85 protein-coding genes and 1 tRNA gene (1 of these 86 running past the window's edge) are annotated in these 115,343 nt (G+C 49.2%); 39 read left to right on the top strand and 47 right to left on the bottom strand.

Annotation, left to right across the window (positions count from 1 at the left end):
- Positions 1-1,615: the 3' portion of a flippase gene (locus LCH85_23975; GenBank protein ID MCA0355066.1), read on the top strand. It extends 14 nt beyond the left edge of the window; 1,615 of the gene's 1,629 nt are visible here — the last part of the coding sequence; its start codon lies beyond the left edge, outside the window; its stop codon occupies positions 1,613-1,615.
- On the opposite strand, the gene LCH85_23970 is transcribed toward LCH85_23975, so the two are convergent.
- The 4 genes from LCH85_23970 to LCH85_23955 all read right to left on the bottom strand — a co-directional run bounded on the left by LCH85_23970 (position 1,607) and on the right by LCH85_23955 (position 4,227).
- Positions 1,607-1,966 carry a cupin domain-containing protein gene (locus LCH85_23970; protein MCA0355065.1) on the bottom strand — a complete coding sequence of 120 codons (360 nt, stop codon included), beginning with the start codon at positions 1,964-1,966 and terminating at the stop codon, positions 1,607-1,609. The two genes, LCH85_23975 and LCH85_23970, sit on opposite strands and share 9 nt — an antisense overlap.
- A 5-nt stretch (positions 1,967-1,971) precedes the next feature.
- Positions 1,972-3,342, bottom strand: a complete 1,371-nt coding sequence (locus LCH85_23965) for a hypothetical protein (protein ID MCA0355064.1) — start codon at positions 3,340-3,342, stop codon at positions 1,972-1,974.
- A 15-nt stretch (positions 3,343-3,357) separates the two neighbouring features.
- Positions 3,358-3,858: a transposase gene (locus LCH85_23960; GenBank protein ID MCA0355063.1), complete on the bottom strand. Its 501-nt coding sequence runs from the start codon at positions 3,856-3,858 to the stop codon at positions 3,358-3,360.
- A gap of 120 nt (positions 3,859-3,978) precedes the next feature.
- On the bottom strand, positions 3,979-4,227 hold the full coding sequence (locus tag LCH85_23955) for a hypothetical protein (GenBank protein MCA0355062.1): 249 nt from the start codon (positions 4,225-4,227) through the stop codon (positions 3,979-3,981).
- A 184-nt stretch (positions 4,228-4,411) separates the two neighbouring features.
- Here LCH85_23955 and LCH85_23950 point away from each other — a divergent pair, with 184 nt between their 5' ends.
- From LCH85_23950 to LCH85_23940, 3 genes are all read left to right on the top strand, one after another.
- Complete coding sequence (locus LCH85_23950) at positions 4,412-8,821, top strand: hypothetical protein (GenBank protein ID MCA0355061.1); 4,410 nt, start codon at positions 4,412-4,414, stop codon at positions 8,819-8,821.
- A 67-nt stretch (positions 8,822-8,888) separates the two neighbouring features.
- Positions 8,889-9,305, top strand: a complete 417-nt coding sequence (locus LCH85_23945) for a hypothetical protein (GenBank protein MCA0355060.1) — start codon at positions 8,889-8,891, stop codon at positions 9,303-9,305.
- A 233-nt stretch (positions 9,306-9,538) separates the two neighbouring features.
- Positions 9,539-11,020 carry a PAS domain-containing protein gene (locus LCH85_23940; protein ID MCA0355059.1) on the top strand — a complete coding sequence of 494 codons (1,482 nt, stop codon included), beginning with the start codon at positions 9,539-9,541 and terminating at the stop codon, positions 11,018-11,020.
- A 43-nt stretch (positions 11,021-11,063) separates the two neighbouring features.
- Here LCH85_23940 and LCH85_23935 read toward each other — a convergent pair whose 3' ends face one another.
- The 3 genes from LCH85_23935 to leuS form a co-directional block, all read right to left on the bottom strand.
- Positions 11,064-11,879, bottom strand: coding sequence for an STAS domain-containing protein (locus tag LCH85_23935; GenBank protein ID MCA0355058.1), 816 nt, complete (start codon positions 11,877-11,879; stop codon positions 11,064-11,066).
- Positions 11,880-11,988: 109 nt separating this feature from the next.
- Entirely contained in the window at positions 11,989-12,804 is an 816-nt protein-coding gene (locus LCH85_23930) for an STAS domain-containing protein (GenBank protein ID MCA0355057.1), read from the bottom strand.
- A 110-nt stretch (positions 12,805-12,914) separates the two neighbouring features.
- Entirely contained in the window at positions 12,915-15,359 is a 2,445-nt protein-coding gene (gene leuS, locus LCH85_23925; GenBank protein ID MCA0355056.1) for a leucine--tRNA ligase, read from the bottom strand.
- 789 nt (positions 15,360-16,148) lie between these two features.
- Here leuS and LCH85_23920 point away from each other — a divergent pair.
- Both LCH85_23920 and LCH85_23915 read left to right on the top strand, forming a co-directional pair.
- Positions 16,149-22,664 carry a carboxypeptidase regulatory-like domain-containing protein gene (locus tag LCH85_23920; protein ID MCA0355055.1) on the top strand — a complete coding sequence of 2,172 codons (6,516 nt, stop codon included), beginning with the start codon at positions 16,149-16,151 and terminating at the stop codon, positions 22,662-22,664.
- 398 nt (positions 22,665-23,062) lie between these two features.
- Positions 23,063-29,611 (top strand): carboxypeptidase regulatory-like domain-containing protein, encoded by a 6,549-nt coding sequence (locus tag LCH85_23915; protein MCA0355054.1) that lies wholly within the window; start codon positions 23,063-23,065, stop codon positions 29,609-29,611.
- 105 nt (positions 29,612-29,716) lie between these two features.
- Here LCH85_23915 and LCH85_23910 read toward each other — a convergent pair whose 3' ends face one another.
- The 8 genes from LCH85_23910 to LCH85_23875 all read right to left on the bottom strand — a co-directional run bounded on the left by LCH85_23910 (position 29,717) and on the right by LCH85_23875 (position 39,258).
- Positions 29,717-31,426: a ribonuclease J gene (locus LCH85_23910; protein ID MCA0355053.1), complete on the bottom strand. Its 1,710-nt coding sequence runs from the start codon at positions 31,424-31,426 to the stop codon at positions 29,717-29,719.
- 176 nt (positions 31,427-31,602) lie between these two features.
- Positions 31,603-32,112 (bottom strand): hypothetical protein, encoded by a 510-nt coding sequence (locus LCH85_23905; GenBank protein MCA0355052.1) that lies wholly within the window; start codon positions 32,110-32,112, stop codon positions 31,603-31,605.
- A 59-nt stretch (positions 32,113-32,171) separates the two neighbouring features.
- Positions 32,172-32,834 carry a uracil-DNA glycosylase gene (locus LCH85_23900; protein ID MCA0355051.1) on the bottom strand — a complete coding sequence of 221 codons (663 nt, stop codon included), beginning with the start codon at positions 32,832-32,834 and terminating at the stop codon, positions 32,172-32,174.
- A gap of 92 nt (positions 32,835-32,926) precedes the next feature.
- Positions 32,927-33,541 carry a glycerol-3-phosphate 1-O-acyltransferase PlsY gene (gene plsY / locus LCH85_23895; protein MCA0355050.1) on the bottom strand — a complete coding sequence of 205 codons (615 nt, stop codon included), beginning with the start codon at positions 33,539-33,541 and terminating at the stop codon, positions 32,927-32,929.
- 9 nt (positions 33,542-33,550) lie between these two features.
- Entirely contained in the window at positions 33,551-34,261 is a 711-nt protein-coding gene (pgsA, locus tag LCH85_23890) for a CDP-diacylglycerol--glycerol-3-phosphate 3-phosphatidyltransferase (GenBank protein MCA0355049.1), read from the bottom strand.
- 3 nt (positions 34,262-34,264) lie between these two features.
- Complete coding sequence (fsa, locus tag LCH85_23885) at positions 34,265-34,930, bottom strand: fructose-6-phosphate aldolase (GenBank protein MCA0355048.1); 666 nt, start codon at positions 34,928-34,930, stop codon at positions 34,265-34,267.
- Positions 34,931-35,149: 219 nt separating this feature from the next.
- Complete coding sequence (locus LCH85_23880) at positions 35,150-37,141, bottom strand: hypothetical protein (GenBank protein ID MCA0355047.1); 1,992 nt, start codon at positions 37,139-37,141, stop codon at positions 35,150-35,152.
- 170 nt (positions 37,142-37,311) lie between these two features.
- Positions 37,312-39,258, bottom strand: coding sequence for a hypothetical protein (locus LCH85_23875; protein ID MCA0355046.1), 1,947 nt, complete (start codon positions 39,256-39,258; stop codon positions 37,312-37,314).
- 218 nt (positions 39,259-39,476) lie between these two features.
- On the opposite strand from LCH85_23875, the gene LCH85_23870 reads away from it, so the two are divergent.
- The 4 genes from LCH85_23870 (at position 39,477) to LCH85_23855 (ending at position 42,181) form a co-directional block, all read left to right on the top strand.
- Complete coding sequence (locus LCH85_23870; protein ID MCA0355045.1) at positions 39,477-40,094, top strand: methyltransferase domain-containing protein; 618 nt, start codon at positions 39,477-39,479, stop codon at positions 40,092-40,094.
- Positions 40,095-40,372: 278 nt separating this feature from the next.
- Positions 40,373-40,711, top strand: coding sequence for a hypothetical protein (locus LCH85_23865; GenBank protein MCA0355044.1), 339 nt, complete (start codon positions 40,373-40,375; stop codon positions 40,709-40,711).
- Positions 40,712-40,734: 23 nt separating this feature from the next.
- Entirely contained in the window at positions 40,735-41,295 is a 561-nt protein-coding gene (locus tag LCH85_23860; GenBank protein MCA0355043.1) for a hypothetical protein, read from the top strand.
- 226 nt (positions 41,296-41,521) lie between these two features.
- Entirely contained in the window at positions 41,522-42,181 is a 660-nt protein-coding gene (locus LCH85_23855; GenBank protein ID MCA0355042.1) for a redox-sensing transcriptional repressor Rex, read from the top strand.
- Positions 42,182-42,189: 8 nt separating this feature from the next.
- On the opposite strand, the gene LCH85_23850 is transcribed toward LCH85_23855, so the two are convergent.
- The 4 genes from LCH85_23850 to LCH85_23835 all read right to left on the bottom strand — a co-directional run bounded on the left by LCH85_23850 (position 42,190) and on the right by LCH85_23835 (position 46,941).
- Positions 42,190-42,993 (bottom strand): hypothetical protein, encoded by an 804-nt coding sequence (locus LCH85_23850; protein ID MCA0355041.1) that lies wholly within the window; start codon positions 42,991-42,993, stop codon positions 42,190-42,192.
- Between the two features lie 19 nt (positions 42,994-43,012).
- On the bottom strand, positions 43,013-44,599 hold the full coding sequence (locus LCH85_23845; protein ID MCA0355040.1) for a HAMP domain-containing histidine kinase: 1,587 nt from the start codon (positions 44,597-44,599) through the stop codon (positions 43,013-43,015).
- Positions 44,600-44,782: 183 nt separating this feature from the next.
- Positions 44,783-45,103, bottom strand: coding sequence for a hypothetical protein (locus LCH85_23840; protein MCA0355039.1), 321 nt, complete (start codon positions 45,101-45,103; stop codon positions 44,783-44,785).
- A gap of 74 nt (positions 45,104-45,177) precedes the next feature.
- A complete protein-coding gene (locus LCH85_23835; protein ID MCA0355038.1) occupies positions 45,178-46,941 on the bottom strand; it encodes a DUF839 domain-containing protein in 1,764 nt (587 codons plus the stop codon).
- Between the two features lie 157 nt (positions 46,942-47,098).
- Here LCH85_23835 and def point away from each other — a divergent pair, with 157 nt between their 5' ends.
- From def to LCH85_23800, 7 genes are all read left to right on the top strand, one after another.
- Positions 47,099-47,734: a peptide deformylase gene (gene def / locus LCH85_23830; protein MCA0355037.1), complete on the top strand. Its 636-nt coding sequence runs from the start codon at positions 47,099-47,101 to the stop codon at positions 47,732-47,734.
- A gap of 109 nt (positions 47,735-47,843) precedes the next feature.
- Positions 47,844-48,800: an SDR family oxidoreductase gene (locus LCH85_23825; protein MCA0355036.1), complete on the top strand. Its 957-nt coding sequence runs from the start codon at positions 47,844-47,846 to the stop codon at positions 48,798-48,800.
- A gap of 105 nt (positions 48,801-48,905) precedes the next feature.
- Positions 48,906-50,330, top strand: a complete 1,425-nt coding sequence (locus LCH85_23820) for an O-antigen ligase family protein (protein MCA0355035.1) — start codon at positions 48,906-48,908, stop codon at positions 50,328-50,330.
- The gene (locus LCH85_23815) at positions 50,327-51,280 is read left to right on the top strand and encodes a GDP-mannose 4,6-dehydratase (GenBank protein ID MCA0355034.1); all 954 of its coding nucleotides are present in this window, start codon (positions 50,327-50,329) and stop codon (positions 51,278-51,280) included. The genes LCH85_23820 and LCH85_23815 overlap by 4 nt, the downstream gene beginning before the upstream one ends.
- 33 nt (positions 51,281-51,313) lie before the next feature.
- Positions 51,314-52,474, top strand: a complete 1,161-nt coding sequence (locus LCH85_23810) for a flippase-like domain-containing protein (GenBank protein MCA0355033.1) — start codon at positions 51,314-51,316, stop codon at positions 52,472-52,474.
- Between the two features lie 7 nt (positions 52,475-52,481).
- Positions 52,482-52,976 carry a DinB family protein gene (locus LCH85_23805; GenBank protein MCA0355032.1) on the top strand — a complete coding sequence of 165 codons (495 nt, stop codon included), beginning with the start codon at positions 52,482-52,484 and terminating at the stop codon, positions 52,974-52,976.
- A 178-nt stretch (positions 52,977-53,154) separates the two neighbouring features.
- On the top strand, positions 53,155-54,309 hold the full coding sequence (locus LCH85_23800; GenBank protein ID MCA0355031.1) for a glycosyltransferase family 4 protein: 1,155 nt from the start codon (positions 53,155-53,157) through the stop codon (positions 54,307-54,309).
- Between the two features lie 48 nt (positions 54,310-54,357).
- Here the strand turns inward: LCH85_23800 and leuB are convergent, their stop codons facing one another.
- The 19 genes from leuB to LCH85_23705 all read right to left on the bottom strand — a co-directional run bounded on the left by leuB (position 54,358) and on the right by LCH85_23705 (position 81,553).
- Positions 54,358-55,431 (bottom strand): 3-isopropylmalate dehydrogenase, encoded by a 1,074-nt coding sequence (gene leuB, locus LCH85_23795; protein MCA0355030.1) that lies wholly within the window; start codon positions 55,429-55,431, stop codon positions 54,358-54,360.
- A gap of 184 nt (positions 55,432-55,615) precedes the next feature.
- Positions 55,616-56,206: a 3-isopropylmalate dehydratase small subunit gene (gene leuD, locus LCH85_23790; GenBank protein ID MCA0355029.1), complete on the bottom strand. Its 591-nt coding sequence runs from the start codon at positions 56,204-56,206 to the stop codon at positions 55,616-55,618.
- Positions 56,207-56,368: 162 nt separating this feature from the next.
- Entirely contained in the window at positions 56,369-57,784 is a 1,416-nt protein-coding gene (leuC, locus tag LCH85_23785; protein MCA0355028.1) for a 3-isopropylmalate dehydratase large subunit, read from the bottom strand.
- A 206-nt stretch (positions 57,785-57,990) separates the two neighbouring features.
- Complete coding sequence (locus LCH85_23780) at positions 57,991-58,395, bottom strand: GNAT family N-acetyltransferase (protein ID MCA0355027.1); 405 nt, start codon at positions 58,393-58,395, stop codon at positions 57,991-57,993.
- The gene (locus tag LCH85_23775; protein ID MCA0355026.1) at positions 58,392-59,315 is read right to left on the bottom strand and encodes a branched-chain amino acid transaminase; all 924 of its coding nucleotides are present in this window, start codon (positions 59,313-59,315) and stop codon (positions 58,392-58,394) included. The genes LCH85_23780 and LCH85_23775 overlap by 4 nt, the downstream gene beginning before the upstream one ends.
- A gap of 37 nt (positions 59,316-59,352) precedes the next feature.
- Positions 59,353-60,948, bottom strand: coding sequence for a citramalate synthase (gene cimA / locus LCH85_23770; protein ID MCA0355025.1), 1,596 nt, complete (start codon positions 60,946-60,948; stop codon positions 59,353-59,355).
- A 44-nt stretch (positions 60,949-60,992) separates the two neighbouring features.
- The gene (locus tag LCH85_23765; GenBank protein MCA0355024.1) at positions 60,993-61,442 is read right to left on the bottom strand and encodes a four helix bundle protein; all 450 of its coding nucleotides are present in this window, start codon (positions 61,440-61,442) and stop codon (positions 60,993-60,995) included.
- A 30-nt stretch (positions 61,443-61,472) separates the two neighbouring features.
- Positions 61,473-62,297, bottom strand: a complete 825-nt coding sequence (gene pheA, locus LCH85_23760; GenBank protein MCA0355023.1) for a prephenate dehydratase — start codon at positions 62,295-62,297, stop codon at positions 61,473-61,475.
- A 45-nt stretch (positions 62,298-62,342) separates the two neighbouring features.
- On the bottom strand, positions 62,343-64,010 hold the full coding sequence (locus tag LCH85_23755) for a 2-isopropylmalate synthase (protein MCA0355022.1): 1,668 nt from the start codon (positions 64,008-64,010) through the stop codon (positions 62,343-62,345).
- Positions 64,011-64,096: 86 nt separating this feature from the next.
- Positions 64,097-65,110, bottom strand: coding sequence for a ketol-acid reductoisomerase (ilvC, locus tag LCH85_23750; GenBank protein MCA0355021.1), 1,014 nt, complete (start codon positions 65,108-65,110; stop codon positions 64,097-64,099).
- Between the two features lie 222 nt (positions 65,111-65,332).
- Positions 65,333-65,863, bottom strand: coding sequence for an acetolactate synthase small subunit (ilvN, locus tag LCH85_23745; protein ID MCA0355020.1), 531 nt, complete (start codon positions 65,861-65,863; stop codon positions 65,333-65,335).
- A gap of 11 nt (positions 65,864-65,874) precedes the next feature.
- Positions 65,875-67,587, bottom strand: a complete 1,713-nt coding sequence (gene ilvB / locus LCH85_23740; protein MCA0355019.1) for a biosynthetic-type acetolactate synthase large subunit — start codon at positions 67,585-67,587, stop codon at positions 65,875-65,877.
- A gap of 47 nt (positions 67,588-67,634) precedes the next feature.
- Positions 67,635-69,320: a dihydroxy-acid dehydratase gene (gene ilvD / locus LCH85_23735; GenBank protein ID MCA0355018.1), complete on the bottom strand. Its 1,686-nt coding sequence runs from the start codon at positions 69,318-69,320 to the stop codon at positions 67,635-67,637.
- A gap of 683 nt (positions 69,321-70,003) precedes the next feature.
- A complete protein-coding gene (locus LCH85_23730) occupies positions 70,004-70,555 on the bottom strand; it encodes a hypothetical protein (protein ID MCA0355017.1) in 552 nt (183 codons plus the stop codon).
- Positions 70,556-70,574: 19 nt separating this feature from the next.
- Positions 70,575-70,823 carry a hypothetical protein gene (locus tag LCH85_23725; protein ID MCA0355016.1) on the bottom strand — a complete coding sequence of 83 codons (249 nt, stop codon included), beginning with the start codon at positions 70,821-70,823 and terminating at the stop codon, positions 70,575-70,577.
- Positions 70,824-70,997: 174 nt separating this feature from the next.
- Positions 70,998-71,480: a hypothetical protein gene (locus tag LCH85_23720; GenBank protein MCA0355015.1), complete on the bottom strand. Its 483-nt coding sequence runs from the start codon at positions 71,478-71,480 to the stop codon at positions 70,998-71,000.
- Between the two features lie 6 nt (positions 71,481-71,486).
- Positions 71,487-71,924 (bottom strand): hypothetical protein, encoded by a 438-nt coding sequence (locus tag LCH85_23715; GenBank protein MCA0355014.1) that lies wholly within the window; start codon positions 71,922-71,924, stop codon positions 71,487-71,489.
- A gap of 1,037 nt (positions 71,925-72,961) precedes the next feature.
- The gene (locus tag LCH85_23710; GenBank protein MCA0355013.1) at positions 72,962-79,069 is read right to left on the bottom strand and encodes a hypothetical protein; all 6,108 of its coding nucleotides are present in this window, start codon (positions 79,067-79,069) and stop codon (positions 72,962-72,964) included.
- A 369-nt stretch (positions 79,070-79,438) separates the two neighbouring features.
- A complete protein-coding gene (locus LCH85_23705; GenBank protein ID MCA0355012.1) occupies positions 79,439-81,553 on the bottom strand; it encodes a DUF2029 domain-containing protein in 2,115 nt (704 codons plus the stop codon).
- Between the two features lie 122 nt (positions 81,554-81,675).
- Here LCH85_23705 and LCH85_23700 point away from each other — a divergent pair, with 122 nt between their 5' ends.
- The 3 genes from LCH85_23700 (at position 81,676) to LCH85_23690 (ending at position 85,353) form a co-directional block, all read left to right on the top strand.
- Positions 81,676-82,383 (top strand): metallophosphoesterase, encoded by a 708-nt coding sequence (locus LCH85_23700; protein ID MCA0355011.1) that lies wholly within the window; start codon positions 81,676-81,678, stop codon positions 82,381-82,383.
- A 155-nt stretch (positions 82,384-82,538) separates the two neighbouring features.
- On the top strand, positions 82,539-84,437 hold the full coding sequence (locus LCH85_23695) for an endo-1,4-beta-xylanase (protein ID MCA0355010.1): 1,899 nt from the start codon (positions 82,539-82,541) through the stop codon (positions 84,435-84,437).
- 103 nt (positions 84,438-84,540) lie between these two features.
- Positions 84,541-85,353 (top strand): ankyrin repeat domain-containing protein, encoded by an 813-nt coding sequence (locus LCH85_23690; protein ID MCA0355009.1) that lies wholly within the window; start codon positions 84,541-84,543, stop codon positions 85,351-85,353.
- Between the two features lie 70 nt (positions 85,354-85,423).
- Here the strand turns inward: LCH85_23690 and LCH85_23685 are convergent, their stop codons facing one another.
- The 3 genes from LCH85_23685 to ptsP all read right to left on the bottom strand — a co-directional run bounded on the left by LCH85_23685 (position 85,424) and on the right by ptsP (position 90,758).
- Positions 85,424-86,875, bottom strand: a complete 1,452-nt coding sequence (locus LCH85_23685) for a fructose-specific PTS transporter subunit EIIC (GenBank protein MCA0355008.1) — start codon at positions 86,873-86,875, stop codon at positions 85,424-85,426.
- A 416-nt stretch (positions 86,876-87,291) separates the two neighbouring features.
- Positions 87,292-88,284 (bottom strand): 1-phosphofructokinase, encoded by a 993-nt coding sequence (gene pfkB, locus LCH85_23680; protein ID MCA0355007.1) that lies wholly within the window; start codon positions 88,282-88,284, stop codon positions 87,292-87,294.
- Positions 88,281-90,758: a phosphoenolpyruvate--protein phosphotransferase gene (gene ptsP / locus LCH85_23675; protein MCA0355006.1), complete on the bottom strand. Its 2,478-nt coding sequence runs from the start codon at positions 90,756-90,758 to the stop codon at positions 88,281-88,283. Before ptsP ends, pfkB begins: the two co-directional genes overlap by 4 nt.
- A gap of 313 nt (positions 90,759-91,071) precedes the next feature.
- On the opposite strand from ptsP, the gene LCH85_23670 reads away from it, so the two are divergent.
- From LCH85_23670 to LCH85_23595, 16 genes are all read left to right on the top strand, one after another.
- Complete coding sequence (locus tag LCH85_23670) at positions 91,072-92,076, top strand: LacI family transcriptional regulator (GenBank protein MCA0355005.1); 1,005 nt, start codon at positions 91,072-91,074, stop codon at positions 92,074-92,076.
- 281 nt (positions 92,077-92,357) lie between these two features.
- Positions 92,358-94,088 (top strand): arginine--tRNA ligase, encoded by a 1,731-nt coding sequence (argS, locus tag LCH85_23665; protein MCA0355004.1) that lies wholly within the window; start codon positions 92,358-92,360, stop codon positions 94,086-94,088.
- A gap of 149 nt (positions 94,089-94,237) precedes the next feature.
- On the top strand, positions 94,238-94,525 hold the full coding sequence (locus LCH85_23660; GenBank protein MCA0355003.1) for a hypothetical protein: 288 nt from the start codon (positions 94,238-94,240) through the stop codon (positions 94,523-94,525).
- 44 nt (positions 94,526-94,569) lie between these two features.
- Positions 94,570-94,839, top strand: coding sequence for a hypothetical protein (locus tag LCH85_23655; GenBank protein ID MCA0355002.1), 270 nt, complete (start codon positions 94,570-94,572; stop codon positions 94,837-94,839).
- A gap of 27 nt (positions 94,840-94,866) precedes the next feature.
- Positions 94,867-95,265, top strand: a complete 399-nt coding sequence (locus tag LCH85_23650) for a hypothetical protein (protein MCA0355001.1) — start codon at positions 94,867-94,869, stop codon at positions 95,263-95,265.
- 18 nt (positions 95,266-95,283) lie between these two features.
- On the top strand, positions 95,284-95,721 hold the full coding sequence (locus LCH85_23645; GenBank protein ID MCA0355000.1) for a hypothetical protein: 438 nt from the start codon (positions 95,284-95,286) through the stop codon (positions 95,719-95,721).
- A 411-nt stretch (positions 95,722-96,132) separates the two neighbouring features.
- Positions 96,133-96,615 carry a hypothetical protein gene (locus tag LCH85_23640; protein MCA0354999.1) on the top strand — a complete coding sequence of 161 codons (483 nt, stop codon included), beginning with the start codon at positions 96,133-96,135 and terminating at the stop codon, positions 96,613-96,615.
- Positions 96,616-96,754: 139 nt separating this feature from the next.
- Entirely contained in the window at positions 96,755-97,327 is a 573-nt protein-coding gene (locus tag LCH85_23635; GenBank protein MCA0354998.1) for a hypothetical protein, read from the top strand.
- 162 nt (positions 97,328-97,489) lie between these two features.
- A tRNA-Leu gene (locus LCH85_23630) sits at positions 97,490-97,576 on the top strand.
- Positions 97,577-97,684: 108 nt separating this feature from the next.
- Entirely contained in the window at positions 97,685-98,356 is a 672-nt protein-coding gene (locus LCH85_23625; GenBank protein ID MCA0354997.1) for a nucleoside monophosphate kinase, read from the top strand.
- Positions 98,357-98,456: 100 nt separating this feature from the next.
- Positions 98,457-98,798: a thioredoxin gene (gene trxA, locus LCH85_23620; GenBank protein ID MCA0354996.1), complete on the top strand. Its 342-nt coding sequence runs from the start codon at positions 98,457-98,459 to the stop codon at positions 98,796-98,798.
- A 121-nt stretch (positions 98,799-98,919) separates the two neighbouring features.
- Positions 98,920-99,429 carry a hypothetical protein gene (locus LCH85_23615; GenBank protein ID MCA0354995.1) on the top strand — a complete coding sequence of 170 codons (510 nt, stop codon included), beginning with the start codon at positions 98,920-98,922 and terminating at the stop codon, positions 99,427-99,429.
- 18 nt (positions 99,430-99,447) lie between these two features.
- Positions 99,448-99,756: a hypothetical protein gene (locus LCH85_23610; protein ID MCA0354994.1), complete on the top strand. Its 309-nt coding sequence runs from the start codon at positions 99,448-99,450 to the stop codon at positions 99,754-99,756.
- A gap of 83 nt (positions 99,757-99,839) precedes the next feature.
- Complete coding sequence (locus tag LCH85_23605; GenBank protein MCA0354993.1) at positions 99,840-101,333, top strand: two-component sensor histidine kinase; 1,494 nt, start codon at positions 99,840-99,842, stop codon at positions 101,331-101,333.
- On the top strand, positions 101,330-101,746 hold the full coding sequence (locus LCH85_23600; GenBank protein ID MCA0354992.1) for a response regulator: 417 nt from the start codon (positions 101,330-101,332) through the stop codon (positions 101,744-101,746). Before LCH85_23605 ends, LCH85_23600 begins: the two co-directional genes overlap by 4 nt.
- Positions 101,747-101,774: 28 nt before the next feature.
- On the top strand, positions 101,775-102,518 hold the full coding sequence (locus LCH85_23595; GenBank protein MCA0354991.1) for a hypothetical protein: 744 nt from the start codon (positions 101,775-101,777) through the stop codon (positions 102,516-102,518).
- Here the strand turns inward: LCH85_23595 and LCH85_23590 are convergent, their stop codons facing one another.
- A complete protein-coding gene (locus LCH85_23590; GenBank protein ID MCA0354990.1) occupies positions 102,519-103,346 on the bottom strand; it encodes an alpha/beta hydrolase in 828 nt (275 codons plus the stop codon). It abuts the gene before it with no gap.
- A gap of 142 nt (positions 103,347-103,488) precedes the next feature.
- Here LCH85_23590 and LCH85_23585 point away from each other — a divergent pair, with 142 nt between their 5' ends.
- Entirely contained in the window at positions 103,489-104,460 is a 972-nt protein-coding gene (locus LCH85_23585; GenBank protein MCA0354989.1) for an A/G-specific adenine glycosylase, read from the top strand.
- Positions 104,461-104,528: 68 nt separating this feature from the next.
- Here LCH85_23585 and LCH85_23580 read toward each other — a convergent pair whose 3' ends face one another.
- The 5 genes from LCH85_23580 to LCH85_23560 form a co-directional block, all read right to left on the bottom strand.
- Positions 104,529-104,822, bottom strand: coding sequence for a hypothetical protein (locus LCH85_23580; protein ID MCA0354988.1), 294 nt, complete (start codon positions 104,820-104,822; stop codon positions 104,529-104,531).
- Positions 104,823-105,131: 309 nt separating this feature from the next.
- Positions 105,132-106,337 carry a DUF2220 domain-containing protein gene (locus tag LCH85_23575; protein ID MCA0354987.1) on the bottom strand — a complete coding sequence of 402 codons (1,206 nt, stop codon included), beginning with the start codon at positions 106,335-106,337 and terminating at the stop codon, positions 105,132-105,134.
- Positions 106,315-109,596 carry a hypothetical protein gene (locus LCH85_23570; protein MCA0354986.1) on the bottom strand — a complete coding sequence of 1,094 codons (3,282 nt, stop codon included), beginning with the start codon at positions 109,594-109,596 and terminating at the stop codon, positions 106,315-106,317. The genes LCH85_23575 and LCH85_23570 overlap by 23 nt, the downstream gene beginning before the upstream one ends.
- Positions 109,593-110,225 (bottom strand): DUF4194 domain-containing protein, encoded by a 633-nt coding sequence (locus LCH85_23565; GenBank protein ID MCA0354985.1) that lies wholly within the window; start codon positions 110,223-110,225, stop codon positions 109,593-109,595. Before LCH85_23565 ends, LCH85_23570 begins: the two co-directional genes overlap by 4 nt.
- Positions 110,222-111,622 carry a DUF5716 family protein gene (locus LCH85_23560; GenBank protein ID MCA0354984.1) on the bottom strand — a complete coding sequence of 467 codons (1,401 nt, stop codon included), beginning with the start codon at positions 111,620-111,622 and terminating at the stop codon, positions 110,222-110,224. Before LCH85_23560 ends, LCH85_23565 begins: the two co-directional genes overlap by 4 nt.
- 375 nt (positions 111,623-111,997) lie before the next feature.
- Here LCH85_23560 and LCH85_23555 point away from each other — a divergent pair, with 375 nt between their 5' ends.
- Positions 111,998-112,417 (top strand): MarR family transcriptional regulator, encoded by a 420-nt coding sequence (locus LCH85_23555; GenBank protein MCA0354983.1) that lies wholly within the window; start codon positions 111,998-112,000, stop codon positions 112,415-112,417.
- Positions 112,418-112,522: 105 nt separating this feature from the next.
- Positions 112,523-115,343, top strand: a 2,821-nt coding sequence (locus LCH85_23550; protein MCA0354982.1) for an AAA family ATPase, incomplete at its 3' end; no start/stop codon positions are given.

Below are 115,343 nucleotides of genomic sequence, written 5' to 3'. Positions count from 1 at the left end.
ACTAAGCCTACCAACAGTTTCATTGCGAAGCTGGGTTTTGGTAGGCTTATTTAGTTTGGGGCTGATTGGCTTGTTGGGCTTGACCTTGGCAGGCATTCGGCGGTGGAGCAAGCCACGCCAAGCAACTGACGACCATTTGAGCACGATTGGCCGCAACACCAGCATTCCCTTTGCCCTGCAAATGACCAGTCGCATGCTCGATTTGGTCTTTGCGATGATTCTCTATCGCTTTTTGGCTGCCGAAACCGTCGGAGCCTACGACTTTGCGGCGGTGATTGTCGTCAACTATTTTGGCACAATCGCCGATTGGGGCTTAACGGTTTTGGCAACGCATGAAATTGTGCGCCAGCCAAGCCAAGCGCCCCAAACATTTCGCACAACGCTCTGGCTACGCTTGCGTTTTGCAATTCTAGCCTTGCCAATTGCCATGATTTTTGTGTTGATTTACAACGGCTTGGCACAGGCTGAGATTACGGCGGTTGGCCTGACCAGTCAGCAAATTACGGTGATCGCGATTTTGATGCTGACCTTGTTTCCAGCAGCACTTTCGGCCAGCGTCACCGCTTGGTTGCAAGGCCAAGAACGCTTGGTCGCGGCTGCGGTCGTCAATCTTTTGACCAATATCGGGAGTGCAGCATTTCGCTTAACCGCCTTGATTTTGGGCTTTGGCATTATCGGGATTGCCAGTGGAGCCTTGGCAGGAGCGTTGCTCAGTGCACTCTTATTTTGGCTGGCGATGCGGCGTTTCTTCCCCGAAGTAGCGTGGTTTGGCCCAACCTTACCCGCCAAACCCTTGCTCAAAGAGGGCTACCCGCTCTTGCTCAATAGTTTGTTGATGACGATCTTTTTTCGTTTCGATACAATTTTGTTGAGCGCCTTCCATGGCTTTGTGGTCTCGGCAACCTATGGCGTAGCCTATAAACTGATTAATTTCACTCAAATTGTGCCACCAATTGTAGTTAATGCGATTTTCCCGACGCTAATTCGCCGTTCCGGTGATGATCGAGCTGGAATGAGTCGGGCGTATGCTGGCACATTGCGTATGTTGCTGAATTTAGCGTTTGGCATCGCCGTCGTGGCGACAATTATCGCTGTGCCACTGACCACATGGCTGGCCGATCGACCCGAATATTTGCCAGGCAGCGTCTATGCCTTGATGATTACGATTTGGTATTTACCAGGCAGCTATCTGAATGGCCTGACTCAATATGTGATTATTGCGCTGGGCAAGAAGCAGGCAATTACCAAGGCTTTTGGTTTGACCGCAATGGTCAATTTAGGCTTGAATATTTGGTTGATTCCACGCTATAGCTATGTTGCCGCCGCTGCAATCACGATTGTTTCTGAGCTTGTGTTATTTTTGCCGCTCTGGCTGGTGTTGCGGCGTGAACAGATTAATATCAACTTGGCTAGCCTATTTTGGCGGCCTGCGCTGGCAGCATTGCTGGCTGGTGGTATCGGCTGGTTGCTACTTGGGATAAATGTGTATTTGGCGGGAGTCGTGACCGGATTAATCTATGGCGCTGGTTTATGGTTCAGCGGCAGTATCGGCCAAACTGAACGCGAATTGGCGGCGCGGATGCTCAAAAAGTTACGACCCCAAGCCTCAAGCTGATTCAAGCGGTGCTAAGACTCGATCGCCATGGCTATTGGGCTGCGAAATCAGCAAAAAATGCAGCTCATCTGGGCCTTGATTGCTCAATTGATGGGCTGCTCCAACCGGAATCGCCAGCGAATCGCCTGCTCGAAGCTGGTGAATTATGCCATCAACTTCAAGCGTCGCAACGCCTTGCAACACATAAAACACTTGGTCGGCATATTCGTGGTAATGGCGAACCTCGGCCTTACCAACTGGCACGCGCTCTTGAATCAGGGTGAATGCCGCTGATTTATGTAAAAACCAGCCGTCGCAACCATCACCCCAAACGTAATGTTCAGCATTGTTGAGATTAACCATCATCAGCATGCTCCCTACAGCGGCAACATCCGCTTGCGCATAGCTCGTCGCCGATCAATATTCCACGCCAAACCCAGCCCCACCACCACAATCAAGCCAATCCCCACAATTTTTAGCCGCAGATTAAGCGATTCAAGCAACTGAGCGGCTTGGCTGCGCCCATTGTTATCGCCAAGTTGGCTAAATAAATTGGCAGCTTGCTCAATATTATTACGCGCAGCAACTATACGAATTCCATTCAAATCACGGCGGGCGGTTTCGAGTAACTGCTGGGCTTTGAGGCCTTGGTCGGCACGTTGTAGGTAATCATTCAGCAGCTTTTGGCGATCAATTCGCGCCAAATCAGCAAATAATGGCAACGCTTGTTCGATGGCAGTTTTGGCCTCAGCATAACGGCCTTCCAAGAGCGCCACGCGGGCGGCGGCAGCAGCATCTTCGGCTTGCACGCCTCTGCGAGCTTGTTCGCGCAAAGCCGCAATCGCCGGATCATCCTTGATGGTCAGGGCGGTTTCAGCGGCAGTCAAGGCCTCGCTATAACGTCCAGCAGCCAGAGCAGTTTCGATGCTCGCTTGATCGAAGGCGACACTTGGCGCTTGCTTCCAACCACCATCGATCCAGGTTGGCAACTGAGCCAGCCATTCGCTTTCAAGGCTTTCGGCGCTAAGACTATAGGCTTGGCTGAGGGCTGAACGATAGCCGCTGGCGGTGCGTAATGCCTCTAAAAACGCCAAAAACCGAGCCATACCATAGCGTTGAATTAAGAATGAAACCATCGACCAGCTTTGCGGATAGCCCAGTGCTGGATTATCGTAGACTGCGCCAGCACTATCCAATAATCGCCAGGTCGCAAGATCGTTATTCTCTAGGGATTGTTTGAGCAAGGCAATTTTGTAACCGCTTTGGCTGGTTGGCACTTCAACATATTGGGCAATGCCTTCCTGCCACATCGTACTTAATCGGCCATCGGAAAGCTCGGCAGCGATGATATGCATTAATTCATGGCGCACATTATTGCGTAATTCTTCATCGCTCATGCCGACAGTTTGCTGCACAGCAATGCTAATTTCGCGTCGCCCAGTGTGAGCATGGGCTACGATACCTTCCAGCCAACGGGCCGCAGGGTTTACTTGCTGATACAGTTCTTTGGTGGGGTAGATGCGCAGCGTCAAGGGTGGGGCAGGTCGATAACCAACAACTGCCGTAACTTCCTCGTAAATCGCGTCGCTATAGCCAGCATAGCGCTCGGCTTCGGCTTCGCTGCCTTGGGGATACAAAATAGAAATATAGGTGGTTTTGCGTTCAAGCCATTGAGGAAGGCTGGTTTGAGCAGCCACAGGATGCGGCCAAAGCAGCAGAATGATCAGCAAACACAACAATCGGCGCATCGGTAAATCCCTTTCCTATGCGCCAATTGTACCATGGCTACCACGCGCCATTCGAATGGCCACCACCTGAGCTTGATGAACTATTATTCGGAGCCAGCGATCAACGATGTGGGTTGCCGTGGGGAGTGCGGTGGTGATGGCCGTCGCAAAGCCACCGCCCCGATCGCGGCTGACAATCTGGATCAATGGATGATGGCGGAGCCATGCGACAATCCTGTGCTGGGCTTGGTCAGGGAGGAGATCAAGCATGCGATGGGTCGGTAAATCGACCACAATACCGCCGTAGGACGTGCCTTTGCGCCATGCCCAGTCATCAATGCCAATCACCGTTGGGGCAGGTGTGGGCGGCGGAGATGTTACATGCGGCATCGCGAGATGATGGCAAAGGCGGGCCGCAGGAGCACTGCCAAGGGCGAGTACGATGGTTTGCTGCCAGATTCGTAGTCGCTGGGGTTGGCTGGCCGATCGGGAAACGAGTGTCGGAAGGCATTCGGTAAAAATCCGTTGGGGACACATGCCAACGCGACACCGAAACCGCCGCACCTGACGCAGGATGCGCACGGATTGGGCCGTGAGGGTGCAGTCCGCGAGACGACGGGTCTAGGTACGATGCCGCGAACATGCATGATGGCCACACTACTGTGGGCATGCACTGGTAGCCGCCGTCCTGAGGGCGGTGAGCGTGCTCAGGTGCGGATCATCGGAATAGGCGGTGATCGTAATGGGGTGGTTCAGAAAGAGCACCTGGGCGAGGGTGGAGCATACATCATCATGCATCGCGTCATCGTACCATACCTTGGCTGCACCAAAACGCAGAAGAGCCAGCATGCTGTGGCACAGTGTCTCGCCTATAGCGATGATCATTAGTAGAATTAAAATTGCCAAAACTCCCCAAAGTACCTTTTATACCGTGCCATGTGGTTGCCTCGTCCTAGCCTAATTGACCTAATTTTAGCCAATTTAGCCAAATGGTTTAGCTAGCATGCCAAAAATAGTGGGTTTGTGTATCTAGGGTGTGGTGTAGCGCTACGATTGTCAGCTTCTAACAAAAAAAACAAGGAAGGCCGAGATGATTCCAATACGCCGTGTTATGAGTATGTTGATTGTAAGTAGTATGATGATTGGTATCGTCCCTTCAAAACCAGTGCAATCAACCGCGCCCAAGCTTCAATCCACCGCCGATCAAGCAACATTAAACGATATTTTGCTTGATGCTGATGATTATCAAGTGTTAATCAGCGGTCAACCCTCTAATCTTGCCACAATCTCACCAAAAACTGATCAAGACATCTTTTATATTGATGCAGAGGCGCAGCAAGAAATTACCGTTGAAATGCAGCGCTCTGCCGACGAAGAGTTGTTAAATGGAGAGCTATCACTGTTTGATCCCGAAGATAACTTGATTGCCAACGACGATAATAGTGGTTTTGATGGCAATCCATTGATTGGCTCGGCAATTGCTGAAACCACAGGCCGTTATGCCGTTTGGGTACGTGATCATGCTGGTACTCGTACTGGTAGCTATCGAATTACTGCCACAGTCAGCGAACCATTAGTGTCGGCTGCTGAACATTCTAGTCTTGATTTAGAAACTGATCCATGCCCTGAGCCTGCCGCCAGCCTTGATTTACCAGCTTTGGAGCCAATGCCAAATCAACCCCAAAATGCTAGGGTTACCCATACCAATCAAGCCTTGCCACGCCCAAACTACCCATTAAATTGTGAATTTGCGCGAGATCGCGAAATTCTAGCCACGCTTAGCCCTGAAACCTTCAGCCTTGAACATGCTAGCCAATCGTTTACAACGGAATCAGTAGCTGTACCTGAATCTACCCAAATGTTGATATTTGAATATTTGGTGGGGCGCAAAACTGCCGATAGTATCACGCCACTACATGTCGAAGTTTTGAGCGGCGTTGATTTTAACATCGTTACTAATATCAGTCATAACCGCATCAAGAGCCAATATCGGCTGGGCTGGCAAACTGGTTTATTAAATATTCAAGCCTTTCGTGGTCAAACAATTAAACTGCGCTTTATTAACGACTGGTGGTGGGTTGATCAACCGTCGGCACAGGTGCGAAATCTGCATTTGACCCAAGAGATTCCTGATTGGGAGCTATCGAATATTGGCGAATTCGCGATTCACCATGACGATCTCATCGGTGCTCATGCAGTGATCACGGGAGCCAATGCCAGCCTGACCTCAGCCCCGATCGATATTACCAACCAAACCCAGAGCCTCGTATTTCGTTATCGGACAGGTCGCTGGTTGAACGATGGTCATGCGCCAGTATTTGTTGAGGTGTTGAGTGGGGCAAACTTTGCCACAGCAACCCGGATTGATCAATGGACTGTTGGTGGAAGATTGACTGATGGTTGGCGCGAAGCAATGCTCGATCTTCAAGCCTTTCGTGGACAAACTATCAAAATCAAAATCATCAACGATTGGTGGCCCCACGAGCCACAAGTTACCTCACTTGATAGCTTCACTCTAAACTGGGCTGTACCAGGCTGGGATGTTTCCAATGCCAGTTTTGTGCGTACCAATAGTGCCCATGTTCCATCGACTAACGACATTACCCTATTAAATGCTGATTTTGAGCAAGATTTAGTTGCCTTTGATGTCCTTGAAAATGCTGATTTTGAGCAATCCAATCTGTTGCTGGCTGAACTAGAACAAGCACCGATTGGCTTGGCGGGACTCAATGCAACCGCAACGAGTGCTGAATTTGCCGTGCCAACCGCTGCCACCAGTATTCACTTTGAATATCTAGTTGGCGATTTAGATAATCCTAATCTTAACCAATTGCTGGCAATTGCGATTCTCAGTGGTGAAAATTTCGAAATTCGCGAGTTTCCTCGCGGCCATGAATTTTTTAGTTCTAGCCAAGCGGGTTGGCTGCAAGGCCGAATTGATCTTGTTGGTTATCGTGGCAAGACGATTAAATTGCAATTTATCAATCCAACATGGGGCAACCCGACCAGTCAAATTAAGCACTTAAAGCTGATCCAAGATGTACCAAATTGGGAAACATCGAATCACCAATTAATTAAGGTCGATACTAATCCAGCCCAAGGTAACCATTTGTATCTACATGGGCATACCACCCAATTAACCTCGCTTGAGTTTACTGTACCGCTAACTGCTCAACAAGTTCGTTTTGCTTATCAATCAGGCTTTATAACTGATGATGCAGCCCGTCAACGAGTTGCGATTAGTATCCTAAGTGGTGAATCTTTTCATATTTCTACAGCTTTGCCCTACCATTATTTGTTTAGCGCAACCAACCAGGGCTGGCAAAGTCTAGCCATCGATCTACAACGATTCCAAGGCCAAGTTATCAAACTACGCTTTCAATTAGAAACGCATCCAATGGCTTATTTGCGACTTGATAGTTTTCAAATCGCTCAAGTAGTCGAGGGCTGGTCAAGCAGTGAACATGCACCCATTAGCCTAGTAGCAGGTAGCTCTAATGGGCAGAGCATTCAATTTGCTGGGAATAATGCGACATTTACGAGTGATGCTTGGACTGTCTTATCAGATACCCAAGCACTGCAATTTAGTTATAAAACTCAACATCCCGAGGCATGGTGGCAGTCAGTAATCGAAGTAAATGTGTTAAGTGGCAATAACTTCGAAATTATTACGCCAATTGGCTGGGTTCATGGCAGTGGCAATGATCCTGATAATGGCTGGCATGAGGCTAATCTCAATCTAGCTCAATTCCAAAATCAGCTAATTAAGCTTCAATTTAAGCATCAAGGTCATGGTTATTCCACCTCGTGGATTGACAATCTTGAGTTGATTGTCGGCCCAACTTCTAGTAATCAGGGAAGTCAAGCAGCTCCTGATAATGCTTTTATTGAGCTTTCGCGGAGTGGTCAGCATGTTACCAGTTCGAGCTTTGATCTTGCTAGCGATAGCCAATTCTTACGCTTTGAGTATCAAATTGGCAGTAAAGATCATGGGAATGCACAGCATCATTTAGCGGTTGAAGTGCTCTCTGGAGCCAATTTTACAACGATAACCAGGATTGATCAGCATCAATTGCGCTATTCACTTAATGATGGCTGGAAGATCGCGCAATTGCCGGTTCAGCAATTCCAAAATCAAACGATTAAAATTCGCTTTATTGCGCCTGATTGGGTCTCTGACCCCATTGTTCGGATTGATAAGGTCGCTTTGCTCAGCCCTCGCGCCACTCTTACGAATCCGATCGCTGCTAATGGTACAGCCTATTTGAATGTACCACTTACCGAATTAGGTGGTCCTACTACAACTGCGATGATGACGATTACCTCGCTCGTTGTCTATGATGAATATTTAGATATGTCTGGTTTTATTAGCTACGAAAATATCAATTTTCCATTCGAATTTTCAGGGGATATATACTACTCAGTTATTGGTGATATAAAGGATAAAGTGTTAGTTTTACAAGATAAACTCCATAACTTCAAAGTTATAAATGTGGCAGCACGTTCAAAGTCTGTTCCCGCAGTTATGACAGATCGATTTACAAATAATCCTAATATGGTTATTACCCTACAAGAACATTATAAGTATCAATATACTACCTTTACAATTAATAATAATATTATAAGCGATATTCTAGAGGTGAAAGCAAAATATGGCCCAGCTTATACTGATGACTACTGGCATACAAAGATATTTAATCCTATTAGTCAATCATTTGAAGAAGAGGATGCTAGTACACATTATAATTCTCCCAACCAAGAAAAATTTCATTGGTATTCTTGGGTAGATGAAAATGAAACATGCACTATTATTCAACAGATTGATTTTAAGACATATATTCGAGGATCTAATAATATTGGTGGCGGGCAAGGTATATTTTTTGCCACAATCAAAATTACTCATCAACGAACAAATGGTGAAGTTCGACCCCATATGCGTGATACTTGGCCAGCTACTGCTTGTGATGGTGCTGATTCTGAAATTAGTGGTTTAGGGTTAGGTTCTGATGATGTTTCCTTAGGAAATGACTATATCCTTGGTAGCGATACATCTGATCAAGGAGATGTATTCCAAGAAGTAGAATATGCTGCAATGGAGGCACGGGTCTTACCATTCTACGATCAGGAAGAGATTAGTATTGGATTAAGACTAGGCTCATCATTTGGCTGGAAGCCTTTGGCAATTGCTGCCGCACTACCTCTTGGCGATTTTGGGTCACGTACATCAAGCAGTAAAATTGGAGCATTTCCAATAACGGAAATACCACCCCCGTATACGCTAAGAACAAATTTATCTATTTCCACATTATACTTGGCAGATATTGATACAACTGCTCATACAGAAGCAACTGTGGCCTGTTTTACAAAAAAAGTAAATAATAAGAGTTATATAAAGATTAATTTTATTATACCTATTTCTCATAGCAGAAGTTATCATCGTTTTCCTGAACGAGTAATTTATCCCTTCTACTATATAGACTACCTCTCTGGACCATGTTAAATATCATTAAATACATTAAGTAATAATTTAGTGTGATGTATAAAACATTATTATGAAGGAGTAATCAATGTATCATGTACCAAAAACCAGTCGGTGGCAGTATCGTCGTTTACAACAATCCCTCTATTTTGTGAATATTGGGTTATATTCGCTAATGATCTTTCTAACTATTTTTAGTGCTTCAAGAATTGCCCGTTGGTGGCTCGATGATCCAGGGTATCGATTAGATTATGCAACATTTATTTGGCTTCCGATTGGTTTGTTACTGCTGAATCCATTTATTTGGCAAAGAATGTATGCGCTGGGAACTTTAGCAATTACCGGAAGTAGCTTGCTATTGCTAAATATATTTCTCATGGGCTTTATGCGGGTCGATTTTAGTGATGCTGATCAAATTGGTTGGGGTGTGGTAACACTTTTTTCGGTGACAATAACCTTGGTTGTTTGGCATCGGGCTAAGCCATGGCGTAAGTTCAATCGGTAAATTTATCAACGCATAAGCATGCTAGATTATTGAACATCTTTGAAGTAGTTCGCTTTACACAACCAAGATCTAGCATGCACTGGTTATTCTCCAGTTGGCGGAACATGGGCTGGATGAGCAAAGCATTACAATTAGCCTAATTTGACCTAACTGACCCCTACAGAGGATGGGCAAGCTCTAGACGATCCGCTATCATACAGTTGTTACACCAATCAACCTAGGATCAAAAATAGATGCTTGCTTATTGGATTAATTTGGTATTTGTGGTGCTTGAAACGGCTTTGGGCACGTTTATTTTGGCACGATCTAGCCATTACCGCCCAGCCCGAATCTTTTTTGGCTTAACCCTGTGCCTGGTAGTCATTAATAGCACTGCGCTTGCCCGTAATTTAACAACTGATTATGCTACTTCGTATGGATTGGTTGGGGTTGCGCTGGTGAGCCTTGGTTTGCTGTGTTGGTTGATGTTGCTCTTGTTTGCAGCGTTGTTTATGCCGCAATGGTGGGAAGGCTCACGCCCAATTCGCCCAATTTCATTGGTTTATGGCCTATCGATTGGCTTATTAGCACTTGATCTGATTGGGCAATTTGGCTGGTTCACTGCTGGGATCGAATTAGCCAATGGCAGCTATCGGCCAATCGCTGGGCCAGCGGCGGGTTTGATGTTGGCTTTATTTAGCCTTGGGTGGTTGATACAGCTTGGATTGTTGGGCATGGTATTTTGGCGACAACCAGCAACCCGCCGCTCGATTAGTTGGTTGGCTTTTGCAATTCTCTTTTCAGCATTGACCAACTCGGTATTGGGGATTGTTAAGTTTGAGCCAAGTGGTCAGTTGGCAAGCGTGCTACAAACGTTGCCCTTGGTTTTAAGTTTGACCTACATTGTTTTGCGAGGAAGTTTGTTTCAGACCAAACAAGTGGCGGTGCAGCAGGCTTTGCAAACCATGAGCGAAGCGATGGTGGTCGTTGATCGCGAAGGAATGATCGTTTATCTCAATAATGCTGCTGCGCATCAACTTGGCTTGAAATCTCAACAACCACTTCAGCAGGCGTTTCGAACTATTGGAGTTGCAGCTGATGATGTTGAGGCCTTAGCTAAAGCATTAGCGCAGCCACAAGTACAAGCTTTTACTCAAACCCTAGCCTTGGGAAACCCTTTGCGCTTGTTAGAAAATGCAGTATCACCAATTTTGGATAGTGCTGGACAGAGCCAAGGTACGATGTTGTTCATTCGGGATATTACCGAGTTGGAGCGGCGCACGGCTTTGTTGGAGCAGGAACGGCGGCGCTTGAGCGTGACAGTAGAACAACTTGAGCAGGAACAAATCCAACGCAATCAATTGGCTCAAGCAGTTCAGGCGCTCTCATTTCCAACGATTCCGGTTTTGCCAGGCGTGCTGGTGCTACCCCTGATCGGAGTGCTTGATCAGCAGCGAATTGCTGAATGTCAGCGAGTTTTGATGGAATCGTTGAATCAGCAGCCAGTTCAACGTTTGTTGATAGATTTGACCGGAGTGCAGTTGATCGATGCTGAAGGTGCAATTGGCATGCAGCGAATGTTGCGGGCAGCTTATTTGCTTGGTGCACAAACAACATTAATCGGGGTGCGGCCTGAGGTAGCCCAAGCCTTGGTTGGTATGGGGACTAATTTGCAGCATGTCGCGACCGCCGCAACTCTCCAGGCTGCGATTGGCCAAATTATTGCCAAACGCTAAGCCACGCCAAACCAAAAAATGACGTGGCTCGGGCAATTAATGTTTAGCGTGGGCGAATAGCTAGGCCTTGCAATTCGAGCGCATATTCAACTCCAGCTTGCAAGTTGGCGCGGGTAACAATCCCAGTCAAATCGATGCCCAATTGAACAATCGTTTGGGCAATTTCAGCGCCAATCCCCACCAGCACCACGGTCGAGCCGAGCAAACGCGCAGCACGGGCAGCTTGCAGGAGATAATTAGCAACGCCAGTGTCGATCACCGGAACACCCGTAATATCCAAAATCACGACATCGGCGCTATAGGTGTTGATCGCTTCGAGTAAGGCTTCCATGATTTGGCCAGCCCGCCGCGAATCAACCGAGCCAATTAGTGGTAACACCAGAATTCCACCATAAACCGGCACGATTGGTGATGAAACTTCGGCTAAGGCAGATTCTTGGTTGGAGATAATTTCGATCTGAGCATCTTCGTAGCCATTGAACATGCCCATCATGCCTTCTTCGGTTAGCTCATGTAAGCGTTCAACCATTTCGAGCAAAAGGATGGGATCTTCAGCATAATATTTGCGAAATGTATTGGCGGTCGCTTGGTTAATACTACGTAAGACTTGTTGAACGCTATTTAATGGAATATTTTGACGGAAGCGCTCATAGCTGATCGCTCGCATATGCTGTTGATACGCATGAACATCTGGCTCACGTAAATCGCGGATTAATGCATCGATGGCGGCAACAGCACGTTTTTTAAGTTCGTCACGCGCCATTTTGCTATATTCAACGACATTGGCTTGAATTAATTCGATCGTAGAGTCGATAATTTCATCAAAGTGTTTGGTGTAAAAAGCTGCTAAATCGGACATAGTTGCGAGTCCTCCTAAACCTTAGGTTTTTTGATTGCGATAAAAATGCCAACCTACTGCGATCTGCCGAGTCGCTAAAACTATGCTGATTTAACAGCGTTGAGCCTAATTAACGGGGGCGAATCGCCAAGCCTTGTAAATCTAGGGCGTATTCGATGCCCGATTGTAAATTGGCGCGGGTGACGATGCCCGTAAGATCGATGCCCAATTGAACAATCGTTTGGGCAATTTCAGCGCCAATCCCTACCAATACCACGGTTGAACCGAGCAAACGTGCGGCGCGAGCCGATTGCAACAAATAATTGGCAACGCCAGTGTCGATCACTGGAACACCCGTAATATCCAAAATCACCACATCAGCGCTGTAGGTATTGATTGATTCAAGCAGCGATTCCATAATTTGGCCTGCTCGCATCGAATCGATTGAGCCAATTAAGGGCAAGACCAAAACGCCTTCATAGACTGGCACGATTGGTGATGAAACTTCGGCCAGTGCATAGGTTTGCGATGAGATAATTTCATCTTTGTGTTGTTGAAAGCCTTCGTAGACAGCAGCAATCGCGGCGGTCGTAATTTGATGGCCTTTTTCAATCACATTAATTTGATCAGCGGTGCTATCGGGGTAGGCTTGGCGCAAACCCTGAATCATAATATCGGTGGAAAGGAGCAAAACCTGCAAGAAATCGCCAATCGGAATACCTTGTTGCGCCCGTAAGTAGCTCGTTTCGCGCCAATAATCAGGAAAAGCCTTGGGATGCTCTGTATCTAAGTCGCGGGCATATGGATCAAGCCCAGCAATGACCCGTTTGCGAACATCATCGCGTGATATTTTGCCGTAGGTAGGAATTTGGGTTTGCAAGGTAGTAATGATGGTTTCGACGATCGATTCTTCGTGCTGCTTGAACATTTCGTAATAGTTGGTCATGCAGGCTCCTTGAATTGTTGGCAACGTTTCCGAATTGCCAAGCTATCTCGCTTCTTGGGTTGGCCAACGGAAGGGTTTCTCTACGACCCTTCCATTGTCTGGCCAAAAACTTATTTGATTACGATATTGACCAAGCGATTTGGTACTACAATTTGCTTGACGATGGTTTTGCCCTCAACCAAGGGGGCAATCTTTTCATCGGCCAAAGCGGTTGCAATGATGCTTGGTTCATCGGCGGTGGCGGCTACCTGTATTTTACCGCGAACTTTACCATTTATTTGCACTGGCAATTCAATCGATTCGTCGATCAATAAGGCTTCATCGTAGCTAGGCCAGGCTTGCAAATGCACGCTTTGGCTGTTGCCCAAAAATTCCCACAATTCTTCAGCAATATGAGGAGCAATTGGTGCTAACAACAAGGTCAAGGTTTCGGTTGCCTTGCGCCAAGTTGCAGTGCCATACACATCGGTTTCGCGGGCTTTCATCAATTCGTTGACGAACTCCATCAAGCCAGCAATGGCGGTGTTAAAGGCAAAACGCTGCAAATCGTCGCCAACTTTTTTGATGATCCGATGGGTTTGGCGCTCCAAGGTGCTAGCATCGCCCGCAGCATCATGGCGTTGTGGCGTATCAGTCACGACTCGCCAAGCCCGATCCAAGAAGCGCACACAGCCTTCGATCCCGCGATTGTTCCATGGGCCGCCTTGCTCCCACGGGCCGATGAACATCAAGAAAGTGCGCACGGTGTCAGCACCATATTGGGCTACCAGCATATCTGGATCAATCACATTGCCGCGTGATTTCGACATTTTATTACTATCTTCGCCTAAAATCACCCCTTGGTTGATTAAGCGGGTCATTGGCTCGTTAGCGCTGACCAAGCCCATATCGCGCATGGCTTTCCACCAAAAACGGGTGTACAGCAAGTGCATCACGGCATGTTCGCGACCACCAGTGTATTGATCAACTGGCAACCATTTGTCGGTGATAGCTTTGGTAAAGGGCGCATTTGCTTCGTGCGGGCTTAAGTAGCGCACTTGATACCACGACGAATCGACAAATGTATCCATGGTGTCGGTGTCGCGCTCAGCCTCGCCGCCACAAGTTGGGCATGTGGTAAAGCGCCAGGTTGGGTGCAATTTCAAGGGCGATTCGCCTGTTGGCTTGAAATCAACACTATCAGGCAGCAACAATGGTAATTGATCTTCTGGCACGGGTACAGTACCACATGTTGGGCAATAAATCATCGGGATTGGTGTGCCCCAATAGCGTTGGCGGCTGACCAGCCAATCGCGCAAACGATAATTAATCGCTCGTTTGCCCAATTGCTCGGCTTCCAGCCAGTTAATTACAGCTTCTTTGGCCTCGGCTGAGCTTAAGCCATCGATTTGGCCCGAATTAACGACCGTACCATAGGCTGGCTCGGCTGCTTCCAACGGAGTTTCGGCAGTTTGCTCAGCTTGGACAACGACGCGCTTGATTTCCAAGCCAAAGGTTTTGGCAAAGGCAAAATCGCGTTCATCGTGGCCAGGCACCGCCATGATCGCGCCAGTGCCATAGGTCATCAACACATAATCGGCAATCCAAATTGGCACGCGCTCTTGGCTCACTGGATTGATCGCATACGCACCGATCCACACGCCAGTTTTGGGCTTTTCGTCGTCGGTCGATTGGCGCTCAACTTCGGTTTTGCGAACTGCCTCGGCTACATAGGCATCAACGCTGGCTTTTTGCTCGGCGCTGGTCAATTTGGCAACCAAAGGATGTTCAGGAGCCAATACCATAAAGGTCGCACCCCACAAGGTGTCGGGGCGAGTTGAAAAGACCGTAATAGGGTCGCCAGCCTCAGATTTGAAGGTGATTTCGGCTCCTTCTGAGCGGCCAATCCAATTGCGCTGCATGGTTGTGATGCGCTCAGGCCAATCTAACTCTGAGAAATTCAGCAATTCATCAGCATATGAAGTAATTTTGAAATACCATTGATCCAAATCGCGCTTGGTGACTAAGCTGTCGCAACGTTCGCAGCGCCGTTCATCGCCCACAACCTGTTCGCGGGCCAAGGTCGTATTACACTTGGGACACCAATCGACGGCTGAGAATTTTTTGTAGGCCAAGCCACGCTTGAAAAACTGAATAAAAAACCACTGATTCCAGCGATAATATTCAGGGTCGGCGCTAACAATCTGTTGATTCCAATCGACCATCATGCCCATCGATTGCAATTGACCACGCATATATTCGATGTTGGAATAAGTCCATTTGCGCGGATCTAAGTTGTTTTTGATCGCGGCGTTTTCGGCGGGCAAGCCGAAGGCATCGAAGCCCATTGGGAAAAAGACATTGTAGCCACGCATACGCATGTAGCGGGCATGCACGTCGCTAGGCGACATGGCATACCAGTGGCCAATGTGCAGATTGCCCGATGGATAGGGCAACATTGTCACTGCATAATGTTTGGGTTTATCGCTGTCTGGCTCAAAGCGATAAATGCCGTCGCGTTCCCAACGTTCGCGCCATTTTGGCTCGGTAATGCTACTGTCATAGCGAGTGGCCATCATCAACTCCTTGGCTAAAAATATCTGCAATTGGCAAAAATCTAAAACAAAAAACTCCGAACCCATGTCAGGGACGGAGCAAAACCCCGTGGTACCACCCTGCTTATGAGCCGAAGCACATCACTCGTAGGCGCAATAACGGGCGCACCCGCCACCAACTACTAAGCCGAAGCTGTTCCCCGATGGGGCATAAACGGGCGAGTTGGGCGCTGGTTGTAGCTTTGCACCAGCCAGCTACTCTCTGCAAAAACGCGCTTAATACTCCCGCGAACCAGATTCTGATTTAGGGCGATTATACCACGGCTTGATTTGCAAACATCAATCCAAAGATTGAGCTAGTTGCAAAAAATAAAATTTTTAGTAAAATGAGACCGATCCCAATAATCAATCACGATTATTGCTCAGCCCCACGATGAAGTGCCTCATACTTCGCGTCATCTAGGCCCGCTGTTGCTCCTACACCACGCACCGTCCGAGGAAGGCTGCTCGCTTAATTCGTCCATTGGCGGACATAGTACCAAGCATTCTTAAACGCAACACCTTTGGATCGCAGTCTCTGGAACCGGTCTCTTTAGCGAACACGTTCGAGTACGAATGCTGGTTTGGCTACGTTCCCTGCAATGCTGCAACAACTGAATAATCGAAGCTTGAATGCAACTACAACCTTCCTAGGTTGGCTTTGCTGTGCTCAAGTCAAGGGGGCAGTCGGTTCAATCACGCTGGTCTGGTCGATTGAATTGGCTGTGGTTGGCACTTGTTGCCGTGATCTCGCTGTGTGGAGGAAATAGCATGGCTCGATTTTCTTTGGTGCGCCAACTGGTTTTGGCGTTGATGCTGGTGGGTTTGGCTGTGCCAGTTGTGCAACCAAGCGCCGCCCAAACTTCGGCAAACCCGCAAACATTCAGCAAACTGTTGATCGATACGGGTAGCTCAGCGAGCCGTTTCGCCCAAACTCATGGCAAATTGCTGGTCGATTATGGGGCATTTGGCTTGTGGCAGATTGCCGATAATCAATTGAACCAGGTTAAGCAATTGGCTGGTGCGACGGCCAGCGATCTGGATACGCTTAATTTTCGTGGGATTCGTTTCAATCCATTGAAAGTTCAACCAAGTCTCAGATTAACCCAAAGCCCAACCGCTGAGCATCAATTGTGGTTGGTTCAATTTATCGGCCCCATTAAAGATGCTTGGCTGGAGCAACTCACCAAGGCTGGAGCCGAATTGGTGATTTATGTGCCGAGCAATAGTTATTTGGTTTGGGCTGATGGCGCGAGCCTCAATAAGCTCAATCAATTACAACAAACCAGCCATGCTATTCAATGGATGGGTGTCTATCAGCCTGAATATCGTTTGGCTCCAGAACTACGCACTAAGGCAAGTAGTCCCAAACGAACTGAATTGGTTGATGTCAGCGTGCAAATCTACAATGCTGGCGATGTGCAAGCCTCGGTTGATGCAGTCATTGCGGCGAGTAGCAAGCTGCATGCACGGCCATGGCAGGTGCTCAATTTCACGACACTTTCGGTCCAACTGCCTGAAACTGAATTGGCAGCGTTGGCGCAACGAGCGAATATCTACAATATTGAGCCTTGGAGCGAGCCAGAGCTGTTTGATGAACGTCAAGGCCAGATTATCGCAGGCAATGTGACGACGCTGAATGGCAAAACTGTGCCAAGTGGGCCTGGCTATTTAAGCTGGTTGCAAAGCCAAGGCTTGCCCAACAACCCTGCCGAGTATCCAATTGTTGATGTGGTTGATGATGGCTTCGATGATGGCACGATCAATCCATTGCATCCTGATTTTTATCTAAATGGCGTGCGACCTGGAACTTCGCGCATCACCGCCACATCCAACTGTACTCTTGACCCGCGCGGCAATAGTTTGGCGGGTCACGGCCAAATCAACGCCGGAATTATCGGCGGCTACAACAATCTCACAGGGTTTCCCTATATCGATGAAGCTAGCTCTGGGATTGCTGGTGGCTATAATATTGGGCTTGGGATTGCGCCCTATACCCGTATGGCCAGCACCAAAATCTTTCGCAATAGTGGCGCATTCAGCATTAGCAATTGTGATGGTGGCGATAGCTACGCCGATATTGTGACTGCTGGTTATGAGCATCAAGCGGCAATTACCTCGAATAGCTGGGGCCAACCAGCCTCAATGGGTGCGTATAACATTTATTCGCAGCTTTACGACCAACTCACCCGCGACGCGAGCGGCGACGATGCGGGTAACCAAGCGATGTTGCATATTTTTGCCGCAGGCAATGTGGGTGAATTTGGGGCAAATACGGTTAGCGCGCCGAGCACCGCCAAAAACGTGATTTCAGTCGGCGCAACCGAAAATGTGCGCGATGAAGGCGTTTTGGATGGCAATGGCTGTGAGATTTCACAGGCCGATAATGCTGATGATTTGGCGATTTTTTCGAGCAAAGGCCCAACCGATGATAGCCGAATCAAGCCCGATATTATGGCTCCTGGCACCCACGTAATTGGCCCAGCCCCCCAAGAAGCGGGCTTTTGGGGCGATGGCGTTTGTGGTGGTCTAACTAATCCATATTATCCCGATAATCAAACCCTTTACACATGGTCAAGCGGTACTAGCCACTCAACTCCGGCGGTGGCAGGCGCAGCTTCGTTGCTGTATACCAAATATCGTACAAGCTTTGGCAATGGGGCAACTCCAAGCCCGGCCATGCTCAAGGCCTATTTGTTGGCTTCGAGCCGTTATTTAGATGGTGTGAATACTGGCGGCAACTTGCCAACCAATCAGCAAGGTTGGGGCGATGTCTACCTGAAAACCGCGCTCGATAGCACTCCCAGAATTGTGGTTGATCAAAGCCATGTGTTTGGGGCTAGCGGCGAGAGTTTCAGCCAAGTAGGCCAAATTGCCGATAGCAACAAAGCTTTGCGGGTCGCCCTCACATGGACTGATGCGGCGGGCGGTACTACGGGCGATGCCTTCGTCAATGACCTTGATCTCGAAGTGACGGTTGGCGGCCAAGTTTATAAAGGCAATGTGTTTAATGGAGCGCTCTCAACAACTGGCGGCGTGGCCGATGCCAAAAACAATGTTGAATCGGTTTACCTGCCAGCTGGGGCAAGTGGCTCGATTCAGGTGCGGGTAATTGCCCGCAATATTGCTGGCGATGCTATTCCAGGTAATGCTGATAGCACCGACCAAGATTTTGCCCTGTATGTCTACAATGCTAGCGAGGGCGCGATTGGCACAGTTACGGGGCGGGTGAGCAACGCCAGCAATGCACCTGTTGCCAACGTGCGAATTGCCACCAACACTAATTTGAGTACCGTGAGCGATGCCGATGGCAACTATCGTTTGGTATTGCCGGTTGGCACCTATGCCCTGACGGCTAGCATAAATGGGGTATTTCAAAGTGTGCCAACCATTACTGTTGGCCAAAATGCCCAAATTAGCCAAAACTTTACCTTGGTATATGGCAGCATTAGCGGGGTGGTGCGCGATAGCTTTACCCCAAGTTTGCCAATTGTTGGAGCCTTGGTTTCGACCGCTGGCTTCAGCACCTTTACCGATAGCACTGGTGCCTATCAAATTCCGGTGGCCGCGCCGGGCACGGTGGCGCTGAATGTTCAGGCCGATCGTTACACGCCGCAGCAGCAAAATCTGAGTGTAGTTGCCAATACCACCACCATAGGCAATTTCAATTTGGCGGCGGGTGCGGTTGAAGGGATAATTAGCGATGCCAGCAGCGGCCTAGGAGTCAAGGATGCTGTGGTCACGCTTGGCAGTTACACGGTCAAAACCAATGCGGCGGGTTACTACAGCTTGCGCTTGCCCTTGGGCAGCTATAGCGTTGGAGCCAGCAAAGTTGGACTAATCGCCGAAACGCAGAATTTGAGCCTCAGTAATGGTCTGACCAGCACATTAAACCTGAGTTTGATTCCATTGCTCAGCTATACACCGAGCGGCCTGAGCCGAAGCTTTGAGTTTGGGGCGGCTCCGATTAGCGATAGCCTGAACTTGGAATTAACCAACAATACGACTCAGCCAATTAGTTATAGCCTGCGCGAATTGAGCGATGCTGGCTTTACGCCTGCCCGCAACCAACAACGGATTTTGGTGGTGCTGCGCACTGGTAGCGATGATGCCAATGCAGCCACCATTCCGCTGAGCCAGCTGGGCTATGCATACGATCAGATTGAATTTGGCGAATTTGCCACAATGAGTTTGGCCGATATTCAGGCCTACGACGCGCTAATTTATCTTGGAATGACTGATAATGCCGCCAATAATCCGATCGAAGCCAAATTGGCCGAATATCTCGATGCTGGCGGGCGGCTGTTGATTGCTGATAACGATTTGGGCTACTTCACCAACAGCGGCAGTTTTTATCAGCAATATCTTGATGCGAGTTTTGGCGGCGATGACCCTGAAACTGCCAATTACAACTTGATTGGGCTGGATTTCATGGCCGGAATCAATCCTATGGTGGTTGATTTCTTCCCTGATTATTTCACGCCTGGCAGCTCATCACGCGCAATCTTCCGCTACAGTGATGGCTCGGTTGGTGGCTCGTACATTGAGCGCAACGGCTACAAAGCAATTTATTTAGCGGTTGATTTTCACAATTTCGGCACAAACGCCTTTGGTGAGCGCATCGAACGCGATATTGTTGAAGTCAGTCTTGCCCAATTGCTAGGAACCACCGATCAAATTAATTGGGTGGAGCTTGCGCCATTGCGCGGCGAGGTGGCGGCAGGACAAAACAGTTCGGTGGCAGTTAGCTGGTTCCCTGATCGATTAACTCAACCTGGAACCTACACTGGCACGGTGGTTTTGGCCCAAACTGCGGTCTACACCCAAACTGCCGAAATTCCAGTCAGCATTACGATCACGCCCAACACCAGCCAAGCCCGACTAAGCGGCGTTGTGACTGGCTCGGGCGTTTGTAGCAATACCCCAGCGCCATTAGCCAATGCCTTGGTGACGATCAATGATCAACAAGGCTTGGTTACCAGCGTGCGCACCAATAGCGCAGGCGAGTATGTGGTGTTTGTTCCAGCAGGCGGCGAGTATAGCCTTGAATTTAGCGCAACCGACCACGTTGCCAGCAGCCAAAGTATTACTGTTGGCGATGGCGAGCCAAGTGTCAATAATATGCAATTGCGGCTGGATAAAGGGTGTCTGATTGTTGGGCCAAATGCGATCAATACTAGCATCGTGTTTGGCGAAAGCAAAACCGAGCAGCTGTTTGTGATCAGCACCGGAGCACAAGCGCTCGATGTGGCAATTAGCGAAACTCGTGCCAAAACCGTCAACAGCGGCGATCTAACACTGACCGAAGTTGATTACAACTGGATCGAAGCCAGCGACGGCACAAATTTGAATATGGGTGCTTACGATTTGGTCAATATCGTCACGCCATTTCCGATTAATTTGTATGGCGTGAGCACCACCGATTTGCGCATCTCGAATAACGGCGTAATGATCCTCAACAATTTGACTGGCTTGATCGAAATCTTCAACCCCAGCCTAGAGAATGCCATCCATAACTATGTGATTGCACCTTACTGGGACGATTTGGATGATGAAACAGGCGGCGTGTATTGGAAAGTCGTCGGCGAAGCGCCCAATCGCGCGGTGGTAGTGCAGTGGGAACATCGCCCACACTACAACAACTGGGATAACACCACTTTCCAAGCGGTGCTCTCAGAACAAGGCGATATTTTGTTCCAATACAAGGATGTGGATTTCAACGAACCATTCTTAGATTTTGGGGCCAGTGCTACGATTGGGGTGCGTGGCACACGCAACGAGATTGCCCAATATAGCGTTGATCGGCCAGTCCTACGTGATCGCATGGCCTTGTGTATCTCACAAACTTGCGATAGTTTGAATTGGCTGAGCGTTAGCCCGAATAAACTTAGCAATTTGACTGGTACACCATCAAGTTTCCGAATGGTTGATCTCGCGATTGATACCAGCAACTTTGATACAGTTGGCGTTTACACCACCAATTTGGTGCTGAACCACACCACGCCACAGCCGCCAGTAGTTGTTCCTGTAACCGTCAATGTAACCTTGCCCGAAGGTTATGGCGTGCTGAATGGTTTGGTTGAAACAACTTTGGTTTGCGATGTCAACCCAATGCCTTTGGCCAACGTCAAAATTACGATTGACACTGAGCCGCCAACAGTTTTATATACCAATGGCATTGGCAACTACAGCCGCCCAATTCCGGCAGGCAGCTACAACGTCTTGGTTGAAGGCTACCCGGGGGCATTTACCAGTGTCAGCTATCCATTAACGGTTGAGGCAGGCCAGACCTATCAGCAAGATTCGCTGCTACGCTTGAAAGCGCCATGTTTGGATACCAGCAGCACGCCAGCGATTACCGCCACCACCGAACTGAACACGCCGATCACCGCCAGCTTTAGCTTGAGCAATCTCGGCGCAGGTGTGCTCGATTGGCAAATTGAAGAACGCTTGCCACAACAAAAAGCCTTGGCAGCCAATGCCCAACGAGTAACGACCAGCCAAACAGAAGCTCAACCGCAACTGGTTCCAGCTAGCGAACGTTTGCTTGATGGCGGCTTCGAGGCCACTACGATTAGCGATAATGTGGCGACCAACCCCTATTGGAGCCAAGATTCGCGCAACTTTGCCAGCTTGCTCTGCACTGTGGAGTGTGATGATGTTATGCCGCATACTGGTGATTGGTTTATTTGGATGGGAGGGATTGGGTCAAACTTTGGCACTGAAACCAGCTATTTCAGCCAAGACTTCAGCCAAACCAGCTTTAGCGCAGGTACCTTGAGTTTCTGGTTATCGGTTACTGCGCCGATGGATCGACCTGATGATTACATGCGAGTCCTGATCAACAACAATGAAGTATTTCGAGTGACCAATGCCGATCGGGCCAATTACAGCAGCTATACCCTAGTAACTGTGCCGATTAATGAGCAAGTGCTTGGTGGGCGCGAGCTGCATAGCATTCGCTTTGAAGCCCAAATTGTGCAAGGCGGCAACACCAACTTCTTTATTGATGATCTGAGCCTTGATTTAGTCCAAAGCTGTGCTGGTGATGCAGTGGATTGGCTGCACGTTGTGCCGAACAGTGGCAATATTGCTGCTGATAGCCAGCAAACAATTGATGTTGCGCTTGATCCAACGGGCTTGGCAGTTGGCACGCATACTGCCAGTTTATGCTTGATCACCAACAACCCCAATCGCCAAAATGTGCGGATTCCAGTTAGTTTGACGGTTGAGCCAGCGGCGATCCCGAACTATCCGCTGTATCTACCTATCATTATGCGCAACTAAGTACATAGCCTGATTTTAAAACTCATCAAGCAAAACCCCCTGTGAATTGCAGATCACAGGGGGTTTTTATTAAGCGAATATTAGATTTTGCTGATTAGAATGGGCAATTAAGTTAAATTTGCATAAAAAAATGCTTGCTAGTACAATAGTCCTATCCCCAACGGGATAATGGATATAAGAGATTGTTGCCCCGTAGCGCCTCAAACTGAAGCGTTAGAATACGCCCATAGCCAGTGAACGGGCTTTTTTAAGCTATTACTCTCACCAACCCGCGACAATCCCCTTTTATTGAAAGGAGGGATACAGTTTAATATTATTTTTTTGATATTTTAGCCACATGCTCACGATTGTACCTCTTGGAATTAACTGGTATTACACACTTGTGTGTGGAGGATGGCATGGCCAAATTCCCCTTCATTCGGCAAGCAGCCCTCATTGCAATGACGCTCTCATTGGGACTTCAAGGTGCGGCGCAACCAGCCCGTGCCGAAGTAATGCGTGCTCCGACTGCGACGACCAAGTTCCTCGTTGAACCAAACAGCCCAGCCAACAAATTTGTTCGCACGAATGGTACGTTGATTGCCGATTATGGCTCTTTTTCAGTCTGGCAAGTTGCCACGAGCAACGCCAATAGCCTCAACCAATTAGCTGGCGCACAAGCCGCCGATCTGGATACGATTGGCTTACGCGGAATCAGCTTCAATCCTTTAAAGAACGTTCCCACAGTACAACCAAGCCTGAGCCAAAGCCCAACTGCCGACCAACAATTGTGGTTGGTGCAATTTGCGGGGCCACTCAAGGATGCTTGGTTGGATGAACTGACCAAAGCTGGCGCGGAACGTGTGATTTACATGCCCAACAATGCTTACCTCGTTTGGGCAAATGGCCAAACCGTGGCCAAACTTGATGCACTCAGCAAGAGCAATGGGGCGATTCAATGGGCTGGTGCCTATCACCCCGAATATCGCCTAGCTCCTGAGTTCCGCCAAAAAGCCAGCAACCCCGATGCGAAGGGGCTGGTCGATATTACGATTCAGTTCTATAACAGTGCGACGGTTGAGCGTGATGTGCGCGAAGTGCTTGATGCCAGCGCCCAAGTTTACGCAACCCCATGGCAAGTGCTCAACTTCACCACGATTTCGGTGCAAGTCAGCGAAGCCGCCTTGGCTCCAATTGCTCGCCGCGCCAATGTCTACAACATTGAAGCGTGGGAAGCTCCTCAAAAAATGGATGAGCGCCAAGGCCAAATTATTGCTGGTAACGTAACCACTGCTGGTGGCAAAGTGGTGCCGAACGGCCCAGGCTACTTAAGCTGGTTGCAAAGCCAAGGCGTGCCAACCGACCCCAACCAATATCCAATTGTCGATGTTATCGATGATGGTTTGGATAACGGCACGACCTCGCCCATTCACCCCGACTTCTATGTCAATGGGGTTCGGCCTGGTACTTCGCGGATTGCCGCGGTTGGTAACTGTACAGCTGATGCTTCTGGGTCAAACCAAGATGGTCACGGTCACCTCAATGTAGGGATTGTTGGTAGCTACAATAACCTGACTGGCTCGCCCCACGTTGACGGCGCTAGCTCAGGGATTGCTGGCGGCTATCGCGTTGGCCTAGGTATTTCGCCATTCGGGCGGATGGCTAGCACCAAGATTTTCAACAATGGTGGTACTTTTGATTTGACCAATTGTGGTGGCGGTAGCAACTACATTGGGATCATTGCTATGGCTTATACCCATGGCGCTGCTATCTCATCCAACAGTTGGGGTTCAAACAGTGGTGGCGCGTATACCGCTTCATCACAAGCCTACGACCAAGGAACTCGTGATGCAAGCAGCACCACTGCTGGCAACCAAGAAATGGCGCACATCGTTGCCGCTGGTAACGCTGGTTCAGGTACGAACACGGTTGGCTCACCTGGTACTGCCAAGAACGTTATCACCGTAGGCGCAACCGAAAACGTGCGCGACGAAGGCGTATCGGATGGTTGTAATGAGCCAAATGCCGATAACGCTGATGACATTGCTACGTTCTCAAGCCGTGGTCCAACCGATGATGCACGGGTAAAACCCGACATTATGGCTCCTGGAACGCACGTGATGGGTCCAGCTTCACAACAAGCCGACTTCAGTGGCGACAGTGTTTGTGCAATCGCTGGTAGTGCCTACTATCCAACGGGCCAAACACTCTACACGTGGTCGAGCGGTACAAGCCACTCAACCCCAGCGGTGGCAGGGGCAGCCTCATTGCTCTACACCAAATATCGCACCAGCTTTGGTGGCGGGGTTGCTCCAAGCCCAGCAATGTTGAAAGCCTATATGTTGGCTTCAACCCGCTACATGAACGGCAGCGGTACGGGTGGCACCTTGCCATCAAACAATCAAGGTTGGGGCGATATGAACTTGGCTCCGGCCTTGGATAGCACCCCACGGATTGTGGTAGACCAAAGCCGCACCTTCGGCGCAACCGGTGAAGAATTTACCCAAGTGGGCCAAGTTGCCGATTCAGCCAAACCAATGCGAATTACCTTGGCATGGACTGACGCAGTTGGTAGCACTACTGGTAACAGCTATGTCAACGACCTTGATCTCGAAGTGACAGTTGGTGGCCAAACCTACAAAGGTAACGTCTTCAACGGCGCACTTTCAACCACTGGCGGCACTGCTGATAACAAGAACAACATCGAAGGTGTTTACTTGCCAGCAGGCGCAAGCGGTGCAATCCAAGTCAAAGTCATTGCCCGCAACATTGCTGGCGATGCCATTCCAGGCAATGCTGACACCACCGACCAAGACTTTGCCTTGTATGTTTACAACGGCTCAGTTGGCCCAACCGGTACCTTGACTGGCCAAGTAACCCAAAGCAACAGCAACCCAGTTGTTGGCGCAATGGTTCGCACCAGCGGCGGCTCAAGTGCTTTGACCAACGCCAGTGGTAACTACAGCATGATCGTACCAGTTGGTACCTATGCTGTAACCGCTAGCTTGCAAGGTGCATTCCAAGTCGTCCCAAGCGTATCAATTACTGAAAATGTCACCACGACCCAAAACTTTGTCTTGAGCTACGGCTCAATTACAGGGACGGTGCGTGATGCCTTTAGCCCAAGCAACCCAGTTGTTGGGGCAAATGTGTCGGTCACTGGCTATAGCACCACAACCAATGCCGCTGGCCAATACACCATTCCGGTGGCCAATGTTGGTTCAACCACGGTAACGGTCAGTGCGCCAAAATATGTCACGCAATCACAATCAGTAACGGTGGTTGATGCTGGCACGGCGACCCAAGACTTCACCTTGGCTGCTGGCGCGGTCGCAGGGATTGTGACCAACAGCGCGAACGGCGCACCAGTTGGCGATGCAACGGTCGCCATCAGCAACCAATACGTCAAGACCAAAGCTGACGGTAGCTTTGCCATTCGCTTGGAGCCAGGCAGCCATACCCTGACCGCTTCGAAGATTGGTTTTGCTGCTGATAGCGCGAGCTTGACGATTAGCAATGGGGTTACAACAACCCAAGATCTGGAAATTACTCCAGTCTTTGGTTATACCCCAGCCAGCTTGACCCGTACCTTTACCTTTGGTGATGCTCCATTCACCGATACTGTTGGTTTAGAATTAACCAACAACGGTACTCAGCCATTCACCTACACCATTCGCGAAAATGGTGCGACTGGCTTTACTCCAGCGGTCAACCGCGCTGGTGGCAACGTGTTGGTGGTTCAACGCAACTCGGCAACCTCGGCCACTGCTGCAACGACGGCTTTGACCGCGCTTGGCTATACCTTTGAATCAATCGATAACGTTGCATTCGAAGCCCGTAGCTTGGCCAACTTGCAAACTTTTGATGCAGTAATCTTCCTTGGCACAACTAACGCAACCGCCAATAATGCCAGCGAAACCAAACTTACCGCATACCTCAACGCAGGTGGTAAGCTGTTTATTGCTGATAACGACCTTGGTTTCTTCACCAACTCAGGTACGTTCTACCGAACCATGCTTGACTCAACCTATGGTGGTGATGATCCAGGTGCTGCGAATCGGGCCTTGACTGGCTTCGATTTCATGGCTGGTGTGAATGCTGCTTCAGCAGACTCATTCCCTGACTTCTATACCCCAGGTAGTTCATCGACGGTGATCTTCCGCTATGTCAATAATGCAGTTGGCGGTAGCTTCATCCAACGTAATGGTTACAAAGCAGTCTACCTTGCAACCGACTTCATTAGCCTAGGCACCAGTGCCAGTGGTGAAGCGATCGAACGCACTGTGCTTGAGCGTGTGCTGCAAGCAATTATTGGTAGCGGCGATAGTATTCCATGGTTGCAGGAAGCCCCTGCGACTGGAGTGATTGCTGGCGGTGCAAGCACCGACGTGGCAATCGGCTGGAATCCTGGTGTGATTACCCAACCTGGTACCTACACTGGCAGCCTGAACCTTGGTTACTCAGCAGTGATTAGCCAAACATTCAACATTCCAGTGACAATGATCATCAACCCCGCTGCTACCCAAGCACGGATTGGTGGTACGGTTGTTTCATCAGGTGTTTGTGATACGATTCCTGCTCCAGCTGCTGGCGCTAAGATCTTGATCACCTATACCAGCGGGATGACTGCAACAGTTACTACCAATGCCAATGGTGAATATGCCTTCTTCGTGCCTCAAGGTGGTACCTATACCGTTGCTGCTAGTGCTGTTGATCATCTTGGTCAATCACAAAGCGTCACGGTTGCTGATGGTGCTGAAGTTACCCAAAACTTCACCTTGCGCTTGAACAAAGCTTGTTTGACCGCTGGTCCAACTTCATTGAGTGCATCACTCCAATTGGGTGCTGCCCCTGTAACTCAAACGTTGGTTGTAACCAGCAAGGGTGCTGCTCCGCTCAATGCAACAATCAGCGAGCAAAGCCGCAGCGCCATCAGCCAAGCTGGCTATACCATCTCGGAAATTCCATATAACTGGATCGAAGCCAACGATGGTACGAACCTGAACTTGACTGACGATGCAGAAGCCAACATTACCAGCCCATTTACCGTAACCATCTTCAACACCAGCAGCCGTAACTTGCGGGTTGCTAACAATGGGGTTGTCCTGGTCGGTGCAACCACTGGTGATGTCGCTGCAACCAACGAATCGTTGCTGACTGGCGCAACCAACAATGTTATCTCACCATTCTGGGATGATGTTGATGATGAATCAGGGGCAACCTACTGGAAAGTTGTCGGTACTGCGCCAAATCGCTCATTGATCGTTCAATGGGAAAATCGCCCACACTACGACAATATTGGTAATGCAACCTTCCAAGTTGTGATCAACGAACAAGGTGGCATGATTTACCAATACAAAGATCTCGATTATGGCAATCCATCATTCAACAATGGTTTGAGTGCAACCGTTGGTGTTCGTGGTGCAAGCACGGCTCAAGCTGCTCAATTCAGCTTCAACCAAGCTCGCCTGCGCAGCGAAATGGCCTTGTGTGTTTCTGCTAGCTGTGATGCTATTTCATGGTTGACTGAAACGCCAAATACGATTACTGGCTTACCCGGTACGCCAGTGACTAATCAAGTGGTCAATGTGGTCTTCTCGACCAATGGCCTGACCCAAGCTGGGGTCTACACTGGTAACTTGGTCTTGACCCACAATGCACCACTACCAGGCGTAACTATCCCTGTAACCTTGACGGTTACTGCTCCACCGAACTTCGGTTCAATTAGTGGGACAATTCAAGGCTTAGCTGCATGTGATGTCTCACCTGCTCCATTAAGTGGCGCAACTGTGACGATCAACACTACTCCAGCAACGGTCTTGACCACCAGCGGCTCTGGATCATACAGCTATAGCTTAGCTGCTGGTAGCTATACGATTACGGTTGCCAAGGCTGGCTATGTTACCCAAACCTACAACGTGACGGTTACGGCAGCTGGTGCGGTTACCCAAAATGGCCAACTGCGCTTGAATGCACCATGTTTGGATGTTGATACCACGCCAATCAGCGAGACTGTTGGAATCAACACCATCACAACTCAAACCCTGACCTTGGATAACAATGGTGCAGCACCCTTGACTTGGACAATTGCTGAACTGGCTGCCAGTGGCCGCCAAGCCCCAAGTGGCGAAGTAGCTACCCGCAAACCAGTCCCAGCCCACTTACGCTCTGCGGGTAGCAAGCAAACAGCACCTGCCGCTGAAGTGGTCCAAGATGGTAGTTTTGAGGCAACTGTTGCCGCAGGCAATAGCAACTCAAACCCATTCTGGAGCCAAAGCTCAACCAATTTTGGGGTTGTGTTCTGTACAACTGCCTGTGATCCAAACTCAACCTCGGATGTTCCACATACCGGAACCTGGTTTGCATGGTTCGGTGGGATCGACAACACGATGCCAACCGAAACTGCTACAATGCAGCAAAGCTTTGTTGCCCCAACCGGTAGCAGCGGAACACTCTCGTTCTGGATGTTTATTACAGCAGTTGCCGATCGTCCAAACGACTTTATGCGCGTTTTGATCGATGGCAATGAAGTCTATCGAGTAACCAACCCAGAACGGACTGGCTTCCCAACCTACACCTTGGTCGAAGTACCGATCAACGCATCGGCGCTAGCCGCTGGAACAAACCATACCCTGACGGTTGAATCAGTTGTTCAGGCTGGCGGTAATAGCAACTTCTTCCTTGATGATATTTCACTTGACCTCAGTGGTGGCGCTTCATGTGTTGCTGATGCTGCTCCATGGGTTCGCTCAGTGCCAAATAGTGGCACGATTGCAGCCGATGGCTCAGCCAATGTGGCACTTGAATTCAACACCAATGGCTTGGCCGCTGGTCTCCACACAGTCAACCTGTGTATCCAAACCAACGACACAGCCCAACCAAATGTTCAAATTCCAGTGACGATCAACGTGACTGAGAATGTTGATCCAACCCGTAAGATCTACTTACCAATGGTCAGCAAGAACTAAAACAAGCTGGCAGTTACTGAAAAATCTCAATAACTGCCAGTTAATTCGGTTAAAGCAAAGGCCGCCTTGGAGTATTTCCAAGGCGGCCTTTGCGTGTGATATTTTTTAAACTTCCATCACCACCGGGATAACCATCGGGCGACGGCGGGTGCGTTCGTAGAGAAAGCGCCCAACCACTTCTTTGATTTTGCGAGCTGCGGGCGAGGAAACTGCTGGCGAATTGCCTTCGGCGGTTTCTTCACCATCGCTAAATGCCCGTGCTGGCACCACATAGCTTTCGCTGAACGAGGCTCGCACTGCTTCTTTGGCTCCCTCGATCAAATCGGTTGAATCGCGGGTCGAAACAAAGCCGCGGCTCACAATATCTGGCCCAGCCACCAAGTTGCCAGTTTGGAGATCGACCGAAACGACAACCATCAGGATGCCATCTTTGGAAAGCATTTGGCGGTCGCGCACCACAGCCCCACCAATATCGCCGACCGAAACGCCATCAACAAAGACATGACCAACGGGTGCGCGGCTCACCAGTTTGCCATAATTTTGACTGAATTCCATAATCGAGCCGCCCTCGGCAATCAGTACGTTATCGCCATTAAAGCCCATGCCCTCGGCCAATTGCTTATAGCGAGCCAAGTGGCGATAATCGCCGTGGAATGGGATAACATACTGTGGTTGCACCAAGTTGAGCAGCATTTTCAGCTCTTCTTGGGCGGCGTGACCAGAAACGTGCACTGGCAAATCTGAACCATAGATCACATTTGCTCCAAGTTTGTACAAATTATCGATCACTTTATAGACCGATACTTCGTTGCCTGGAATTGGTGAGGCTGAGATTACTACGGTATCGCCGCGCTGAATTGAAATTTGGCGATGGTCGCGATTGGCCATCCGTGAGAGCGCCGCCATTGGCTCGCCTTGGCTGCCCGTACACACAATCGCAATTTGATCATCGGGCAAGTTTTTCATATCGCTTGGCCGAATCAACGTACCATCGGGCACTTCAAGGTAGCCCAATTCACGGGCGATCGTGGTGTTGTTTTCCATCGAGCGACCAACTGGCACAACCTTGCGGCCATAATCAATCGCCGCGTTAATTGCCATTTGTACCCGTGAGATATTTGAGGCAAAAGTGGCCATAATGACCCGACCAGGAGCCGTGGCAAAAATTTGATCAAAGGCATCGCCCACCACTCGCTCCGATGGGGTGTAGCCTTTCGATTCAACCCGCACGCAGTCGGTAACCAACACGATTGGGTTGCGACGGCCAAAATCAACCAACCGATCAATTTCGGTTGGCCAATTATCGACAGGGGTATGGTCAAGCTTCCAGTCGGTGATGTACAAGGCCAAACCAGCCGGCGAGGTCAAGCCAAAGCCGACTGAATCGGGGATGGAGTGGGCAATGTGAAATGGCTCAATCGTGAAGCAACCAAGCTGGAATTTATCGCCTGGCGCGATGACTTTGGTTTCAACTTTATCAGTTAACCGATGTTCTTTGAGCTTATTCGAGAGCAAACCAAGGGTTAAGGTTGTGCCATACACCGTTGGAAAGCCTAGATCGCCAATCAACCAAGGCACGGCTCCGATGTGGTCTTCGTGGCCGTGGGTCAGCAAAATACCGCGAATATTGGCAACTTTATCGCGCAAATAGGTGATATCAGGCAACACCAGATCAACGCCCATCATCTCGCTTTCGGGAAACATCACACCCATATCGCAGATGACAATATCTTCTTCATACTCAAAAACCCACATGTTGCGGCCAACTTCCGATGCGCCCCCAAGTGGGATAACCCGTAATTTGTTTTTAGTCATACGAATACAAACCACAGTGCAAGTAGGCCTGCACTGTCGTCATGGCTCCTTTCTGAATAATCCCAGCCCGATTTGGCTGAGATAGTTGTTAAATAGAATTTTCTTGTACCACTCCACATAACGATGAGTAGCAGTTCTTCAGATCAAGCCTTTGCGCAATTGCCCAAAAGCCCATGTTAGCCACAATGCTGTTTAATTTGGCTTAGCAAGCTTACGAGTTGCCCCGATGTGGCATATAACGGCACTTTGTTGTAGTAATGGCGATAGAACCAGCGCCGATACCAACGAGTTTGGCTAAATTCTGGCGCGATCAGTACATCAATTCGCTGCACATAATCGTCATAGCTATAATTTGGCCGCAATTGGGCCAACGCTTGCCATGGGTAATACTGTAGCAAGCCAAGCGTGCGAATTGTCAGTCCATCAGCCTCGACTTGATAGCTGGTATTCCACTCCAAGAGTAATTGCCAGAGCATGCGTGGCAGGGTTAAACCCAAACTTAGCAAGAAAAACGCCGTAACTTTTTGACCATCAGTCCAGCTTGGGGCTTGTTGCCGCCATGAGCTAGGCAATGCCGTTAGTTCTAAACCCAAAAGCCGCAATAAAAGCCACCATGTTGTGATTAATAAGCCGATGTTCAGCAAGCTCAGCACAATTAACGATCTACGTTGCCGAAAAAAGCTCATTCAGCATCCTTCTAGGTCTAGCAATCAATCGGATGTTCTGGGGTTTCGGCGGTGAGACCTTAAAACATTGACATTTGTTGTGGTGGCGTTGTTGGCTCGTCGGTTTCGGGCAAATTTGGCTCAGTTGTTTCGTTGGTTTCTTCTTGCAAACGCTGGTTGAGCCGCGCAATCAGCCGTGGTATCAACTTGATATCGGCGATGGCATCGGGCATGGCGTTCATGTTACGCAGCACATAGGCTGGGTGAAATAAGGGCAGAAATACCGTTTGGCCTTGGCGTTTAACCCCACGAATGCCATGAATTTTGGTAATTTTGCCACCAGGAAAAAACTTGTTCATCGAATGTCGCCCAAGCGTCGCTATCAACTTGGGAGCCAAAGCCGCAATCTGGCGATCTAAAAAATGGGCACAAGCGGCGATTTCGCTTGGCTCAGGGTCGCGGTTGCCAGGTGGCCGACATTTCACCACATTGGCGATAAAGACTTGTTCACGGTTTAGGCCAATTTCGGCCAACCATTGTTCCAACAAATCGCCCGAAGGCCCGACAAAAGGCCGACCAAGTGCATCTTCACGTTGGCCTGGCCCTTCCCCAATTAACAAAATCTCGGCATTGGCTGGGCCTTCGCCTGGCACTGCGTTGGTTCGGGTACGACAAAGTGGGCAGGCAGTGCATTGGGCGACTTCTTCAGCAATGGCCGCAAGTGTTGCTGCTGCATGCGTCATAAGCGCAAATCAAACTCAGAGTTCAACAACCTAAGAAATCATGTGTTGGTATTGTACACGAATTTAGGTTTGTCTGATTCTCGATAGGCTGACTATTCGACGCTGACCCGCTGGCCAAACTTGCTTTCGGTGCCGTTGCGCAGTCGGCTAATGTTATCACGATGCGAAACCACTACCGCTAAGGCGATCAAGGCGCAGTAGGTCACAATCGCAATATGGCTTTGATCAAGCATAAAAAACACGCCAGCGGTAATCGCGGCGGCAATGCTGGCCAAAATTGAGGCCAACGAAACGTAGCGAGTCAACAATACGACCGCCCACCAAACCAAGGCCGCTGCCAAAAAGCCCCATGGAAAGAGGCCTAAAACGCCGCCCAAGCCAGTTGCCACCCCACGGCCACCATGAAAACCAGCAAAAATTGGGTAAATATGGCCAACCACCGCAATTGTGGCAGCCATAACCATAGCCCAAGCATTATCGGGCATAAGCCAACGCGCCGCCCAAATGGCGGCAATGCCTTTAAGCGCATCGAGCACAAAGACCAAGCCGCCATAGCGTGGCCCAAGCGTGCGCAACACATTGGTTGCCCCAGTGCGCTTCGAACCATACGAGCGCACATCAATCCCACCAACCATCCGCCCAATCAACAATCCAAAAGGAATCGACCCAAGCAAATAACTGATCACTGCAATCAGCAAATAGTTCACAGAGCCTCCTTAGTCTTGTTTTTGGCGTGGTGGTTGGCGGAAAATCGCCCGAGCGCCCCAGATGTATTCAACTCCCGACATAATCGTGAGCAATACCGCGAGCCACAGCACAATCGACGATAAATGGCTCAGCCAGGTCAAACCGCCAGCAAAATCGATGAACTTAAACCAGCCGTCACGGTCGAGGTTGGCCCGAACCATGATCCAGCCGATCGCAATGATTGTGATGATCATTTTGAGCTTACCCCAACGCCCCGATGGAATAACCACCCCCTCGGAAGCGGCGAGCGAGCGCAAGCCAGTCACCACAAATTCGCGTACCAAAATAATAATCGCCGCCCATGGGTCAAGCAGATTGGTGGCAACCAAACAGATCAAGATTCCGGCGGTATAAATTTTATCGGCAGTCAGATCGAGGAAGATGCCTAAATTGCTGACCCAGCCATATTTTCGGGCCAGTTGGCCATCGAGCATATCGGTGAGCGCAACCACCACATAAAACCAAAATGCCCAGAAATAACTGGTGGCAGTGTCGTTAAGCAACAACATCAACAACGGAATCGTTGCGATGATGCGGATCGAACTTAAAATGTTGGCCAAATTCCATGGGTTCACCCAAGGCTTACGCCCCGCCCGCTCCTTCCGACGAAGCAGCGGGGGGCGTTTACTGCGTTGAAAACGCGGTGCTGGTGATTGCCCTGATGAAGGTGCATTACTCATTGATTACTCAGCAAACACGGTTGCGGCATCGGGCACTTGTTGCCAATCGACTAAGAAGGTTTCGATGCCTTTGTCAGTTAACGGGTGCTTGACCAGTTGTTGTAGCACTTTGAATGGCATGGTAGCAACATGCGATCCAGCCAATGCCGATTGCAAAACGTGCACTGGGTGACGAATTGAGGCCGCCAAAACTTCAGTTTGGATATTGTAGTTTTTGAAAATCTGGACAATATCGCGAATCAAAATCATGCCATCTTGGCCAATATCGTCGAGCCGCCCAAGGAATGGGCTAACAAAGGTGGCCCCAGCTTTGGCAGCCAATAAGGCTTGGGAAGCTGAGAAAATCAAGGTTACATTGGTTTTGATGCCTTCGCTGGTCAACTGCTTAACAGCCTTCAAGCCTTCAGCCATCAACGGCACTTTGACCACAATGTTTGGTGCCCATTTGGCCAAAATTCGGCCTTCGCGGACTATTTCATCGGCTTGCAATGCCACGGTTTCGGCACTGACTGGGCCGGGACAAATTTCAACAATCTCTAAAACCACATCACGGAAGTTGCGGCCTGCTTTTGCTGCTAATGAAGGGTTGGTGGTCACACCATCAACCACACCCATCGCCACGCCTTGGCGAATCTCTTCGACATCAGCAGTATCCAAAAAGATTTTCATCCAGTTGCTCCTTTGATTGCCCTGGTTAGAACCTATGCCTCTCAGACTTCCAGCATGCATTATAGCAGCATAATGCGCTGCATCATAACAATGCTGATCATTGCGACTGGCTAGAGATCAGGGTTTAGGGATTTAGCTGAAACGCAGCGTTGAGGGCTAAAAAGAGCAACTGCGCCATGGGTTTGTCGCCATAGCGCAGTTTGCGAGCATTGGGGCAATTTAGCGATGGGTAACGCTTGAATCGATTTTAATCAAGATGATAGTTTTATCAAAGGGAATCATCGTGCTAGATGCGCTTTCCCAGCGCAAGTTAATTGTATGCAGCACTGCACCGCCTTGTTCCTGCTTGGTATACTGGTCGTGGCGGTCTGCTAGGGTCGATTTGTTCCAGCCTTGGTTTAACCAGATTGAGTCGTAAAATTCAATGATTTGGTTGATTTCATTGTCGCTTTTGAGTTCCAATAACGAAGCTGTGGCTCCATCAAGATAAGTCACCTCACTACAATCGTTGCTATAGGTTTCATATTGCAGATCACCTAACCAATTCCGCACTTGCCGATCGAGTCCTACATCATTTTTGAAGGTATAAGCCGTAGCGTTTGGCATGAGTGGTAGGGTATTGCTCAATGGCGTGACAAAATCGAAAAGTTGATTATCGTAATGATCCTCGCCACGAAACATAATCCGCCGCTCCGAGGTGCTTTCCTGAATAATCGCCAAAGTTCCGCTTTGCTGTGGGTTATAACTACTTCGATCGAGCATAACCAGTGAAAATCCATGCCTGCCTTTGCCAGTATCGGTATAGTAGCTGCGGATGGTATCACTACTCGGTTGGTATAACGGCAAGCCCTGCTCGGTTAGTTTTTGGTCATAAAAATCGGCTAGTTGGCGTGGACTGGCTTGGCTAATAAAGAAACTCGTGTAATTGGTGTTGGGCATGCTATTGCAGATCGTTCGAGCTCGGCTGGTGTTCTGATAATTCGCTTGCATCTGAGCTTTTGCTTGTAATTCAGCTTGCCAACTTTGAATGAACGTATCGAGAATTGGATCATTACCTGCTTGATACTCCACTTGTTCGGGCGGGGTTGAAACAGTGAATCGTTCAAGTGGAGCAAAAGCTTGCTGATCGATGCTAAAGTTTGAAGGCTTGGCTGGCTTGAGCGTGAGCAAGGTCATGGCTAAAAGCCATTTGTCATCAGTTGGTTGATTGAGGGTGTGAATCATCTGATAAAGGGTAAGCACTTGAATATCGTTATCGACAAAGCGCAGCAATATCCGACCAGTGCCAAGAATGCCATGGTCATTTTGGCCAAGAATTCGTAAGTTATTTTGCCAGCCTGCATGCACCAACAAGGTTTCGTAAAAATCAAAAGTTTCTGCTTGGCTGCTGCTTAGCTCTAAAATTTGATAGCCCTCGAATTTTACCGAACCTGTCCAAAAGCTTTCAAGGCTATAGTGTGGCTCGTAAATATCCGATTTTGCTAATGGGTCATTGCCAAGGCTGGTATTGAGTGTTGCACTTGGCGGGATGGGAATCGCGTTGGCTGCGAAAATATCGTGGTTGGCTGGCAAGGGTAGGTTTAGCGCAGGCGCATCGGCAGGCTTTTGGGTCAGCAGCAGCATGACATAGAGCTCTGTACGCTTTGAGGGCGTAAACATCAGCACTGAAACAACATGTTGGCCCTGCTCAAAAAATAAAGCCGCAGAATCAGGCGATTGCTGTTGAACTGGCTGAGCTTGCCAGCCTTTGGCTGCAAAACCAGTTTGATAAAATGCAATCGTCGCTTCAACTGAACTTTGAGTTAGGTATGTATCAATGGGCAACATCGACATCGCATACGGGTCAGCTGGATCGGGATCACTCGCCTGTACTAGGACATCTGGCATATACGTCATCATCATGGCCATGCTTGAATAGCCCATATCGCCATCGATATCTTGGTTTTCCTTAGCAACATAATCACGGCTGAGCGGTGGGCGTTCGAGCTCACCTATAGCGATAAAGCCATTAACTTGGTCTGCTGAAAGCCCTGGAATGATTGGAGTAGCAGTGCCAGCGACGGTTGGTTGGGTCGTAGCTTGAGCGCGACTTTGAGCCTTTTCAGGTGTGATTATTGTGGTTATCGTGGTTGGTTGGGCAGTTTGGGGCTGACCACATGCGGCTAAAACGAAGCTGGTGAGCAAAATATTGAGCGTAAATCGCCAGCGCATAATAATCCTTCCTCGTAGTTGGCTGATTGAAACTGAAGCTAGGATTACTATAGTTCTGGGGCTGATTGCGCCAATGTATCGCTAGATACATCGCTAGGTTGATCGTTGCCGTGAGGTATCAAATCAATCGCCCTGCTATGGCTTTTGCATGAGCAGGGCGAGCATTGAATTTAGCGATGAGTAACGCTCGAATCGATCATCACGACTTGGATTATGTCGCCTGTGACACGGCTGCCAAGTTGCCAGCGAATATTGATTGTATTGATAATCTTGCCGTCTTGCTCTGTTTTGATGTAGCGGTGATGCTGATCACTCATCACAATTTTCTGCCAGCCTTGGCTGAGTAAAATTGGGTCGTAGAAATTGGGTGCAAGCGTTAAGTCACTTGAATCGACGACCAAGGCTTGTACGCCATCAATATAGGTGATTTCCTTGCAATCGTTACTGGAGCGTTGGTAACGTAAATTATTAAGCCAACCATAAACATAGGGATTAAAACGTTCATGAGGAACAGAGTTGAACTTAACAGCATCCGGTAGTAATGGCAAACTATGGGTAATTGGCTCAAAAACTTCAAATACAGGGCTATTAAGATCGAATTGATTCCCACGAAAATTAATCGTTGCTACGCCATTTGCGCTTGATTCGCTGATAATCCCAATGCTACCGCTTAACTGAGGGTTGTAACGACTACGTTCAATCAGATTAAGCGTGCCACCATGATAGCCTTGCTCAGTTCTGACTCCATAAAAGGCAAACGTTGTCTCGTCTCCTAGATTATTCCAGTCGTTTGGTTCAGTTAATGTTTGTTTATATATTGCTGATATTTGGCTTGGGTTGCTGTCGCTGCTGAAAACACTATAGCGAATGTTGCCGGTTGGGTTGGCTGTGCTTGGGCTACATGTGGATTCTGGTGGATAGTTGGTGTTGATGTAGGCCTGAAGCTTGGTTTTGGTGATCTGATTATGTTGCCAACCATAGAGCAAGCTATCAACTAATCGATCAGTACCAAGCTGATAATCCTGCTGATCTGGTTGGGTTGGGATTTCTAATGCTTCAATTGAGCTGAAAAAGCTGGGGTCTAACGTGAAATTTGGCTGCTCGGAGGGTCGCAGAGTTAACAAATGCATCCCCAACAGCCAATCGTTTGGGCTTGATTGGGCCAGATATTCATGCTCGCTGAGTTGATTCATTAGCAGTACTTGAATTGTATTATCAACAAAACGTAACAATGGAGGGCCGATATAACTATCAGTTCCCAATAATGTATTGCTTGCTTGCCAGCCACCAAGTTCAGATATAGCTTTAGCTAAATCGTAGGTAAGCTGCTGAGAACCGAAAGTCTCAGCTACGAGGCTCGCTTCGAGCGTGATCTCGCCCGGCCAAAAACTTTGCAGCTGCCGAATTGGCATCAACAGATCGCGTTTAAGCAATTCGCCCCTGGCTGGGTCATTCAACAAACCGTTATTGATTGTGGTGTTTGATGGGAAGCGCACATCGTGAGCTGTAAAGATATCTGAAGTATTCACCAACGGGAGTTCGAGGTTTGGCCGTGAATGATTCGTTTGCAGCAATTTAATCGAAACAAACAATTGATCGGTATTCATCGGCGTAAAGATAAAAATGTAAAGCTGGGTTTGCTCATGCTCAAATATCAAGGTTGTATCTTGGGGATTTATGTGCTGAATCGGCTGGGCAAGCCAATTTGTGGCGGCAAGGCTGGTTTGATAATGATCAATCAGCTGATCGATTGGCGTATCGGTGAGATAATCGTCAATTGCTTTAATTGGTAAATCGTTGGGATTACTGCTTGAATCGAGATCAAGCGTCATAATCTGATTGAGCATAACCTTCGGCATAAGTAACAACAACCGATCATTAATGCTAGCACTCATTGGGTTTGGCGCAAACTCGTAGGGTTGGCTTTGGGCTGGCCGTTGCAATTGTTCGATTATGGCAAGATCGCTGCTCTGACCACCGTTGATCGGCGTGCTGGTTGGGTTGGCTTGGTCGGCTATTGTTACTGTTGGGTTTGTTGAAAGCAAGCTATCTGGTTGACCACAAGCAGCTAAAACGAAGCTTATGAGCAAAAACCAATAGTTCGATCGACGTTGCATACATCATTCTCCAGTTCAAAATCCACCAACTTGAATCGCTGATCTCACTGCTTACTCTAGCTGGATAATTGGGCCAAACAATTGGTTTTTACTGCCATTTAGTGATTTAATCCAGTACTTGGCAGTAAATTTCTGTGCTCAATTCGGTATCAAGGCTGAGTTTCGATATCGACTGCTTTGTTATAGTTCCTAAAAGCGTTAAATGTAGGAGGTGGGTAATGAGTCGTTTTGGTGCAGAACCGCTGGAATTTTTTAAAAATGTCTATAACGATGTGCCACCATGGGATGTTGCTGCACCCCAACCTGCCTTGATTGAGTTAATCAACGCCTTTCCACCGCAAAATCCTATTCTTGATGTTGGTTGTGGTTCGGGGGATTTAGCGCTTGGCTTGGCACAACGTGGCTATACGGTGGTTGGAGTCGATTTTGTGCCCAGCGCGATTGAGCAAGCCCAAGCCAAAGCAGCAGCCTTGCCCAGTGAAGTTGCCCAACGCCTTCGTTTTGTGGTTGGTGATGGCCTCAAGCCCTCCTTGCTTGAAACCAAATTTGGGGCGATCGTCGATACTGGCTTTTACCATTTGTTTAATCAAGCTGATACCGAAGCGTTTATTGACGACTTGGCTCAAGCCTTGCAACCCCAAGGGCGTTATTATGTATTGGCATTTGGAATCGAGTTTGCCAGCGTCAATGTGCCCCGTGCCATCACCGAGGATGAAATTCGCAGTCGATTTACTGCTCAGCGTGGTTGGCGTGTGCTCGATCTGCAACCAGCCCAATTTCTCAATCGCGTTGGGCCGCCAGTTACTGCGCTTGCCGCTTGTATTGAGCGAATGTAGGAGTTGGGGACTGGGGATTGGGTGCGAAGGGCTGAAACCACGAAGGCCATGAAGAGCGCTAAGGGCGATTTTAGCCACGAATTACACGAATAATGGCTATCGGCTATTGACTATCGGAACATTTGTTGATATTTCCCAGCCATCTCCGATAGCCCAAAGCCTATAGCCTTAAACATCTGCGGTAAATTCCAATTCCCTCATTACTATTGACGAAAAAGCTGTAAATGTTTGATAATCAATTATTGACATGAAGCTTCGTTGCGATTGGAGTAGCCGTTATGCCAGAGATGACAACCTACGAACGGGCACTGCAAATTTATCAGGTATTGATGGGTTTTGCCCATCAGCGTCAAACCCTAACCTATGAAACGCTCGGCAAATTGGTTGGTTTACCGCCTCATGGATTAGCAATGCACCTTGATCATCTGCTCCGTTATTGCAAAAAACAAACTTTACCCCCAATAACAATTTTGGTAGTACGCAAAGCTGAGGGTACTCCCAGCACTGGTTTTCCTTCGGCAACGATGGATCTCGATCAAGAACGCGAACGGGTTTTTGACTATCCATGGTTTCGTCAAAAGCCTTTAACAATCGAAGAACTCAAGGCTTTATCGTAAAAATTTAGAGAGAGGAGCTTACTATGAAATATCTTTACTGGTTGCTACTTTGTTTGATGCTTGCTGGTTGTGCTAATGCTGCCCCTCAGCCAACCCCACTGCCGCCAATCGCTCCCAGTGTGCAACAAACGATCGAAGAGACTATAAAACAAACTCCCGACTTTGCCGATATGCACGATCTGGCGATTCAGGCAGTTCCAGGTTTAGAGGTTGATCAGCTGTTTGTCCTTTCATTCAAAACTAAGAATGGCTTGATCATGGGGATATTGAGTGGCTGGCACGATCAGGCAACCCAACAATTTCATTCAAAAGGCTCAAGTTTTTATGCCCTCGATCAAGGAACTGAACCATGGGTCTACCAAGCTTCCATTCCCGATGAGCCTTTTTATGTGGTCTATGGGTATATGCCCAACGATGTTGCCCGCCTAGCTAGAATTATTTTGAAAAATGGTCAAGTGTTGTATTTTCCGGCTGAGTCTGGGTTGCGGGCACTCTTGGTCTCGCTGTCGAATCCAGCAGTGAAAGTCGAAATTGTAGATAAAACAGGCCGAGTATTTATGGAGTATCCACTGCATAGCAAATGAGGCTCAAACCTGCACGCCAAATCAATCAAGCCCCCCCCAAATCGCCCATCGAGCTAGCTAAACAAAGCATTAGAATCGCCTAAAAGCGCTTGACATATCAATAGTTTGCACTATACTTCACAATATCAATTAAGCTGCGCGACGGGGCGCGAGCCTCGGTTGGGCAGCCTCAAATTCGCTTGGCAAGAGCGGCTCGTTTTGTGGTGTTTCCAAAGGAGTGTGCGGGATGGACATCTCCCCCAACGCAATTCCCGATGTTGTAGTGCGGCGATTGCCAATTTACGCACGTAGCCTGAGTTATTTGGCTGAAGAAGGTGTTCGTTCGGTTTCCTCGCAGGAGTTAGGCGAACGAATTGGGGTTACTGCCGCTCAAATTCGTAAAGATCTTTCTTATTTTGGTGAATTTGGCAAGCAAGGCATTGGCTATAACGTCGAGTATTTGCTGGGGCATATTCGACGGATTTTGGGTTTGCACGAAGTTTGGCCCGTCGTGTTGGTTGGGGTCGGGCCACTAGGTCAGGCCATCGCTCGCTACGAGGGCTTTCGTACCCGCGGCATCGATATTATTGGGGTTTTCGATAACGATACCTCGAAAATTGGCTTGCAATTAGGCCGCAACACCGTCCAGCCCGATTCCGATTTACCGAAAATTTTGCAAGAGCATAATATTCGCTTGGCGATTGTGGCTGTGCCAGCGGTTCGCGCTCAAGAAGTCGTCGATGTATTGGTGCAAAACGGGGTTCAAGGCATTTTGAACTACGCGCCAATTGTGGTGCAAACCCCCGATAATGTTTGGGTGCGCCATATCGATCCGGTAGCGCTGTTGCATAGCATGACCTATTATCTTTCGCGTGAAGATGAACACCACGCCATGAACGAGCATTGAGCCAGCGATCAACCCTGGCTCAGCAAAATGGCCAGCTGTTGCAAAAGTTGCTCAATCTGCCCCTCAAGTTTGCGTCGCCCAAGCCCCAACCGGCCAGCGATGGTTTGTTGGGCAACCCCATGCAGCAAAAGCCCTAGCAAACGGGCTTGCTCGCTTTCCAATAACGGCAAACATGCCCGTAATGCAACATGAGCGGCGGTTGATCCGCCAAATTCATGTTGTAAATTTAATCCTGCTTGTCGCCCTTGCTCACCCACATGAAACCCCGCTGTGAGCACTGCCAACAGATTTCGCACGTCCTCAATATGCCAAATTCGTCGTGGCGGGCGTTGTTGTAGCTCCAATAAATTTAGCACATCGAGTTGGCCTTGGCGAAAGGCGACCGCGCTAATTTCGTCGCTGAGGGTTGGCATTGGCTGGGTGATTAATTCGGCGAGCCATTGAGCTTTGAGTGGGGTTAGCGGTTTGCTCAGTACGGCGCTACAACCAGTAGCCAGTGCCGCCCATTCGCGTTGTGGCGTTAGTTCACTGCTGATCGCCACCAAATGCACTGGAGCATGACGACCTTGGGCGGCGGCATCGCTAATTGCTGCCGCCAAAACTGTGCTTTCCAAGCGCGGCAAGGTTGGGTCGGGCAACTTAATATCCAACAAGCCCAACATGGGTTGCTTGCTTTGATCCTGCTCGAACCAATGCCAAGCCTGGCGAATTGAACGCCAAATTGTTACTTCGAAGCCTGCTTCTTGTAATAGCAGCTCGGCTAAAGTGGCATGAACCTCACTATCTTCGACCACAAATGCACGATAGCTCACCGATAATCCTCCTGAAACGCTAGGCTGATAGGCGGGGCAATTGGATACAAGCCCAAGCGCCTTGGCGATTTTCCAGCTGAAGTTTGGCCTCAATCAGGCTGAGATTGGCTAAAACGCCGCGTAAACCAAAGCCATAGCCGCGCCCATCGCTGTTGCTGGGGGCTAAATCGAGCACATGCTGGGGAAAGCCAGCCCCATTATCGTGAATAATGATGCTAACCTGCTCAGCATGTGGCTCAACAATTAAGCGAATCTGCTCGCCACCATGATCAAGGCTATTTTTCAATAGATTATAAATCGCCCGACCAAGCAAGCGTTGGTTGGTGTGCACTTGCAGATTTTGAATATTAAGTTGAATTTGCGGTTTGTTGGCTTTTTGGGCAAAGGCGGCGCTGGCCTCTAAACGAGCAGTTTCAGCACAACAAAGTTCGGCTAAATCGACCGGAGTTTGTTGGAGCATGGCCTTGGTTTGTGCTCGGGCAATATCCAACAGATCATGCATTTGCTGGCCGATATCTTCAATTTGTACGCGCAGCAAGTTCCATAATTGTGGGCGTTGTGGCTGTACTTCTAACACACCAATTAGGCCTGTGGCTCCATCGATCGGCGAACGCAGATCATGAATTGATGAGCGCAACAGTTCGCGCAGAAATTCGGCTTCATCGCGGGCGTGGGTGGCCTCGCGTCGCGCTTGTTCGAGGCGTAACGAAAGTTGTTGGGCTTCGCTCATCTCAACGCTGATCCGCAGCAAAAATAATGGCAGTAGCAGCAATGCAAAATTCAACTCGCCAGTGGCAATTGTAAAAGCCAAGCCACCAAGTAAAATCACATAGGGAATGCTGCGTTTGGCAAAGGTATCGATCGCTAGCTGATCGCTGCGCGGGCTACTAGCGTTAGGATGAATCGCCGCAGCGTGGGCTAAAATCAGCCAAGCCACGCAATATAATGCGCCAATTGGCAAGACAACCAACTTGCTTCGGTCGAAAATCCAGGCCAAATCGACCAAGCTCAAGGCCAAAATACCGCTGCTCAGTTGGCGAAACAGTTGTTGCCAGCGTTGAGGCTGCTGCTGGCGAATCAGATCAAGCGCATAGAGTAACGAAAGATCAGCACCGACAAACAGGCCATCGTACCAAGCAACATTCGGTACAACTTGGCGAATCGCAATGGTTGTGATAATCATCAAGCCAACGCTGAGGGCAAACCAATCGAGCGCAATGCTACTACGGCGGCGCTGACTGAACGGCAAACTGACAAAAAATGCCCCAGCCATCACCACGGTTGGCACATAAATAATAATTGGCAGCGCAACTTGGCTTAAGCCTTTGATGCTGGTTAACGAACCACCCAAGCCACGATAGAAGGCCAACATGCCCCATTGCACCGCTAAAATTCGCCAGCCCTTCGCCAAGGCTGAATGCGGGCGTTGAATTGCAGGCAGCCAAAAACGCCCGACACACACCAGCAAAATAATCACCTCAATCAAGCGACTGATTGGGGCCGAACGTTTGCCGAGTGCGGGCCAAAGCAGGGCTGCTGCCAAATACAGCAAGGCCGCAGCATACCACCAACGACTATACAACAAGCGATTCCAGCGTTCATGCATATGGCGATTGTACGCGAGGCTGCCCATTGAGGCAATTGGGCCTAGCGTGAGCAAAGACGGCTTTTTGCTCACGCCCAAACTAGCATCAGTGCTTGATGCCGATAATCGAGCGGCCTGCGCTCGGATTTAGTAGAGAATTTGGGGTTGTTGGGCAGAATCTGGTTTGGTGCAAGCCAAGACGATTCAAGAAAGATAGCCACCATTCAATGGGGCTTGATCAATTAACCCTTGGCTCACGGCCCAATCGAAAAAGCTATGCAAGGCGGCCTTGGCAACTTCACGTTGCGCCAAACTGAGGCTGCTCAAATAGGCTTGCACCCAATAGGTTGAAATGCTATCGAGTTCGTTGGGATAGCCACTATCGATCCAGCGCTGAGCAAAATCGTCGAGATATTCGTTGTAATCGGCGGCAAGTTGCGGGCGAGTGCGCACCAACGTTCCAGCAAAACTATCCAAAGCGCCTAACAACGTGCGCTCGTGAACCAAAAGTTCTTGCATAGTCATCGTAACTCCAAACAATTCAAAATAAAGGCGCAGCCCACATCATTGGAGGCTGCGCTATAACTGCGGTCTAAATTCTAGCGCTTGAATCCTGTAATTGCGACAACCCCTGAGCGTGGCACTTCGTTACCACCGATTGGCCAGTGGCTGCTCAGTTCGGTCAAGCTCTTGGATTCTTCACCTGGGTGTTGAATCGCCAAGAACAGGGTTCGGCCATCAGGCGACCAGCATGGCCCAGTCATTTCGCTTTCCACCGGCCCTGAGGCAAATTGGAAGGCGATCCCAGCATCGGGGCCGCTGGTGCGGAAGAAGAAGAGACCGTTGTTGCCTTGGAATTTGTAGATCCCTTTATTGGTGCGTGATGATGAGATGTCGGTTACCATCCACAAGTTGCCTTCACCATCGAACACCAAGTTGTCGGGCGATGAGAAGCCGCTTTGTGAGCCACCAACCGCGAAGATGCTCCATTCGAAGCTGGTTGCAGCTGGATTATTGTCGGTTTCGGCCATACGCACGATTTGGCCGTGGAAATTGCCGTGGCCCGTGTTGTTGGTCAAGGCAACATAGACACTGCCATCGAGTGGGTGAATTTCAATATCTTCTGGGCGATCAACGGGCGTGGCTTTGAGCGCCATGGCAGCGGCTTGGGTATCGGCCAAAACATCGGCTTGTGAGCTGAATAGCAAATTGCCTTTGCTATCTTTGGCACTTTGCAAGGCGCTTTGGCTATTGTAATCGAGCAAAATCCACTTGCCATTGGCGAAGTCGGCGGCGTAGAGTTGGCCGCTTTCGAGAATTTGCATATTGCCTGGGCGATCTGCCAAGTTGGTCAATTTGCGGTCAGCCACAAATTTATAGACGCATGAATCGGCTTTGTCGTCGCCCATATAGGCCACAACTGTGCCGTCGCCACCAACCCGTACCGCTACATTTTCGTGGCGGAAGCGGCCCATGGCGGTATGTTTGCGTGGCGTGCTGTTTTTATCGAATGGATCAACTTCGACGACCCAGCCATAGTGGCGCTTGCCATAGATTTCTGGTTCCCAGCCATAGCCAGTTGGCGCTGGATTTGGATAATCTTGGAAGTTTTCTTCGCAACTCAAGGCTGTGCCCCAAGGCGTTACGCCACCGGAACAATTGCCAAGTGAGCCAATCGCCATTGGACCACCGTCGATAGTGGCGGCTGGGCCAGTTAAGGTGATTGGCGTGGTTGCATCGATGCGGCGATTGTGGGCAGTATCAGTTTGGTCGAAATACCAACGGCCATCGCTATTGCGCTTAACCCGAATCACACTCATGCCAACCATATGCTTTTCGGCGTTGATTTGATCGCCAGATTTTGCGCCTGAGCCAGTGTAGCCCGAGATAAACATGGGGTTGATATATTCGTGGTTGACCAGCAACAAACCATCGGTGCTGGATAAATCGCTGCGGGTAAAGCCAAATTGTGGGCGATTTTGGTCGAGGCCTTTTTGCAGCATATCGATTGGGAAGAACGCCAGAAAATCGGCATTTTCGCCAAACAAGCTGCCATCGCCCATATCGTGGCCACGGTGGGCTAGCAAATCGTAGCGGAAGCCTTCGGGCAAAATCAAATCGTCGGCGGTGCTGGGGCTGATTGGCTTGAAGGGCAATGAACCTTGCGCTTGGCGTTGAGCCAAGGCTGGGGCTGACAATGGAGCATGATAGTGCGCCGCTTCAGCAGTTTGCAGATCTAAGGGTAAGGCCGCGACCGCAGCAGCGGCAGCACCACTGGCAACAAGGGTCCGGCGATTGATCCGACGTTCTAATAAATCGTGCCAAATACTTTTGCGCTCTGCACGCTGATCGTGGCTGGTCATTGAAATCCCTCCAAGTTGGCAACACACCATTCATTTCAACTGGACACAGCCAAAGCATACGTAAGCCATGTCAAGCCCAACTCATCAGTATGTAAAGATCAGATTAAGAAATGAGGGTGCTATAATGAACGCTAGCAACAATCAAGGAGGTTCCCCCATGGCAGTACGTCGGGTATTGCAAATAGAAGATCCAACTGATGCAGTGGTGTTACGGGCCAAGGCCAAACGCATCACCAGTTTTGATCAAAGTTTGGCTGGTTTAGTTGATGATATGATTGAAACCATGCGCGAAGCTCGCGGCGTTGGCATTGCTGCGCCACAAGTTGGGGTTTCGCGGCGTGTGGTGGTAATTGAAGAACCAGCCCAATACGAAGAACATGAAGATGGTACGCAGACCCAAATTGCTCCCGCCGTGCTGTATGTGATGGTCAACCCAGAGATTATCAAAGCCAGCGAAGAAACCCATATGCTGCAAGAAGGCTGTTTGAGCATGCCTGGCCGCTATACCAAAGTGCCGCGCAACAAATGGGTAACGATCAAATATTACGATTTGAAGGGTCGCGAACAGCGCTTGCGCCATATTCCCGCTGAAGATTACAAAGTTGGGCATATTGCTCAGCACGAGTTTGATCACCTTGATGGGATTATGTTTACCGACCGCATGACCGAAGAAAGCAAATTGGTCGATTATCGCAAAGAAAGTGAAAATGCACGCCTCAAACGGCGCGGTTTGTTGGCGCGTAAAAAACGCCCCGATGCTGAACTCGAATCAGAATCGGCAACCAATGAATAAGCAGCTGCTTCGTCGAAGCAACGCTTAGCGACAATTAATTTTCAGCCAAGCAATCTGCGTTTAGAATAGGGCGACTTCTGCGCCAATATTCTGTTTGAAGGAGTTCACGATGCGCGTGTTGATCACGGGAGCAGCAGGGTTTTTAGGCTCGCACTTGTGTGAGCGGTTTCTGGCCGAAGGTCATTCGGTTGTTGGGATGGATAATTTCATCACTGGCAACCCTGAAAATATTGCCCATTTAGTTGGCCGCGAAGGCTTTCAATTTATTCGTCACGATGTGACCAACTATATTTTCTTGCCTGGCCCGCTCGATGCAGTTTTGCACTTTGCCTCGCCAGCCTCGCCAATCGATTATCTTGAACTGCCGATTCAAACGCTCAAGGTTGGGGCTTTGGGAACCCACAATGCCCTCGGTTTGGCCAAAGCCAAAGGCGCACGCTTTTTGATCGCCTCAACTTCTGAGGTTTATGGCGATCCGCAAGTTCATCCCCAACCCGAAACCTATTGGGGCCACGTCAATCCAATCGGGCCACGCGGGGTTTACGATGAAGCCAAACGCTTTGCCGAAGCCATGACCATGGCCTACCACACCTACCACGGCGTGCAAACACGGATTGTGCGGATTTTCAACACCTATGGCCCACGCATGCGCTTGGCTGATGGTCGAGTTGTACCCAACTTTATTCAACAATCGTTGCGTGGCGAGCCACTGACCCTTTATGGCGATGGCTTGCAAACCCGCTCATTCCAATTCGTTGGCGATTTGGTCGAAGGCGTGTATCGTTTGTTACTCTCCGATGAGGTCGAGCCAGTTAATATTGGCAATCCTCACGAGTTCACCATGCGCGAGTTCGCCGAAATCGTCAATGCCATGACTGGCAATCCGGCTGGAACGGTGGTTAAGCCCGAACTGCGCATCAAAGACGATCCACAAAATCGCCAGCCTGATATTAGCAAAGCCAAACGGGTGCTGAATTGGGAGCCACAAGTCACCTTGCAAGCGGGCTTGGAACAAACGATTCCGTGGTTTGCTGAGCAATTGCGCCAACGTGGCGAAATTAAATAAGCCCAACATAGGCTATTCCAAACTCCCGAGCATCGGCGTGGATGGCTCGGGCTTTTGGTATGCGATCGATTTGCCGCATTTGCAACGAAAGAGCCGAGGAAGGCCATGCAGCGTCACGCATTAACTTGGCGCTCCGTGCAGCCATTGGATTGGTTGCTAGCTAGCTTGGGGCTGGCAGGAGTGGCAATTATTACTCTGCTGCCCTTCACGCAGGCAGCAACGTTAATTATTTGTGGCATGCTGCTTGTTTGCATGCTGATTCAGCCTGCCGTAGGTTTGAGCCTGACGGTTGCCACGGTTATGCTTCAAGAGTTATTGAGCTTTCCGCTGGGCCTGACCGCCACCCATGTGATTGGGATTATGGCGCTGGGGGCGTGGTTGCTGTATGGCATGGCGCAGCGCAAAATCATCATCGATACAACCTTACTCGTGCCATGGAGCCTGTTTTTGATGGCCTTGCTGCTCTCGGCGGGGCTAACCGAATACAACGCGGTTGATGCCTTGAAGCAAGTGGTTCGTTGGTTCATGGCCTTTCTGGCCTTTGTGGTGACGGTTGCCACGATCACCACGCCCAAACGCGCGATTGGCCTGATTGCGGTGATGTTCACGGTTGGGGTCATTGAGGCACTGATTGGTATTCAGCAATATCGCGTGGGTGCTGGCCCATTTGCCATTGGCGAAACTGTGCGGGCTTATGGCACAATCGGTAAGCCCAACACCTTTGCCGGCTTTTTGGAGTTGATGTGGCCCATGACTTTGAGTGTAGCCTTGGGCTTGCTCTGGTTTTGGTGGCAACAGCGCCAACGCTGGCACTATTTAATTGGCTCGGCCTTGAGTGCTGGTACAAGCCTGATCATTTTGGCGGCAATTGGGGTTAGTTTTTCGCGCGGCGCTTGGATTGGCATTATGGGTGCGGTGGTGGTGATGCTGCTGGCGGTTGATCGACGGCGAGCCTTGCCATTAATTGCCCTTGGTGGAATCTTGTTGTTGGCAATTATCAGCCAGCCTGAGCTATTTCCGCCAGTGATTACCGAGCGAATTAGCAGCCTAACCAACAATTTGCGAATTTTTGATGCTGGGCGGGTAACAGTTACCGACGAAAATTTTGCGGTGGTCGAACGCATGGCGCATTGGCAAGCGGGGGCAAATATGTTTTTGGCCCATCCGCTGCTCGGAGTTGGCCCCGACAACTTCAATCGAGCCTATCCCGAATTTTTTGTCGGGCGTTGGTCGGAATCACAAGGCCACTCGCACAACTACTACATTCATATTGCGGCAGAAGCTGGCATGTTGGGCTTGATTGCCTACCTCGTGCTGATTGCGGCGGTCTATCGTCAAGCCTATTTGGCAATTCAGGCGACGCGCGGCACGGTTTGGCAGATGGTAGCAATTGGCTGCTGTGGTATCATAACCGCCATTCAATTGCATAACGTTTTCGATAATCTCCATGTATTGAATTTTGGAATTCATTTGAGCGCGGTGTGGGCCTTATGTGTGGTTCTGACACAGCGCCAAGGGTGGCGTGCATGACATATTTAGTAACGGGTGGTGCGGGTTTTATTGGCTCGCATTTGTGCGAAACACTGTTGCAGCGTGGCGAACGTGTCATTGCATTCGATAATTTCAACGATTATTACAGCCCTGAACGCAAACGCCGTAATGTAGCAGGTTTGCTTGATCATCCTAATTTTGTACTGTGGGAAGGCGATTTGCGCGATCCGGCCAGTTTATTGGCCTTGTTTGAGCAACATCGTCCAAGCTATGTAGCGCATTTGGCAGGCATGGCCAACCCGCGCTATTCGTTGCAATACCCCGCTTTGTATAGCGCAGTCAACGTTGAAGGCTCGGTCAATGTCTGGCAAGCAGCGATTCAATATGGCATTCAGGCCTTTGTTCAAGCCTCAACGTCGTCGGTGTATGGGCTTGCGCCAACTCCATGGCATGAGGAATTAGCCACCGATCGACCATTATCGCCCTATGCTGCTACCAAAAAAGCCTCAGAACTACTAGCCTATACCTTCCACTACCAAACCCAAATTCCAACCCGCGTGGTGCGCTTTTTCACGGTCTATGGCCCCAAAGGCCGCCCCGATATGACCCCAACAATTTTTGTTGAGGCCATGCGCAAGCAAGAGCCAATTGTGCTTTACAATGGCGGGGTTGATGTTTACCGCGATTGGACCTACGTTGACGATATTGTTTCAGGGGTGATTGCGGTGCTCGATAGCGATCGCGCCTTTGATATTTTCAATTTAGGCAACTCAACTCCGGTGATGCTACGCAGTTTTATTGATACGCTGCAAGCAATTACTGGCTTGAATGCAATTATTGAAGCCAAGCCTTTATCATCTGCCGACCCGCCAATTACCTTTGCCGACACCACCAAGGCGCAACAATTGCTGGGTTGGAAGCCAACCACCGATATCGAGGATGGCCTAGAGCGCTATTGGCATTGGTATAAAACCGAGTACGATTGCTAGATCGGCATCGTGTTAGAAACAAACTGGATCATTATGAAATCGCAAACGCAAGCAAATCCTGCTAGTTTACGCCCTGAGCAAACCAACCAAGGCTTGCCGCGTCCGGCTGAAACCGAATCGCTCGAACAATTGGTTGAACAGGCCGCCGAGGCTGCTCCGTTACCCGCTGAGGCACTGCCCGAAGATTTAGCCGATGTGCGTTCGAGCGGCTTTTCGCTGCGCGACAAATTTCTGAATATCAAATCGCTGGCTTCGTTTGGCATTGCCTTTGCGATTCTGGGCTTAGCATTTTGGCGAGCCGATATCAACCTCGCCGAGATGTGGCAGCAGATTCTTCAGACCAATCTTTGGCTGTATAGCGCTGGTTTTATTGTTTTCTATGGTCTTTTTCCAATTCGGGCCTGGCGCTGGCGAATTATCTTGCGCAGCGCTGGCTTTGAGGTTGATAGCCCGCAATCACGTAAAAATTGGTCGGGGCTTGCGGCATTAAGCGAGTTTATTGGGCTTTCGTGGTTTGCCAACTGCGTTGTGCCCGCCAAACTGGGCGATGCCTATCGTGGCTATTTGGTTAAGAAAAATGGTAACGCCTCATTCTCGCGTACCTTGGGCACAATTTTCGCCGAACGCATCGTCGATATGATTGTGCTCTTTGGCATGTTGGTGGTTTCGGGCTTATTGGTGTTTCAAGGTCACCTCAATAGCTGGACTGAAAAATTATTTATCATCGGGATTGTTTTTACGATTTTGCTGGTCATTGGTTTGATGTCGATGCGCTATCTGAGTCCGTTGATTCGCCGCGCCTTGCCCCAACGTTTCCACGATTTTTATGCTCGCTTCGAGGAAGGCACGCTTTCATCGTTTCGGCCTTCACGCCTGCCAATTTTGCTGATTTTGACAATCATCGTGTGGTTGGGCGAGTCGATGCGCTTGTTTTTCGTAATTGAGGCCATGGGTGGCTTAGGCTTATCGTTATCAGCAATTATTTTTGTGGCCTTAGCTAGCTCGTTGCTGACCGCCGTGCCGGCCTTGCCTGGTGGCTTGGGCTTGGTCGAGGTTGGGATTGCTGGGGTGATGATGTTGTTTAGCGTGGGCCAAACCACCAGCACTGCCGTGGCGTTTCTCGATCGGATCATCAATTATTGGAGCATCGTGATTTTGGGGTTGGTTTTGTATCTGTTCAGCAAACGAAAGTGAGCCAGCCATGTTAACTGCTAGCGAACGCGATGCACTTGTAGCGACCATTTTACACTTGCCTGCTCAATTACACGCCTTGGTCGATCGTTTGGATCTTGAGCAATTGAACACGGCCTATATACCGAATGAATGGACAATCGCCCAAAACATCCATCATCTTGCTGATGGCCAGATGAATTTGTTTATTCGCATGAAACTTTTGTTGTTGGAAGATTACCCAACGCTCAAGCCATTTGCGCAGGATACATGGGTCACAACCGCTGATAGTATTGGTGCAATCGAAACATCCTTGACGATTTTGCAAGGCTTGCAAGAACGGGCGGCAACCTTAGTCAATTCGCTCGATTTAGCTAGTTTTGAACGCACTGGTTGGCATCCCGAAAATGGCGAAATGACGCTTGAGCAAGTGGCGCGGTATTATGCCCGTCACGGCGAACTGCATCTTGAGCAAATTGGTCAGGTGATAACGAGGGGTCAGGAGCTGGGGGCCAGGGGCCAGTAAAATTGCCATCACGAAAGATGCTAAGATCTGAAACCGCGAAGGACACGAAGGACGCGAAGGGATGAAGGATGAGGCTCTAGGCTATTGACTATCGGAAGTGGATTGGCTACGGGTTGGTGTTGGGGAATTGAATGGTGAACTGCCCCCCAGCCCCTGACCCCCGACCCCTAAAAAACTTATGCACATAGCAATTGATTACAATGCAGCAGTGCGGCAGGGCGGCGGAATTGGCCGCTTTGTTCGCGAAATAACTCAGGTTGCCGCGCAGGCAGCGCCTCAGCATCGCTTTTCGCTGTGGTATGCTGCGCGTGGGCTTGACCCAAAAAGTGCTCAGATGCAGGCCTTGCATGAGCTTCAACGGCGTTTGCCCAATATCAAGCCGCGCCCAATGCCAATTACTGAGCGTTTGTTGACGATTCTTTGGCAACGCTTGCGCATGCCCTTGCCTGTCGAGACGATTGTTGGGGTGGTTGATGTGGTGCATGGCACTGATTTTGTGCTGCCACCAACCAAGGCTAAAACGCTGCTCTCGATTCACGATTTTGCCTATATTATTCACCCTGAAACTGCACCGCCTGAGTTGCGGCGTTATTTGGGTGGGGTTGTGCCGCGCAATGTGCGCCGCGCCGACCATATTCACGTTAATTCGCGGGCAACCAAAGCCGATATGGAGCGCTTGCTAGGCACAGCACCCGCTAAATCGACAATCGTTTATTCGGGTAGTGGCAGCGATTTTTATCCTCGGCCTGCGGCGGAAATTGCCGAAATGCGCCAACGCTTAGGCTTGCCCGAACGCTACCTTTTAAATGTAGGAACGGTGCAGCCGCGCAAAAATGTTGAGCGTTTGATCGAAGCCTTTGGCCAGTTGCCCGTTGAGTTGCGTAGCCAGCCCTTGGTGATCGGCGGCAAACGTGGTTGGTTGGCCGAGCCAATTTATGCAGCGGTACAACGCCATGGCCTTGAGCAAGCAGTCATCTTCTTGGATTTTGTGAGCGACAGCGATTTGCCCAAGCTCTACAGCGGCGCGACCGCCATGGTTTATCCCTCGTTGTATGAAGGATTTGGCGTACCGATTGTTGAAGCTCAAGCGTGTGGCACGCCCGTGATTACCTCAACCATCTCCAGTTTGCCCGAAATTGCCGGCAACGCGGCCTTGCTGGTCGATCCTCATGATACAGCGACACTAACAGCGGCTTTACAAAAAATCTTAACTGAGCCTGATTTTTGCCAAAGTTTGGCTGAAGCAGGCCCACGCCAAGCCGCTAAATTTACCTGGGAAGGCACTGGTTTGGGAGTTTTGGGGTTATACGAATTACTGGAGCAACAAGCCTAAAATGCCAGCGCCCCTAGCTCGCCATTGAACCAGGGGCGTAATTGATGCTTAGCCCAAGCGTTCCAACACCGCTGCCCCAACTTCTTTGGTTGAGCGGCCTTGGCCAGCGGGCGCTAAATCGCCAGTTAAAATACCTGCATCGATCGTTGCATACACCGCTTTTTCGACTGCCTCAGCTTCGGCATCCAAGCCCAAGGAATAACGCAACAGCAAAGCCACGCTCAAAATTGTCGCCAGTGGATTCGCCACGCCTTTGCCAGCAATATCGGGAGCGCTGCCGTGAATTGGCTCGTACAAGCCTGCTTTGCCCGCGCCAAGCGAGGCCGATGGCAACAAGCCCAACGAGCCAGCCAGCATTGACGCTTCGTCGGTCAAAATATCGCCAAACATATTTTCAGTCACAATCACATCGAAGTCGGCAGGGCGGCGCAACAAGTGCATCGCACAGGCATCGACCAAAATATGTTCAAGCTGAATATCAGGGAATTCTTCGGCAACTACCCGACTGGCAACGCGCCGCCATAAGCGTGAGGTTTCCAAGACATTAGCTTTATCAACCGAGGTAACTTTGCCACGGCGAGTCCGCGCCAATTCACAAGCCCGCCGCACCACGCGCTCGATTTCGCTGGTTGTGTAGACACAGGTATCGACGGCTTGTTCTTCGTCGGGGCGAATGTAGACACAGGTTTTATCGCCGAAGTAAATCCCGCCAGTTAATTCGCGCACCACCAACAAATCGACCCCCTCGACCAAATCGGGGCGTAAGGGTGAGCGGCTAGCCAAGGCTGGCGTGACCGTCACAGGCCGCAAATTGGCATACAAGCCTAAGGTTTTGCGAATGCCCAACAAACCTTGTTCAGGTCGAACCTTGGCCTTGGGATCGTCCCACTTGGGGCCACCAACCGCGCCCAGTAGCACTGCATCGGCAGCTTGGCAAATTTCGATTGTCGCTTCGGGCAAAGCTGTACCGTGGGCATCGATCGCACAACCACCGATTAAGCCTTCGCTGAAACTAAAACTATGGCCGTAGCGTTCACCGACAGCCTTGAGCACCTCAACTCCCTCAGCGACAACTTCGGGGCCGATGCCATCGCCTGGTAATAAAGCAATTGTTGCTTGCATCAAAACACTCCTTGCTAATTTAACCAACAAGCGGTGGAGTAAATACTTCACCATTAACCATGTAGAGCTGTAGAGTACTGCAAATATAACAGAATCAGGAAATCACCAGAAGGATTCCCTGATTCCCACATGTTTAAAACTCTACTTTCGCGTTCTTCGCGCTCTTCGTGGTTTCAATAAATTGTTAAACTCCAACCGTATTGACGCGGGCGGCATGGCTAGTTTCATAGGCTTGGATTGCAGTTTCTTGGGCTTGAATATAGCCTAATTGATCGACTCCATGCAATAAGCAATGTTTGGAGAAGGCATCAATTGGGAAACTGATGGTTTCGCCAGCCACATGCACTTGTTGGTTTTCAAGGTCAACGCTGACATCGATGGTTTGGTTGGCGAGGCATTGCTCGGTCAAACGAGCCAAGGTTGGCGCATCGACCACGATTGGCAAAAGGCCGTTTTTCAAAGCATTGCCTTTGAAAATATCAGCAAAATAGGTGCTGATCACTGCTTGGAAGCCAAAGCCTTGCAAGGCCCACGGCGCATGCTCACGCGAGGAGCCACAGCCAAAGTTATGGCCTGCAATTAGCACACCAGCATCTTGGGCATATGGTTGATTCAGCACAAAATCTGGCTCGCCGCGCCAATCGGTAAACAGCGCTTCGCCCAAGCCATTTTTATCGGTAACTTTCAAGTAGCGAGCAGGAATGATCTGGTCGGTGTCGATATTTTCGATTGGTAAGGCCACTGCTTTGGCCTGAAAGGTATTAATTGGTTGCATTTTTGAAAACCCCTATTTGAAAGGATGAAGGATGAGGGATGAATTATGAATACATATCGGAAGGATGATTGAATTCATAAATATCATCAATATATTCTTCATCCTTCATAATTCATATTTCATAATTTAACTTTCATCCCTCATCCTTCATAATTCATCCTTCTATAAGATTTCGCGTACATCGACGATATGGCCGTTGATCGCGGTGGCGGCGGCGGTCAGCGGGCTGGCGAGGAAGGTGCGCCCGCCCTTGCCTTGGCGACCTTCAAAGTTGCGGTTGCTGGTGCTAACCGCATATTGGCCAGGTTGCAATTGATCGCCGTTCATGGCAATACACATCGAGCAGCCAGCTTCACGCCATTCAGCGCCTGCCGCGCGGAAAATTTGGTCTAAGCCTTCAGCTTCGGCTTGGCGCTTGACTTGTTGTGAGCCAGGCACGACCAACATCCGCAGGCCGTCGGCAACTTTTTTGCCTTCAATCACTTTGGCCGCCGCCCGCAAATCCGAAATCCGCGAGTTGGTGCAGGAGCCAAGGAACACTACATCGACTTTTTGGCCGATCAGCGGTTGGTTTGGTTGTAAGCCCATGTAATTCAAGGCTTTATCCAAGGCCATACGTTGGCTATCATCAGCCAAATCGCTGGGTGCTGGCACATTGCCAGTGACCGGAATGCCCATGCCTGGGTTTGTGCCGTAGGTGATCATCGGAGCCAATTCGTCGGCATTCAAGACCACTTGCAAATCGTAGGTTGCGCCTTCATCGCTGGGCAACGTGCGCCAATATTCGACCGCAGCATCCCATGCTTCACCCTTGGGCGTATGTGGCCGATCTTTCAGCCACGCAAAGGTTGTTTCATCAGGCGCAATCAGGCCAGCCCGTGCTCCACCTTCGATCGACATATTACAAATGGTCATGCGTTCTTCCATCGACAGGGCGCGAATCGCCGAGCCAGTGTATTCGAGCACATAGCCCGTGCCGCCGCCTACGCCAATTTTGGCAATAATCGCCAAGATAATGTCTTTGGCGGTCACGCCGGGGCGTAGCGTGCCATCGATGCGAATTTCGGCGGTTTGGGGTTTTTGCTGCAACAAACATTGAGTTGCCAACACATGGCCAACTTCGCTGGTGCCAATGCCGAAGGCCAAGGCTCCAAATGCGCCGTGGGTGCTGGTGTGCGAATCGCCACACACAATTGTCATGCCAGGCTGGGTGTAGCCTTGTTCTGGCCCAATTACGTGTACAATGCCTTGGTTTTCAGTGCCCAAGTTGTACAATGGTATGCCAAAATCGCTACAATTTTTGATCAATTGATCAAGCTGTTTGCGAGCGATCACATCGGTCACTGGAATAATCCCATCAGCGCCGCGTGGCGTGGTTGGGGTGCTATGGTCCATCGTGGCAAGGGTTTGGGCTGGGCGACGCACGGTCAAGCCGCGTTCACGTAACATCGTAAAGGCTTGCGGCGAGGTAACTTCGTGCACCAAGTGCAAATCGATATATAAGGTTGCTGGCGATTCAGCGTCAGCAGCTTGAACAACATGGGCATCCCAGATTTTTTCAAATAATGTCTTGGCCATTGGGTTCTCCAGTTATATATTGAGGGGTCGGGGGTCTAGGGCTGGGGATCGGTTACCCACTCTTTGCCACTAACCCCAAATCTCTAGCATGGGATGAATGGAACCGCGAAGGACGCGAAGATCGCTAAGGATTCTCATTCTATTGATTAATTTCATTCTTCATCCTTAACTTCGTGCTCTTCGTGTTCTTCGTGGTTTCGGCTTCCTCAACTTGTCCGTTTAATTTGCCAGCCACGTTCGATCCATTCAAAGCCGACTTTGGCGTAATAATCGGCGGCGGCGGGCGCTGCTAATAAGACTAAGGAACATTGATCGCCAAGTTTTTCGCGCGTAGCCTCAATTAACTGACGACCAATGCCCTGTTTTTGATAGGTTTGGTCAACTGCCAAATCGGAAAGATAGGCGGCATAGCACCAATCGGTGATCGTGCGAGCAACCCCGACGAGCTTTTCGCCATCCCACGCTGTCACCACCAAATCGGCGTTAGCAAGCATGGTTTGCATGCGAGCCAAATCATCAACAGGGCGGCGTTCGCCAAGAGTTGAAGCATTCAGCACCGCCACGAATTGCTCGGCGCTAATCACAACGTCGGTGCTATAACGAATGCTCATCGCAGATACTCCAGCCAATTCCATTTATCTTCGGTTTTGCCGTTGAACAAGCCAAAGAAGGCCTCTTGTAGAACGGTGGTGATTGGCCCGCGCTTGCCTTCGCCAACTTGCACGCCATCGACTGAGCGAATTGGCGAAACTTCGGCGGCTGTGCCTGTGAAGAACATTTCATCGGCAAGATACAGAATTTCGCGTGGTAAGGCTTGTTCGCGCACTTCATAACCATGTTCTTTGGCCAAGGTCAGCACGCTATCACGGGTAATGCCAGGCAAAATTGCGGCGGTTACCGGCGTGGTATAAATCACGCCATCACGAATGATGAACAGATTTTCGCCGCTACCTTCACTCAACACACCATTGACATCAAGCGCGATGCCTTCAGCATAGCCATTGAGCGTTGCTTCCATCACGATCAATTGTGATGAAAGATAGTTGCCGCCAGCTTTGGCCATGGTAGGAATAGTATTCGGTGCTGTGCGATTCCACGACGAAACGCAAACATCAACGCCCAATTCTAGGGCTTCGGGGCCAAGATAGGCTCCCCATTCCAAGGCAGCGATCATCACATCGACTGGCGCTGCCAGCGGGTTGACCCCTAGCACACCATAACCACGCCAAGCCAAGGGTCGCAGATAAGCTGAGTCTAAGCCATTTTCACGAACTGCCGCATGACAGGCATCAGCCAATTGCGCTTGATCAAAAGGAATCGGCATGCGATAAATTTTGGCCGAATCGTATAAACGGCGCAGGTGGGGCTGCAAACGGAAAAAAGCTGGGCCGTTGGGCGTGTTGTAGGCGCGAATGCCTTCAAACACTGATGAACCGTAGTGCAAGGCATGGCTCATCACATGCACCGTGGCTTTCTCCCATTCCACCAATTCGCCGTTCATCCAAATAAATTTGGTCGGTTTGATTGACATGCAGTGTTCCTTTTATAGCAATGAATGATGCTTGGCCTTAGGCGGCCACAGTTGCGGCGTGTTTGAGTAGCACTGGCTGGTTGCTGCGAGCACGAACCAAGGGCAATTCCAGCGAATCAACCAAGGCTTGCCAACTGGCTTCGATAATATTTTCGGAGCAGCCGACGGTTGTCCAACGTTCGTCGCCCATAGCTGCTTCGATCAACACTCGTGTAGTTGCTCCGGTCGCCGATTCCGAATCGAGAATCCGCACTTTGTAATCGACCAAATGGACTTCGGCCAATTCGGGGTAGCGTGAGAGCAAGGCTTTGCGCATGGCTTGGTCGAGTGCGTTAACGGGGCCATTGCCTGAAGCCGCTGTATGATAAATTTCATCGCCAATTTGCAGCTTAACTGTCGCCTCGGCCTGCATCTCAACCCCACGCCGTTGCTCAACAATTGTGACAACATCGAGCAATTTGAAAGGCGCTTCGTAATCGGCAGCGGCGCGGCGCACCAAAAGTTCAAATGAACCTTCGGCTGCTTCAAACTGAAAACCTTTGCTTTCGAGCAATTTAACGCGTTCGAGCACGCCGCGTTCGAGGCCTGTGCTTTCCACGCCCAATTCTTCGGCTCGCATTTTGATGTTACCACGGCCTGAAAGCTCGCTGATTACCACCCGTTTGCGATTGCCCACTTGAACTGGCTCAATATGCTGGTAGGAATGCTCAACTTTCGCCACAGCCGCGACGTGTATCCCGCCTTTATGGGCAAAAGCGCTATTGCCAACATAGGCGGCATGCTCGTCGGGGTTCAAATTGGCAATTTCGCTGACGGTGCGCGAAAGCTCGGTTAAACGTTGCAGTTGATCAGGAAGCACACAGAACATGCCCATTTTCAGTTGCAAATTGGGAATGATCGAGATTAAGTTGGCGTTACCGCAGCGCTCGCCATAGCCGTTGATCGTGCCTTGAACTTGGCGGCAACCACCAACAATTGCGGCCAAGGAATTGGCTACTGCTAATTCGCTATCGTTGTGGGTATGAATGCCCAGTTGAGTGTTGATTTTACCCTTGACCCGCTGCACCACGGCGCTAATCCAATCGGGCAATGAACCGCCGTTAGTATCGCATAGCACAATCCAATCTGCGCCAGCTTCGGCGGCAGCCTTGATTGTGGCTAGGGCATAATCGTTATCAGCGCGGTAGCCATCAAAAAAGTGTTCAGCGTCGTAAATCACTTCTTTGCCGTGGGCTTTCATCAATGCCACGCTATCGCGAATCATGGCCAAATTTTCTTCGAGCGTCGTTTCCAGCACCTCAGTCACGTGCAATGTCCACGATTTGCCAACCAAGGTTACCACAGGCGTGTTGGCATCAAGCAAGGCCTTGAGATTGGCATCGGTTTCAGGTTTACTGTTGGCACGACGGGTTGAACCAAAAGCGGCAATTTTGGCGTGCTTCCATTCCATTTTGGCAGCTTCGGCAAAAAATGCTGCATCCTTGGGGTTCGAGCCAGGCCAACCACCCTCGATATAGTGCATGCCAAAGCGATCAAGTTCGCGAGCGATTTTCAATTTATCAGCTAAAGATAACGAAAGCCCTTCGCGTTGAGTGCCGTCCCGCAGTGTTGTATCATATAAAAATATTTGCATGTGTCACACTCCTAGAACATAGAGCATAGAACATAGAACATAAATCAACTAATGTAATCATCAGCATCAAAGAGATTGAATTGGACATCAATTTGATATACTGCTACTGATTCGTGCAAGGTTTGTTGGGATTGTTCAAGTTTGCGCATCTTGCTTGATAACATTGCAATAATTTCATTACAACGTTGTTGAATGCGCTTTTCTGCATCATCGTCAATGTAGCCAAACCGAAATAGGGTATTCGCCCAATTATCGGTTTCCGCAGCAGAGCCACGGGCAATCGAAAGATGATTTTTGTGTGCTCCGAGACTAAACCGGCCATGACCTTCGGCAATATTGGCGCTAATCGACGTAGCAGAACTAACAATTTGGCGCACGATTACTGCATTACTCCATGAATTTGGTACATTGCTGATCAGTTGAATCACATCCATAACCAATTCTTGAGCTTTATTCCACATAATCAAATTGCGATATGAATATGTTTCCCGCATCACCTGCTCCTATGCTCTATGCTCTATGTTCTATGTTCTAAACTTTGGATAGCTACCAAAAATCTTGACTGTGCCAGCGATCTGTGCCAGCTTTTGTAGGGCTTCGGCAACGGCTGGCTCATGGCGATGGCCATCGATATCAACCAGAAAGACATAATCGCCAAGCTCGGCTTTGGCTGGCCGTGATTCAATTTTGCTTAAATTGATGCCAGCTTGGGCAAAAATTGCCAAGGCTTCGTACAACGCTCCTGCGCGATTGATTTTGGCAGTGAACATCAGCGAAGTCTTGTCGTCGCCCGTTGGTGCGGCATCCTCAGGAGCCAACACCACAAAGCGCGTGCGATTATTGTTGTTATCCTGAACATCGTAGGCCAAGATATTGGCTTGGGCGCGTTCGGCAGCATGCAAGGTGGTCAATGCGGCGGCGCGGCGCTCATCGGCGAGCGCTTCGACCAATGCAGCAGCAGTGCTTAACGCGGCCACGGTTGGCACATTCGGCAAGCAGCGTTCGATAAAACGGCGCGATTGCGCTAGCGGTTGTTGATGGGTGTAAAGCACTTCGACTGTATCGAGTTGCACATCGGGCTTGGCCACCAACATATGCCGAATCGGAATCACGATTTCGCGACAAATCCGCAGGCGAGTTTCGTGAATCAGCACATCAAGCGTGATGCTGACTGCCCCTTCGAGCGAGTTTTCAATTGGCAAAATGCCCAAATCAACCGCACGAGTTTCAACAGCCGTAATCACAGCGGGCATACTTGCCATTGGCAAATAGGTGGATTGTTGGTCGCCCGCTTCCAACGCTGCTTTTTCGCTGAATGTACCAGCCGGGCCGAGATAAGCAATTTTCATAAGTTCGTTTGGGCTAGTGAGATTGATTTACACCAATCCCAATAATTATTCATAGCGACCGAGCGTCGAGCCACCGAATAAATCCACGCCTGGAGCTGCGCTAGCAACTTCCATGCGGGCAGTGGTTTCTTGCTTAAGCCGTTCTTGGCGAGCTTTTAGCAATTTGTTCAAGGCACTAACATAGGCTTCGGCGGCAGCAACGATGATATCAACATTAACGCCATTGCCACGCCAAACTTTAGCATCAGTTGCTTTATCGGTAAGCACGCCACGTACATGTTTGTGCTTGCCTTCGACGACTTTCACACTAACTTCGCCAACCGCATCGATGCCTTCGGTGATTGCGTTGACCGCAAATTCGAGCAAGGTAACCGGAGTTAGCACAACCTTGTTGATCGCCGAATAGACTGCATCGACTGGGCCTGTGCCTTGGGCCGATTCGATTTTGACTTCGCCGTTGGGGCCGCGCATGCGCACGGTCGCAGTTGGGATGGCGTTCACGCCTGAGGCAAATTGCACATGCTCCAATTCATAAACTGGGCTTGGGCGGCCTGCTTCATCGCTGATTAACGCTTCAACATCGCGATCATCAACATATTTCTTGCGATCAGCCACATCTTTGAAGCGGGCGAACAAGTGGTTGATCGTGGCTTCATCGAAGCTATAGCCTAGCTCTTGGACCCGATGACGGAAGGCATGACGGCCTGAGTGCTTGCCCAAAACCAAGGCATTGCCATCTTGGCCAACCGATTCAGCGCTCATAATTTCGTAGGTCATGCGGTGCTTCAACACCCCATCTTGGTGAATGCCCGATTCGTGAGCGAAGGCATTCGCGCCAACAATTGCCTTGTTGGGTGGCACTTGGGTGTTGGTGCAGGCACTCAACAAGCGTGAGCTAGGCGTTAGTTGGGTTGTGTCGATATTGGTGCTCAGGCCATAAAATTGCTTGCGCGTTTCCAAAGCCATCACCACTTCTTCCAACGAAGCATTGCCAGCTCGCTCGCCAATGCCATTGATTGTGCATTCAATTTGGCGTGCGCCAGCTCGAACGCCAGCCAACGAATTCGCCACCGCCAAGCCCAAATCGTCGTGGCAATGGGTCGAGATAATCACATCGGCAGCGCCAGGTACGTTTTCGATAATCCCCCGAAGCAACGCTGCATATTCCTCAGGCGTGGAATAGCCCACGGTATCAGGAATATTCAAGGTTGTTGCGCCTTCTTCAATCGCTATCGCCAGCATCTGATACATAAATTCGATGTCGGAACGGGTCGCATCCATCGGCGAGAATTCAACATCGTCGCAAAGCGAGCTAGCCAAGCGCACCATCTCACGGGTTTTCGTCAGCACTTCCTCGCGAGTCGAGCGCAATTGATACTCGATATGAATATCTGAGCTTGAAAGGAAGGTATGAATACGCTTTTTGGCGGCTGGGGCAATCGCCGTGGCACAGGCTTCGATATCGCTTTTGACGGCGCGAGCCAAACCACAGATAACTGGGCCATCAGCAGTGCCAACGCTCTTGGCAATTTGGTTAACTGCTTCCCAATCGCCAGGTGAGGCTGCCGGAAAGCCTGCTTCGATAATATCCACGCCCATTCGTGCCAATTGCTTGGCAACTTCCAATTTTTCGTGCAGATGCATGGTACAGCCTGGTGATTGCTCACCGTCGCGCAGGGTTGTATCGAAAATGCGTACATAATCGCTGGTCATAAAGTTCTCCGTAATGAGGGCGAATGTGAGAGTTGGGAATCGGTTTATTACGCCCGATCCCCGACCCCTGACCCCCAGCCCCTAAATTAACTGCCTGGGTTAATTTCTTTTGGATTGACGAAAGGCATCATTGAGCGCAATTCGCGGCCAACATGCTCGATTTGGTGGCCAACATCGGTTGAACGATATTTGTTGAAACGAGCGCGGCCAGTGTGGTTTTCTTCGATCCAATCTTCGGCGAATGCGCCATTTTGAATCTCTTCCAACAACAGTTTCATGGCAGCTTTGGTTTCGCTGGTCACGACTCGTGGCCCAGCAATGTAATCGCCCCATTCGGCGGTATCGCTGACCGAGTAGCGCATATAGCTCAAGCCGCCTTGGTAGAACAAATCGACGATCAACTTGAGTTCGTGCATACATTCAAAGTAGGCAACTTCTGGTTGATAGCCAGCTTCGACCAAAGTTTCAAAGCCTGCTTTGACCAAGGCCGAAACCCCGCCACACAAAATCGCTTGTTCGCCAAACAAGTCGGTTTCGGTTTCTTCGGCAAAGGTGGTTTCGAGCACACCAGCGCGAGCACAACCGATGCCTTTGCCATAGGCCAAAGCATTTTGCAAGGCTTCGCCGCTGGCATCTTGATACACTGCGACCAAACCTGGTACGCCGCCGCCATGCTCGAATACTTCACGGACGCGATGTCCAGGTGATTTTGGCGCGATCAACGAAACGTCAACGCCAGCAGGTGGCACGATTTGACCATAGCGAATATTGAAGCCGTGGGCAAACATCAAGGTTGCAGTGGGCTTTAAGTTCGGGGCAATTTCATCGCTGTAGAGTTGGGCTTGGGTGGTATCTGGCACCAACACCATGACAACATCGGCAGCCTTGGTGGCCTCGCCAACGCTCAACACTTGCAAGCCCGCAGCTTCGGCTTTGGCCTTTGATTTGCTACCTTCGTGCAAACCAACCACCACCTGCACGCCGCTATCCTTCAAGTTTAAGGCGTGGGCGTGGCCTTGTGAGCCATAACCGATGATCGCCACAGTTTTGCCAGCCAAGCGTCCAAGATCTGCATCGTTATCGTAATAAAGCTTTGCCATTGAATGAGTTCCTCAATATAACTAATGGGCTGAACGATGAACAATTGCTACCCGTGTTTATTCCATGGTCTCGCCGTAATCGCCCCACCAGGTATCCCAATTGACATCTTCGTCGCTATAGTGGGCTTTATCAGCGGTCGCGGTGGTTTCTTCTTCAAACATTGGTTGCAGCATGGTCGTGATCCTTTATTAATGAAGAGGCAATTGCCTCGTTGAATTCAATTAAGCGGCGCGAAATTCTTGGTTTTGATATGGCCCGCTGACCGTCGATGCGCCCCGGGTCATCGCTACGCAGCCCGTGCGAACCAGCTCACGAATGCCAAACGGGCGAATCAGGTCAACAAAGCGGTCGAGTTGTTCGGGGCTGCCACTAAGTTCGATCATCATGGCATCGGGCACAACATCGACAATTTTGGCTCCGAAAATATCGGCCAATTGCATCAATTCGCTGCGCTTGGCTGGCGGTGCATACACCTTGACCAACAGCAAATCACGGGTGACATTCGGGTCTTGGCTAACATCGCTGACCTTCAGCACATCGATTAATTTATAGAGTTGTTTGATCACTTGTTCGACGCTGGTGGTATCGCCATCGACCACCAAGGTCATGCGCGAGATACCAGGCGTTTCGGTATGGCCAACGGTCAAGCTTTCGATATTGAAACCACGGCGGCGAAACAGGCTCACTGAGCGGTTCAGCACCCCAGGTTGGTCACGTAATAAAGCAACTAAGGTATGTTTCATTGCAAAAATCTCCTGTGAGCCTATTTCACTGCCACAACGTCTTCGATTTCGACTTCGCTGGGATCTTCGAACATATCGCTGATGCTCGCGCCTGGAGCTACCATTGGATAGACATTGACTTCGCGCTCAACCACAAATTCAATCAAGAATGGGCCATTGGTTGAACGGGCTTGCTGAATTGCTTCGGCTACATCTTCGGCGCGTTCGACTCGCACCCCAGGAATACCATATGCATCAGCCAATTTGATAAAATCAGGGCTCCACATTGGCGTTGCCGAATAGCGGCGTTCGTGGAAAAGCTCCTGCCATTGGCGCACCATGCCCAAGTAGCCATTGTTGATGATACAAATCTTCAAGGGTAGGCTTTCTTGCACCACCGTGGCTAGCTCTTGCAAATTCATTTGAAAACCGCCGTCGCCGGCAATTGCCCAAACTTCTTCGTTGGGGCAAGCGACTTGCACGCCCATCGCCGCTGGCAAGGCAAAACCCATGGTTCCCAAACCGCCAGAGGTGATATGGGTATGGGGTTTCATATATTCGATCAGCTGAGCTGCCCACATTTGGTGCTGGCCCACGTCGGTGCAAACCCGAAATTCGCCTTGCATAATGCGGGTGAATTCGGCATACACATGGTGTGGCGTGAACATGCCACTTTCTGGGTCGCGTTGGCGCTTGGAGCGCGTGGCCTGAATATCACGAATATGGTTCAGCCATTCGCTATGCTCGTTGGCGTTGACAATTTCGGTCAAGTTTTCCAGCACGCGCTTGGCATCGCCGACAATTGGCACGGCGGTAATCACATTTTTGCCAACTTCAGCCGGATCAATATCGACGTGAATGATTTTGGCGTTGCGGGCAAAGGTATCTAATTTGCCAGTTACGCGGTCGTCGAAGCGTGCGCCAATCGTAAACAACACATCGCATTCTTGGATGGCGCGGTTGACATGGACCCAACCGTGCATGCCAGGCATGCCCAACGATAACGGATGATCTTCGGGAATGCAGCTAATGCCCAACAATGTGGTGATCACCGGAATGCCAGTTTTTTCGGCAAATTCGCGTAATTCGACGCTTGCGTGACCCAGCAAAATGCCATGGCCTGCCATAATCAAGGGCTTTTTGGCTTGATTCAGTAAATTAGCAGCTTCTTTGATTTGGCGGCGATTGCCATCATAGTTGGGCTTGTAGCCTGGCAAATCGACCGATTCTGGATACTCGAATACGCCACGGGCGTTTTGTACATCTTTGGCAACGTCGATCAATACTGGGCCAGGGCGGCCAGTTCGGGCAATATGAAAGGCTTCTTTGAACACACGGGGCAAATCGCGCACATCGGTCACCAAATAATTGTGCTTGGTGATTGGCTGGGTGATGCCCGTCACATCGGTTTCTTGAAAGCCATCTTTGCCGATCAACGAGGTGACCACTTGCCCTGTGATCGCCACAATTGGCACTGAATCCATCATGGCATCGGCAATTGCCGTGACCAAGTTGGTTGCGCCTGGGCCGCTGGTGGCGACACAAACCCCAACTTTGCCGCTAGTACGGGCATAGCCTTCGGCGGCATGGCCCGCAGCTTGTTCGTGGCGCACCAAAATATGGCGCAATTCGGGATATTCGGGCAGCGCGTGGTAGAACGGCATAATCGCCCCACCTGGATAGCCAAACATCACATCAACGCCTTCGGCTAGCAACGCTTCACACATCATTTGAGCACCAGTTAGCGTTTTCATCGGTATACCTCGCCTTGCGTAAGGTTTAATGTCAATAAGTTGCAGATCTATGCTTCCAACACCGCGCCATTGCTGGCGTTCGTCACCAAACGGGTGTAGCGTGCCAACCAGCCACGTTGATGTTTGCGTTCTGGGGCTTGCCACGCAGCGCGGCGTTCGGCAAATTGCGTTTCGCTGAGGTCAACTGCCAACAGGCGATTTGCTAAATCGATGTGAATGATGTCGCCATTTTCGATCAGGCCAATTGGGCCACCTTCGGCGGCTTCGGGGGAGATATGGCCAATACACAGGCCGCGTGTGCCGCCGCTGAAGCGACCATCGGTCAATAAGGCCACTTGTTCGCCCAAAGGCATGCCTTTGAGCAACGAGGTTAAGGCCAGCATTTCGCGCATACCTGGGCCACCGCGTGGGCCTTCGTAGCGCACAACTACCACATCGCCAGCTTGAATTTCGCCAGCGCGGGCGGCGTAGGTGGCGGCTTCTTCGCTGGGGAAACAACGGGCAGGGCCGCTAAATGTCATTTGATGTTGATCAACTGCACCAATTTTGATCACTGAGCCTTCGGGAGCCAAGTTGCCAAACAAAATACACAAACCGCCTTGGGCTGAGTGGGGATTTTCGATTGGGCGGATGCATTCAGGGTTTTCGTTGGCGATGCCTTGCAATTGTTCACCCAAGGTTTGGCCGGTCACGGTTGGCACATTCAAGTGTAGGGCATCGGGCTTTTTGGCCAATTCGGCCATAATTGCTGGTACGCCACCAGCGCGATGCACATCTTCCATATGCCATTGGCGATTGCCATCCCACGCTGGGCTAACTTTGGCCAAGTGGGGCACGCGAGCGGCAACCTCGTTAAAGCGGCTGATTGGATAATCCAAGCCTGCTTCACGCGCCAAGGCCAAAACGTGCAAGACGGTGTTGGTCGAGCCGCCCATGGCTACGTCGAGCGCCATCGCATTATCAATTGATTCGGGAGTGACAATATCGCTGAAGGAAATATTCTTGTGGAGCAATTCGAGGACTTTGGTGGCGGCGGTGCGGGCTAGCTCGTGGCGGGCGGGGTCGGTGGCCAGTAATGAACCGTTGTATGGCAGGGCGATTCCCAGTGCTTCACACAGACAATTCATCGAATTGGCGGTGAACATCCCTGAGCAGGAGCCACAGGTCGGGCAGCCATTACGCTCCAGATCCAGCAGCCGTTCATCACTGATCCGGCCAGAAGCATGTTGACCAACGCCCTCGAACACGCTGATCAGATCAACTTTATTACCATCTTTATCGCGGCCAGCCTGCATTGGCCCGCCCGATACGAAAACGGTGGGGATGTTGACGCGGGCAGCGCCCATCAGCATGCCAGGCACGATTTTATCGCAGTTGGGGATACAGATCATCGCATCGAAACAGTGGGCTGCTGCCACCGTTTCAACACAATCGGCGATCAACTCGCGCGATGGCAACGAATAGCGCATGCCTTCGTGGCCCATCACGATGCCATCATCAACCCCAATGGTGTTGAATTCAAAAGGAATGCCGCCTGCTGCCCGGACTGCATCTTTCACGATTTTGGCAAACTCATGCAAGTGAACGTGGCCAGGAATAATATCAATATAAGAATTGCAGATCGCGACGAACGGCTTTTGAAAGTCGCTATCATCTTGAATTTGGCCCGTCGCACGTAGGAGTGAACGATGTGGAGCGCGTGCAAAGCCCCGCTTGATCGTATCTGAACGCATAGATGCTCCCCGCATAGAGAACTGATGGCTGGACAGGCCATCGTTGAAAGGCGATTGAACCAATGCTCCAAGTGGATTGGCCGCAGATCGCAAGATTTTGGCAATAGGAAAGCAAGCCTTGTCAGTCCCGATGCTGAACACAGGCAAGATGGGCGAACATACTCAACAATGAGCTGAACGAAAGAGCGACACTGCTCCGGGGTTTGTTGCAATCATCGCAACGGTTCGGGTTATCGCTCTAGCGCAGACGACGGCCTACGCGACACGACCAAATGGGAATGGGTTGGAGAATAATAAACTGCGGACGAGGAGTGATCATGGTGACGAGAGTTGTCAACAAGTTCCGCATGTGTTTATCCTCCAGAAGCTAACTTAATCACAAATCAAAAGCCCCTCCCGATTGGGAGGGGCTTGAGTTCTTTTGAACTACCCGCGAGGCTTGTTAGCCCCTCCCACACAAAAGTGACCGCGTAATGACGACGATTACGAGGCTAAGGAGGTTGCTAATAATAATAAACGCGGGACGATTACTCATTTGGTAGTTTCCTACAAAAGTTATTTGTGCAGAGTATACACATCCAGCTAGAGTCTGTCAAGTTGGATTTTTGAGTAATTTACTTAACTTCAGTCATGGCTTGTCAAGGGTTGGCATGAAGCTTTGCTGTGTGTTTTGCGATCGTGGCTTAATCATCTTCCAATACGATATTCTGGCCAATTAGCTCAAAGATATGTTTACTCTTTTCATGTTGGTTGCTCTCACTAATGCGATCGACAAATAATATATTGTCATATTTTGTTAGTAATCTGCCAGTAACAAATGTATCAGTTGTTTGTTGGTTATAGTTGCGAATACTACTCATCAAATCTGAAATATTAATTATTTGTTCATTAAATAGAGTAAAATTTTTATTGAATGTTTTATCGATAACTATAATCGTATCGCCATTTTCAGAGTTCACCGCTAGAAAATCGATTTTGACTGGAGCAGCAGAGATTTTTGCTAAAGTTTCATAGGTTCCACTATAGGTCTTGGTAAAATCAAGATTGGCACTCGCCAGCTTTGGGTTCAAGACGATATATTCTGGTGGCAATGAAACGATTAGATTATCTTGCTCAATCGTTTGCCAACCTGCTGGCGGAATTGGGCGTGGTTCTGATTGATTCAGCCAAAGATAACCTCCAAGTATTGCAGCAATAATTATAAAGCCAATAATGATCCAACGTACCATTCGCATCTCAGACTCTCTTTCGTAATTAACTAAGTAATCCAATAATATAAATAGCTAAACATAATATTCCGATAATCAAAATAAATGATTTAGCAAAAGTGTTAATTCTTTTATCAAGCAAACTATCTAAGCCCAATACACCAATGCCTATACCACCCCAAAGATTTGGCCAGAGCTGCTCAGTTGAAATCGCTCGGTAAGCAATGACCAAGCCAAGGAACGTTCCCAAAAATCCACTGATCAAGCTAAGGAGATTGACAGATTTCTGATTCATAACCACACCATTCAATTCAATTTGAAACTCGTTTATTCTACGCCAACTAGCTACTAAGGTTGCCAATTGGTTGCATTGTTAATCTCTCTCAAGCGGCAAAATACCTAGTCGAAGCATACTAAAAAGCCTCGGCTACTGGCTCCTACCAACGTCCGAGGCTAAACGGGCTACGGATTAACCTAAATCTTCTGTAGCTTCGTCATCATGCGCTTCAACGACAAAATGCTCGCCTGTATCATTATCGATCAAGCGCCAGTATTCGTTATTGGTTGAACTAATCAATAATTCTAAGCAATATCCTTGGCTCAAATGCAATTGAACATCGCCGATGGGATTAATTTGAATGCTGCGGATAAACAAGGATTGAGGCCAAAACGTCGCTAAAAAACGCTGCAAGGCTGAAGGTTCAACTCCCGTCGGATCAGGCTGCGCCCAATCGCCATTTGCAATAATGAGCTTTTGGTGTTGCCAGAAGCGCCATACGCCGCCAATATTTAAACTATAACGCCCAATCTCAACTTCTTGCTGCTTGCGGTTGATAATCAGGCGCTTTTCGCCAATCCGCAAACACAGAATACCTGCAACATCAAAGCCATCCCACAGCACTTGGCCAAGCAAGGTTGCTAGTTTTTGTTGAATGATCGGAATTTTGTGCATACACCCCTAGCTGCGATAACGCCAAATTTCGAGTCCATCGCGGTGCAAAACCCAATGTTGACCAGCTGCGGCATTGATCAGAATGTCGAGTTTATAATCATAATTGATTGAAAAGCAGAGATCGCCACTCTGCGGTTGCACGTCAATCGACCAAATAATTAAACTGGTAGGATTATGCTTGGCCCAAAATGCTGCAACACTTGGCTCAAATTCGATATTATTAGCGTCGTCATACAGCCAATCTTCGCTACTGAGCAAGACTTGTTGCTGCTGACGCAAACGCCAAGCACAGTTGATGGTTAATTGATAATATCGAAATTCTCGCGTGCGCGGCTCGCCAACGCGAATAACGAAGCTTTCGAGATCACAGCTTGGGCCGTGAAACCAAAAAGCTCCGCCGTTGAGTTGGCTAAGAGTTGATTTGATGCTGCTGAGTTGGCTCAAGCATTGCGCTCCGCATAGAGTTAATATATCGTGGAGAATCTGCTGCTATTCTACAACGAAGGACTGAATTAAACATGGAACCCTATTACCAATAGAGATCGGAATATCATCCCAGCCAATTTCACGATTGATAGTTCGACGGGTCAGCCGCATCGTATCAGATCAAAATTTGCGAGCGCGGCAGGTGGAACTGCCGCTTTTTGATTGAAACGACCTTCAGTATCTTGGAACGAATCTTTCAGATCAAGCAACTCACCCATAGAACTGCACGCGGCATGGATATGCGTTTGGGCTTTGTTGCCGCATGCTTTAATGCATTGTTGCAGCTCACAAATGGAAGATTGTCTTTCCTTGATTTTGTGATTTGAACTAGCAACACTGGTTATACAGATATGGTAATTTGAAATATTTTTTGAATTACTATAATCGAATATTTAATTAACATTAATTCCTTTACTTGTTAAATTATCTTTGATTATATCTATTTTTGATGCGCATATAGTTGATAGCGGTATAATAATGTTATTATTGGTAATTAAATATTTTGAATTGAACCTGCCACTATCTTTTATTGAGATATAATTAATTTCTTTATAATAAATGTAATTATTATTGCATTTTATGAATTCTTTATTTATAGTTAATGAATTTGATGAAATTGAAAAGTACAATATGATTTGAATGAATAATATTATAACGTTATTTAATATTCGATAATTTAATTTTATTTCTTTATTGATATACATATTTATTGGAAATAAAATTAGATATGAAGCAAAAAATAGATAATTGAATTTGTAATAATAAATTACGTTATCTATATTTGATTCTTTATGTTCATTAACAAAAAAAATAAATATAATAATTAAATAAATTGATGTTGTTAAGATGAATTTTCTTAATACTTTCATAATATATCCTTATTTTATCTAATCGCTATCATCTGATAGCGATTAGATAAAATCTAGTAAAGTTCTTATTGTAAAGGGTTCAAATAACCTAACTGGCTTAGAAGTTCCGCATTATTAAATTATAAATTATTTTCCAAGACCACGCCCTCCAGGTAGCCAAGATGGTTTAGGCTTAGTAGTTGGTTTAGCTGGTTTAGCTGGTGCGGCTGGCTTCGTTGGTTTAGACATACCTTTGGAGCCTAGCGAATTTAGATTATTTACGAAATTAACCAAAATCATAAATTTGCCTGGTGCCATCAGTACCAATGACATAATACCTTCTTTAGTCCTGCCCTCGCGGAAATAAAGTAAAGTATCATATCCTGCAAATGTTGCGCTCATTGGAACTGCTGGCGCAGTTAACAATGCAAACCAAGGTAGTACATCATGCATGAACGCTGTAGTTTGCGGATCTGTACATATTAAAAACAACTGTCCCCAATATCCACATCCAGCATGTCCTGTAGGGTCAGTATACTTTAAAGGATTGTTTAATACATATGCATACCGATTAAGAGTTTGAGGGTTTTGCGGTCCCCAAAGATTTTTAAGAGAAGACTCTTTCTTTGTTGCTTCAATTTGGAAGAAGAATCCATCTTGCTTAATAGTTGCATACTCAGTTGCTATACTTTCTACGAAGGTCTTTTCGTGAAAATCAACAGTAAGCCCAATAAGCGATGAGGATTCAACATAATCTATCTCATCAAAATCATTGGCTTCAGGTACAATACTATCAGCACTGGTGAAACGTGCAATCGTGGCATCATAGTAGCGAGCATTGTAGAACAACAAGCCTGTACCGTCATCTTTGCGTTGGCCGGTGTAGCCAAGTTCGGTGCTAGTAAGGTTACCGCTGCGGGTTGCGCCCCAAGGATCATAGCGTTCGGCTTCGATCACCGTACCACTACCATTGGTAACAGCCCCGATTGAACCAAGGTGATCAACATGGAGATAAATTACGCTACCGCGATTGCTCGTGCTAGGGTTACCTGTAGTGGTACGAGCAGCAACACCTGCATAGCTAGAAACAACCTTGCCATCGCTCCAGTATTCTACACTACCAATATACAGCACACTCTTGACTGTTCCGCCAGTCGTAGTGGTTTTCTTGACGCGGGAGTTATCGCCGTCGTACTTGTAGGTTTCGGTGACAGTGCTGGTGCTAATTTGGGTTGGCTGGTTTTCGATGTTCCACGTGTAACTGCGACCACCACCGCTCAGCATGTTGCCGTTGTTATCATACGTGTAGCTTTGGCCACCGATGCTGGAAACGGCGTGAGGTTTGCCATTGGTATAGCTATAGCTTACACCTGCTTTGGTGGTGATATTGCCAAGCACATCGTAGCTGTAGCTTTGATTGAAGGTTGCACCCCCAATACATACACTGCTACTGCTGCTCGTAACGGCACAAGCATTAGTTACGCGATCGCGATGATCATAGCTATAGCGCATAATTTCGTTAGCGTTCAAGCTATCCATCGAGGCAATCGTTTGGACGTTGCCAGCGAGATCATAGGTAAAGTCGCGGTTAAAAACCGTCCCAACAATACCTTGAACATCCGACACATTGATATTGGTCAAGCGTCGGCTCAGGGTATTATAGCTATATTGGGTTTGTAAACCATTATTCAATACTTCGCTAGTTTTTTGGCCTAAGGCATCGTAGCTCACATTACTTTGGAAGACTTCACCAAGGCTTGAGCTGAGACCATTTTGACGGCCAGCAGCGTCATAACTATAGGTGATGATTTCGCCAGTTGGGTAGACGACGGTATTTGGTTGGCCGTCAGCACGATAGGTGTTATAGGTGCTATAGGTTGTGCCATCGACCGTTTGGGCAGTAATTTGAGTTTCACCTCGTGGCGTGTAGCCATAGGTCGTGCTGCCACTGGCATCGGTCATAGTAGTTAATTGGCCTTTGCCATAGGGATATGATCCACCAAATTGGTCGTAGGTATAGCTGGCAATCGTAGTTGAACCTTGCTTCTTGGTAGTCAAACGGTTGAGTAAATCGTATTCGAAGCTCAAGGTTTGGTTTTTAGCATCGGTTTGGCTGGTCAGATTACCATCAACATCGTAGGCATAGCTCCATGCGCCCATGTCGGGGTCGTTCATGGTGAGCTTGCGACCTAATGAATCGTAGGTCATGCTGGTCACGTTGTTGCTGGCATCGGTGCTGGTGGTCAGCAAATCGAGCGGGCTATAGGTATAGGTGGTCATCCCATAGCTGGCCCAGGTGGTGGTGTAATTGCCAGTACAGCTAAAGTCGCTCAAGAAGGCAAAGCTCGTACAATTGCCACTGAGTTCCTGCACCTGCACCAACCGCCCAAATTCGTCTGAGCGATGTTGTGTCCGATTGCGATTGGGGGCAATCGTATCGATCAAACTGAGGTTATTGTATTGCCAGTAGCGCTTGGTGGTTTTGGCCCCATCAGGGGTAGTTAAGGTTAACAAGCGCCCAAGGCTATCATAGGTCTTGGTTGTCCAATTCACCCCGCTACCAGGAACTGTTGTGTAAGCCCCGAAGGTGCCACTGGTTTCAGTGACATAGCGTGGTTGCGATTCTTGGGTAACTTGGTTTAATCCATCATATTTGGTGTCAACCACAATATTTTGGCTGCCATTGATACTTTCTTGTTTGGTTTGAATCTTGCGGCCTAAGCCATCATAGAACTGACTATTAATCTGAACGCCACTTAACCCAGCATGCTCGCGAGTTTCTGTCCAAAAGCGGAAGGGTAGGGCGCTATCGGCATAGTAGGCTTTGACGGTTGGCAAGGTGCTGCTATCGCCTGGCTTGATTAGTGCCGCCATCCGCCCAAAGACATCATATTCAGCGTTGGTGACATTACCATTGGCATCAGTTACGCTGGTCAAGGTTCCCATGCGATAATCATAGCCAGCGCTTTCGTTTAAGCTTGGGCTATTAGTATTGCCGGTTGGTTGACTCACACTGGTTGAGAAGGCATGGAAGTTTGGATCGTAGGTTGTTGTGACCGTGCTGCTGCTCGATCCATTGCCTGGTGCACTAAATGTGGTAGTTGAACCATTGAACAAGCGCGTACCTGGTTGGGCATAACTTGTAACTGTGGTTTGGTTGCCATACACATCGTAGCCATAGCTGGTATCGCTGCTGGTGAGGGTTACGCCAGTGGTGCTGGTCGCTAATGGCACATTATTGTATTTGCGCACCAAGGTCAGCAAACCACGCGTCCCAACCGCTGGAGTCGTTACTGCACTATCGTAGCGATTTTCAGTCAAGGCCAACAAACGATTTTGACCATCGCGGATGACTTGCGTGGTCAAGCGATCAACGATATAGGCCGTGCTCGTATTGGGCGTATAGGTATTGGTGGTTGAGCGATAGACCGCGCCACTGACATCCAACTCTTCAACTTTGGTAACATTGCCATACTGCACGCCACCTTGGTTGGCTGGGTCGTAGTAGTATTTGGTGCGGTTAACGGTTGCCGTAGGGCCGCCAGCAGGAGCGGGATCATAATTGACGCTGAATGATTCGTTGGTGTAATCAAATGAGCGCCACAAACCCGCTAATGGCGTGCTGGAATAGGTATAGAATTCAACCGTGTAGAATTCGCCCTTTTCGCGCAGCATGGTACTGCTCGTGCCTTGACGTTGAACCGTCCGATATTCCTTGCCTTTCAAGATTTCGCGATCGCGCAACTGCAAGAAACATGCATCATTTAAAATGCCGTTACCAACAGCGGTTGGGTTACACCCTACATCACCTTGATAGAAATAGTGATCGGTTTCGTTACCATTAGCATCACGCTCAGTCACTTTGGCATGACCACGGAATTCTTTATAGGGTTTGTGTAATAGCCATACATCATTGGGGTGAGCAAGATCCCAATATTCATTGTAATACAAGACTGCCGAGTTCGCGTAGGCTTGAACGGCAGCCTGGGTGTTATCCAGAATTGAGCCTAAAGAATTATAGGTTGCTCCGGTATAGCTATAGGTTGTGGTGTAGCTATTGCCACGGCCATCGTTATTAGTTTTGCTAATGATCCGGCGGTTATTGGCAAACAGATTATTGTTCATAACTGCGCCGATGGTTTCATAAGCAAAGGTGCTGGTGCCGCCTTGACCATTGTTAACGCTGGTCAAACGATTCCAATCGCCATTGACGAATTGAGCTGTTCCCCGCGTTGGTCCATAGCTAAATGTTGTCGCAGGTAATGCCGTGACTCCATCTTTGCCAATGCGCTGAATCCCTTTTAAGGTCAGTTTTGGATAGGCAGTGTCGGCACTCAATACGTTATTGGTCGTAACCGTGTTATCAGAATAGGTTGAGTAATCGGTAATTAAGTTGTATTGGCGAACTAATTCCCAAGTTGTATTTTGTTTGCTTAATACTTGGATATTGTTCAACTGGCGGGTTTCGCGTGGCGTGCCTTCAACCCCATTTACCCCACCATATTGATTATCGACCGATTCATAGACTGTATCGTTGGTGCGAACTGAGGAATTGAACACAACTTTATAGCGATCAATTGCCCCGTTAAAATTGCCCCCCCAAGTAATGCTGGTTGGCCATGCATCGCGATCAACCCGACCTTGACCATATTTGGTGGGATGACAGGTTAAGTTATTGCCTGTATAGCTATTGCGGTCGTAGTTGTAGCTAATCGTGTTGCCATTAACATCAACCACCCGTGATAAGAGCCATTTATAGGTTTCGAATGAAAGATCGCTGGAAACAGCACAATCATTCCAGCCCATCCACAGATCTTCGGTAAATTCGTAGAGCATGCCATCTTTAGTCCAAATGCGCCACAAATAACGTGGTTGCCATTGGCCATTGATGGTTGCGCCACGATTGGCATCGGAAACACCATTATCCAGCACTTCGACTTTGGTGAAATTTTCGTTGGTCGAACGCCATGCCCAGTGGGTTGGGTTGCGCTCAAGTGGCGAGCCTACCAAAGCTTCCGAGCGAATAAGATCCGATGAAATACCGTTGAAGACCATTGAATAGTATTTAACGGTTTGGGCGGTGCTTGGATTAATGCTAATCTTGTTGGCTGAAATTGAGCCAAGATCCAAGCTCCAGCCACGTCCGACCCAGCTTGCTTGTTGCTTGGGCCGCATCCCACCACGTCCATCGGGGCTGGTACTGTTATAGCTCAAGTCCAGCGATGGTTTCAAGCCAGCGGGGCCAGCAGGCACATCGATTGGATACGAAGCGCTATTGCCGCCCGTGTAGAGGCTGGTTTGCCATGCTTGTAATGAGGGAATGTAAGCTTCCGATGGGGATGAGCCATCACTTAATTGATAGGAACCACCAGTCATTACTTTGGCAACGATAGTGCGGGTTTTGCTATCAATCGTGACCGGGATGCTTGACCAAGTTTTGGTCGCTTCATCATAGGCCATCAAGCTCAGATCAGCGATATTCAAATTCAAAGCCAACAATTGGGCTTCAGTATAGTTAATTTGAATCGTTGCATCGAGGGTGCTTGCTTTGGCGCTGGTTTGCAAGGCAAAGGGTGCAAAGCCGCGTTGGCTAAATGTAGGCAGATCAGCGTTTCCGGTAACCAGAGTAACTGATTGGCTGGTGTTACTCTTGCCGAGGGTCACGCTAAGGGTTTTGTCGCTACTCTCGACTTGGGTTGCTTGACTGCGGTTGGCGGTAACTGCCGCATTGGTTGGGCTTAAGACAATTGCTCCGCCCCGCGCCGAAACTGGTAAGTCAAGTTGGGCTGCGCCAATCGAAGCAGTGGTTAGGATCGCGCCTTCGGGGGCTGCATCAACCCGAACTTGCACTTGCAAGCTTTGTGAGTGGTTGGCTGCAATCTCGGCAAATGTCCATTCCCAGTAGCGTCCATCAGCTGAAAGATTGGCCTTGCTCAGTGCGGTGGTATGGGCTGGAACTGGCACACGCAGCACAGCATTTTTGCCAGGATAGGCTGCTTGGTTCGCTAGATAGATATTAAAATTAAGGGTTTGTCCAACATGAACAAAGGATTTTTCTGCTTGAAGATCAAGGATAAAGCTAGGTGCTTGTTTTTCGCTTGTGCGTACAACCGAAACGGGCGGGATGGTTGGGTTTTGCTCAACGACCCGATCGGGGCTTTGGGCACGAACAAGGCCAGCTGGAATGCTGGAAGCGGTAACCGCTGCTAATAAGGCAGCCGAAACCGAGCGCTTAAGGCGCGAAGAGATGATCATAGAGTTCTCTCATGATAAGAAAATAAGCCAGCAACAACCTATCATGAATACATTGAATCACAAATAGGCTAGGCAAACATCAAAGCATAACCGCCATTAGGCAGTTATGTTGATTAATATGAAGGAATAGTGTAGATGGGATACACTCTCTATCTCATTAAGGCATGATTGTCTCAAAATCAGACCTTGAGTAGACCTTCGTTGATACTCTCAATTCTCGATCAATACCTCCTTGATCACTCGAACATTTACTCATCGGCCTGATTATAGCAAAAGATTAACAATTTGCAAGTACCAATTTATCAGATTTTAAGCTAATCCAAGATCAACAAATCATTGTGATTGCTCTGCCAACCTTGGATTATGTGCTTAACCTAGATTTTGTGATGGACTTGATTTTGGGTTTGCTATACGTGCGGTTGAGTCAAATGCTACTGCCCACCAAAGTGCAATCAACCCATATAATTTATAGGAAAGCAGCAGTGCCCAAAACACCCCATGATAGCCGCGATCATAGAATGTCCACTGGTTACCAATACTCAAACTCACCAATGCTAAACCATACAATCCAAAAATTGACCATGATGGCAATTGTTTAGTTTGTTGTACGCGCACCAATAATTGAAACACAGGAATAATTAACAAGACTTGATAGTGAATCCAAGTTGATGGCAAAATCATCAACATCGTAATAATCCATAAGCCAAAGCCATCGGCGGCTGACATTTTGCGGCTAAACCACCAAGTTAAACCACTCAAGCCTAGGGCCATGGCATATGTCAATAGCTTAACTGTCGTTGAAGTATCTGGAGTTAATCCAATGGTCGGGTTGATTAATCGATTGAGCCAGCCATTCCAAGTTTGGTTTTCAACCCAGCCCGTACCGCCACTCGTCGTTGGCAAAACATGTTGAATAAATTGAGCGTGTACATCCCAACCTAATACAATTACACTTAAAACGATAATTCCAAGACATGTTGCCATAAAAGCCAATCCGGCTCGCCAGCGTTTGGTCATAGCAACTTGGGCTAGTAAATAGGCTGGATACAGTTTGAGCATTGTGGGGATTGCAATCATGGCCGCAAACCAATTCCACCGTTCTTTCAATAAAGCAATCGTTGCAATTACCAGCGGCAATAACATCAACATATCAACTTGACCATAGCGTAAACTATCATTAATTGGCTGAAAGACCAATAACATAAAGCCCAAGCCAATTGCTACCCACGAACGCCAATGTTGCTGATAGCCACGCATTAAAATAACACTAGCAATCAACATAATCACAATATTAAATGCTCGCCACGATTGGATTGCTGGCGTAAACGTCAGCGAGGTAAATGGAGCCATAAAGAAAACAAAGAACGGCGGATATTTATAAGTATTACTAAATGGATTTGCTGCAATCGCCTCGAAATCATATAAACCTATGCCTTGAATATAAGCACGTGGCCCGCGAAATAAAGCCTTGAAGTCGTCAGCATAATCACGTTCAAAAACATACATATAATTCAATATTCCGTAGCCAATAATGCAAATTGCTGTAATCGACCAGAGTATTTTATGATATTTCTGTGGAATAATTGGTAAGAGCAATACTGCAATCCCCGTAATTGTTCCTAGATTCCACCAGGTTAGCCAATCGGTAAAGCCATAAAAATAGAGTAAGTATCCTGATATGATGCTGCTGGCACCAAACATTAATAAAATAACTTTTTGAATCGGTATCAATGCTGAGCGATAGAGATAGTTAAGCCATGCCACGAATGCTGCTAAAACAAAACTCCCAATTGCCAAACTTACAAGCTGAGGCTCAATCAATGGTGCTCGCCAAATCCATAAACCAATAATGCTAAAAATGCTGAGAAAACTTAGGCCACTAGCAAGCAGCATATGGCGTGGAAAAAGTTGAATTAAGAGCCAGAACCACAATCCAGGCAAAAGACAACTAACAATCAAAAACCCTAATGGTGGCAATCCCCATGGCGCGGCAAGATTTTTGATTTCAAACAGATCGAATAATAAGCCTAATTTACGCCCATCAGCACTAACTTGGGGAATAATACTATCGATATTAATTTTAAGATGACCCCATGGATCACGTTGCTCAGGAATATAGACATGATAACGTCGCATTGCCAAATCGATATGTTTTTGTGGATCTAACGTGATTAAATGCTGATCTCCAAGATTTAGTTGCACTTGCTGGGCATTAGGATGAATTGTTCCATTAAATGTTAAAGCAGTTGGGCCATGTTGAAATGGCACGGCGATTTGTGCCTTTTCTTGAGTCCAACGATAACTAAAAAACTCATTTGTTTCTCGTTCGTTAAATCCCGTTAATCCATCTTGATCGGCGACTGAACCTAGGTCAAACCAATAATGACTAGTTTGATTCCAGCCAAGCCAAATCAAGCCAATTAATCCGATCCATGCACCAATTAATCTATAAAGTTGCTGCTTCTTCAGCACAGTGTTTGACACAACAAGATTCTCCCTGTGGCCTAAAAACCATTCCGATTATAATACCACTAGCCTGCCAAGCTTCGATCAAGCGAGCTATGCTACAATAGCAGCTTAGGACAATCTGCTAGGGCTGATATATTATGCGAATCTGGGCTATTGCCGACTTGCACCTTGCTGGCGGGCAGGATAAACCAATGGATGTCTTTGGTGCTCATTGGCGTAATCATGCGGCAACCATCGCCAAGGCTTGGCACGAATGCGTTGCCACCGATGATCTGGTGTTGATCGCTGGCGATATTTCGTGGGCTATGCATCTCAACGATGTTCGCGCCGATCTCGCTTGGATCGAGGCGCTGCCTGGCAAAAAGGTGCTGTGCAAGGGTAACCACGATTATTGGTGGAGTAGCAAAAATAAGGTTCGCGCCATCCTGCCACCCTCATTGCAGATTGTCGATTGCGATGCAGTGGTTGTCGATCAGATTGTGGTTTGTGGGACGCGTGGTTGGGCTGTGCCAGGCGACCGCGATTTCGATAAAACCACCGATCAGCGGATTTATGAGCGTGAACTTGGGCGCTTAGAACGGGCTTTGGCTGGAGCACAGGTGCTGGCCGAAGATGTTCGCCCAATCTATGTGTTACTACATTTCCCGCCTTTCCGCGATGGCCAGCCAACCGAATTTGCCAAACGCATCGCCGCTGCCAACGTTCACACCTGTGTTTATGGCCACTTGCACCAAGCCGAACAATGGGCCAATGCCACAACTGGCCAGGTCGAAACGGTTTTCTATCAATTAACTGCCTGCGATGCCCTCGGCTTTAAACCACTGCTATTAAGCGATAATCCTTAAGTTTTTCTAAAGATCCTCTTGACAAACTACTGTTTATTAATATATCTTTACTTTGGGAGCGGTCTCAAAGTAGAAAATTAACCGTGATGCTGCTCAAACGTCCTTTTTATCATCGCACCAGTCTGCCGCATTGCACGCTTGATCAAGGAGGATCGATGAACAGCCGACGACGTTACTGGTGGATAGTGCTGATGCTCGGATTAATCGCGGGACAATTCAGTTGGTGGCAGTCAAGCAGCGGTCAAACCAGCCCCCAAACCTTACGGGCAGCGGCTGGTACGTTTTTAATTGGCAGTGCTGCTGATAGTGATTTTTGGAACTTCAGCGATGGCGCTCAATATGAAGCCATTTTGGGTAACCAGTTTAATATTTATACCCCAGGCAACCAATTAAAGTGGGATGCCGTGCACCCTCAACGTACAACCTATAATTTTGCCCCGGTTGATCGACATATTCAAATTGCCAAAAGCTATGGTCAGCAAATCCACGGCCATACGCTGCTTTGGCATCAACAAAACCCCGGTTGGGTTGCCAACCAAACCTGGACAGCCAGCGAACTGACCAGCATTTTGTATGATCATATTGATACGGTGGTTGGCCGCTACAAAAACGATATTGCCATTTGGGATGTGGCCAACGAAGTATTTGATGATAGCGGCGTGTATCGGCGCTCGTTTTGGTATAACATTATTGGTCAAAGCTATGTTGAATTGGGCTTCAGACGTGCCCGCCAAGCCGATTCAGATGCGGTGCTGATTTACAACGATTACAATATCGAAGAAGTTAACGCCAAATCGAATGCAGTCTATGCCATGGTCACTGACTTTTTGGCGCGTGGTGTACCAATCGATGGGATTGGCTTTCAAATGCACTTGCTTGGATCAGGCATCAATTACAATAGCTTTGCCCAAAATATGCAGCGCTTTGCCGATTTGGGCTTGAAAATTTATGTAACTGAAGCCGATGTGCGTTTGCAATTGCCCGCTACCAGCACAAGTTTGGCTCAACAAGCAACAGTCTATCAAAATGTGCTTGATCGTTGTTTGCGCCAGCCAGCTTGCCAAGCCTTTCAATTTTGGGGCTTCACCGATAAATATTCGTGGGTTCCGAATACCTTCCCGGGTTATGGCGCGGCCTTGATTTACGATGAACAATACAATCCTAAGCCAGCGTATACCGCCATTTACAATCGTTTATTGCAAGGTCGGGGCGGCACGCCAACTCCAACCAGTGCCCCAACTGCTACGCGTACCCCAACGGCGCAACCAACCGCAACCCGTACCCCGACCAATACAGCGGTGCCAACCAACACGCCGACTAGCAGCCCAACCCCCACTCAAACAGCACCCAGACCATCGCTGATTTTGAGTGCGCCCAGCCAAGTGACCCTTGGACAAGTCTTTACCTTGACGATTCAATACGTGAATATTGGCTTGCAATACACCACCGTAACCAGTAGCCCAGCTGGCTTGGTGCAGCTTGATCCACCGTTGAGTATGCCTTGTAAATATAACCAACACCCAACTCAATGCAAAAATATCACCTTTAAAGCAACTGCACTTGGCACAGTCCAATTGAATGCTAGTGCAACCGGCGAAGTACCAATTGCTGGTGGTGGTTGGGCTTGGGGTTCAGCGTTTGCCCAAAATCCCGTCAGTGTTACCATTGTTGATACTATTCCGACTAATACCCCAACTCCAACGCTCACGCCAAGTCCAACCCCAATTAGTGGCGGTTGCCGCGTCAACTATGCGATCAACAGCCAATGGGGCAATGGATTCGTGGCCAATGTAACGGTGACCAATGCTAGCAACACGCCGATTAATGGCTGGGTGTTGAATTGGAGTTTTGCTGGCAATCAGCAAATTAGCAATGCTTGGAACACCAGCCTAACCCAGACTGGTAGTGCGGTCGCAGCGCGTAACGCTGGCTGGAATAACCTTATTGCTGCCCAAGGCTCGACCTCGCTTGGCTTCCAAGCCAGTTATAGCGGCACAAATGCTATTCCAAGCAGCTTTAGTTTGAATGGCGTTGCCTGTAGCATCGTGCCATAATAGTGTCTGAGTAAATCCAACCAGCCCCTACTTGAATCAATTTCAAGTAGGGGCTATGTATTGGATCTAGCTAAATCGAGCTAATCAGGCTAAAATTAAACCCATGAAAAAGCAGCCAAAACGCCCAAATCTCGTGAATTTGATTGAACAGCGCCAGTTTGTCGAAGCCTTAGCCGCGTTGAAAAATTTTGCGCCTTGGTCGCGGGAATATTTAGATCAAGCGTTAATCGCAACAGCTGCAACAAATTCGCTCGACTTGCTTGATAGCTTGTTGAGCGCGGGAGCCAACTCAAATCGAGCTGATCAATTTGGGCGAACTGCCTTACATTGGGCGGCTGAGCTTGCCAATACCGCCATTATTGTGCATTTGGTTGGGTTTGGGGCGAAGATTCAAGCAACAACTAACTATGGCTATAACGTATTGCATTATGCAGTTTTAGCCCGCCAAGCAGGCTTAGTCGAACGACTGCTTGGGTTGGGAGCTGATCCGACCGCTCAATTATCAGCTGGCAGACGGGCAACTTGGACGGCGCTACATTTTGCCTATGCGCTTGAAGATTGGCGTTGTATTGGATTATTGACCCCGCTAACTCCCACGATTTTGCCGCCAGCCGCCGATGCTCATCGGATTAAAGGCACGTACGATGTGGTTATGGCAACGAACGATTGGCATACCCCACGCCCTATTAGCCCAATGACCCAGCGTTGCCCAGCATGTGCTGAATTGATGATCTACAATACTGGGCATACTTTTGATGATTCTGGTATTTTAGCTGATCGAATTGAGTTATATCGATGTGCCAACTGTGGCGAGCAATTTTGGTCAGATAGCACCGCCCGCCGAGCACAGCCATTGCATCCAATCGATACTTTTGATTTTAAACGGGGCGAAAGAAAGATCCTCAAAAGACGTTGAGTAGTGGTTGTTGGTTAAATAAACCAGCGCCACTGAATTTTTGCTCAATGGCGCTGGTTGCAATAAGTATTTAGCGCACGCTGACGGCTGAAGTTGCGTTAGCGCTGGTTTCGCTGGTGGCAACGGGCGTTTGTACCAACGGGCGTTTGAGCGCATACAAGGCGGCGGCTGTCACCACTGTGCCCACCAAAATTGCCACAATATACAAGCCCAAACTGCCAACTGCATTGGGAATTGGCAGCACGAACACGCCGCCGTGTGGCACTTGCAGCGTTGACCCAAAGCTCATCGAGAGTGCTCCCGTGACAGCTGAGCCAAGCATAATTGCTGGAATTACGCGGAATGGATCGCGTGCTGCGAAGGGAATTGCGCCTTCGGTGATAAACGAAATACCAAGCACTGCTGCTGCCTTGCCAGCTTCTTGTTCTTCGGCGGTAAAGCGATTTTTGAACAGCAGCGAGGCCAAGGCCAAACCAAGCGGCGGAGTCATGCCAGCGGCCATTACGGCAGCCATTGGAGCATACACATTGCTAGCCAATAAGCCAACCGCAAAGGTATAGGCGGCCTTGTTGACTGGCCCACCCATATCGAAGGCCATCATTGCCCCAAGCAACAAGCCCAGCAAAATCGCATTCGAACCTTGCATTCCAGCCAGCCATTCATTTAACCCATTATTGATTGCACTAACAGGCTTACCAATCACATAGATAATTAATAAACCCACAATTGTTGAGCTAAGCAAGGGTAAAATTAACACAGGCTTGAGCCCAGCAAGGGTCTTGGGTAAACGAATCGTATCATTGAGCCATGTTGTCGCATAACCCGCCATAAAGCCAGCAATAATTCCACCAATAAAACCAGAGCCTGTACTGACTGCTAACATTCCGCCAATCATTCCAGGTGCTAGACCTGGCCGATCGGCAATTGAGAAGGCGATGAAGCCAGCTAAGATTGGTACCATCAATGACATGCCTGAACGCAAGCCAATTTGAACCAATGCCCCGCCCAAGGTATCTTTATATTGATCTTCAACAACATTGATTCCACCGAAAGCGAAAGCAATTGCAAGCAATAAGCCGCCTGCAACCACAAATGGCAGCATATACGAAACCCCAGTCATCAGGTGTTTGTAGGGGCCGGAGCGGCTGGCCGAGCGTTGAGCTTTGAGATCATCAACGGTATCCGCAAGGTTGGCTGAGCCGCTGGCGCTATAGGTTTTGGCTTGATCAAAGGCGGTTTTGACCATTCCCTGACCATCGGTAATCGCTGCTTTGGTCGAGGTTTCATAAACCCGCTTGCCCACAAAGCGCCCAAGATCAACTTTGGTATCAGCGGCGATAATCACCAAATCGGCTTCACGAATATCGGCCTCAGTCAGCACATTTTGCGCACCAACCGAGCCTTGGGTTTCAACTTTAATCTGATGACCAAGGGCTTCTGCACCACGTTGAACCCCTTCGGCGGCCATAAATGTGTGGGCAATACCAGTTGGACATGAGGTGATCGCAACAATGCGTGCCATGGGATGCTCCTTATAACGAGGGTTCGGGGGTCAGGGGCTGGGGATCGGTATCCCCTTCAATGTCAAGCGCCTGTTGCCAAACCCACGGATGTTCCGCTAGCCAATAGCCAAAAATCGAGGGTTCGGGGGCTAGGGGCTGGAGATCAGATCTCTGTTAATGCCCCAAATGCTTAGCCAAACCCACGGATGTTCCGCTAGCTAATAGCCAAATAATAGGGTTCGGGGGTCAGGGGCTGGGGATCGGTATCCCCTTCAATGTCAAGCGCCTGTTGCCAAACCCACGGATGTTCCGCTAGCCAATAGCCAATAGACTCATCATCTTCGCGGTTTCAACGTCTGATCCCTGCCCCCTGATCCCTCGGCTTTTGATTCTGCCTTCTGCCTTTATCCCTCATAATTCATAATTCATCCTTAAATTAGAGTGGAACACCTTTAAGTTGATTTGCGCCACGTTGTAACACATCAAGTTGCGCATTGCACGGGCGAATCACCACATCGGCGCGAATCTGCTCGACAATTTCGGCGGCGGGTAAGTTGCTGCCAAGCTGAGTGATTTTGGCGGCAGCAAAAGCCGTGGCCAAGCGAGCACTCGCCGCGAGATCAAGCCCTTGGGTTTGGGCAGCAACCAAGCCTGAAACCATGGCATCGCCTGCGCCGACAGTGCTTTGAACCGCCACGCGAGGCGGAATCGCCACCAAACTTTGGGCGTTATCCAAAAAGAGTGCGCCATGTTCGCCCATTGAAATCACCACTAGTTTGATGCCATGGCTGAGCAATTCGCGGCCTGCTTTGGCGGCGGCTTGTTCGCTGGTCAGCGGGTAGCCCACAAATTGCTCAAGTTCAGCAAGGTTGGGCTTGGCGATGGTTGGGGCGGCGGCCAGCCCGTAGCGCAAGGCCTCGCCGCTGGTATCCAACACAACCTGCTTGCCTGCGGCGCGAATAATTTCGATTAATTGGCCATAAATTGTGCTGGGAATACCTGGCGGCACGTTGCCTGCCAAAATAAACCATTGGTTATCGTCAGCAGCCAAGCGTTTGATCGTGGCGCGAATCGCATCCAATTGCTCGTTGGTTGGGGTCAAGCCAGGCAAATTAATTTCTGTGGTGCGTTGGGTTTGTTGATCGCTAATTTTGATGCCAACCCGAGGCTGGCCTGGGATGCGAATAAATTGGTCGTCGATCTGTTTTTCGGCAAACAATTTATCGAATAATTCGGTATTTTGGTCGCCCAAAAAGCCAGTTGCCACCACCTTATGGCCGTTGGCGGCTAGCAGCGAGGCGACATTCACGCCTTTGCCACCAGCATGGCTCTTGAGATCATAGGCCCGATTGACGGTTTCCAGCTGAAAATTGTTGATAAAAATCGTTTGATCGATGGCAGGATTGAGGGTTAGAGTGACGATACTCATAATTGATGTACCTCGGCAGCACTGCGACATGCCAAGGCACGTTGCGCGAGTGCTTGTAAATCGGCCAAGCTATGTTGACGAATGGCGGCTTTGAGTTCGGCGATGGCTGGCACGCTGACGCTGAGTTCATGCACGCCCAAGCCCACCAAAATCAAGGAACCACGGGCATCGGCGGCAATGCCACCACATACGCCAACCCATTTGTTGTGGGCGTTGGCGGCGCGGGCGGTCAGGTCGATCATGCGCAGCACCGCTGGATGCAGGCCATCAGCTTGGCTAGCTAATTGTGGGTGTAAACGATCCATTGCTAGGGTGTATTGGGTCAAATCGTTAGTGCCAATTGAGAAGAAATCAACTTCTTGGGCAAATTGTTCGGCCAGCACTGCCGCCGATGGCACTTCGACCATGATGCCGAGTGGCACTTGAGGCGCGTCGAGTTCGCGGCGCACTTGCTCAGCCAAATCGCGGGCGGCGTACCAATCTTCCAAGGTGGCAATCATTGGAAACATAATTTTGAGCGGCCCAAAGGCGGCTGCCCGATAAATTGCCCTTAGTTGCGGGATAAATAATTCAGGCCGAGCGAGGCAGAGCCGAATCCCGCGAATGCCTAAGAATGAATTATCTTCTTTGGGCAAATCGAGATAAGGCACAACTTTATCGCCGCCAATATCCAATGTGCGAATAATCACCGAATGGCCTGCCATTGCTTGCACCATATCGCGATAGGCCTCGAATTGTTCTTCCTCGCTGGGCGCACTATCGCGCTCAAGGAACAGAAATTCGGTGCGCATCAAGCCCACGCCTTCAGCTCCCGCAGCGGCGGCTACACTCGCATCGGCGACGCGATTGATGTTGGCGGCAATTTCGATTCGATGGCCATCGCTGGTTTGGGCTGGCTCGAAACGGGTAGCTTGAGCACGCTCGTGTTGTTCGGCTAATTCGGCTTGCAAGTTGGTGGCGGCCTCAATATCGGCGCTGCTTGGGTTGACATATAATTTGCCATTGTAGCCATCGAGAATGGCAATTGCTTCCTCAGCCAAATTCAACAAGCCTTCGCCAGCCCCAACGATGGCTGGAATGCCCAGCGAACGGGCCAAAATTGCGGTGTGCGAAGTTGGGCCGCCGCGCACCGTGCCAAAGCCCAAAATGGTGTCGGGGTCAAAGGCGGCGGTATCCGAGGGAGTCAAATCGTCGGCCAAAATAATTACCGGTGTGGCTGCATTCAAAGGCCGTTGATGATCGCCGCCGATCAGTTGGCGCAACACCCGCTGACCAACATCACTCAGATCAACCGCCCTCCCAGCTAGTACTTGATCGTCAAGTTTTTCGATTTGGGCCACGCGCCCGCTAATGACCTGATGCCAAGCCCATTCGGCGCTATGTTTTTCAAATAACAACGAAACGGTTTGTTGCACAAGGCTGGTATCGCTCAACATTTCGCTATGCACGCGGAAAATCGCCGCCTTGCCTGAGCCAATTCGCGCTTGCACTTCATCGTAGAGCGTTGACAGCTCGGCTTGGGCGGCGGCCAATGCCAGCTCGAAGCGATTGACCTCAACCATCGGATCACTTGGCCGATCTTCGATTACCAACTCGCTATGGCTATAACGGCGGAGCAAACCAATCGCCAAGCCTGGCGCGGCGCTAATGCCGTTGATCGTCTGCTCGACGGCCTTGGGTGTCCAGCGCACATCGACCGCCGCGCGTGTTGGAAGCGTTTCCGCCGTCTCATCAGCTAAGCCTTGAGCTAGTGCCTGTTGCAAACCACGCAGCGCCGCAGCGGCATCAGCACCTTGAGCTGTGACCTGAATTGTTGCCCCATGGGGAATGCCCAGTTGCAAAATAGAGATTAAGCTTTTGCCATTGGCCTCACGCGAGCCATAACGCATACGCACTTCCGCCTGAAAACGCTTAGCGCAATCAACAAAGGTTGTGGCAGGGCGCGCATGAAAGCCAGTTGGATTCAAAACTTTGGTTTCAAAAAAGGGCTGGTCGCTAGCAACCGCTACACTGATTGCTGGAGTCGTAGGGGCTACGGGAGCCGTTTCAGCGCCAGTTAATGCGCGAATCAGATCATCGGGATTGGTGGTATGGGTGAGTTGATCAACCAAGGTTTTATCGCCAAGCACGCGGGTGAGTTGGCGCAAAATTGCAATATGCTCATCGGAGCGAGCGGCGATGCCAACGATTAAGTGCACAGTTTCGCCTGGGTTCCACTGCACCCCGTTGGGCACTTGCAACACCACGATTCCAGTTTGGCGAATCAGATCGCGGGCTTCGGGCAAACCATGAGGAATTGCGATGCCATTGCCGAGATACGTATTCGAAAGGGCTTCGCGTTGGAGCATACTTTGAATATAGCCAGGCTCGATCTGCCCATTGGCAACCAGGAGCTGGCCTGCTTGTTGAATTGCCGCTTGCTTGTTGGCGGGCTGACTCTTGAGTTGGATATGACGCTGCTGTAGCTCGATCACGTCGGACTCCTTTGTCGCTGATGGCTACCCGTTGTGAGTAGTGGCTCAGGTAGGGTTGCGGGGAGAGCTTTGAATTTGTTTGCTAAAATTACTGTAATCGATTACAAAGAATTTGTCAACACTTTTCACAAGAGGGCTTGATTTTACAATGTTTTTCAGTAAAATAAGCCTATCAAGCCGCTATTTGGCTTAGGTACTAGCATTCTATTGTGAAATCGATTACAATGCATCCTAAGAAAAAGCGCACTAATCTGCTATAATGCCGCAATCGTTTTCAGCACTACAATCGACTACTGCCAAGGGGAGTCTCGCTATGTCTAGCATCAAAGATGTTGCCAAAGCAGCCAATGTTTCGACGGCGACAGTTTCGCGGGTTTTGGCCAACCATCCACATGTGCGGCAAGAAGTGCGCGAACGGGTGTTAGCGGCGGTGGCTCAGCTCGAATATCGGCCCAATTTGATTGCCCGCAATTTACGTTCGCAGCAATCCAACACCTTGGGCTTGATCGTTTCGGATATTCGTAATCCCTTTTTTACCGCCGTTAGTCGCGCCGTCGAAGATACGGCCTATGCCCATGGCTACAATGTGCTGCTCTGCAACACCGATGAAAATCCTGAAAAAGAATTGCTATATTTGCAACTGATGGGCGATGAGCAAGTAGCTGGGGTAATTTTCTCGCCCACCTTACAAACTCTCAATCGCTTTCATGAATTGAATTTGAGCTTTCCGACGGTATTAATCGACCGTTCGTTGCGCAGTGGCGATGTTGATGCCGTGCTGTTGGATAATGTGAGTGCTGGCTATACCTTGGCTCAACATCTGATCAATCAAGGCTATCGCCGCATCGGGGCGATTTTTGGCGAGGCCAGCACGACTGGGCGCGAACGCCAGCGCGGCTTTGAAGATGCCTTGCACGATGCAGGCATCAGCATGCAGCCCGAATATTTGCGCTTTGTGCGGCCGCGCAGCGAAGCTGGCCATAGCACAACCTTGGATCTCTTGCGTTTGCCGCAACCACCAGAGGCTATTTTTACCAGCAATAGCCTACTGACGGCTGGGGCACTTCAAGCCATTCGCGAACGGCGTTTGCAGCTGCCTGAGCAAATTGGTTTGGTTGGCTTCGATGACACTGCCTGGGCCAGTTTGGTGCAGCCAGCGATCACTGTTCTAGCTCAACCAACCGATGAAATTGGCCGCTCAGCGACTGAATTAGTCTTGCAACGGGTTGCTGACCCACAACGCCCAACCCGCAAAATTATTTTGCAAGGCGAGCTAATTGTGCGCGAATCGAGCGTCGAGCAGCGAGTAAGAGCCTAATGTTTAACCACGAAGGCCACGAAGAACCACAAAGATAACTAACTTCGTGCTCTTCGTGGTTAACTTTCCTCCCTCATCATTCAATCCCTGCGCCGCTGCGTTAAAATCTAGCCCCTGATCGCTGAATCCTGATCCCTCTGTGCTTTTGCCTTTTGACTTCTGCCTTTTGATTTTAAAATCCGTCTTTTGCCCGACCAATTTAGGACTTACGAATTGCCAACATTATGTTAGGATATAGAGTCGATACGACCTAAATTTGCTAGACTGATTTGGAGCCTGAAATGGACACTTTTGCTCGTTTTGAGCAAGCCATTCGTGATGCATTGCTTGACACCACGTTAATACCTGCCGACTTGATCGATTTAGTTGCCCCCAAAGCCAGCGGCGTGCAGGCAGACCTCGCCCTGCCATGTTTTCGGGCGGCCAAACTGCGCGGAATTAATCCGGCCCAATTTGCTCAGACTCTAGCAAATGCGCTTAAATTTACGCCTGAGAGCCTCGTTTTAAAAGCCTCGGCCTTGGGCGCGTATGTCAACTTTTCGCTCAATCCGGTTACCGTTGCCCAATCGGTGTTGCACGATATTAGCCAACGTAAAGCCGAGTATGGCCGTAGCGCCAAAGGCCAAAACCAAGCGGTCGTGGTCGATTATTCGTCGCCCAATATTGCCAAACGCATGCGCGTCGATCACATTCGCTCAACGATGATTGGCCAAGCGATTGTTAATATTTACCGCGCCTTGGGCTACCACGTGATTCGCATGAACCATTGGGGCGATTACGATCCTCAATTGGGCATTTCGTTGGCAGCCATGCAGCATTTTCAACATCGCAATGGCAATGGCGAAAGCATGCTGGCTTCGTTGGAGCAACAAACCCAACAATATCATGCCGATGATCAAGTGCACGATTTAGCTCAGGCTTGGGCCAGCAAACTGACCAAGGGCGAGCCGCAAGCGATTAAACTTTTACAACAGCTTGTTGATTTGAGTTTAACTGCCAACCAAGCCAATTATCGACGTTTGGGCGTGGCCTTTGATGTGCAACATTGTGAGAGTTTTTATGCTCGCGAAGCCCAAGTGGTCATCAAAGAGGCCTTGCATTATCAAATTGCCCAGCTCGATGGTCATGTGGCGGTCGTCAAAGATTTGCTCGATGAACAGGGCAAAGCCTTACCCACCTTGTTGCTTAATCGCTCGGATGGCAGCAGTTTGTATATTACGCGTGATATTGCCGCGATTAAATATCGCGAGGAGCTATACCAACCAACTAAAATTATTTATGTGGTTAAACAAGCGCAAGAATTGCATTTTCGCCAAGCCTTTACCATCAGCAAAACCCTTGGCTACACCAAAGCTGATCTGGCCCATGTTGCGTGTGGCATGATTCTAGGCCCAGAACGGCGCTCGCCCAGTGGCGCACGATTTAGCACCATGATTTATCTGGAGCCATTGTTGGATGAAGCTTGCACCCGCGCCAAAGCCTTGATCAAACAAAAAGCGCTTGAATCGAAAATTCCCTTTTCGAGCACAGAAATCAATGAAATTGCTGAGCAAGTTGGGGTTGGCGCAGTCATCTATCACAATTTACAGCATGATCCAGCCCACGATGTTGTGGTTGATTGGGAGCGCATGTTGGCCTTTGATGGCAATAGCTCAACCTATTTGCAATACATGCATGCCCGCTGCTGCTCCATTTTGCGCGATTTCGGGCGCATTCCCCAAAACTACGATGGACGGGTGCTGACCCATCCGGCTGAGCAAGCGTTATTGAAAGAGCTAGCCCGCTTGCCGCAGGTAATTGTTGATGCGGCTGAGCGTTATGCGCCGTTCGTGGTTTCCGATTGGCTGTATGCGACGGCCAAAGCTTTTGCGGTGTTCTACGATAGCTGCTCGGTTTTGAAAGCTGAAACTTTAGCGCTGCGAGCCGCACGCGGCCAATTGGTTGCTGCCACTGCTCAAGCCTTGCGCAACGGCTTAGGTCTACTCTCCATCGCCGCCCCCGAGCGGATGTAACATTTCTTACCAGGAGCAATGGTCAATTTAGGTGATTGATCATTGCTTCATCCTCAACATTTCACATTGACGATTAACCTTTGTTTGCAACGTTTACGCTAAACTCACGTAGAGAAGCGCGAGAGCCACGACAACAAAGGAGTGTCGCCATGAAAATTCTGTTACTTGGGTTGGTGCTCTGCGCCGTAGTGAGTGTCGTTACGTTGGTGATTATGGCATTTGTTGCCAAAAAGCTCTTACACACCCGTAATCTCAAAGGCCTCTATAACCAATTTGCCTATCGCTTCAAAGGCTCGAAGCATCACTATCCGTCACGCAACCAATATTATCAATCACACGATTACAATCACTATCGACCAAAGCATAAGAAAAAACACTACTATGGTCATCGCCATGGTCACGACGACGATTACGATGATGATTATGATGACGATTAGAAATTACTAAATTGGCATTGTAATTATTAACGAGAGGAGTAGGTATGCACTTTTCGTTTGATATTAGTGGCATTTGCTGTTGTATTCCGATTATTGCCTTGGTTGGCTTGCTCATTTTCTTTGTGATCAAAAAGCAATCTGGCTCACGATCCCATTCGCATAGCTCTGGTGTTTACTGGAGTTCGAGTTCGAGCGATGATTATAGCTCCAGCAACGATTCGCATTGGAGTTCCGATAGCAATAGCGGCGATTCCAGTGGTTCGTGGGGCGATTCCGGCGGTTCCTCGGATAGCGGCGGTGATTCAAGCGATTAGTAATTGACGAGCAAGGAGAGAAATTCAATGGAATCGATAATTTTCTTTGGCGTTGTGCTTTTTGCCATTGTTATGGTTGTATCCACGATTATCAATGGTGGCAATTCGCAGTATCGCTCAAACGGACAGCGCCGCCGCCATCACCATCAGCATCAACATAACCCAGGCTTCCATCAGCATAACCACAATCATTCCAATGATCATACAACCAGCATCAGCATTGCCGCTAGTATGAATGCAGCCCAATCCTGGGATTCGAACAACGATTCGGGTGGTTCATCCAGCTTCGATAGTGGTTCATGGTCGAACAACGATTCAGGTAGTTCATGGTCGAGTGGCGATTCAGGCGGCTCGTGGTCAAGCGATTCGAGTAGTTCGTCCAGCTCATCCGATAGTTTCAGCGGCGATTCAAGCGGTTCTTGGTAATACTCGATGAATGGCTTTGTGGCGATAATCAGTTTTGGCGTGCTAGTAGCAGTTAGTTTGATCATTATACTGTGGCTGAGTCGCCGCAAATCGATCCAGCCAGCCAAAACTAAGCAACGCCAAACTCGCCAACATTATCGCTATTCAGCGCCCAATCCTAAAAGCAATAAAGCCAAACGTCGGGCTAAAGCGCAACGCAACAAACGTAATAAAGCTGATTTAGGCCAAACTCAACCGTATCAAGCCCAACATTCGCTCAATAATTCAGCCAGTAACGATCAATCCACGACTGCATCCTATTCCAGTTCGAGTAATGATTCGGTGTGGTCGGCGAGCTACGATTATTCACAATCAACCTATGATTCGTCGTCAAGTGGCGATTCGGCTAGCTCGTGGTCAAGCGATTCGAGCAGTTCATCTGATAGTAACAGTGGCGATTCGAGTGGCTCGTGGTGAGAGGATTTAACATGATTTTACAAAAACTCGCTCCACATAAACCAACCGTGATCGTTTGGCTTAGTTCACTAGCCTTGATCAGTATGCAGCTGCTCTTGCCTTTACTACGCTTAGTTTTTTCTTGGCAATGACCGTGCCTGGATTTTTGTTGTCAAGATTATGTGATTTGGATGACACCGTGCCACATCATGCTGGCTCTTCCGCGTTTTTGGTGCAACCCATCGTTTAGACCCGATATACCATGCGCTTTCTTAATAAAGCAAATCCGGCTTGCCCGTACATTTGGCGCTTGAGCAATTTTAAGCGATGGATCTGCCCTTCGACGGACCTTTACTCCATGGCTCAGCAATTCCTGCGGCGATAGGGCATAGTCGGTGCGGAGGCGGTGCGCAAATCGTTGGATGAGCGGACATGGGCATGCCTCCGTATCGCGACACCAGCCCTTCGGTGCCGCTGCATCCCGACCACGAACCATTGCCAGCAACGCCTCGGTCAGGTGGATCGTCACAAGGCCAAATGCTCAAAACTTTAATTACGAATGCCCCGCCACAACAACGCTGGACTGATGAAGCCCATCGCTATGATCCAAGTTCGATCGCGATTCCGTGGTTAATTATCAGCGGCACGCGCGATCTGATTGTTTCGCCTGCCTCAGCCAACCAAGCCAGTTTAGAACAATCTAGCGCCGCTGAACGCTGCTTGGCAATGGCGGTTGGCGCGGGTCATACCGAAATCGAACAAGCTTGCGGTAGTTATCGCGGTTATTTAACTGCTTGGTTACGTGCCTATCTTGCGGCAGATCAACAGGCATTGAGCATTTTTCAGCCAACCCATGGCGAAATTTGGACAAACCCACATTGGACGCATGTTGTGCGATATTCAGGCGCTAAATAACGCAAAAAGAGCTATACGACAACCAATCAGAGAACGAATTAGCAAAAAGGCTGCTTTTTACTTGACACAGAACGCATGTTCTACTATACTCACAACCAGCATATTTGTTCTCAAGTGGTTGACTCACAGGAGGTTCGCTATGGCCATCACAAGTCGCGATCTACGTTCAGCGGAGGTTGTGCGCCGCACGAGACCTACCACCGTGATTACATTACCGCAAACGCGGCAGCGGTATGCCAGTCGCTCAGTAGGCTTTGGGGTCCATAATAAATTCGCTTATGCCATTTGTATTATTTTGGCGTTGTTCTTGGCCAATGCCATGTTCAGCCCAATTGTTTCGTGGTTCAAGGTTAAGTACGATGATGTGAAATATGGTCGCCCACGCACAATGCAAACCACCGCGTTCGTTGGCCACGATGAAGCCAACGGCTTGCCCTCACACTTTGTCGCAATGAATATGGAACGCCGAATCGTGATTGTCGAAATGCCTGGCGGCGATCCAGCTAAAGCCCGCACAATCGTTGGCCCGTATTTGTTTGGGGCTGGCGAAGATTTGACCCCAGTTAGCCTGCGCTTTGCAGATGTCAATGCCGACCAACGTTTGGATATGTTGGTGAGCGTTAAGCAAGAAGAGATGGTCTATATCAACGATGCTAGCAGCAATCAGTTTCGCATGATTACCAGCGAAGAGCTAGCCAAACTGCAAAATTAATCTTCGACTATTTCAGGGCAACCGAGAGTCAACCGCAAATATGTGAGTATCTACACCGATTCAGAGTCGCAACTGCGGCTCTGAATCTTTTTTAACGGCAACTTGCACAATCACCTAAAATCAGCTATACTCAACGACGTTGCTTTAGCAACAAATCCCTTAGCCGATGTGGCGGAATTGGCAGACGCGCTACGTTCAGGGCGTAGTTCTCGCAAGGGAGTGTGGGTTCGACTCCCACTATCGGCACCACTCGACAATCGCGAATATTCGCGGTTGTTTTGTTTTAAACCTGCTACCTCAGCCATAAACGGCTGTGATAAGATGATAGCTAGTGTTATTTAATATCGAGGTATAAGGATGAAACCGCTTAACCTCATTCTTTTTGGCCCCCCAGGCGCGGGGAAATCGACCCAAGCTGCCTATTTGGATAAATTGGCGGCGATTGATTCAATCTCCACCGGCCAACGCTTGCGCCAAACTGTCGAAACTGGCTCTGAATTGGGTCAAGAGGTCGCTCAGGTCATGGCTGAAGGTCGTTTGGTTGACGATACATTAATGAACAAATTGCTGAACGAATGGCTGCTGGGAATTCCTAGCGAGGTTGGTGTGCTGCTCGATGGCTATCCACGCACGCTGAGCCAAGCCCAAAGCCTTGATCAATTGATGCAGACCATTAGCCGCCCGCTTGATGTGGTAATTGCCCTAACCCTCTCTGATGAAGAAGCCATTCGACGCTTAAGTGGCCGCCGCATCTGCCGAATCAAAGGCCAGCTCGACCAAATTTTGCATATCAATGATCAAGCAGCCTTAGATGCTTGTCGCGCTAATGGCGGCATGTTAATTGAGCGCGATGACGACAAGCCGGAAACGATCAAACGTCGTTTAGCTGAATACAATGCCAAAACTGAGCCACTGCTGCAATTCTATGGCGAACGTGATTTGCTGATTTTGATCGATGCTGATGGCACACCTGATCAAGTTTCTAAGGCGATTGAGCAAGCCCTGCAACAACGCTTTAATGGCGCATAGTAGCCCGCAAAGATTAATATAACGCTTATTAGCTTTTGCCAAAAACGTGCTACACTACATGCAGGTGCAGCAATGCACAAGCTATCAAGGAGGACTTTCAATGGCCAAGCCATTAGCAGTTAGCGATGCCGAATTCGAATCAGCAGTGATTAATTCCGATATTCCCGTTTTGGTTGATTTTTGGGCACCATGGTGTGGGCCTTGTCGCTCAATCGCCCCTGTGCTCGAAGAGTTGGCTGACGAATACCAAGGCAAATTGTTGATTGCCAAGGTTAACACCGATGAAGATAGTGGCAACGCTATGAAGTTTGGGGTCCAAGGTATCCCAACCTTGATCTTCTTCCAAGGTGGTCAAGAAGTCGATCGGATCGTCGGCGCTGGCCCTAAGAAGATCTATCAAGAACGGATCGAAGCAATTCTTAACCCAGCCACCGAAGCATAATTAGCCTTACTCGTAAGCAACCACAGCACCGATCATTATGATTGGTGCTGTTTTTTTATTGCCCAACATTGCTTGGAATGCTAAACTGCTTGAAGTAGGTTTGATCATGGAGTTTTTGGCTATGCGGCGAGCATTCAATCAACTTGGGGCTTGGTTGTATCGCGCAATGCCTGGGCTTGGCCAACGCTGGGCCAAACGCTTTCAGGTGCAATCGGTTGCCGCCCAAATTCCATGGACTCCGTTGCATGGCCCTTTGTCCCAACAGCGGATCAGTTTAATTACCACTGGCGGCGTGCATCTACGCACCGATCCAGCGTTTGATATGCACGACCCACACGGCGACCCCAGCTTTCGCTTGATTCCGGCTGCTTCCAGCCCCACCGATTTGATGATTACCCACGATTATTATGATCATCGTGACGCTGATCGCGATCTGAATATTGTCTTGCCGATCAGCCATTTTCAGCAACTCGCTGCCCGTGGCACAATTCAAAGCCTTGGGCCATGCTACAGTTTCATGGGTCATATCACCGATGAACATATTGAGACATTAATCAAACAAACCGCCCCAACCGTTGCCCGCAATTTGCGCGAAGCTGGCGTGACAGCCGCAGTGCTTACTCCGGCCTGAGGTATTTGCAATCAGTCCGTGGGACTGATCGCACGAGTTTTAGAAGCGGCTGGGATTAGCACCGTCAGCTTTTTTCTGCTCGCCGAAATTGCCCAACAGCTGGGGATTCCACGTGGGCTAAGCGTGAAGTTTCCATTTGGCCATGTGTTGGGTGAGCCTGATAATCTCGTGCAGCAGCAACTATTAATTAACCATGGGTTGAATCTATTGATCAATGCAGCGCAAGCTGGCACATTCGTTCAATTGCCCTATCGCTGGAAGCGTGAAGATTGGCCGCGTTTACTCCAGGCTCAGCAGGCTGATTTAGCGCAATCTGATGCACAATAATTGCAAAAACATGGTATGATTTTGAGCCATAATCAACCAATTGTTCAGCAAGCATATTAATTCAACTGAATGGTGGCCCCACCATGGAAGAACACGATCAAATCGATGCCAGCCTTCAGGAAAATCTCTTATCGTTTCGGATCGACACCCTCACGATTTTAGTGTATTTGTGCTTGGGTTTTGGCGTGCTTTGGTTCGCCATGCTGCTAACCCAAGTTACCAGCAATGCAGGCGATTATACCCGTAGCGGCCCGCCGTGGGTGCTCTTTGCGGTTGGCACAGGCATGGCTTTTATGGGCCTGCGCTACAACAAAATTCGCTTGGCACGGAGTGCTTTCTTCTTTTCAATTGTCGGCACACCAACGATTAGCCTCTTTTTGCTACCTGGCACAACTCCATTTATGAGCTACTCGCTGGTATTGGCGGTGATTATCGCGGGGATTTTGTATTCGCCTCGCGCTCCATTCACCGTTGTTGCGCTTGTAGTGGTTATCTTCTTAATGGTTGGAATGGCCTCGGCCACCAATTTTACCAATCACTATGGCTCAATTACTCAATTTATCACGACATTTACGCCGCCTTCAGTCACGTTGCTGTTGGCAGCGCTTACCAGTTGGCTAGCAACCCGCGACTTGGTGGCAACCGTCGAATGGGCCATGGAAAGTCATCGTTTGGCTGAACGCCGCGCCGAACGCTTGCGGGTCAGTGAAGCCCGGGTTGCCCGTACCTTGCTTGAGCTTGAGGGCGCTTACGAAATGCAATCACGCTTGAATAGCCAATTACAAGTTCTTAACAAAGAGCTAGAGGTAGCACGGACTGCCGCCGATGAGGCTAATACGTTAAAAACTCGCTTCTTGGCCAATATGTCGCACGAACTGCGCACGCCACTCAATGCGATCATCAACTTTACCCAGTTTTTGGGTAAACCACGCTATGGCGATTTGACCGCCCGCCAAATTGAGCTGCAAGAGCGGGTCTTAGTCAATAGCGAGCATCTGCTTGGTCTGATCAACGATATCCTCGATCTCTCGAAAATCGAAGCCGGACGCATGGAATTGCACCTTGAGCTGCTTGATTTGCAGCCAATTTTCAATGGGGTTATGGCCACAGCGGTTGGATTGACCAAGAGTAAAGGCCTCAACCTCGAATCCGATGTTGAGGAGGAAATTCCGCCTGTGCGTGGCGATAAAGTGCGGGTACGCCAGATTTTGCTCAATTTGCTTTCCAACGCTGCCAAATTTACCGATAGCGGCGGCATTACGCTCCGCGCCTTCGAGAGCGATGGGATGGTACAAATTTCAGTCATCGATACTGGCGCAGGTATTCCAGCTCACGAATTGCCCTTGGTTTTTGAAGAATTTCACCAAGTTGAACAAGCTGCCTCGGCTCAACGCCAACAAGGCACTGGCTTGGGTTTGCCAATTAGCCGACACTTGGTAGAATTACAGGGCGGCACAATGTGGGCCGAAAGTCAATTTGGCAGTGGCTCAAGTTTTAGCTTCACCCTACCAATTGCCGAAAATCTCACGCCCGAAGTCGTTATTTTCGACCCACAAACGAAACAGACAGCGCTATGATTGACCCAAACTTTGCCCATGTGCTGGTTGTTGAAGACCGTGATGATACTTTTTTCGTGGTGCAAGATCTGCTGATCGCTGAAATTGGGGTTCGCTCGTGCGTGCGCTGCCGCGATGGCCGTTCGTTGATTACTATGCTCGATGCACCAACATCAGGACTATTTGACTTAATTTTGTATGATATTAAGCGACCCTTGCGTGATGCCTTTGCCCAATTACCAATGTTGCGCGTGCATCCAAAATTGATTGGCACACGCATTATAGCCTTAACCGCCAATATCATGCCCGATGACGTAGAACGAACGCGGAATGCTGGCTTCGATGGCTTTATTGGCATTCCAGTCAAACAAGATCGTTTTCCCAACCAAATTTGGCGCATTCTACATGATGAATGGGTTTGGGAACCACGTTAGCCAACCCAAAGGTCGAGAGGCGCTTTTTATGCAAACAATATGGATGCTCGCAGCAGGCGATTTGCTGACATTTTCCTTGACTACCGCTGCTCTGTGGTGGCTTACCAGTATGATTGGCTTGATGGATGCCGAAAGTGGCTACTTGGCTGGCCTCGGCGCATTGATGATCAGCTTCGGCGGTGCATTATCATCACTCAATCGGTTTAGTCGTTTGGCCACGGGGCAAAGTCTTTTTGGTTGGTCGATCGATCTGTTTCAATTTTTAACCCCAGGCTTTGTTTGTTTGGCCTATGGCCTGTGGTATGGCCAACAAGCCCTACGTCTACGCCGCACAACCCAGATTTGGCTGGCCCCAATGCTCACAATTTTCGCGATTCAGAGCTTTGCAGCCTTGATGATTGGCCGCCAAAATGGGCCAAGTCAGTTTATTGTGTTGTTAAGTTTTACCAGCATCGCCAGTTTTACCATGATTGGTCTGTGTATTCGCCAAGCCCGTTGGCAAGGCTTGCGCACCGTAATCATCTTTTCGGCAGCCTACCTCACGATGGTCAGCAGCATGAATATTATCGCCCACAGTTTTAACGAACAAAACGACTTAATGATTTCGATGGTGTTGACGACCAATATGCTGGCGGCGCTGTGTTTTGCTGGAGCGGGCTGGATCTTGTATCAGAGCACCAAGCGGCGGCAGCAGATTCAACGAATTATGGCGATGCTTGATGATAGTTTGGCCCAACCCAAACTAAATGGGCGGGCTGGGCCAATCCATTAATTACAATACGCTACGTTCGATAAATTCGCCCATTACGCGATTAAATTCTTGCGGTTTTTCCAAGCTGACCATATGCGCCACATCGGGGAAGGCCACATATTGAGCGTTAGCAACATGCTCAGCTAAATATTTAGCTGCTTCAACACAATCAGATTCATCAAGCAAGCCAATCAAAATCAACATTGGCACTTTAATTTCGGCTAAACGACCAACCGCTGGTGGCTCCAAAGGTTGGGCTTGGGCTTCGACAGGCTGATTGATCAAGTTCTCATAGGTCATCGAGCGCACAGCTTCATAAACTGCTGAATCGGCGCGGCCTACTGGTTGATTAGGGCCATCAGCCCAAAAACGCGCCTCTAGTTCGGCCAATAACGCCCAATCTTTGGCTTCTTGCGCTGCTTGCATCTTGCCAATTGGCTCAACCAATTCGGGGGGAATTTCTTCCGAGCCAAAACCACCCAAGCCTGAGCCAAGCACCACCAAGCCGTTGACCCGTTCGGGAAAACTTAAGGCTGAATCAATCGAAATGCTGCCACCACGAGAGTTGCCAATCAACACCGCCTGATCAACCTTGCAATGATCAAGCACAGCCAAAAGATCTTGGCGATTGGAGAAACTCACTGCTTCGGTCCTGGAGCGCCCAAAGCCACGGGTATCATAGCGAATGACGCGATAGTTGGGCGAAAAATGGGCAACTTGGGCATCCCACATGCGCAAATCGGCCACCCCAGCGTGAATAAACACCAACGGCAAGCCACGGCCCACCGCTTCATAATACAATTCACCACCATCAACAGCGACGTAGCCTGTTTCAAGCGCTTGACTCATTCAGCATTCTCCTGATGAAAATTCGTTGTTGCTAGTATAAACGCACAATTGTTCGTGATCGAGCGACTAAAGACCGAGATTTGAGCCATACCCGCTCGTTTATGGTACGATCAAGCTAGAACGTTTTAGAACAGAAAGCATTATGAGCGAATTAAGTACCTTGCAAATCGATCTGCTAGCGTGGTTTCAAGCCAATGGTCGCGATTTACCCTGGCGACGCACCCGCAATCCTTACTATATTTTGGTGTCGGAAACCATGCTCCAACAAACCCAAGTTGATCGGGTTATTCCCAAATATGAGGCATTTTTGGCCTTGTTTCCGACGGTCGAGGCCTTGGCCAGTGCCTCAACCGCCGATGTCATTCGTTCGTGGCAAGGCTTGGGCTACAATCGCCGTGCCGTCAATCTGCAACGAGCGGCTCAAGCAATTGTCGCAGCAGGCTATCCCGCCGATCCTGCTGGTTTCCCCGCTACGCCCGAAGGGTTGCGTAATTTGCCAGGGATTGGGGCGTATACCTCAGGGGCGGTCGCATGTTTTGCCTTCGAGCGTGATGTAGCCTTTCTCGATACCAATATTCGGCGCGTGGTGCGGCGCTTATTGGTCGGCCCCGAAGATGCCCCGCCCGCAACCAACGAACAAAACTTGATCGATTATGCCCAACAATTAATTCCCAAAGGCCAAGGCTGGGCGTGGAACCAAGCAATTATGGAGTTGGGAGCGTTAATTTGTAGCGCCGCCAAACCTCAGTGCTGGCGTTGCCCGGTCAATCAACATTGCCGAGCCTACGCGATTTGGCGCGAAGCCAACACCCAGCTTGATATGTGGCAACCACCAGTGATCAAACCACGCAAAAAGGCTGCCGAACAACCATTTCATACATCAAACCGCTATTTTCGTGGTCGGATTATCGATGCCCTGCGAGCACTCGAAACCCAGCAAAGCCTTGATCTGGCTAGTTTGGGGCCGCAAGTTAAGCCAGATTGGGTCGGCAACGAGCATGATCTCACATGGCTAGCCAAGTTGGTGAATGGTTTGGCTCAAGATGGCTTGCTGATTTGGCAGCAGCAACCAGAGCAGCAATTAGCCGAGTGGAGTGTGCGGCTACCAGCTTAACCAAGGTGAAGGACTCGCAACGTATCGTAGCGAAACTATTTCGTTGATTATGGGTAAATACCTGTATTCTAAACCCATAAACAAACGAGGCCAAGTGAAGCATCATCACTGCTGGACACAATCGTTTGAGGAATTCTTCTCAACGAACGATGATGAATTCGCCAACTAGCTTCAGCAAATTCCTTCATTCCGAAGGCAAGCACATTAAAAGCATCGCATCTGAGTTTATTCAGCAAAGCAGTCAATGCTAGGCCGTTGCTGCCCCTGAATAACCAGAAAAGCTCGAACAGCGTACCGTCGCAATGCCTGAACAGAGTATTCGCCATGCCTTCAACTGGTTCGCAAACCTGAAGTTGGTTCATTACTCATTCGGTTCGCTCTGAGGCTTGATGCTTTGATCGCGATTGATACCAAGTTTGGTAGTTTACGAAGCTAGCCTGTTATAACCACCGGTACGAGGCCAATGCCCTCCTTTTCACGATTGCTATCGTGTTGATATTGGCTGAAACGTCGCCGGATGCGCTGGCCTTGATCGTTGGCTGTTGCCGCGCCTTGGCACCCCATGGACGGGCGCAACAAATCCACCGCGCCTCCTGCTAAGCCAGCAACGGCGTAGACACCTCCTTCCGCCGCACCTTTGCCCAGCGTCCCCCTCGCTGGGCAAAGGATTTTTAGTGCCCCAAAAGATCAAGTTGCTCTTGTTCAAGTTTAATATTCTGTGCCAGCATTGCCGCAATCAAGGCTTGGCAATCGCGGAGCAATGGGTGTTGTTGGAGTTCGGTGAGGCTTTGGCGTTCTTTTTGATTGAGGGGTTGAGTAGCATTGGCGATGCGTTGAAAAATCGCTGGATCAGGCTGCCACAGCCGAATTTGGGCAACATGCTGGCGTAGATGCGCCAAAATTCGCAAACCACCTACATCGTAATCGCCCCAGTGATACCACGCTAAATCAGGCAAGGCTTGGGCTAGTTTGCCCAAAAATTGACAGAGGCTTGGGCTAGCAAAGCCACCCGTATAGATCAACAACGCCTGTGGTTGGCGAACAAGCATGCTGTGAAAGCTGGTCAAATTTTCAATCGTAATAATTTCAGCGCAGGCTGAATCCAGCACCTGAGCTTGACGCAACATCGAGCTAGGCAAGCCCAAACTTGGCCGAAATGCGCCTAATTCCAGCCGATTTCCATTCAATTCCAAATGTAAATCGCCTGCAAGCAGCACATATTCTGGCACTTTTTCGAGATTAAAGGCTTGCAGCAAAGCCCGATCATCGTCACCAAACTGCTTGGCTTGCGGCGCAAATTGGCGCAAAATTCGCAAAACTGCGCCTTCTAGCTCACTGAATCGTTTGCTCTGGCCCAACCAACCTACGCTAAATAAACGCTCTAAAATTGGAATTTCTTGTTGAGTCAGGCCATAAATCGCCCGTAACACATCACGATTCCAAGTGGGGTCGGTTAAATCAAGCGGTTGGATCGAGCGCCGTTGGATTAATTGCTGTTCGAGCCACACCAACCAATCAGCCAGCCAGCCCTGCGCTGACACATATTCAGCCAATAATGTACGCAAAGCCTGTTGTTGCTCAGCCAAGGGTTGACGTTTCAGCAAACGATACAGCGCCGACGCATCGAGCAAATCAACTGCTTCAAGCCAATTGCCTTCATCCCATTTGCGCCAATGCAACTTGATGATCTGATTTTTTGCTAGCTCAACCAAGTAGCTATTCGTTTGTTGACGTTCGTCAATCTGTTTATCATCAAAATAACGCGAAAATTTGGCCGCTTTAATCTGCACCCGATTGACCCGTTGACGCTCAGGTTGTTCGTGTTGATCAAGCAATTGCTGCAAAATTGAATTGCTAGTTTTGTTCAGATTCAGCATTCAGCGCCTCTAAACGAGCTGCATAATTGCGATATGGCTCGACCAAAACCCGCTGTTGGCGATCTTTCAAGCCAGTCAACACCAAGGTTGTACACATTTTGGGCACTAAATATTCGCAACGCTCAATCGGCGTGGCCGTGATAATTTGCAAACCAAAATGATGAAACAGATCAAGCGTCGAGCCAATCCGATCTTGATCCATTTTGGAAAAGGCCTCATCGAAGGCTACAATCCGAATGGTTGAGCGTTTGCTGCGCTCGTTAATTTTATAAAGCTGCACAAACGAGGCTGCAATCGTCACATAAAACGGAGTTTGGGTTTCGCCACCAGACGTTTGGCCCATAATTTTGCTCAAACGTGAACGGGTGCCGTCACGCTCAATCACATCAATATCGTAGCTCAAGTAGCGCCGATAATCGGTAATTTGGGCTTGCTCAAGCTTTTCTTGGTCGGTTAGGCCAGGCTGAATTAATAATTGAAAGAAGCGATCAAATGTGGCTTTGTGCTGCTGATAAAATTCACTATCCTGAATCATTTCGCTCGTAACATTAGCCGATTGCTCGATCAATTGATAAAAATCACGCAACGAATCGGCAATTTCATAGCGAAAATGATAACGCTGGCCATTAAAATCTAAGCCTTGCAAAGCATCATTAATTCGATCAAGCTCATCTTTGGCGCGACCAATATTTTCACGTAATTTATGCAGAACATGTTCGCGTAGCTCAGTTTCAGTTTCATGTTTGGCTTCAGCAATTTTCTGTGCAAAATCCGGTAAATTAGTGGATTCCAGCTCAGCGCGTTTTTCTTGGAAGCTCGTTTGCTCGATATCAGCTAGTTCACGCGCTCGAAAATCGCGATTATAGAGAATAACTTGTTCGCGTAATTGTTCTTGGGTATTATTGAAACGGGTATTATAGCCGCGACCTTGTTGCTCGGCGGTTTCTTGCAACCGGCTAAATTGAGATTGTTCATTATTCTCGCGCTGAAAATCGTTGAGCGCATCGTCAATTTGCTCGGGATAACGTTGCTGCGTATGCTCAAATAGGCTTTGAGCATTTAATAATTGATGTTGATCCTGCTGAATGTGTTGTTCGATCTGAGTAATTTGATTATTGAGTGTACCAATAATTCGCTCTAAACGGCGAATATTCAAAGTATATTGTTCATAAATTATCTGTAAACGTTTAACTTCAGCTTCAAGTGCCGCCACGCCGCTAGTATCAATGCTGTCATGTTCACGTTGCAATTCAAGCAGTGTCGTTTGTAATTCGCTTGAATCAAGTTCTTCCTCAAAATACGAATCTAAGCCTAATAAAAGTTGTTGTAATTTTTCCAGTTGATCATAATATTGGCGTTGGCGTTGTTGTTCTGGGCGTAATATCGCCAATTCGGCTTGGATTTCGGTTAATTGCTGACGACGGCTTTCAATCTGCGAACGTTGGGCGCGTTCACCAATAAACCAAGGCTGAAATTTCCGTGGATCAATTGAACGCGCTGTCCATTCTTGATAAACCATCACTTCAGCAGTAATTGCGCGGCGATGCTGACGCAAATCTTGCACATGCTGACAAGTGATAATATCACCTAAAATTGCCGCAATATATTTATCGATCAAGCCAGTTTTGGCTTTGACTTTGGTCGCCAATGATAATGGTCGTGCTGGACGAGCTTCAGCACTAGCTTGTTGTAAATCAACTAAACCAACATCAAAGATCCGTTCTTTTTCGCGTAACTGATCGAGCAAATCAAGGGCTTGGCTATAATATTTAGGTTCGACAATAATATTGAAACGGCGTTGACCAAGCATTGCCTCAACCGCATTTTGCCAATGTTCATCAGGAATTTCTAACAGCTCGCAAAGCAAAAAGAGTTCAATATTTAATGATGATTTTAAGTACTTACGCACATTTTCCACATTTTGGGGATAATGATTTTGGCGATTCGATTGCTCAAGCTGCGTAATTTCTTGTTTTAGGCGGCTTTCTTGTTCAAATAAGCGTGAGATTTTATCGTCGGTTCGGGTCATCGCTTGGAGTTGCAATTTCAAAGCAGCACCAGCCGCCGTGCTCTGTTGTTGTAATAAGGGCACAATCTGCTGTGCTTGGGGAATGTGCTCAGGCTGATGCAATAGATTAACTAAATCTTGCTCAGCAATTGGCTGCAATATATTCAATAATTCAGCAATTTGGGTTAATTTGGCTTGAACTTGTCGCCAACGTTGGTTAATTTTTTGAATTTGTTGCTGCAATTGCTGAATTTCAGCGGCAAGTTGGTTTTTACGCCGCACAACATCAGATTGGCTTAATTGAAATCGAGCTTCATCCCAAGCGACTTGGGCATTTTGCTGTAAGCCAAGTTGTTGTTCTAAATCAGTCTGATTCAATTCGTAATCTCGGCGAGTATCGATTAATCGTTGTTGCTGTTGATTAATTTGTTGCTGAATTGCCGCCACGGCGTAGTGAGCCGCCAGAATTTCAAATTTTCCATGCAGGCCACGCAAGCGCTTGGCTTCTTCTTGGGTTTTGATAATAGCACCGAGGCTTTTTAATTGTTCTTCCACATCTTTCGCTTTTCGCTCCAAATCGCGCAAGCGTTCAACCACATTTTGCAAGGTGTGAACATCCAACGAATTTGGCTCCAGCAGCCATTGCTCAACAAATTCACGAATATTGCGAATTGGCTGGAAGGTCAAGGCTCGCAGAAATAAATCGAAAAAGCGTTGATTCAAGCCGCCCAGCCGATTGAGCAAGGCCGCTTGATATTCGCCAGTTTGATCAAAACTTTCGGCGGTTGAGCGATTGCGTGCTATCGCTTTGATTTCGCGGCGGGTGCGTGGTTTGCCCTGCTCAATAAATACATCAGGATTTAATTGGCCATCGAAGATAAAAAAGGTTTTTTCAACGCTTTGGGTCGCGGCGCGAGCTTCCAAGCAAACCCCGCTGACAAAGGCTTGATGCTTCAGATCGTCAGTCCACTCCAGCACCACATAACCAATCGTGTCGCCAGGCCGCAGCCAATGTTGCTCGCCAATTTTGCCGCGCACATAGCTATCCAACGAGCGTTGTGAGCGATCTTGGGCGGCACTGTTAAAACGCACTCGCCCCAAATCGGCCACCAGCACCAATTGCAAGGCATCAAGAATCGACGATTTGCCCGAACCGTTGTGGCCAGCCAAATATAAACTATCCTGCACATCCAACATATGCCAATCGAAGCGATGCCAATGATACAGAAAAATGCGACTAAGCTTGATCATTCTTGCTCCTCGTCAGCACTGTTGGGGCGTTGATATTCAGCTAGGCGTTCGGCCAAGGCGGCGATGCCACTGGCTGGCACGATCACCTCAAGCGCTGGCAATAATTCGATCACCGCATCAGGGTCGTTGGCACGCAGCGCTTTACTATTGGGAGCACGCACGAGTTTTAGCCCATTGAATAGGCGTAAAGCCTCATCGAATGCACCTTTTTTGCGAATCGTTTGGCCAGGAAAAAACTCGCCATAGCGGCTATAAACATCGCTGACGGTGGTGGTTGGATAGCGCGTCAGACTCGGATTAAGCGACTCATATTGTTCGGCGTAGATCAAGCGTAGCAATAACAGCCATAAGGTTGTTTCACGGGTAAAGCGGCGGCGATGGCTGCCATCACGATGAAATACATGGAAAATATATAAATTTTCGGCGTAATGCAATTCCCAGCCTGCGACCGCCAAATAATCGCGAACTAAATCGATGCGGCGTACTAACCAAGCAAAAATCCGCCGATCCTGCTCATCTTCGCGCCAAATCAGGCCATCGCTGAGCAAACGCCGCACACTATCGGCAAATAATTGCTGCTCGGTTGATGAAAGTTGGCTATATTCTTCAGCAAAATTGACTAAGCTCATGCTGGTTGCTCCGTTGAAACCCGCCGCACCAAGAAATCGCGAAAGCCCACCCCATCGCGCTCGACCCAAACACCATCGTCGATTGGCTCAACCGTGTAGCCCAATGAGCCATCACCATACGAACGCAAATAGATAATTAACGATAAATCGTCAACACCTTCAAGTTCGATTTCCGAGCCGCGCCGTTGCTCGGCATCACCCAACAATTGCAAAGCATAACGCCGCACCCGATCGCGGCTGATTGAACGGCGCAATTGGCGCAAGGTGTCGGCCTGCGCTTGCGCAATTTCGGACTCGCTGAGCGGCGCATAGCTCTCAGCTTGAATTTCAAATGGCACGGCGGCGCGAGTTGGCGCACTCAACGATTGCTGATCGGTCAATTGAAATTCGTAGATACTCAGCATTTCGCTAATTTCGGAGCTGGCTTGCTCGTAGGCTGATTGATTGGGCAAGACTTGGCTCAAAATGCGGTGGAGTTGGCCGCTGGTGCTGGTGCTGGCACTCAAAAATAACTCAATATTACGCACTGCCGAATCGACAAATTGGCTATGGCGCAGATCGATCACGCCAATTAATTGATCAAGTTGGTCGAAATGGCTGCGAATTGTCTCAATTTGGTCAGTTAATCGGTTATAAGCCACTTCAAAACTAGCAGCCTCGCCGCGACTAACCAAATGTTGTGCTGATAACTCCAACAAATTGGTGCGCTCGATTTTCTGCAAAAACTGCAAAATCGCAGGCCGATAGCGCGAAAGATGGTCGGATGTGCGCAGTTGATGATAGGCTTGATCGACAATATCTTTGCGATATGTACCAAACACATGCTCTAACACATCTTTGGTTTTGAGAGTTTGCAGCACTTTTTGAATATGCAAACCAATGTTGTGTTGCAATTCTTTGAGCGCCTGCGTCAGAAAAAGCGTCTGTTCATAGGCGTTCGAGAGTCGATCGTGGGGTGCATCGCCAGTGCAGGCTTTTTCGAGCACATCGTGAATGCCACAAATCATGCCGCGTAAATGTTGGCGCTGCTTAGTTGCAAGGTCTTCAAAGAGTTGCAACAGCCGAAACGCATAATCGGGCAAAATGATCGCTGAAGAATAATCGCTTTGTTGCTCGAAGCGCAGCCAGCCCCAAGCCCGCAGCGAACGCAAAATCGCCGAAGCATGATTATTCTGTTCAAGCTCGGATTCTTCCTCGTGAGCATCGCTAGTGAGGGCTTCGGCGTTGGGTAACTCTAATTGTTGCTCGACCAAGCTTAATGCCCGTTCGCGGCTGAGTGGTTGCGATTGTTGCTTGGTGGCAGCAAACAGCGCTAGCAAAACCTGGGTGTAAATTGCAGCGCCAGGGCTAGCTAATGGGCGAAAAAGGGTGGTAGGAACGGTCTCGAACAAACTCATGGTAGCACGCATTTCTCCGGCGGATGCCATGACCAAGTGAGGATTGCCTCAATCATACCAAGCTTTCCCCACTCTCACAAGCAGCGACTTCGTAGCAAAAATCGCAATCTTGACAAAGCATAACGCAGTGCGTATAGTTAGTTTGTGTACGGACTATTTGTATACGAGGGATTGGGGATCGGTTGTTGGGGGTCGGGGATTGGGACGGAGTACCTAAAAACTATTAGGGATTAGGATTTAACTTAGCAGGATATTAGCCAAATCGTTGGGCAATGCACAAATAATGAATTGAGAACTCATTCGTGCTCTTCGTGTCCTTCGTGGTTAAATTAATCGATTCGCTGTTCTTCATCAAGCTTACAAGGACGTAGCATTGTGGAAGCGCACTATCATTTGTGTTTTCAAGTTGGGCGGGTAGCCCGCCAATTGATCAGCCACTACAATCGAGTGCTGGCTCCGTTGGGGCTGACCACCGCTCAATACTTCGTCCTCGTTGCGATCAAGCCCGATGAAGCCCCAACCATGGGCGAACTTTCCAACCGCACCTATCTCGATAATTCAACTCTAACGCCAATCGTCGATCGCCTTGAGCGTGATGGCTGGCTCGAACGAATGTCCGACCCCACTGATCGGCGCACAACCCGCATCCAATTAACTAGCAATGGCCTCGAACGCTTGCCCGATGCTCGCCAACGTGGCGATGCGGTCGAAAACGCTATGCGTGAGCAATTGGGCGATCCATTGGTCGATTTATTGACCGATGGTTTACGCAAAGTTGCCCGCATCGAACTCTAAATCTGTTGCCTAACCTGTAATCAGCCACTAATCGCTGCAAAACCCTCGCTGATTACAACCGATTGTTGATAAAAATCGCTTCCAACCAGAAAGAAAGGTGGTTCAATGACGTACCGCATTCAACGTGCAGTGGTAATTGGCTCAGGCACAATGGGTGGTGGCATCGCCGCTCATCTAGCCAATGCTGGCGTGCGCACCGTGTTGTTGGATATTGTGCCAAGCACGCTCACGCCTGAGGAAGAGGCCAAAGGGCTTTCGTTGCAAAGCAAAGCCGTGCGCAATCGAATTGTGCAAACTGGCTGGGATCGAGTGGTCAAGAGCAGCCCCGCCGCGCTCATGAATAAAAAAGCTGGCGAATTGGTGCAACTTGGCAATCTCGAAGACGATTTCGCAGTTGTCAGCGAAGCCGATTGGGTGATTGAAGTTATTGTTGAAAAACTCGAACCCAAGCAACAACTGATGGCCCGCATCGATGAAATTCGCAAAGCTGGCAGCATTATTTCATCGAACACCAGCGGGATTCCAATTCACAAAATTGCTGAAGGCCGCTCTGACGATTTCAAAAAGCACTTCCTTGGAACCCACTTCTTCAACCCACCCCGCTACCTCAAATTGCTCGAAGTGATTCCAACGCCAGATACCGATCAGGCGATTATTGACTATATTTGCAGTTTTGGCCAAGAACGCTTGGGCAAAGGCGTGGTGATCGCCAAAGATACGCCAAACTTTATCGCCAACCGCATCGGCACATTTGGCGGCGCATATGCCATGAAATATATTGTCGATAACGGCTATACGATTGAAGAAGTTGATGCCTTGACTGGAACCTTGATTGGCAATCCCAAATCGGGAACCTTCCGGCTTGGCGATTTGGTGGGGATTGATGTGATGGTTGGGGTCGCCCACAACCTCTACAATCTCGTGCCCAACGATGAATCACGCGACGCACTGCTGGCTCCAGCTCCAGTCCAAGGCTTGCTAGAACGGGGCTGGCTCGGTCAAAAATCAGGCCAAGGTTTCTATAAAACTGTCAAAGGCGCGAATGGCAAGGAATTTTGGGTGCTCGATTGGGAAACTGGCGAGCATCGCGCCCCACGAGAAGTTGATTTGCCCATCATCAAGCAAGCCAAAAAGCAAGGCAATTTGGCGGCTCGCTTGCGTTTCTTGGTCAACCAAAGCCAAGATCGTGGCGGCAAACTGATTGCCGATACCTTGTTGCCATCGTTGGCTTATGCTGCTCGCCGCGTGCCAGAAATTAGCGATCATCTGTACGATGTCGATAATGCTTTGCGCTGGGGCTTTGCCAAGGAGATGGGGCCATTTGAAATGTGGGATGCGATTGGCCTCGCCGATGGTGTGAAGCTGATGCAAGATCGCGATATTCAGGTGGCCGATTGGGTTTTGACATTACTCGAAAAAGGCCATACCTCGTTCTATCAAACGGTCGATGGCGCGAAACAAGCCTATAGCCCAGTCACTGGCGAATACGAAGCCGTGCCAAGCTCAGCCTTGAAAATCGACCTTGACGAGTTGCGCAGCGCAGGCAAAGAAGTTGCCCGCAACGATTCAGCCAGCCTGCTCGATTTAGGCGATGGCGTGTTGTGCTTCGAATTCCATTCCAAGATGAACGCGCTGGATAGCGAAATCACCGAAATGGGCTTCAAAGCCTTGGAATTGCTCAAAGACGATCGCTGGACAGGTATGGTTGTTGGCAACCAAGGCTCAGATTTCTGCATCGGGGCCAACATCTTTATGTTGATGATGGCTGCCCAAAACGATCAATTCGACCAGCTTGAGCAGATGTTGAAAACCTCACACGACTTGATGCAAGGCATGCGCTTCTCGCCCAAGCAAGACCAGAGGCTGCATGTCCGTGGCACCTTCGAAAAGGTGGCATCCGAGCGGCGGGTAGCAGCAATGAAGCGGGTTTTGGCAGGCGGGGCGCTCATCCCCTCGCTGGTCGACTACTTTGATCCCGACACAAAGCGAATGCCGAGGAAGAGCGAGGGGATCGCACTCGGCGATCTCGGCGAGTACGACTTGAATGATTCGCAAGAGGAAGCACTTCGGACAGCCCTCTTATTCGGCCCTCTTTCCTTGCTGCAGGGGCCACCGGGGACCGGGAAGACGAAGTTTATTGCATCATTTGTCCACCTGCTGCTGTCGCGCGGCCTGGCCGGTAACGTCCTGCTGGTCAGCCAATCGCATGAGGCAGTGAACAATGTGATGGACAAAGTCTTCGGTCTGGTACGCGGCTCCAGTCTCGACGCGACCATGGTGCGCGTCGGCCTGCAGTCGATGGTGTCGCCAGGACTTCGCGGTATTCAGGAGGATTCACTGCGCCAGCGGTATCGCGAGACTTTCGATGCGGAGATCAAGGAGCGGGTGCGCTCCGTGGGCCTCGCCATGGGCCTCCCGCAAGGCTATGTCCACACAGCAACCGAGTTGCACGCCACCTTGGGGTCGCTGCTACAGCGCATTGATCAGCTTACCGGCACCGAGGATGAGACCGACGGCGAGGGCATATCAACGAAGGAGCACATACAGCGCCTTAGGCAGGTGTTTTTGGACATCGCATGCAACCGATTCGACATCACGGCCACGGGGGGTGAAGACCTCGAAGCTCTAATGTCGTCTAGGCTTGACGCGTTGGCCCATGAGCACGGCTCGCCCAGTCCCGCGAAATGTGCGCGTTTGGGGCAGATTGCTCGCCTTTCGACCGAGTTCTCTCAAGTATTGCGGAGCCCGCGATCCAACTACACGGCTTTCCTCGCGCGCTGCTCCAATATAGTAGCCGGGACATGCGTCGGTGTGGGCAAGCAGGCATTGGGCATCATGGACGTTCCCTACGACTGGGTAATCGTCGACGAGGCAGCTCGAGCCTCTCCGATGGAACTCGTGGTCGCCATCGGCAACCCGCTGGGCT

The sequence above is a fragment of the Chloroflexota bacterium genome (genome assembly GCA_020161265.1).
In the GTDB taxonomy this organism is placed as follows: domain Bacteria; phylum Chloroflexota; class Chloroflexia; order Chloroflexales; family Herpetosiphonaceae; genus Herpetosiphon.
The sequence above is the reverse complement of the archived record's forward strand: the minus strand, read 5'-3'. Positions and strand labels throughout refer to the sequence as shown.

Bases quoted from the DNA above. Each gene is read 5' to 3' on its own strand.
- LCH85_23565 (MCA0354985.1), bottom strand. From the start codon at position 110,225: ATGAGCTTAGTCAATTTTGCTGAAGAATATAGCCAACTTTCATCAACC.
- LCH85_23840 (MCA0355039.1), bottom strand. From the start codon at position 45,103: ATGACTATGCAAGAACTTTTGGTTCACGAGCGCACGTTGTTAGGCGCT.
- LCH85_23775 (MCA0355026.1), bottom strand. From the start codon at position 59,315: ATGTCAATCAAACCGACCAAATTTATTTGGATGAACGGCGAATTGGTG.
- LCH85_23585 (MCA0354989.1), top strand. From the start codon at position 103,489: ATGAGCGAATTAAGTACCTTGCAAATCGATCTGCTAGCGTGGTTTCAA.
- LCH85_23615 (MCA0354995.1), top strand. From the start codon at position 98,920: ATGCGGCGAGCATTCAATCAACTTGGGGCTTGGTTGTATCGCGCAATG.
- LCH85_23590 (MCA0354990.1), bottom strand. From the start codon at position 103,346: ATGAGTCAAGCGCTTGAAACAGGCTACGTCGCTGTTGATGGTGGTGAA.
- LCH85_23800 (MCA0355031.1), top strand. From the start codon at position 53,155: ATGCACATAGCAATTGATTACAATGCAGCAGTGCGGCAGGGCGGCGGA.
- LCH85_23875 (MCA0355046.1), bottom strand. From the start codon at position 39,258: ATGCAACGTCGATCGAACTATTGGTTTTTGCTCATAAGCTTCGTTTTA.
- LCH85_23710 (MCA0355013.1), bottom strand. From the start codon at position 79,069: ATGATCATCTCTTCGCGCCTTAAGCGCTCGGTTTCGGCTGCCTTATTA.
- LCH85_23915 (MCA0355054.1), top strand. From the start codon at position 23,063: ATGGCCAAATTCCCCTTCATTCGGCAAGCAGCCCTCATTGCAATGACG.
- LCH85_23810 (MCA0355033.1), top strand. From the start codon at position 51,314: ATGAAATCGCAAACGCAAGCAAATCCTGCTAGTTTACGCCCTGAGCAA.
- LCH85_23965 (MCA0355064.1), bottom strand. From the start codon at position 3,342: ATGCGCCGATTGTTGTGTTTGCTGATCATTCTGCTGCTTTGGCCGCAT.
- LCH85_23570 (MCA0354986.1), bottom strand. From the start codon at position 109,596: ATGATCAAGCTTAGTCGCATTTTTCTGTATCATTGGCATCGCTTCGAT.
- LCH85_23940 (MCA0355059.1), top strand. From the start codon at position 9,539: ATGCTTGCTTATTGGATTAATTTGGTATTTGTGGTGCTTGAAACGGCT.
- cimA (MCA0355025.1), bottom strand. From the start codon at position 60,948: ATGCAAATATTTTTATATGATACAACACTGCGGGACGGCACTCAACGC.
- LCH85_23660 (MCA0355003.1), top strand. From the start codon at position 94,238: ATGAAAATTCTGTTACTTGGGTTGGTGCTCTGCGCCGTAGTGAGTGTC.
- LCH85_23865 (MCA0355044.1), top strand. From the start codon at position 40,373: ATGCCAGAGATGACAACCTACGAACGGGCACTGCAAATTTATCAGGTA.
- LCH85_23695 (MCA0355010.1), top strand. From the start codon at position 82,539: ATGAACAGCCGACGACGTTACTGGTGGATAGTGCTGATGCTCGGATTA.
- ilvD (MCA0355018.1), bottom strand. From the start codon at position 69,320: ATGCGTTCAGATACGATCAAGCGGGGCTTTGCACGCGCTCCACATCGT.
- LCH85_23935 (MCA0355058.1), bottom strand. From the start codon at position 11,879: ATGTCCGATTTAGCAGCTTTTTACACCAAACACTTTGATGAAATTATC.
- LCH85_23920 (MCA0355055.1), top strand. From the start codon at position 16,149: ATGGCTCGATTTTCTTTGGTGCGCCAACTGGTTTTGGCGTTGATGCTG.
- LCH85_23595 (MCA0354991.1), top strand. From the start codon at position 101,775: ATGCAAACAATATGGATGCTCGCAGCAGGCGATTTGCTGACATTTTCC.
- LCH85_23720 (MCA0355015.1), bottom strand. From the start codon at position 71,480: ATGCACAAAATTCCGATCATTCAACAAAAACTAGCAACCTTGCTTGGC.
- LCH85_23905 (MCA0355052.1), bottom strand. From the start codon at position 32,112: ATGAGCTTTTTTCGGCAACGTAGATCGTTAATTGTGCTGAGCTTGCTG.
- LCH85_23910 (MCA0355053.1), bottom strand. From the start codon at position 31,426: ATGACTAAAAACAAATTACGGGTTATCCCACTTGGGGGCGCATCGGAA.
- LCH85_23945 (MCA0355060.1), top strand. From the start codon at position 8,889: ATGTATCATGTACCAAAAACCAGTCGGTGGCAGTATCGTCGTTTACAA.
- LCH85_23870 (MCA0355045.1), top strand. From the start codon at position 39,477: ATGAGTCGTTTTGGTGCAGAACCGCTGGAATTTTTTAAAAATGTCTAT.
- LCH85_23970 (MCA0355065.1), bottom strand. From the start codon at position 1,966: ATGCTGATGATGGTTAATCTCAACAATGCTGAACATTACGTTTGGGGT.
- LCH85_23605 (MCA0354993.1), top strand. From the start codon at position 99,840: ATGGAAGAACACGATCAAATCGATGCCAGCCTTCAGGAAAATCTCTTA.
- def (MCA0355037.1), top strand. From the start codon at position 47,099: ATGGCAGTACGTCGGGTATTGCAAATAGAAGATCCAACTGATGCAGTG.
- pgsA (MCA0355049.1), bottom strand. From the start codon at position 34,261: ATGAGTAATGCACCTTCATCAGGGCAATCACCAGCACCGCGTTTTCAA.
- trxA (MCA0354996.1), top strand. From the start codon at position 98,457: ATGGCCAAGCCATTAGCAGTTAGCGATGCCGAATTCGAATCAGCAGTG.
- LCH85_23960 (MCA0355063.1), bottom strand. From the start codon at position 3,858: ATGTGTCCCCAACGGATTTTTACCGAATGCCTTCCGACACTCGTTTCC.
- LCH85_23845 (MCA0355040.1), bottom strand. From the start codon at position 44,599: ATGCATGAACGCTGGAATCGCTTGTTGTATAGTCGTTGGTGGTATGCT.
- LCH85_23755 (MCA0355022.1), bottom strand. From the start codon at position 64,010: ATGACCAGCGATTATGTACGCATTTTCGATACAACCCTGCGCGACGGT.
- pfkB (MCA0355007.1), bottom strand. From the start codon at position 88,284: ATGAGTATCGTCACTCTAACCCTCAATCCTGCCATCGATCAAACGATT.
- LCH85_23600 (MCA0354992.1), top strand. From the start codon at position 101,330: ATGATTGACCCAAACTTTGCCCATGTGCTGGTTGTTGAAGACCGTGAT.
- leuD (MCA0355029.1), bottom strand. From the start codon at position 56,206: ATGCAACCAATTAATACCTTTCAGGCCAAAGCAGTGGCCTTACCAATC.
- leuC (MCA0355028.1), bottom strand. From the start codon at position 57,784: ATGGCCAAGACATTATTTGAAAAAATCTGGGATGCCCATGTTGTTCAA.
- LCH85_23930 (MCA0355057.1), bottom strand. From the start codon at position 12,804: ATGACCAACTATTACGAAATGTTCAAGCAGCACGAAGAATCGATCGTC.
- LCH85_23560 (MCA0354984.1), bottom strand. From the start codon at position 111,622: ATGAGTTTGTTCGAGACCGTTCCTACCACCCTTTTTCGCCCATTAGCT.
- LCH85_23835 (MCA0355038.1), bottom strand. From the start codon at position 46,941: ATGACCAGCCACGATCAGCGTGCAGAGCGCAAAAGTATTTGGCACGAT.
- LCH85_23780 (MCA0355027.1), bottom strand. From the start codon at position 58,395: ATGAGCATTCGTTATAGCACCGACGTTGTGATTAGCGCCGAGCAATTC.
- LCH85_23820 (MCA0355035.1), top strand. From the start codon at position 48,906: ATGCAGCGTCACGCATTAACTTGGCGCTCCGTGCAGCCATTGGATTGG.
- LCH85_23625 (MCA0354997.1), top strand. From the start codon at position 97,685: ATGAAACCGCTTAACCTCATTCTTTTTGGCCCCCCAGGCGCGGGGAAA.
- LCH85_23860 (MCA0355043.1), top strand. From the start codon at position 40,735: ATGAAATATCTTTACTGGTTGCTACTTTGTTTGATGCTTGCTGGTTGT.
- LCH85_23685 (MCA0355008.1), bottom strand. From the start codon at position 86,875: ATGGCACGCATTGTTGCGATCACCTCATGTCCAACTGGTATTGCCCAC.
- LCH85_23580 (MCA0354988.1), bottom strand. From the start codon at position 104,822: ATGAACCAACTTCAGGTTTGCGAACCAGTTGAAGGCATGGCGAATACT.
- LCH85_23635 (MCA0354998.1), top strand. From the start codon at position 96,755: ATGGCCATCACAAGTCGCGATCTACGTTCAGCGGAGGTTGTGCGCCGC.
- LCH85_23670 (MCA0355005.1), top strand. From the start codon at position 91,072: ATGTCTAGCATCAAAGATGTTGCCAAAGCAGCCAATGTTTCGACGGCG.
- LCH85_23765 (MCA0355024.1), bottom strand. From the start codon at position 61,442: ATGCGGGAAACATATTCATATCGCAATTTGATTATGTGGAATAAAGCT.
- ilvB (MCA0355019.1), bottom strand. From the start codon at position 67,587: ATGAAAACGCTAACTGGTGCTCAAATGATGTGTGAAGCGTTGCTAGCC.
- LCH85_23825 (MCA0355036.1), top strand. From the start codon at position 47,844: ATGCGCGTGTTGATCACGGGAGCAGCAGGGTTTTTAGGCTCGCACTTG.
- LCH85_23855 (MCA0355042.1), top strand. From the start codon at position 41,522: ATGGACATCTCCCCCAACGCAATTCCCGATGTTGTAGTGCGGCGATTG.
- LCH85_23700 (MCA0355011.1), top strand. From the start codon at position 81,676: ATGCGAATCTGGGCTATTGCCGACTTGCACCTTGCTGGCGGGCAGGAT.
- LCH85_23575 (MCA0354987.1), bottom strand. From the start codon at position 106,337: ATGCTGAATCTGAACAAAACTAGCAATTCAATTTTGCAGCAATTGCTT.
- argS (MCA0355004.1), top strand. From the start codon at position 92,358: ATGGACACTTTTGCTCGTTTTGAGCAAGCCATTCGTGATGCATTGCTT.
- LCH85_23655 (MCA0355002.1), top strand. From the start codon at position 94,570: ATGCACTTTTCGTTTGATATTAGTGGCATTTGCTGTTGTATTCCGATT.
- LCH85_23730 (MCA0355017.1), bottom strand. From the start codon at position 70,555: ATGCGAATGGTACGTTGGATCATTATTGGCTTTATAATTATTGCTGCA.
- LCH85_23650 (MCA0355001.1), top strand. From the start codon at position 94,867: ATGGAATCGATAATTTTCTTTGGCGTTGTGCTTTTTGCCATTGTTATG.
- LCH85_23900 (MCA0355051.1), bottom strand. From the start codon at position 32,834: ATGACGCATGCAGCAGCAACACTTGCGGCCATTGCTGAAGAAGTCGCC.
- LCH85_23690 (MCA0355009.1), top strand. From the start codon at position 84,541: ATGAAAAAGCAGCCAAAACGCCCAAATCTCGTGAATTTGATTGAACAG.
- ilvC (MCA0355021.1), bottom strand. From the start codon at position 65,110: ATGGCAAAGCTTTATTACGATAACGATGCAGATCTTGGACGCTTGGCT.
- LCH85_23880 (MCA0355047.1), bottom strand. From the start codon at position 37,141: ATGCGCTGGCGATTTACGCTCAATATTTTGCTCACCAGCTTCGTTTTA.
- LCH85_23950 (MCA0355061.1), top strand. From the start codon at position 4,412: ATGATTCCAATACGCCGTGTTATGAGTATGTTGATTGTAAGTAGTATG.
- fsa (MCA0355048.1), bottom strand. From the start codon at position 34,930: ATGAAAATCTTTTTGGATACTGCTGATGTCGAAGAGATTCGCCAAGGC.
- LCH85_23640 (MCA0354999.1), top strand. From the start codon at position 96,133: ATGGGCATGCCTCCGTATCGCGACACCAGCCCTTCGGTGCCGCTGCAT.
- pheA (MCA0355023.1), bottom strand. From the start codon at position 62,297: ATGAAAATTGCTTATCTCGGCCCGGCTGGTACATTCAGCGAAAAAGCA.
- leuB (MCA0355030.1), bottom strand. From the start codon at position 55,431: ATGCAAGCAACAATTGCTTTATTACCAGGCGATGGCATCGGCCCCGAA.
- LCH85_23725 (MCA0355016.1), bottom strand. From the start codon at position 70,823: ATGAATCAGAAATCTGTCAATCTCCTTAGCTTGATCAGTGGATTTTTG.
- LCH85_23805 (MCA0355032.1), top strand. From the start codon at position 52,482: ATGTTAACTGCTAGCGAACGCGATGCACTTGTAGCGACCATTTTACAC.
- leuS (MCA0355056.1), bottom strand. From the start codon at position 15,359: ATGGCCACTCGCTATGACAGTAGCATTACCGAGCCAAAATGGCGCGAA.
- LCH85_23815 (MCA0355034.1), top strand. From the start codon at position 50,327: ATGACATATTTAGTAACGGGTGGTGCGGGTTTTATTGGCTCGCATTTG.